This window comes from Pseudomonas frederiksbergensis (assembly GCF_003732275.1).
GTDB lineage: Bacteria > Pseudomonadota > Gammaproteobacteria > Pseudomonadales > Pseudomonadaceae > Aquipseudomonas > Aquipseudomonas frederiksbergensis_H.
On the sequence record NZ_MOBM01000015.1, the window covers coordinates 107,533 to 194,905 of the forward strand.

Consider the following 87,373-nt stretch of genomic DNA (forward strand, 5'->3'; position numbering starts at 1 on the left):
TCGAGGGGAAGTGAGCAGGTAAGGGCGAACTGGCGAGCGCATTCGGGCGTCGTGGGCCTTGGTACGAACTTCAGTGTGGAGCCGGGTTACCTAATTACGCTTCCGTCCCTCGGGACAACTTCGTTCCAGTCGGCAACCTCGTCAAACACACCTTGTGGGCGGTACAGACACGAATCGGCTCGCGGGGTAGGTGCGAACAGCGACTCGAAAGCCCTTGCCAGGGCCTCTGATTAGCGGGAGCGAGGCCATCATGCCTTTGCTTTTTTGGCTCGTCAAACGTTTTGTAGTGCTTTTTTTAAAGCACTACATCTTTGGTCTAATACGACTAATCAGTCAGTTTTTGGTGCTTTAGTCCAACGTATCGACTTTCACCCGCAGAGTCATGTCATCCCGGCCTTGAGTCGAGTAGCTGCGGGTCAGGCCCTGTTTGTCGGCCTGAGTCTGGCGATTTACGCCGGCCAGGGTGATCCACTCGCCCAGTCGACCGCTGACAGTTGTGTCGGTACTTTGCACGTTCACTACATCGGAACGTTCCTGGCTCATCCGGTCACGGTTAGTACTGATTGCCAGATGAACGATGTCGCCGGTGACGCTGGCGGTGACGTAGAAGCCTTGGGTGACATTGCGGTATTCGGTCTGGCTGCGCAGGTCGCCATAGCTGTCGGTCTGGGTGCTGGTGAGCGGTACGCTCTGGCCGACCTGGATCAGTGCCGGTGTGCCTTCGCTGGCCTGAACCTGCTGTATACCGCCGTCGCGGCTGTCGGTGCTGCGGTTGATGATGCGAGTCTGGCTCGGCTTGGCACCGTTCACCGAATAACCCTGATCGCCCTGGAAGTTGTTTTCGTTGGTGTCGACGGTGATCAGCAAGCGCTTGGCGGCCACATCGAGTTGGCTGATCAAGGCCTTAAGTTCGTCGATCCTGCGCTGTTCTGCATTGACAATCAGCTGATTGCCATAGGCGCTGACCTGGCCGTCCTTGCCGATGAAATTCTGCGCCACCGGCAGCAGATCGTCGCTGGTGCGATAATTCAGGGGCACGATCTCGGTAGCGGCCATGACCGAAAAACTGCAGGTCAGCAGCAGCGTGGTGAGCAGGGTGCGTAGGGACATATCCGTTATCTCCGGCCTTCAAAGTCTTGATATTGCCAGTTTGTCGGCCCGCAGTGGGGCAAGTTGAATCGTAGACAGCAAAACGCCCCGGCATCCGAGGATGGCGGGGCGTTTTAGGGGGGGCTTCAGGGCCTCATCGCGAGCAGGCTCACTCCCACAGGGTTTTAGGTGTTGTTACAGATTGCAGCAACACCATCAATCCACTGTGGGAGCGAGCCTGCTCGCGATGGCAGCACCTCGGTCTCACGCCGAATGCCGCACCATATCCACATGCGGAATCCCGGCTTCCAGGAATTCCTCACTGACCATGCTGAAACCCAAGCGCTCATAGAACGCCGTGGCCTGCACTTGCGCGCTTAGCATCTGCTGCTTCAACCCACGTTCCTCGGCTTCACCGATCACCGCTTGCATCAGCGCATCGCCGACTTTCAAGCCGCGCCAGTCCTTCAGCACCGACACCCGGCCGATGTGACCATCGGGCAGCAGGCGGGCGGTGCCGATCGGGAAGTCGCCTTCAAAGGCCAGAAAGTGGACTGCCGTTGCGTCATCAGCATCCCATTCCAGCTCAGGCGGAACGGATTGCTCGGAGATGAACACCGTCTCACGAATGCGCCGGATCTCGGCGTTGTCCTTTTGCCAGTCTGCGACACGTACGTGAATTTTATTCATCGGCAAACCCCAGGCTGCCTTGCTTGACCAGCTCGCACAGCAGACCGCGACCGTCTTCGTCACTGAGCCAGTCGCCGAGATTGTCGACATGCAGCGCGTCGGCGGCGCAAATCATCTTCAGCAGCTCGCGCAGTTTGCCCGGCAGATAACGGCTCTGACCGCTGGCGAACAGCAGAAGATCGTCATCGACTTCAGACCAGGCCAGGCGCGCGCTCGGGTTGCGGATCAGCACCGCGCCTTGCTCGAGGCTGGCGAGCAGGTCGCCTTCTTCGATCTCTTCCGGGCCAACCACCAGCTCCGGGTAGCGCGGCTCGGTCATGAACTGGCCGAACCAGGTCAGCAGCAGGCGCTCGTCGCTCATGTGCTCGGCCAGCAGGCTTTTCAGGCGATCGAGGGCGTCGTGCTGGATCTGATGAGGATCGACCGCCGGCAGGGCGTCGGCGTCAGTGTAGCGCTCTTCGTCAGTCAGGAACTGGCTGAGGAAGTCGGTGAAGTGAGTCAGCACTTCAGAGGCGCTCGGGGCGCGGAAACCGACCGAGTAGGTCATGCAGTCGTCAATCGCGACGCCGCAATGGGCCAGGCGCGGCGGCAGGTAGAGCATGTCGCCCGGTTCCAGAACCCACTCTTCGGTGGCTTCGAAGTCGGCGAGGATGCGCAGGTCTGCGTGGGGCAGCAGTTTGCTCTCGGAATCGCACATCTGGCCGATTTTCCAGTTGCGCTTGCCGTGACCTTGCAGCAGGAACACATCGTAGTTATCGAAGTGCGGGCCGACGCTGCCACCCGGAGCAGCGAAGCTGATCATCACGTCGTCGACGCGCCAGCTCGGCAGGAAGCGGAAGTTCTCCAGCAGTTCGCCGACTTCTGGCACGAACTGGTCGACTGCTTGAACCAGCAGGGTCCACTCGGTCTCCGGCAGTTTGCTGAACTCGTCTTCAGCGAACGGGCCGCGACGCAATTCCCATGGGCGCTCGCCGTGCTCGATCACCAGGCGCGATTCAACTTCTTCTTCCAGCGCCAGTCCGGCCAGTTCGTCGGGATCGATCGGGCTCTCGAAATCAGGGATCGCCTGGCGGATCAGCAGCGGTTTTTTCTGCCAGTAGTCACGCAGGAATTCGCGCGCCGTGATGCCACCCAGAAGTTGAAGAGGAATATCAGGATTCATGTGTAACCTATTGAAAAAATGCACTTTTCAGACGGGAATAAAAACGCCCGGCGCTGCCGGGCGTCTCAAAAGGGTAAAGCGGTCGATCAGATGCGTTTGGCTTGCTCTACAGCGTTACCGATGTAGTTCGCCGGGGTGAGCAATTTTAGCTCGGCCTTGGCGGCGGCTGGCATGTCCAGGCCGTCGATGAAAGTTTGCAGTGCTTCAGGGCTGATGCCCTTGCCACGGGTCAACTCTTTCAGTTTTTCGTACGGGTTTTCGATGTTGTAGCGACGCATCACGGTCTGGATTGGCTCGGCCAATACTTCCCAGCACGCGTCCAGGTCAGCAGCGATTTTCTGAGCGTTGAGCTCCAGTTTGCTGATGCCTTTGAGGCTGGCTTCGTACGCGATCACGCTGTGGGCGAAGCCGACACCGAGGTTGCGCAGTACGGTGGAGTCGGTCAGGTCGCGCTGCCAACGGGAGATCGGCAGCTTGCTCGCCAGGTGCTGGAACAGTGCGTTGGCGATACCCAGGTTGCCTTCGGAGTTCTCGAAGTCGATCGGGTTGACCTTGTGCGGCATGGTCGACGAACCGATTTCGCCAGCGATGGTGCGCTGTTTGAAATAACCCAGGGAGATGTAGCCCCAGATGTCGCGGTCGAAGTCGATCAGGATGGTGTTGAAGCGCGCGATCGCGTCGAACAGCTCGGCGATGTAGTCGTGCGGTTCGATCTGCGTGGTGTACGGGTTGAAGCCCAGGCCCAGCTCGTCTTCGATGAAGGCGCGGGCGTTGGCTTCCCAGTCGATCTCAGGGTAGGCCGACAGGTGAGCGTTGTAGTTGCCGACAGCGCCGTTGATTTTGCCCAGCAGCGGAACGGCGGCGACTTGAGCGATTTGACGCTCCAGACGGTAAACCACGTTCGCCAGCTCTTTGCCCAGGGTGGTCGGCGAGGCCGGTTGACCGTGGGTGCGCGACAGCATCGGTACGTCAGCGAAACGGATGGCCAGCTCGCGGATGGCGTCGCTAGTCTGGCGCATCAGCGGCAGCATCACATCATCACGGCCTTCGCGCAGCATCAGGGCGTGGGACAGGTTGTTGATGTCCTCGCTGGTGCAGGCAAAGTGGATGAATTCGCTGACGGCAGCCAGTTCTGGCAGCTTGGCCGCTTGCTCTTTGAGCAGGTACTCAATGGCTTTGACGTCGTGGTTGGTGGTGCGCTCGATCTCTTTGACACGCTCGGCGTGCTCCAGAGAGAAGTTTTCCGCCAGGGTGTTCAACACCGCGTTGGCTTCGGCGGAGAATGCCGGCACTTCGCTGATGGCAGGGTGAGCGGCCAGGCGCTGGAGCCAGCGTACTTCAACCAGAACGCGAGCACGGATCAGACCGTATTCGCTGAAAATTGGGCGCAGGGCCTGGGTTTTGCCGGCGTAGCGGCCGTCAACAGGGGAAACCGCAGTGAGCGAAGAGAGCTGCATGGGGTGTTCTCGGACAGTCGGGCAACGAAATGGGGCGCGTATCATACATGAAAAAATCCGCCGGTCCGTTGCCAACTGACCGGCGTATTACGCGTTACTGACTACAAAGCGGTATTGCGGGCGCGGTTCAGCTGCTGCGCATCAGCGGGTAAAGCTCTTTAAGCAGCTTGCGCCGGCTGATCACCAACTGCCAGCGATGACCGCCCAACTGCCGCCACAGGCGTGCCGAACGGATCCCGGCCAGCAACAGCGCGCGAATCTTCGAGGCATTGCTAGGTTGCTGCAGGTTGCGCATGTCGCCATGCACCTGAATCCGTTGGCGCAGGGTGCTCAGGGTGTCCTGATACAGCGCACCGCAGGCGGCGATTACGTTTTCATGAGCCGGGCCGAAGTGTTCGACCTGGGACTGGATCTGTGGCAAACGCTTGCCGATCACTTCCAGCATGTCTTCGCGCTTGGCCAATTGACGCTCCAGCCCCAGCATTGACAGGGCATAGCGCAGCGGTTCGCGCTGAAGGGTGCTGGGGTCGCGCTCCAGAGCACCGATCAGCGCGCGGTAACCTTCACGCAAGTTGATGTCGTCACCGCCATAGACTTCCAGCGTGTCCTTGGGGTCGCGAATCAACAGGCTGCCGAGCATGCAGGTCAGGCCGGCTTCGTTGGTCTGGCCACTTTTGGCGATTTTGTCGACCAGTACGGCGGCGAGAAACACGCCGCCCAGGGCCGTCAGTTGCTCCTGAGTCGGGCTCATGGGCGCTGGCCCTTGCTGGTCCAGGGTTCGGCCACTTCGATCACGCCGCCACCGAGGCAGATTTCACCGTCGTAGAACACCACGGATTGGCCTGGGGTGACCGCGCGTTGCGGGTCATCGAAGGTCGCGCGGTAGCCGCTGGCGGTCTTTTCCAGCGTGCAAGGCTGGTCGCTCTGGCGATAACGCACCTTGGCGGTCAGTTTGCGCGGCTCGGTCAAGTCGATCGGGTTGACCCAATAGATGTCCGAGGCGAGCAGGGCACGGGAGAACAAATAAGGGTGGTCATTGCCCTGGCCGACGATCAGTTCGTTGTGTTCCAGATCCTTGATCAGCACGTACCATGGCTCGTCGCTGGCGTCTTTCAAGCCGCCGATGCCCAGGCCCTGGCGCTGGCCAATGGTGTGATACATCAAGCCGTGGTGACGGCCAATGACCTCGCCTTCGGTGGTCTTGATCTCGCCTGGCTGGGCCGGCAGGTATTGCTTGAGGAAGTCGCTGAAGCGGCGTTCGCCGATAAAGCAGATCCCGGTGGAATCCTTTTTCTTCGCGGTGGCCAGGTCGTTTTTCTCGGCAATCGCGCGCACTTCGGGTTTTTCCAGCTCGCCGACCGGGAACAGCGTCTTGGCGATCTGTTCGCCGCCGACGGCGTGCAGGAAGTAGCTCTGGTCCTTGTTCGGATCCAGGCCCTTGAGCAATTGGGTGCGACCATCGATGTCGCGGCGGCGCACGTAGTGGCCGGTGGCGATCAGGTCGGCGCCGAGCATCATGGCGTAGTCGAGGAACGCCTTGAACTTGATTTCGCGGTTGCAGAGGATGTCCGGGTTCGGCGTGCGACCGGCCTTGTATTCGGCCAGGAAATGCTCGAACACGTTGTCCCAGTACTCGGCGGCGAAGTTGGCGGTGTGCAGCTTGATGCCAATTTTGTCGCACACGGCCTGAGCGTCCGCCAGGTCATCCATGGCGGTGCAGTACTCGGTTCCATCGTCTTCTTCCCAGTTCTTCATGAACAGGCCTTCCACCTCATAGCCCTGCTCGATCAGCAGGAGAGCGGAAACGGAAGAGTCCACGCCGCCGGACATGCCGACAATGACGCGCTTCTTTTGTGTGTCAGAAGGGGCTGGATCACGCATAGGGATTCAATGAGTGTCTTGAAAAAGGACGCGATTCTAGCAGGCTGGAGCCCGCAAGGCTAAAGAGAAGGGCGGATCAGTTCGAGACCGAAGTGTTTGCCGTCCAGATAATCATCGATACAACGGATGATCAGCTCACTGCGCCAGTTTGCGCGCTGTTGCAGCAGTTCGTCACGCGTCAGCCATTTTGCGCCGATGATGCCGTCATCCAGCTGATAGTCCGGATGGTGTTTGAGCGGTTTTGCGGTGAAGCAGACCCGCTGGTAAGTCACGCCGTTGCTCGGGGCGGTATAGAGATAAATGCCCACCACGCCTGTCGGCTCGACATCCCAGCCGGTTTCCTCAAGGGTTTCACGCACGGCGGCGTCGATCAGGGTTTCGTCCGGGTCCAGATGGCCGGCCGGTTGGTTGAGCACCGTTTGTCCGTGCTTGAGTTCTTCGACCATCAGGAAGCGACCATTGTCTTCGACGATGGTGGCGACGGTGATGTGGGGTAGCCAATCCATGAAGCTTCCTCGGTTTCTAATATTGGAATAAAGAACAGTGTGGGAGCGAGCCTGCTCGCGATGACGGTGGGTCAGTCGACATCAATGTTGAATGATATATCGCTATCGCGAGCAGGCTCGCTCCCACATTGGTCCATATTCCACAAATGAAAAGTGTGGGACACAAACAGAAACCCCGGCACTGGGCCGGGGCTTCTTTGCAGTCTTACAACCTTAAACCAGCGCAGCGATCGCGGCGTTGAAGGTGTTGCTCGGGCGCATGGCCTTGCTGATCAGATCGGCATTGGCGTGGTAGTAACCGCCGATGTCCACTGGCTTGCCCTGCACGGCGTTGAGCTCGGCAACGATGGTCGCTTCGTTCTCGGTCAGGGTTTTGGCCAGTTCGCCGAACTGCGCTTGCAGTGCAGTGTCTTCGGTCTGGGCGGCCAGGGCTTGAGCCCAGTACAGCGCCAGGTAGAAGTGGCTGCCGCGGTTGTCGATGTTGCCGACTTTGCGCGATGGCGACTTGTTGTTGTCCAGGAACTGGCCAGTGGCCTGATCCAGGGTCTTGGCCAGCACCAGCGCTTTAGGGTTGTTGTAGGTAACACCCAAGTGCTCAAGGGAAGCGGCCAAGGCCAGGAACTCGCCCAGGGAATCCCAGCGCAGGAAGTTCTCTTCCAGCAGTTGCTGAACGTGCTTCGGTGCCGAGCCGCCAGCGCCGGTTTCGAACAGACCGCCGCCGTTCATCAGCGGAACGATCGACAGCATCTTGGCGCTGGTGCCCAGTTCCATGATCGGGAACAGGTCGGTCAGGTAGTCGCGCAATACGTTGCCGGTCACCGAAATGGTGTCCTTGCCTTCGCGGGTGCGGTCCAGGGTGAACTTCATCGCGTCGACAGGCGACATGATGCGGATGTCCAGACCGGAAGTATCGTGATCCTTCAGGTACGCCTGAACTTTCTCGATCACTACGCCGTCGTGGGCGCGCATTGGGTCCAGCCAGAAAATGGCCGGAGTTGCGCTTGCGCGAGCACGGTTGACGGCCAGTTTGACCCAGTCCTGGATCGGCGCGTCTTTGGTCTGGCACATGCGGAAGATATCGCCGGCTTCAACCGACTGTTCCAGCAGGGTGCGACCAGCGCTGTCGGAAACCCGAACTACGCCGTTTGCCTTGATCTGGAAAGTCTTGTCGTGGGAGCCGTACTCTTCGGCTTTCTTCGCCATCAGGCCAACGTTTGGCACGCTGCCCATGGTGGTTGGATCGAAAGCGCCGTGCAGCTTGCAGTCTTCGATCACCGCCTGGTAGATGGTGGCGTAGCAGCGATCCGGGATCACGGCCTTGGTGTCGTGCAGCTGGCCGTCAGTGCCCCACATTTTGCCGGAGTCACGGATCATCGCCGGCATCGAGGCGTCGACGATGACGTCGCTCGGCACGTGCAGGTTGGTGATGCCTTTGTCGGAGTTGACCATGGCCAACGACGGACGAACGGCGTAGACCGCCTGGATGTCCGCTTCGATCTGCGCTTGCTGATCGCTAGGCAGGGCTTTGATGCGAGCGTACAGGTCGCCGATGCCGTTGTTCAGGTTGAAGCCGATCTGTGCCAGCACGTCAGCGTGCTTGGCCAGTGCGTCTTTATAGAACTCGGCAACGATCTGGCCGAACATGATCGGGTCGGAAACTTTCATCATGGTGGCTTTCAGGTGAACCGACAGCAGCACGCCTTTGGCTTTGGCGTCTTCAATCTCGGCTGCAATGAAGCTGCGCAGCGCTTTTTTGCTCAGAACGGCGCAATCGAGGATCTCACCGGCTTGCACGGTGGTTTTTTCTTTCAGGACGGTAGTGGTGCCGTCTTGAGCGATCAGTTCGATTTTGACGGCGTCAGCGGCGTCGATCAGGGCGGCTTTTTCGCTGCCGTAGAAATCGCCGGTGCTCATGTGAGCGACGTGGGACTTGGAGTCTTTGGCCCATGCGCCCATTTTGTGCGGGTGCTTGCGCGCGTAGTTCTTGACCGACAGCGGTGCGCGACGATCAGAGTTACCTTCGCGCAGAACCGGGTTCACGGCGCTGCCCTTGATCTTGTCGTAACGCGACTTGGCGAGCTTGTCGGCATCGCTGGTCACGGTTTCCGGGTAGTCCGGCAGTGCGAAGCCCTGGGCTTGCAGCTCTTTGATCGCGGCCTGCAGTTGCGGAACCGAAGCGCTGATGTTCGGCAGCTTGATGATGTTGGCTTCCGGCGTAACGGCCAAGTCGCCCAGTTCGGCGAGGTGGTCGGCTACGGCTTTGTCACCCAATTGCTCGGGGAAGCTGGCCAGAATGCGCCCTGCAAGAGAGATATCGCGGGTTTCAACGGCGATATCAGCCGAGGCGGTGAACGCCTCTACGATAGGCAACAATGAATAGGTGGCGAGGGCTGGGGCTTCGTCGGTGAAGGTATAGATGATCTTCGAGCGGGTGGGCATATTCGGATTAACTCTCTCTTCTTTGCTAAAGCGTGCGCAGAAACTCGAGGGGCGCCGGGTAAGCGCGTTCGTTCAAAGTCATCCATGAGCCGAATGTCGAGGTTTCTTCGCGGTGATGTTGGGTGCATCAGTCGAGCGTCAAGCGGGTGGATTGCGGTAGCAATCCGGCTTATTCGGGCCCAACGTCTTGTGATAGAGCGGTCGGCCGTCGTGACTCTGTGGTCAGCGGCGGCATTATACATAGGTAGCTGGCAATCTGCCGATGGTTCATATGCAACGTTTTTCGTCCATTGGTCTAAAGGTCGCAGGCCGGTGTGGGGCGTAGAGTCGTTCGCCGTGCTTGAGTTTGGCGCTTTTCCCTTTGCTTTCAGGCTTGTACGTCGCGAACTGTGCAGCTTTGCGGCAGATGGTCGGAACATAGGGTTTGCGCGCCGATTTAACTGGGGTACGCTCGAACGCAGCCAGATGTTCAATCCAAACAATGGAGTACAGCATGGGATACAAGAAGATTCAGGTTCCAGCCGTCGGCGACAAAATCACCGTCAACGCGGACCATTCTCTCAATGTTCCTAACAACCCGATCATCCCCTTCATTGAAGGCGATGGTATTGGCGTTGATATCAGCCCGGTCATGATCAAGGTTGTCGATGCTGCTGTTAAGAAGGCTTACGGCGGCGAGCGCAAAATTTCCTGGATGGAAGTCTACGCCGGGGAGAAAGCGACTCAGGTTTACGATCAGGACACCTGGCTGCCTCAGGAAACCCTGGACGCGGTCAAGGATTACGTGGTTTCCATCAAGGGCCCGCTGACCACGCCGGTCGGCGGCGGCATCCGCTCGCTGAACGTGGCCCTGCGTCAGCAGCTCGACCTGTATGTCTGCCTGCGTCCGGTGCGCTGGTTCGAAGGCGTACCGAGCCCGGTCAAGAAGCCAGGCGATGTCGACATGACCATCTTCCGTGAAAACTCGGAAGACATTTATGCCGGTATCGAATGGAAAGCCGGTTCGCCGGAAGCGACCAAGGTCATCAAGTTCCTTAAAGAAGAAATGGGCGTCACCAAGATCCGTTTCGACGAAAACTGCGGTATCGGCATCAAGCCGGTGTCGCTGGAAGGCACCAAGCGTCTGGCGCGCAAGGCTCTGCAGTATGTGGTCGACAATGACCGCGACTCGCTGACCATCGTGCATAAAGGCAACATCATGAAGTTCACCGAAGGTGCCTTCAAGGAATGGGCCTACGAAGTGGCCGCTGAAGAATTCGGCGCGACCCTGCTCGACGGCGGTCCGTGGATGCAGTTCAAGAACCCGAAAACCGGCAAGAACGTCATCGTCAAGGACGCCATCGCCGACGCCATGCTCCAGCAGATCCTGCTGCGCCCGGCCGAGTACGATGTGATCGCGACCCTGAACCTGAACGGCGACTACCTCTCCGACGCCCTGGCGGCCGAAGTGGGCGGTATCGGTATCGCGCCGGGTGCCAACCTGTCCGACACCGTGGCCATGTTCGAAGCGACCCACGGTACTGCGCCGAAATACGCCGGCAAGGACCAGGTCAACCCGGGTTCGTTGATCCTGTCCGCCGAGATGATGCTGCGTCACATGGGCTGGACCGAAGCGGCCGACCTGATCATCAAAGGCACCAACGGCGCGATCTCCGCGAAAACCGTGACCTATGACTTCGAACGTCTGATGGAGGGCGCGAAACTGCTGTCGTCTTCCGCGTTTGGTGATGCGTTGATCTCGCACATGTAAACCAGCTGACAAAAAAAACCGCCTTCGGGCGGTTTTTTTATGACTGGATGACGAGCTGCGTCAGCTCGACACTGTTTCTTGCCGGGTGGCAGTGGCGCTCTGTTCGTTCGGAGAGGTGGCAGATGCGATCTTTACTGCATGCAGCCCTTTGGGGCCCTGGATGATCTCAAAGCTAACAATTTGCCCGGCCTTGAGGGTTTTGTATCCGTCCATTTCAATAGCCGAATAGTGGGCAAAGAAATCGATATCCTTGCCATCCTCGTCACGACCTTCTCTGGCGTCGGTGTTAATGAAACCGAACCCCTTGGCATTGTTGAACCATTTCACCTTACCGACAGCCATACCCATATCCCTCTGCAACAGACTCCATCACTGGAGTATCATCCAGTTAATCCGCAGTCTAATCTTGCAAATAGATTGACTCCGCGGACCTTTTTTACCCACTGTGGGCTCTATTGGTTGTAACACCGATTTTCCGATAGTCAAGGTGACCGGGCAGTCGGAGTTGAAAACGTTCATAACCGCCCCCACCACTGTATTTGCACAACTGACGAACCTTTCTTTCCATGCATGCAATCAGCCAGATTCGACTAACATTCAATCAGGATCGCCCTGATTTACACGACGACGATTCCGCAGGCATTGCTGTTCAGGAGGCTAAGCCTGCTTTACAGGCGCCACCGATGTACAAGGTGGTTTTGTTCAACGATGACTACACACCGATGGATTTCGTCGTCGAAGTGCTCGAGGTGTTTTTTAACCTGAATCGCGAGCTGGCGACCAAGGTCATGCTGGCCGTCCATACAGAAGGACGGGCAGTATGTGGAGTGTTTACCCGCGACATCGCCGAGACCAAGGCCATGCAGGTCAACCAGTACGCCAGGGAAAGCCAGCATCCGCTACTCTGTGAAATCGAGAAGGACGGTTAATCGCCGACCACTTGGGTATGAGGTGAAGCTATGTTAAACCGCGAGCTCGAAGTCACCCTCAATCTTGCCTTCAAGGAGGCTCGTTCGAAGCGTCATGAATTCATGACCGTCGAGCACCTGCTGCTGGCCCTATTGGATAATGAGGCTGCCGCCACCGTTTTGCGTGCCTGCGGCGCAAACCTCGACAAACTCAAGCATGACCTGCAGGAGTTCATCGACTCCACCACGCCATTGATCCCTCTTCATGACGAGGATCGTGAAACCCAGCCAACCCTGGGCTTCCAGCGTGTACTGCAACGTGCTGTCTTTCACGTACAGAGCTCGGGCAAACGCGAAGTGACTGGCGCTAACGTGCTGGTCGCAATCTTCAGTGAGCAAGAGAGTCAGGCAGTGTTTCTGCTGAAACAGCAGAGCGTTGCGCGTATCGATGTCGTCAACTACATCGCCCATGGCATTTCCAAAGTACCGGGGCATGGCGATCACTCTGAAGGTGAGCAAGATATGCAGGACGACGAGGGCGGTGAGTCTTCTTCTTCAGGCAATCCTCTGGATGCTTATGCCAGCAACCTCAACGAACTCGCGCGCCAGGGTCGTATCGATCCGTTGGTAGGTCGTGAGCTGGAAGTCGAGCGCGTCGCGCAGATCCTCGCGCGTCGTCGCAAAAACAATCCGCTGCTGGTGGGCGAGGCAGGCGTGGGTAAAACCGCGATTGCCGAAGGCCTGGCCAAACGCATTGTCGACAACCAGGTGCCGGATCTGCTGGCCAACAGCGTGGTGTATTCCCTCGATCTGGGGGCTTTGCTGGCCGGGACCAAATACCGCGGCGATTTCGAGAAGCGCTTCAAGGCGCTGCTCAATGAGCTGAAAAAACGTCCGCAGGCGATCCTGTTCATCGACGAGATCCACACCATCATTGGTGCGGGCGCTGCGTCCGGTGGTGTCATGGATGCCTCGAACCTGCTCAAGCCATTGCTGTCTTCGGGCGACATTCGCTGCATCGGTTCGACCACGTTCCAGGAATTCCGTGGGATCTTCGAGAAGGACCGTGCTCTGGCTCGGCGTTTCCAGAAGGTCGATGTGTCGGAACCTTCGGTGGAAGACACCATTGGCATCCTGCGTGGCCTGAAAGGGCGTTTCGAAGCGCACCACAACATCGAATACAGCGATGAAGCCCTGCGCGCCGCTGCTGAACTGGCCTCGCGTTACATCAATGACCGGCACATGCCGGACAAGGCCATCGACGTCATCGACGAGGCGGGTGCCTATCAGCGTCTGCAACCGATCGAGAAGCGGGTGAAGCGCATCGAAGTGGCTCAGGTCGAGGACATCGTCGCGAAAATCGCGCGAATTCCGCCAAAGCACGTCACCAGTTCCGACAAAGAGCTGCTGCGTAACCTTGAGCGTGACCTGAAACTCACGGTATTTGGCCAGGATGCGGCGATCGACTCGCTGTCGACGGCGATCAAACTGTCCCGTGCCGGCCTCAAGTCGCCTGACAAGCCCGTCGGTTCGTTCCTGTTCGCAGGGCCGACCGGTGTCGGTAAAACCGAAGCCGCGCGGCAATTGGCCAAGGCGTTGGGAGTCGAGCTGGTTCGCTTCGACATGTCCGAGTACATGGAGCGCCACACCGTATCGCGTCTGATCGGTGCGCCTCCAGGCTATGTCGGGTTCGATCAGGGCGGTCTGCTGACCGAAGCCATCACCAAGCAGCCTCACTGCGTGCTGCTGCTCGATGAAATCGAGAAGGCGCATCCGGAAGTCTTCAACCTGCTGTTGCAGGTCATGGACCACGGTACGCTGACCGATAACAACGGGCGCAAGGCGGACTTCCGTAACGTGATCGTCATCATGACGACCAACGCCGGTGCCGAGACCGCAGCGCGTGCTTCGATCGGTTTCACCTATCAGGACCACTCGTCTGATGCGATGGAAGTGATCAAGAAGAGCTTCACGCCGGAATTCCGTAACCGTCTGGACACCATTATCCAGTTTGGTCGCCTCAGTCATGAGGTCATCAAAAGCGTGGTGGACAAGTTCCTTACCGAACTTCAGGCGCAGCTGGAAGACAAGCGTGTGCTGCTGGAGGTCACCGACGCTGCTCGCAGCTGGCTGGCAGCGGGTGGCTACGACTCGGCAATGGGCGCTCGTCCAATGGCGCGCTTGATTCAGGACAAGATCAAGCGTCCGCTGGCCGAAGAGATCCTCTTTGGCGAACTGGCCGAACATGGCGGTGTGGTACACATCGACATCAAGGACGGCGAGCTGACCTTCGAGTTCGAGACCACGGCTGAAATGGCCTGACGTTAAACCGCAACAAAGCAAAAGGCGCCGGAAGGCGCCTTTTTGCTGTCTTGAAGAACATACCAAAACCCTGTGGGAGCGAGCCTGCTCGCGAAAGCGGTGGTTCAGCTTGCATCAATGTTGAATTTGTCGACGCCATCGCGAGCAGGCTCGCTCCCACAGGGGATATGTGCAGTTTTGCAAAAGTGCATGAGGTAAAACCCACACAAACAAAAACGCCCGGCATAGCCGGGCGTCTTGTATTGACTTGATTAGCGAGCGCGGTAGGTGATGCGCCCTTTGCTCAAGTCATAGGGCGTCAGCTCGACGCGCACTTTGTCGCCGGTAAGAATACGGATGTAGTTCTTGCGCATCTTGCCGGAAATATGCGCGGTTACGACGTGCCCATTTTCCAACTCCACACGAAACATGGTGTTGGGCAGGGTGTCGACGACAGTGCCTTCCATTTCGAAGCTGTCTTCTTTCGACATGCAGTAAAGCCCTCGGTGTCCAATGAATGGCCCGGTGCAACTGCGCCAGGCAAAAGCGGCGTGCATTGTGCCCGAAAAATGGGGTTTAAGCCAAGGGGTTCTAGCTCAGGATGACCCAACGCTGATTAATCAGCAGTTCGATAGGGCGATATTGGGTCTTGTAGCTCATTTTTTTGCAGTTTTTGATCCAGTAGCCGAGATAGACCGCTTCCAGGCCCAGGCGCCGGGCTTCGGCGATCTGCCAGAGAATCGCGTAACGCCCCAGGCTGCGACGCTCCTCGCCGGGCTCGTAGAAGGTGTAGACCGCCGACAAACCGTTAGGCAGCAAGTCGGTGACGGCCACTGCCAGCAGTCGGCCTTCGAGGCGAAATTCATAGAAGCGGGAGAACGGCAGGTCACGTACCAGGAAGGTCGAAAACTGGTCGCGGCTCGGCGGATACATATCGCCATCAGCGTGACGTTGTTCGATGTAGCGCTGATAGAGGTCGAAATACTCTTCGCTGAACTTTGGCCTGGCCGGACGCACCTGCAAGTCGGCATTGCGTTTGACAATGCGTTTCTGCTGACGGTTGGGGGTAAATTGCCCCACAGGAATGCGCGCCGGTACGCACGCATTGCAATGCTGGCAATGGGGCCGGTAGAGATGATCGCCACTGCGACGAAAGCCCATTTCCGACAGATCTGCGTAGACATGCACATCCATGGGCTGGCTAGGGTCGAGGAACAGCGTCGTGGCCTGCTCCTCGGGCAGATAACTGCAAGAGTGGGGCTGAGTGGCATAGAACTTCAAACGCGCCAACTCGGTCATGATCAACCCTCGGGATAAGCTTTTGATTAGGGGCGCTCTCAATGAGTTTCCCCGCATTAAGTGTAAGCCACGCGCGCAAAAGTCGCTCAGCAAACCCAGTTGGAGCGGCCCGGTTGATCCAGGTGCCGGGCAAGGTAGCCGGCAAATTCGCGGCGGGGAATCGCTCGGGCACCCAGACTGTGCAGATGATCGGTAGGCATCTGGCAGTCGATCAGTACAAAACCTGAGTCTTTCAGGTGTCGCACCAGTGTGGCGAAGCCATATTTGGAGGCGTTGTCGGCGCGGCTGAACATCGACTCGCCAAAAAACAACTGCCCCATAGCCAGGCCGTAGAGCCCGCCGACCAGCATGTCATCGTCCCAGACCTCCACCGAGTGGGCGTAACCACGCCTGTGCAGTTCGACGTAGGCGTCCTGCATCGCTTGGGTGATCCAGGTGCCGTCAGCGTACTCGCGCGGTGCGGCGCAGGCGCGGATGACCGCGGCAAAATCCCGATCGAAGGTCACTTGATAGCGCTGTTGGCGCAGCAGTTTGTTCAAGCTGCGGGAGACATGCAGTTCGTCGGGAAACAGTACTGTGCGCGGATCCGGTGACCACCAGAGAATCGGCTGGCCCTCCGAGAACCACGGAAAGCAACCGTGGCGATAGGCTTGAATCAGACGATCGGCGGACAAATCGCCACCCGCGGCCAGCAGCCCGTTGGGGTCGCGCATGGCTTTTTCCAGCGGCGGGAAGGTCAGGGTGTTGCGTTGTAACCAAGTCAGCATGGCATCCGGGCTTGCAGAAGGGGAGGGCGGTAGCGGGCCGTTGAGCCCGCCTTGTAGGAGGTTAACCGTCAAACGGTGGGGATGTCATCGAGATACTTCTCGGCATCCAGCGCGGCCATGCAGCCGGCCCCGGCGGAGGTCACCGCCTGGCGGTAAATATGATCGGCCACATCACCGGCGGCGAACACGCCTTCGATGTCGGTGGCGGTGGCGTCACCTTCGCTGCCGCCCTTGATCAGCAGGTAGCCGTCACGCATTTTCAGCTGGCCCTGAAACAAGTCGGTGTTGGGCTTGTGGCCGATGGCGATGAAGACGCCGGCCAGCGGCAATTCATTGGTTTCGCCCGTATGACTGTGCCGCAGGCGGGCACCGGTCACGCCGCTGGCATCGCCCAGCACTTCGTCCAGATTCTGGTTCCAGTGCAGGCGGATATTGCCGTTGGCGGCTTTTTCGAAGAGCTTGTCCTGGAGGATCTTCTCCGAGCGCAGTTTGTCGCGACGGTGAATCAGGTGGACTTCCTTGGCGATGTTCGACAGGTACAGCGCTTCTTCAACGGCCGTGTTACCTCCGCCGACCACCGCGACCACCTGGTTGCGGTAGAAGAAGCCATCACAGGTGGCGCAGGCCGAAACCCCTTTGCCGGCAAAGGCTTCTTCCGATGGCAGCCCCAGGTATTGGGCCGAAGCGCCGGTGGCGATAATCAGCGCATCGCAGGTGTAGGTGCCGCTATCGCCGATGAGCTCGAACGGGCGCTGTTGCAACTTGGCCGTATGGATGTGGTCGTAAACGATCTCGGTGTCGAAGCGTTCGGCGTGTTTTTGCATGCGTTCCATCAGTACCGGGCCGGTCAGGCCTTCGACGTCGCCGGGCCAGTTGTCGACTTCGACGGTGGTGGTCAGCTGGCCACCTGCCTGTATGCCGGTGATGACAACGGGTTTGAGGTTGGCGCGAGCGGCATAAACGGCTGCGCTGTAACCGGCAGGGCCGGAACCCAGAATGATCAGGCGGGAATGCTTCGCTTCAGTCATAAAAACACCTCATAAGCCTTTGTCACAAAAGAGAATGCATGCTCAAATTGGACCGCGCGTACTGTGCTGTTGGCTATGCTGCACCCAAGGGGCTCAAGCATGGCATCGGGTGAACAAACCCGTACAATGCTCGCTTGTAACAGTGTTTGTATCAAAAAAGCGGTGCGTGCCGTATTTCGAAAAACCGGGGCGCAGTGTTAAAAGTAGTCCCAGTTGCGCCTGTTAACTTTTTTACCTGCCTGGATTGGGCAGTTTTTATAGTCATTCAACAGATGGACGCGCCATGGGCGCAGGAAAAGAAGCGTTTTGAAGAAATCCACCGCAGCACCTAAAACAGTCGTCCCGCTCTGGCGCCAGCAATTGCACTACCGGCTCAAGGAAGGTGCATTGATCGCCATCGGCGCCTTGTGCCTGTTCCTGATGATGGCTTTGTTGACCTACGGCAAAGACGATCCGGGCTGGAGCCACAACAGCAAGATCGACGATGTGCAGAACTTCGGCGGGCCTGCCGGCTCTTACAGCGCCGACATCCTGTTCATGGTCCTGGGTTACTTCGCCTACATTTTCCCGTTGCTGCTGGCGATCAAGGCGTATCAGATCTTCCGCCAGCGCCACGAGCCGTGGCAGTGGAGCGGCTGGCTGTTCTCCTGGCGCCTGATCGGCCTGGTATTCCTGGTGCTGTCAGGTGCAGCGCTGGCCCACATCCATTTCCATGCGGCGACCGGTCTGCCGGCCGGCGCAGGTGGCGCTTTGGGCGAAAGCCTCGGCGATCTGGCCAAAAACGCACTGAACATCCAGGGCAGCACGCTGTTGTTCATCGCGCTGTTCCTGTTCGGCCTGACAGTGTTCACCGACCTGTCGTGGTTCAAGGTGATGGACGTCACCGGCAAGATCACCCTCGATCTGTTCGAACTGTTCCAAGGCGCGGCCAATCGCTGGTGGGCGGCCCGTATGGAACGCAAGCAACTGGTCGCCCAACTGCGTGAAGTCGACGATCGCGTGCATGACGTGGTCGCGCCGACCGTCACCGACAAACGCGAGCAGGCCAAGGTCAAGGAGCGCCTGATCGAGCGCGAGCAGGCCCTGAGCAAGCACATGTCCGAGCGCGAGAAACAGGTACCGCCGGTGATTGCCCCGGCTCCGCCCAAACCCGCAGCGCCCAGCAAGCGCGTGGAAAAAGAGAAACAGGCGCCGTTGTTCGTCGACAGCGCGGTGGAAGGCACCTTGCCGCCGATCTCGATTCTCGACCCTGCGGAAAAGAAACAACTCAACTATTCACCTGAATCCCTGGCGGCCGTCGGCCACTTGCTGGAAATCAAGCTCAAGGAATTCGGCGTCGAAGTCTCGGTGGATTCGATTCACCCGGGCCCGGTAATTACCCGTTACGAAATCCAGCCAGCAGCCGGGGTCAAAGTCAGCCGCATCTCCAATCTGGCGAAAGACCTGGCCCGTTCGCTGGCCGTGACCAGTGTGCGTGTCGTGGAAGTGATTCCGGGCAAGACCACCGTCGGTATCGAAATCCCTAACGAAGACCGGCAGATCGTGCGGTTCTCCGAGGTCTTGTCGACCCCCGAGTACGATAACTTCAAGTCCCCGGTCACCCTGGCCCTGGGTCATGATATCGGCGGCAAACCGGTCATCACCGACCTGGCGAAAATGCCGCACTTGCTGGTGGCCGGTACGACCGGTTCCGGTAAGTCGGTGGGTGTGAACGCGATGATCCTGTCGATTCTGTTCAAGTCTGGCCCGGAAGACGCCAAATTGATCATGATCGACCCGAAAATGCTCGAGCTGTCGATCTACGAAGGCATTCCGCACCTGCTGTGCCCGGTGGTCACCGACATGAAGGACGCCGCCAACGCCTTGCGCTGGAGCGTCGCCGAGATGGAACGGCGCTACAAACTGATGGCGAAGATGGGCGTGCGTAACCTGTCGGGCTTCAACGCCAAGGTCAAGGAAGCCCAGGACGCCGGCGAGCCGTTGAGCGATCCGCTGTACAAGCGCGAAAGCATCCACGACGAGGCACCCCTGCTGCAAAAACTGCCGACCATCGTCGTGGTCGTCGACGAATTCGCCGACATGATGATGATCGTCGGCAAGAAGGTTGAAGAGCTGATCGCCCGTATCGCCCAGAAGGCCCGTGCGGCCGGCATCCACTTGATCCTCGCGACCCAGCGGCCGTCGGTGGACGTGATCACCGGTCTGATCAAGGCGAACATTCCGACCCGTATGGCGTTCCAGGTATCGAGCAAGATCGATTCGCGGACCATCATCGACCAGGGTGGCGCCGAACAACTGCTGGGTCACGGTGATATGTTGTACATGCCGCCGGGCACCAGTCTGCCGATTCGTGTTCACGGCGCGTTCGTGTCCGACGACGAGGTTCACCGCGTGGTTGAAGCCTGGAAACTGCGCGGCGCCCCGGAATACAACGATGACATCCTCGCCGGTGTCGAAGAGGCCGGTAGCGGCTTTGAAAACGGCGGCGGTGGCGGTGACGATGATGCCGAAACCGATGCGCTTTACGACGAGGCGGTGCAGTTCGTACTGGAAAGCCGTCGCGCGTCCATCTCCGCGGTTCAGCGCAAGCTGAAAATCGGCTACAACCGCGCGGCGCGCATGATCGAAGCCATGGAGATGGCTGGGGTCGTGACGTCCATGAACACCAACGGTTCGCGTGAAGTCCTGGCCCCTGGCCCGGTGCGCGACTGATCCGGTTTTGAAAGGGGCGGTGTCTTGAGACGCCGCCCGCACTCCCACGAATGTTTATGAGGACTCCCATGCGTCTTATCCGCATGCTGTTGCTGCCGGTACTGGCTTTGACCACGCTCTCGGCCCACGCCGATGACAAGGACGTGGCGCGTCTGACTCAACTGCTGGAAAAATCCCAGACCCTGACCGCGCGTTTCTCCCAGCTGACCCTCGATGGCAGCGGCACCCAGTTGCAGGAAACCGCGGGTGAAATGTCCTTGCAGCGTCCTGGCTTGTTTTACTGGCACACCAACGCGCCGGCCGAACAAACGATGGTCTCCGACGGCAAGAAGGTGACGTTGTGGGATCCGGACCTTGAGCAGGCCACCATCAAGAACCTTGATCAGCGCCTGACCCAGACCCCGGCATTGCTGCTGTCGGGTGACGTGTCCAAGATCAGCCAGAGCTTCGACATCAGCGCCAAGGAAGCCGGTGGCGTGATCGACTTCACCTTGAAGCCGAAAACCAAAGACACCCTGTTCGACAGCCTGCGCCTGTCGTTCCGCAACGGTCTGGTCAATGACATGCAGATGATCGACAGTGTCGGTCAGCGCACCAATATCCTGTTTACTGGCGTGAAGGCCAACGAGCCGATTCCTGCGTCCAAATTCAAGTTCGACATCCCAAAGGGTGCCGACGTGATCCAGGAATAAAACGCATAACCTGTGGGAGCGAGCCTGCTCGCGATAGCGTCGGGTCAGTCAACAGTGATGTTGAATGTAATGCCGCCATCGCAAGCAGGCTCGCTCCCACAGGGATCAGCGATGTTCAAATTATTGACTGATAGGCAGTGAGGTTTCGCAAGTAGTGATGGACCTGTTTCGCAGCGCCCCGATTGCTCAGCCTTTGGCCGCCCGCCTGCGCGCGACCAATCTGGACGAGTACGTCGGTCAGGAACACCTGCTCGCTCGCGGCAAGCCTTTGCGCGAAGCGCTGGAGCAGGGTGCCCTGCATTCGATGATTTTCTGGGGACCGCCGGGGGTGGGTAAAACCACCTTGGCGCGGCTGCTCGCGGAAGTCTCCGATGCGCACTTCGAAACGGTTTCGGCGGTACTGGCCGGCGTAAAGGAAATCCGCCAGGCGGTGGAAGTCGCCAAACAACAGGCCGGGCAGTACGGTAAACGCACCATCCTGTTCGTCGATGAAGTGCATCGCTTCAACAAGTCCCAGCAGGATGCGTTCCTGCCGTACGTTGAAGACGGCACGCTGATTTTCATCGGCGCAACCACCGAAAACCCCTCGTTCGAACTCAATAACGCGCTCCTGTCCCGGGCGCGCGTCTATGTGCTCAAAAGCCTCGACGAAGCGGCCCTGCGCAAGCTGGTGCATCGCGCATTGACCGAAGAACGTGGGTTGGGCAAGCGGCAACTGACCCTCAGCGATGAAGGTTTCCAGATGCTGTTGTCCGCCGCCGATGGCGATGGCCGACGTCTGCTCAATCTGCTGGAAAACGCCTCGGACCTGGCCGAAGACAACAGTGAGATCGGCGTCGATCTGTTGCAAAGTCTGCTTGGTGATACCCGTCGACGCTTCGACAAGGGCGGCGAAGCCTTCTACGACCAGATCTCCGCGCTGCATAAATCGGTGCGCGGTTCCAATCCCGATGGCGCACTGTATTGGTTCGCGCGGATGATCGACGGCGGTTGCGACCCGCTGTACCTGGCCCGGCGCGTGGTGCGCATGGCCAGCGAAGACATCGGCAACGCCGACCCTCGTGCCCTGAGCCTGTGCCTGGCGGCGTGGGAAGTGCAGGAGCGCCTCGGCAGCCCCGAAGGTGAATTGGCGGTGGCCCAGGCCATTACCTATCTGGCCTGCGCGCCGAAAAGCAATGCGGTGTACATGGGCTTCAAAGCCGCGATGCGCAGCGCCACCGAGCACGGTTCGCTCGAAGTGCCGCTGCACTTGCGCAATGCGCCGACCAAGTTGATGAAGCAGTTGGGTTATGGCGACGAATACCGTTATGCCCACGATGAGCCGGATGCCTACGCCGCTGGCGAAGACTACTTCCCGGACGAGCTCGAACCGCAACGGTTTTATCAACCCGTGCCCCGCGGCCTGGAGCTGAAGATCGGCGAAAAGCTTAACCACCTCGCGCAGCTTGATCGCCTAAGCCCACGGCAACGGAGAAAATAGTGATTCCATTGATCGTTACCGTTTCTGTCGGCGGTGTCGCCGGTACGCTATTGCGCTTCGCCACCGGTAACTGGATCAACGCGAATTGGCCACGGCACTTCTATACCGCGACGCTGGCCGTTAATATCGTGGGCTGTTTGCTGATCGGCGTTCTATACGGTCTGTTTTTGAGTCGCCCGGAGGTACCGTTTGAGGTGCGAGCCGGGTTGATGGTCGGCTTCCTTGGGGGGCTGACAACTTTTTCATCCTTTTCACTGGATACGGTGCGCCTGCTGGAAACCGGGCAAGTGCCGCTGGCCCTGGGCTATGCGGCCATCAGCGTATTCGGCGGGCTGCTCGCCACCTGGGCTGGCCTGTCCCTGACCAAACTTTGATAACGAGAAACCGACATGCTCGATTCCAAACTGTTACGTAGCAACCTGCAGGACGTAGCGGACCGCCTGGCATCCCGTGGCTACACGCTGGATGTTGCGCGCATCGAAGCGCTGGAAGAACAGCGCAAGACCGTCCAGACCCGTACCGAGGCACTGCAGGCTGAACGTAACGCGCGCTCCAAGTCCATCGGTCAGGCCAAGCAGCGCGGCGAAGACATCGCGCCGTTGATGGCGGACGTCGAGCGCATGGCGGGTGAGTTGAGCGCCGGTAAAGTCGAGCTGGACGCGATCCAGACCGAGCTGGATTCGATCCTGCTGGGCATCCCGAACCTGCCGCACGAATCGGTGCCGGTCGGCGATGACGAAGAAGGCAACGTTGAAGTGCGCCGCTGGGGCACGCCTAAGGCCTTCGATTTCCCGGTTCAGGACCACGTGGCCCTGGGTGAGAAGTTCGGCTGGCTGGACTTCGAAACCGCCGCCAAGCTGTCCGGGGCCCGTTTCGCCCTGCTGCGCGGCCCGATCGCCCGTCTGCACCGTGCGCTGGCACAGTTCATGATCAACCTGCACATCAACGAACACGGTTACGAAGAGGCTTACACCCCGTACCTGGTGCAGGCGCCAGCGTTGCAGGGCACCGGTCAGCTGCCGAAGTTCGAAGAAGACCTGTTCAAGATCAGCCGCGAAGGCGAAGCCGATCTGTACCTGATCCCGACCGCTGAAGTGTCGCTGACCAACATCGTTGCTGGCGAGATCGTCGATTCGAAACTGCTGCCGATCAAGTTCGTGGCGCACACGCCGTGCTTCCGCAGCGAGGCCGGTGCATCAGGTCGCGACACTCGCGGCATGATCCGTCAGCACCAGTTCGACAAGGTCGAGATGGTCCAGATCGTTGAGCCATCAACCTCGATGGAAGCGCTGGAAGGCCTGACTGCCAACGCCGAGAAAGTCCTGCAACTGCTGGAGCTGCCGTATCGCACCCTGGCGCTGTGCACGGGCGACATGGGCTTCAGCGCGGTCAAGACCTACGATCTGGAAGTGTGGATTCCGAGCCAGGACAAATACCGCGAGATTTCGTCGTGCTCCAACTGCGGCGATTTCCAGGCCCGCCGCATGCAAGCGCGTTTCCGCAACCCGGAAACCGGCAAGCCTGAGCTGGTTCACACCCTGAACGGTTCCGGCCTGGCGGTCGGTCGTACCCTGGTGGCGGTGCTTGAGAACTACCAGCAGGCCGACGGTTCGATCCGTGTGCCTGAGGTGCTCAAGCCGTACATGGGTGGCCTTGAGGTCATCGGCTAAATGGACTATCTGCCGCTGTTTCATAACCTTCGCGGCAGTCGTGTATTGGTCGTCGGCGGAGGGGAGATTGCCTTGCGCAAATCCCGCCTGCTGGCCGAAGCCGGTGCGCTGCTGCGGGTGGTTGCGCCTGAAATCGAACCGCAACTGCGCGAGCTAGTGGTCGGCAGCGGTGGTGAGTGCCTGGTGCGTGGCTACGCAGAAACGGACCTGGACGGTTGCGGGCTGATTATCGCCGCCACCGACGACGAACCGCTGAACGCGCAAGTCTCCGCCGATGCCCATCGGCGTTGCGTGCCGGTCAACGTGGTGGACGCGCCGGCGCTGTGCAGCGTGATTTTTCCCGCGATTGTCGACCGTTCTCCGTTGATCATCGCTGTGTCCAGCGGCGGCGATGCGCCGGTGCTGGCGCGGTTGATTCGCGCCAAGCTGGAAACCTGGATTCCTTCTACCTACGGTCAACTGGCCGGTCTGGCAGCGCGTTTCCGTACTCAGGTCAAAAGCCTGTTTCCGGATGTGCAGCAGCGTCGGGCGTTCTGGGAAGATGTATTCCAGGGCCCGATTGCCGACCGGCAACTGGCCGGGCAGGGCGCCGAGGCCGAGCGCTTGATGCTGGCAAAGATCAATGGTGAAGCGCCTGTAGCCACTGGCGAAGTCTATTTGGTAGGTGCAGGGCCGGGTGATCCCGATCTGCTGACCTTCCGCGCCTTGCGTCTGATGCAGCAAGCCGATGTGGTGCTGTATGACCGTCTGGTGGCGCCGGCGATTCTGGATTTGTGCCGTCGCGATGCCGAGCGGATCTACGTCGGCAAGCGCCGCGCCGATCACGCCGTGCCTCAGGAACAGATCAACCAGCATCTGGTGGATCTGGCCAAGGCCGGCAAGCGCGTGGTGCGCTTGAAGGGCGGCGATCCGTTTATCTTCGGGCGCGGCGGTGAAGAGATCGAAGAACTGGCGGCCCATGGCATTCCGTTCCAGGTTGTTCCGGGCATTACTGCAGCCAGCGGTTGCGCGGCATATGCCGGGATTCCGCTGACTCACCGCGATTACGCGCAGTCGGTGCGGTTCGTCACCGGGCACCTCAAGGACGGTTCCACCGATTTGCCGTGGGCCGACTTGGTCGCGCCGGCGCAAACCCTGGTGTTTTACATGGGGCTGGTGGGCTTGCCGATCATCTGCGAACAGTTGATCAAACACGGTCGCGCGGCCGATACCCCGGCGGCGTTGATCCAGCAGGGCACCACGGTCAATCAACGGGTGTTTACCGGCACCCTGGCCGACCTTCCACGGCTGGTGGCGGAGCATGAAGTGCATGCGCCGACGCTGGTGATTGTTGGGGAAGTGGTGCAGTTGCGCGAGAAACTGGCATGGTTTGAGGGTGCTCAGGCGCAGGTCTGAGGACCGAGTCACCTCCATCGCGAGCAGGCTCGCTCCCACAGGGGATTTGTGAACGACGCAAATCCAATGTGGGAGCGAGCCTGCTCGCGATGGGGCCCTCAAAGCCAATACAGAATTACGATCAGTCCTGGTTCTTGCGCCAAACCCCTTTCCCAATCAACCGCGCCCGATCATGAGCCGCAGTGAAATCCTGCGCCGGCCCTTTCGGCACGATCCCGGTCGGATTGATGGTCTTGTGGCTGCCGTAGTAGTGATTCTTGATGTGCTCAAAACTCACCGTCTCGGCAATCCCCGGCCACTGGTAAATCTCCCGTAGCCAGTTCGACAGATTCGGATAATCGGCAATCCGTCGCAGGTTGCACTTGAAGTGCCCGAAGTACACCGCATCGAAACGAATCATCGTAGTGAACAACCGAATATCCGCTTCCGTCAGGTATTCACCCGTCAGGTACCGGTTCGCGCCCAGCAATTGCTCTAGCCGATCCAGTTCACCAAACAGTTCGTTGAACGCTTCTTCATAAGCCTGCTGAGACGTAGCAAACCCGGCGCGATAGACGCCGTTATTCACTGCCGGATAAATCCGCTCGTTCAGCGCATCGATCTCGGCCCGCAATGGCGCCGGGTAGAAATCCAGGTCATTGCCAGTCAACTCATCAAAAGCGCTGTTGAACATGCGGATGATCTCCGCCGATTCATTGTTGACGATGCGATTTGTCTGTTTGTCCCAGAGCACCGGCACTGTGACGCGGCCGGTGTAGTCGGCGGTATCGGTGGTGTAGCGCTGGTGCAGAAAATTGAAGTGATCGAGCTTGTCGCCAGTCGAGCCCAGGTTTTTATCGAAGGTCCAGCCGTTTTCCAGCATCAACCAACTGACCACCGACACATCGATCAGGCTTTCGAGACCTTTGAGTTTGCGCAGGATCAATGTGCGATGAGCCCACGGGCAGGCGAGGGATACGTAGAGGTGATAGCGACCAGCCTCGGCGGCAAAACCACCGACGCCGGTCGGGCCTGGCCTGCCGTCGGCGGTCAACCAGTTGCGACGTTGTGCCTGTTCACGCTGGAACGTGCCGTCCTTGCTGCTTTCGTACCATTGATCCTGCCAGCGGCCTTCGACTAACAAACCCATGTTCAAAACTCCTCAACTGATAAGCGTTGGAGAGGAGTCTATGCGCATAGGTTCGAACAAAAAGCGCAAAGGTTGGGCGTTTATGATCGGTTAAATCGATCGGTCCCTTGCATCCCAATACTGCTGGGCGGTTTCGAACGCTTGCTCGCGGGTCTGGCCGAGGCCGCGCAACGCCAGGGCCATGGTCGAGATCAACGCCATTTGCGGGTAGCTATCGACCACGTCGCCACGCCACACCGCTTTCAAATGCTCGGGATCGAGCGTGGCCGGTTTGACGTGGCGCTGGGTCGACAGCTGTGGCCATTCTTCATCCCAGCTTTCGCCGCCGGTGGTGCCATACAGGTGGCTGTCGGCGTCCGGATTGATCTCGATTTCACCACCATCGCCCTTGATGACGATGGCGGTATCGCCCAGCAAACCGCTGGCATCGCGATGCACAGCCTGATAGCCGGGGTGGAAAATGCTTTGCAGACCGCAGCGAGCGCCCAACGGATTAAGAATCCGTGCCAGGGAATGGATCGGCGAGCGCAGGCCCAAGGTGTTGCGCAGGTCGATCATCCGCTGAAGTTGCGGGGCCCAGTCCACCAATGGCATGAATGCCAGACCGCCCTGATCGAGCGCCGCGCCGACCTGCTGCCAGTTGCGGCACAGCGGAATGTTCAGCGTATCGAGCAGTTGTTCGCTGTACAGCCGACCGGCCGTGTGCGCACCGCCGCCATGCATGAAGATGCGCACGCCGTTCTGCGCCAGGCACTTGGCCGCCAGCAGATACCACGGCAGGTGACGCTTCTTGCCGGCATACGTCGGCCAGTCCAGATCGACTGCCAGCGCCGGTGGATTCAGGCGCTCACGCAAGGCTTCGGTGAACCCGGCCATTTCCTCGGCGCTTTCTTCCTTGTGCCGCAATAGCATCAGGAAGGCGCCGAGTTGGGTGTCCTCGACCTTGTCGTCGAACACCATGCCCATGGCCTCGCGGGCTTCCTCTCGGGTCAGGTCGCGGGCGCCGCGTTTGCCTTTGCCAAGGATCCGCACGAACTGGGCGAACGGGTGCTCGGCGGGCGTTTCGAGGGTCAATGCTGGATAGTCGGTCATAAGCAATTCGTCGGTTTGGGCAGGCCCGCCAGTTTCGCGGCGAGTTTGGCAGGGGTGCCTTTGAACAGTCGGTTCAGGTGCAGGCTGTTGCCCTTGTCGGGGCCGAGCTTCAATGCGGTGTATTTGATCAGCGGACGGGTGGCCGGGGACAGCTGGAATTCGTCGTAGAAACTGCGCAGCAGTTCGAGGATCTCCCAGTGTTCCGGGCTCAACTCGATGTCTTCGGCCGCGGCGAGGGCGGCGGCCACTTCGGCGGACCAGTCACTCAGTTCGACCAGGAAACCGTCCTTGTCCAGTTCAATGGCGCGGGCGCCGACCGTCAGGGATTTCATAGCCAGCTGTTGACCTTGTCGTAGTGAATCGACAGCTCGACGAAGGCCGGATAATCGATGGCCTTGGCCCAGTCCGGGACTTGCAGGGCCCGTGCTTGAGCATCTTCGGCCAGCACAAACAGTTTCAGGCTGCGAGCATGTAGCGCACTGAATGGTGCGGTGCCAGGTTGCAAGGCATAAGCCGCATCGCCACTCAGCAGCAGCGCATCGTCGGCGCCGATTACGCGCAGGCAACTGCTCAGGCGGTCGTCGCCGAAAGGGGAATGAGACAACACATGCAAAGTCGACATCAGAGGGTGATCACCTGGTCGTAACGGTCAATGAGGGCGGTGATTTCCTGGGCGGCCAACACCTGGGCTTCTTCAAGCGACAGACCTTTTGGGTCCAGACCACGGGCCGCGGCGCTTTCACCGCACACGAACAGGTCTTCGACACCAAACATCGGCAAGGCTTGCAGGTTGGCGCTCAGGTCTTTCTGTTGCAACGCCTTGGCGTCCTGTTTCGCGGCTAGCTGGAACACGCCGTCATCGAGGAACAGCAGGCCGATCGGCAGATCGAAGGCGCCGCCGGCCAGCACGATGTCCAGCGCTTCCCGTGCATTAGGCCCGGACCACGGCGCCTGACGGCTGATAATCAGCAAGGATTTAGCCATTTCACGCGCCTCCGAAACAGATCAAACGGTCAGCGTCCTGCACCGCGTCATGCAACTGGCCGAGACCGGACAATTCCCACGGCGCGCCCACCGCTACCGCTTCACGCTGATAGCGCTGGGCTTCTTCCTCGTTCAATACACCGCGGCGCAGGGCGGCGGCGATGCAGACCACGCCATCGAGTTGATGCTCGCTGACAAAGTTGCGCCATTGCTTGGGCAAATCCTGCTCGTCCTGAGGCGTGACCACGCTGCCAGATGCGTTGTAGACGCCATCCTGATAAAAAAACAGCCGGACAATCTCATGCCCGCCGGCCAGCGCTGCTTGAGCAAACAGCAAGGCACGGCGCGAGGAGGGCGCATGGGCGGCGGAAAACAGCGCAATGGCGAATTTCATGATGGGCTCGATCAGCAAAACTGCGGCCATGATAAAGCTTTATCGGCGGGGCGGCGAAGGGCGTTTACTCGTAGACCGAGTCGCCGCCATCGCGAGCAGGCTCGCTCCCACAAGGGATTTGTGTCGTACACAATATTGAAATCCACCACAGACCCCTGTGGGAGCGAGCCTGCTCGCGATAGCGGAGTGTCAGGCAACATCAATGTTGAATGTGATAACCCGATCAGCGCGGCATATAACCCAACTGCCAACGCCGCGGTATCTTCAACGACAGCAACCCCAGCACCCCGGCCAGCAGCCCGCTGACGAACAGGGCCTTGAGCCCAAGATGATGTTCCAGCAAAGCCCCAATCACCGCGCCGGCAAACATCCCTGCCCACGGAATCAATTGCACCCGCCAGCCATTGCGCCGCTCGCCAAGCATCCAGCGCCCCAGCCCACGGCCAAACCGCGACAACGCGCCAGTGACGTAAGTCAGGCCGACCGGTAGGCCGTTCACTTCTTCCACGGCGGCATTGAGCATGCCCATGGCGATGATCGTCGCCAGCAGCGCCGGCAATTGCATTTCGTAGGGCCAGGCCGCAGCGCCGCAGAGCAGGGTGGCGATGCACAGCAGCAACGGCAACGCCCGCCGGCCACCGAAACGGCTGACGACAATGCCCAAGGCGTTGCCGGCGACGAACGTGGCCACGAGGATTACCAGGCGCAGGGTCAGCCCGAGGTCGCCATCGCTGATCGCCACGGCCAGACGGGTGGTGTTTCCGCTCATGAAGGACACGAAGTCGCCGCTGGCCATGAAGCCGATGGCATCGGTCATGCCGGCGAGCACCGACAAACCGGCGACCATCGACAGGCCGATGCGTCCGCGCCATTTATGGGTATGCAAATGGCCCGGTGTGGCCCGGGTACTTAAGGGCGAAGGCAGCATCGACGAAAGCTTCCTTGAGCAGCGATGACTATTTGGTTAACCCATATAACTCGCAATACTCCAGCCAGTCCATGCCCGCCATCTCCGCGACTTCCTTGTGTACCTCCAGGCGTTGAGCCTGGTAATCCTCAGGCGTGGCGGCGGTCAGTTGCAGCGTCAGCTCCCAGGCAAACAAACCCAGGCGCTCAGCCTCGGCTTCGAACGCTTCATGCAAGCGCTCGTCGCGGTACTGCGCCACTGTCACGCCCTTGGCCTGGGCCAACAGTGGATTCAGGTTGTCCAGTTCGATGCGCAGTTCAGGACGCTCATCGAGAAATCTTTTCAGCGCCTGCTCGTGTTGCTGTTCGGTTGCCGCCATGGTTACTCCTTGGAAGACTGCTTTTTGCTTGCCTTGGCGGCCGCGGCCAGACACTCCAGAGCAAACTGCTCGGGGTAGGTCATCTGGATCGGCGTGGTTTCGCCTTTGACGGTTCTTTCGCCATCGAGAATGTAACGAATCCGCTTGTCGGTGACGCCAATTCGCTTGGCGATCCAGGAAGGCGTCTGGCCAATCTGGCTGATCAGCTTGTCGGCGTATTCAGCGGTTGGTTTGTAGTATTCGGCGTTGGGTGTCATGACCTTTCCAGAAAAATGTGCCCGGAAAAATGGGCGATGCGGCGTTAATGGCGCGACAGGGTGCGCGAATCGTTGCGCGGTGTCGCGGTATAAATGAAGTAAAGCAGAACGATACGCCGCGCCGCGGTGATACAGTCCGCTTTTTCCTGATGAGCGAACGCAATGCGAATTCTGATGGTGGCGCTGGCCGCAACCTTGCTGGCGGGCTGCGCCGGATCGGCGATGAATGACGCCCGCACCAAAACCCCGTACAAAACCCTGACTTCGGACAAACCGGAAAAAGTCGTCGCCCAGTGCGTGCAATTTGCCTGGCAGGATGAGGCGGTGTTCGGCGTCGATGCGGGCGCGTATTTGCAGCCGGGCAAGAAGGGCGGCTCGACGGTCTACACCCGTTCGGCCGAGTCCTTCGTGGACGTGACCACCGATGCCTCGGGTACAGCATTGAGCTACTACGCGCAGCACGATGATTTTGTCGCCAAGCGCCGTTTGGCGGCGTTGGCGACCTGTTTGTAAGCAAGATCAAAAGATCGCAGCCTTCGGCAGCTCCTACAGGGTGAACGCAATCCCATGTAGGAGCTGCCGAAGGCTGCGATCTTTTGGTGGCACCCCGAAAAATCGAAGGTTACAAATCCATCAAACGCTTCTGAAAAAAGAAACGCTTGTGGCCCGGCGGGTAATCGGCAATGTGCCCCAACTCGCTGTAGCCGTGTTTCTTGTAAAACTCCGGCGCCTGGAAGTCGAAGGTATCCAGCCAGATCCCCACGCATTCCTTTTCCCGCGCCAGGTCTTCGGCCATCTGCATCAGTTTCGAGCCCATCCCTTGTCCCCGGGCCTGATCCGGCACCGACAACAACTCAATGAAAAACCACCGGTAAAACACTCGGCCATAAAGCCCGCCGAGAATCTCGTCGCTGTCATTGCGTACCAGCAAAGCAATTTGCTCCGACACCGTGGCCCCGGCCTTTGCTGCGTTGTAGGCGCGCAGCGGTGTGAGGATCGCCTCGCGCTCCTCCTGAGTGGCATTTTTCGACAATTCGATTCGCAGGGTCATAGGCAACACATCCTTATGGCAGTGAACACGGAGCCTATCCCGGTTGCGGCGATTGTTCTATCCCCCGAAACCCAAGGAACCCCCGGGGCCCCGGGAATGTCTAGCCTGAACAGCATCATTGTTAAACGCAGCCGTTGAGGGCAACCCGTGAACATTTTTGAAGCCTTGCGCGAAAGCCACGACCGTCAGCGCCGCTATGCCGATGCACTGATTCAAACCCGTGGCGACACCCCGGAGCGGGTCGAGGCTTACAAACGGCTCAAATCCGAGCTTCAGGCCCACGAAACCGCTGAAGAACGCCATTTCTACATGCCGCTGATGGAGTTCGACAACGGCGTGGATCTTAGCCGCCACGCCATCTCCGAACACCACGAAATGGACGAGATGATGGAAGCGCTGGATGCGACCGAAATGTCCAGTCCATCCTGGTTGGCAACGGCGAAAAAGCTCTCGGAGAAGGTCCATCACCACTTGAAAGAGGAGGAGCAGAAGTTCTTTCAGATGGCCGGCAAGTTACTCGACGACCAACAGAAAGAAACCCTCGCCGGGCAGTATCAGAAAGAATACAAGGCGCAACTTTCCTGAGGGTGAAAGCGTGCCAATCGTTACTTTTGTGGCGAGCGAGCTTGCTCGCGCTGGGCTGCGCAGCGGTCCCAAAAATTTGACAACCATTGCCGATTTTTGTGAGTGCTGCGCACTCAAGCGGGAGCAAGCTCCCTCGCCACAGGTTTCTCTGAGTCCAGATTCTCTTAAATGAACAGCATTACGGCAGTCGCCGGGCTTTTCTGTTTTCGCCTAACATGGACGCTTTCTGACGAACATAAGGATGGAATTGTCATGTCGAACACAGCCGAGCGGGTCAACATCATCGAGTCCCGGGTGCTGTCCCACGACTGGTATCTGCTGAAAAAAATCACCTTCGATTACTTGCGCAACAACGGCGACTGGCAGCGTCAGACTCGCGAGGTCTACGACCGGGGCAATGGCGCGGCGATTCTGCTGTTCAATCGCGAGAAGAAAACCGTCGTACTGACCCGCCAGTTCAGGCTGCCGGTGTTCGTCAACGGCCATGATGGTTTGCTGATTGAAGTGGCTGCGGGGTTGCTGGAAGGCGCTGCGCCTGAAGAGCGCATTCGCGCTGAAGCCGAAGAAGAAACCGGCTATCGCGTCCACCATGTGCAGAAGGTTTTCGAGGCTTACATGAGCCCCGGTTCAGTGACTGAAAAGCTGCATTTCTTCATCGCCGAGTACGACGCCTCTTCGAAAGTCAGTGATGGCGGCGGGCTGGAGGAAGAAACCGAAGAACTGGAAGTGCTGGAGTGGAAGTTCGACGACGCGCTGGCGGCGTTCTATCGCGGGGAGATCTGCGATGCCAAGACCATCATGCTGCTGCAGTATGCGGCGATGAAGGATGTCTTCGGACCGGTTTGAGCCGGCTGCGAGGTTCACGGCACTGCGGTTTTACAATTGCGGTTCGTCTGGTTCGAGAGAGCGTTCAGGCACAATGGTCGAGCATTTCGGCACAGTAACCAGCCTTTGCGCTCTCTAGAATCGTGCCTCACGCCAACACTCAGATGAGGTCACGATGAACATCAGAACAATCCTATCCGCATTGTCCATGGGGGTCGTGCTCACGGGGCACGCTGCCGACTTCTCGCTGACGAGCCAGGATATTGCCGAGAACCGCCCGCTGACCAGTCGCGAGGTGTTCCAGGGCTTCGGTTGCGAAGGGGGGAATACTTCGCCCGAGCTTTCCTGGCGCAACGCCCCGACGGGTACCAAGAGTTACGCGATCACCGTCTACGATCCTGATGCGCCGACCGGCAGCGGCTGGTGGCATTGGACGGTGGTCAACTTACCCGCTTCAACCAGCAGTTTGCCAAGAGGGGTCGGTTCGAACCTGCCTGCGGGTGCAGTACAAGGGCGAACCGATTATGGCCAGCCGGGATTTGGCGGAGCGTGCCCTCCTGTAGGGGATAAGCCGCATCGCTATCAATTCACCGTATGGGCATTGAAAGTCGATAAGCTGCCACTCGACAATCAGGCCAGCGGAGCCTTGGTGGGCTATATGCTCAATGCCAACGCCTTGGCCAAAGCGACCATTACTTCAACTTACGGACGTTAAGAGCGATGCGCCCTTGTTTCGGCATACAGCACCGGGAAAATATTATCGATGCGTGTGTCATACGGGCACGACAGCCCCATACATTGCAACGGGTGCCGATATTCGCTACTGCTTTGTGTCGAGTACGACAGGGGGAAAAACTGCTGCAATGGGATGACCGGCAGATGCGTGCAGGGCCGCAACATCTGATTCTGATGCCGGCCGGGCGCGAGCTTGGCATCTCAAATTTCCCTGGCCTTCACGGTCACTATATCGCCGATGTGGTGACCTTTCCCGGTTCGACACTGCGTAATTTCAGCAGCCGATATGGCCAGCAGATCATGAGCCATCGCCGTGGCCTGAAAACAGATCTATGTGTCCCTCTGGACAGGCATACAACACAGGCATGGGATCAGTTATTGGCCTCCATCAATGCGGATGCTCCGGATGCGTTACGCACCCACTATGGGGAAGCGGTTCTCCTGAGCCTGTGCCTTGGCGGTCAGGCCGGACCGCTGCTGATGGATCGCAACGATCCACTGTGCGAACGGGTGCAGCAGCTGGTAATGGGCAGCCCGGAAAGAGACTGGACTGTTGCGGACGTCGCACAACACTTGAACCTTGGCGAGTCGACTTTGCGTCGCCAACTGGCCAATGAAGGGGACAGTTTCAGGAATATTCTGGAAAGTGTTCGGCTGGCTACGGCGCTGCAATGGCTGCAAACCACTTCTCGTCCCATCGGTGAAATTGCCGGTGCCAGCGGTTACGCCTCGGCCTCACGTTTTGCAGTGCGCTTTCGCTCACACTATGGCCTGTCGCCACGGGAATTACGGGCGGCGATTTAGTCATTCCTGTGGAATGTCCCCTGTCTTTTTGAAACTGTGAGTTCTGTGGCGAGCGAGCTTGCTCGCGCTGGGCGTGAAACGCCCCTTGTCGAAGATTTTGCCAGCGCTACGCACTGGAACGGGAGCAAGCTCCCTCGCCACAAGGGCTCATTAGCTCAAAATAAATCACCCATGCTGCCGGCCCTGCGGCACTCATACCCTTCGAGCGTCAGCAACCGCTCTTTCGCCTCAAGCCCACCGGCAAACCCCGTCAGTTTCCCTGATGCTCCGATCACCCGATGACACGGCGCGACAATCGAAATCGGATTCTTGCCATTAGCCGCACCCACCGCCCGAACTGCGCTGGGATTGCCGATCTGCCGGGCAATTTCGCTGTAGCTGCGCGTTTCGCCAAACGGAATGGTCAGCAACGCCTGCCACACCTTCTGCTGAAAGTCCGTCCCGGCAAAATCCAGTTCCAGTTCGAAACGGTTACGCGTGCCGGCGAAGTATTCCTGCAACTGCTGTGTGGTGCGCACCAGGATCGGGTTGTCCGCCGCTTCAGCCATCGGCCCCAGCCTTACCCGACCCGGTTTGTCGTTTTCCCAGAGGATGGCCGCCAGTCGCGCGCCTTTCGCCACCAGTTTCAATTCGCCGACCGGAGACGCCAGGGTGGTGAAGGTGTAGGACATGCCGGCGGACTCCGTAAAAGTGCTGAACAGGGGCCCCAGCATACTGCCTCATCGGGGAGGCGCAATACGCAATCCCAGCCATACTTGCCTACTGCTCTTGAACCGTTCCCTCTGTTTTCGACAGAGCCTAAAAACAAAAAGAGACCGACTCATGAAGTTCGAACCTTTTACCAAATCGCTCGTGGCAACCACATTGGCGCTGAGTTGCCTGACCGCCCACGCGGCCTCCGTCGCCCCGGTCGCGGCCGAAAACGGCATGGTCGTCACCGCCCAGCATCTGGCCAGCCACGTCGGCGTCGATGTGCTCAAGAATGGCGGCAACGCCGTCGATGCCGCCGTTGCGGTGGGTTATGCGCTGGCGGTGGTGTACCCCGCGGCGGGCAACCTGGGCGGTGGCGGTTTCATGACGATTCAATTGGCGGACGGGCGCAAGACCTTCCTCGATTTCCGTGAAAAAGCCCCGCTGGCCGCGACCCCCGACATGTACCTCGACAAAGCGGGCAACGTCGTCCCGGACTTGAGCACCCGTGGTCATCTTGCCGTTGGCGTGCCGGGCACCGTTTCGGGCATGGAGCTGGCCCTGAAGAAATACGGTACCAAACCCCGCAAGGAAGTGATCGCCCCCGCGATCAAGCTTGCCGAAGACGGTTTTGTGCTGGAGCAGGGCGATGTCGACTTGCTGGAGTACGCCACCGACGTCTTCAAGAAAGACATGCGCGACTCAGGCTCGATCTTCCTGAGCAATGGCGAGCCGATGCAGGTTGGCCAGAAACTCGTACAAAAAGACTTGAGCAAAACCCTGCGGGAAATTTCCGAGAAGGGCGCCGACGGTTTCTATAAAGGCTGGGTGGCCGACGCCATCGTCACCTCCAGTCAGGCCAACAAGGGCATCATCACCCAGGCCGACCTCGACAAATACCAGACCCGCGAACTGGCGCCGATCGAGTGCGATTACCGTGGCTATCACGTGGTCTCGGCGCCACCGCCAAGCTCCGGTGGCGTGGTGATCTGCGAGATCATGAACATCCTCGACGGCTACCCGATGAAAGACCTGGGCTTCCGCTCGGCTCAGGCGATGCACTACCAGATCGAAGCGATGCGTCATGCGTATGTGGACCGCAACAGCTACCTCGGCGACCCGGACTTCGTGAAAAATCCGATCGCCCATTTGCTGGATAAAAACTACGCGACCAAGATCCGCGAAGTCATCGATCCGCAGAAGGCCGGCGTGTCCCGCGAGATCAAACCCGGCGTAGCGCCCCACGAAGGCAGCAATACCACCCATTACTCGATCGTCGATAAATGGGGCAATGCGGTGTCGGTGACCTACACCCTCAACGACTGGTTCGGCGCCGGCGTCATGGCGAGCAAAACCGGGGTCATCCTCAACGATGAAATGGACGACTTCACCTCGAAAATCGGCGTGCCGAACATGTACGGTCTGGTGCAGGGCGAAGCCAACGCCATCGCCCCCGGCAAAGCGCCGCTGTCGTCCATGAGCCCGACCATCGTCACCAAGGACGGCAAGGTCGTCATGGTTGTCGGCACTCCCGGTGGCAGCCGCATCATCACCGCCACCCTGCTGACCATCCTCAACGTGATCGACTACGGCATGAACATCCAGGAAGCGGTGGATGCGCCGCGTTTCCACCAGCAATGGCTGCCGGAAGAAACCAACCTGGAGAACTTCGCCACCAGCCCGGACACCAAGAAGATGCTCGAAAGCTGGGGGCACAAATTTGCCGGGCCGCAGGACCCCAACCATATCGCAGCTATTCTGGTAGGTGCGCCTTCGCTGGAAGGCAAGCCAGTGGGCAAGAACCGCTTCTATGGAGCGAACGATCCACGGCGCAATACCGGGTTGTCACTCGGTTACTGAAGCAGGCGATCACCGGCCACCTGAACTCCCCGGGTGGCCCCGATCCCCGTAGGAGCTGCCGAAGGTTGCGATCTTTTGATCTTGCTTTCGCTGACATCAAAGGCAAAAGATCGCAGGCTGCGCCAGCTCCTACAGGGGCTCGAACGCAGCCTCGCAAGCTCGACAGTTGCTACAGGTTAAAAAGGGAGTTGAATTCCATCGTTCTACCGACCTCTCTAAGGAAGGAAGCCATGAGCACCGCACTCCTTATCATTGATGTCCAAAGCGCGCTGTGCATCGGCGAGTATGAATGCTTCGACATCCAGCGCATCATCAAAACCATCAACGACCTCAGTGCCAAAGCAAGGGCCGCCGACATCCCGGTCATCCTGATCCAGCACGAAGAAGAGGGCGACCTGTTGCAATACGGCGGCGAAGGCTGGCAACTGGCCGACGGTCTGAAGACTTCATCCCAAGACCTGCGCGTGCGCAAAACCACCCCGGATTCGTTCTACCAGACCCACTTGCATGAACATCTGCAAGAACTGGAAGCCGATCGCCTGATTATCTGCGGCCTGCAAACCGACTACTGCGTCAACGCCACCGTCCGCCAGGCGCATCAATTGGGCTACGACGTCGTGCTGGTAGCCGACGCCCATTCCACCATCGACAACGGCACGATGAGCGCCGAAGACATCATCGCCGAACACAATAAGGATCTGGCGCACTTGACCGGCTCCGTGGCACGGATTGATGTTATGCCGGCCAGCGAAATCAAAGTCTGAAAACACCGCCAGCCACGTGGCGAGCTTGCGCGCCCAGGGCTGGACGCAATCGCTGCGCCTATGGCATGGTCAAAAAAATAATACGCCATGCAGCGAACGGGATCAGAACGATGGAGGAGGGTGATGAGGTCGGCGCCAAGGCGTCGATGACAACGCTGCAAGCGTTCAATCTTTGCGTATTGCACTTGGGGCGTCTTGCCCGAGATCGCGGTGCGTCCCGGTTCATCACTGACGGCTTGAAGGCATTCAGCCAACTGGTGCCCTTCGCTTCAGCCTGGTGGGGCGAGATGTCTGCGTCGGGTGTCGATGTTTCGCCCAGAAACTGGATGCATGGGCGAATCAATCTGCCCGAGTCGTTTGCCGCCGAGTGGCACACGTGTGCGCGCAATGACAAATTCTCCCATGACACCATGAGTCGACCCGGTGAGGTCGTGCGCGACAGCGGCTTCACCGATCCCAATGAAGAAGTGAACGCTTTCGCTCGGCGCCACGACCTCTATTACCTGATGTGCATCACCTTCGAGTTACCCGAAAGCGGTTTGATGTTCTTCGTCTGTCTCTATCGAGACATTAATGCCTCAGCTTTCAACGACAACGAGGCCGATTTGTTTTCGGCCTTCTGCGACCACCTGTTGCAGCTGTGGCGATTCCAGGTGCAGGACATGATCCGCTTCGACACGGGCAATGGGGCGTCTGACTTTGGCGTCGCGCGCATGGACGGCAGCTTGCTGTACGTGGGGGCAACGCTGTGTGCAGCCATCGAACGTGAGTTACCCGGCTGGAACGGTTCAATGCTTCCCGCGCAGGTGACCGCGCAACTGCAAAAGGCACCCTGCGTCATGCGCCTGGGTCGCTGCGCCCTGACACTGAGCCCAAACGCCGAGCACGTTATCCTGTCGCTCGAAGCCCAGTCACGCGGGGCGATGCTTGCGCCACGCGAGCGGACGGCTGCCATGCTGTTCGCCGCCGGCCATTCCTACAAGGAAATTGCCAAAATCCTGGAGTTGAGTCCTGCGACAGTGCGCACCTACCTGCGCAACTGCTACCTGCAACTGGGCGTGAAGAGCAAAGTGGAACTGGGGTCTGTGCTGCGTTCAGCGAACTCGCACGCGAAGAACGATAACGCGGTGTGCCAGACCTGACGCCTTCGCGGGCAAGCCTTAATGCCAGTCAGTTAAGTATTTGAACACTGCAGTCCTTGTGGGAGCGAGCCTGCTCGCGATAGCGTCGGGTCAGCCGATATTGATGCTGAATGTACCGCCGTCATCGCGAGCAGGCTCGCTCCCACACGTTGCGCACCTTAACTGACTGGCATTAGGGCAAGCCTCACTCCTACAGGGGAATGGAGTTCACATTTCTAAGGGGTATCGATTTTATCCAGCACCCGGTTCGCCGTGATCTCCGCCACCATGATGCTGTTGGAAATGCCCAGCAGGGCGTAGCGCGACTCACCCTCCAGATGATCCACCAACTGATGGACCATCACATCGACCGACGCCAGCGTCTCGACCAAAAAAACCGCCAGGGTTTCGGCTGTGGCTTCTGGGTCCACGGAAAACATAGTGCTGGGTGTACGCGCAGTGGCTTTGATGTCGGCATTCGACGGGAAGTGGAAGTCGAGGGCGCGTTTGGCGGCATCGTTGAGTTTTTTTGAATCGAGAGATTCGTAGGGGGACGCCGGGTCTGTGACCGGCGGGTTGGGCGTTGCCTTGAACATGGGGACTAACCTCTAGTGAGGCCGCAACCATCTCGCTGCTATACGAAAGGGTGGCAGCTGTGCGCAAGTTAGCAGACCGGTAGTCACCCAAAACCCGGCGCACCCGAAGGTGCCATGCGCACAGCCACCATCAAGTGCAGGCGAAAGCCTGACTGGATAAGACATGTGCAACCGTGAGTGACTAGCCGGGCTGCTAAACCCGATCACTGGGAATCAGTGACGCGAATCAAGTTACCGGCGGGGCTCAAAGCGCACAAGCCGGCGGATTCTGGTGCAGCCGTAGGCAGCGGCGCAAGGTTTTGTAGCTTTCAGGACGTAACCTTGAGGTCTTTTAAACAAGCCTCTTCGATCAATGTTGACTGTGCCGCCGTCTTCGCGAGCAAGCCCGCTCCCACAGGTTCCGCCTCTACTCCAGATCGGATCCCTGTCATTTAATTACCTCACCCCCCTCATTTGTAGAGGTCCATCCGACGCCTGCGCCCTATAGGGTATGCCTGCATATCAGAGGCTTGCGGCCGTCTGTTCGGGCCACTTCCAAAACTATAAAAATAGAGGTGAGGCAGTTGAAATTTTCCAGGCTGTTTATCGCTGTTGCGTCGACAACGGCATTTTCCTGCATGGCGCTGGTGGGGTGTCAGACACAGGGTTCGACACCGGCTGACATAGTGATGCGCAACGGCTATATCTACACCGTTGATGGCAAGAACTCCGTGCAGCAGGCGATCGCCGTCACAGGCGGGAAGATCGTCTATGTCGGCAGCGATGAAGGCGTTGCTTCGTATATCGGCACGCAGACACAGCTGATCGATCTGGCGGGACGCATGTTGATGCCCGGCTTCGTCGATGCGCACATGCATCCGGGGGACGGCGGTCGCGCCATGACGTTGTGCGACCTGAAATACCAGACGATGACCCGCAAGGATTTCCAGGAAACCATTCAGGCGTGTCTGGATGCCGACAAGGGCAAGGGCCCGGATGTCTGGCTTGAAGTGGGCAGTTGGGACCGCATGGGCATGACCGGGCTCGACGGCGATCCCGACAAATCGACGCTGGACGCACTCAAGACCCATCGCCCGATTCAGGTCCGTTCCACCGACTTCCATACCGTGCTGACAAATTCTCGCGGCCTGGCGGTGGCAGGCATCAACAAGCACACGGCCAATCCGGGGGATGGCAAGTACGTGCGCGACAGCGCCGGCAACCCGACCGGTATCTGCGAAGACGGTGCCGCCGATGCCATGGCCGCCGTGGTGCCGCCGGCCAGCGACGCAGAAAAACTCAACCAGACCCGCGCGGCGCTCGATGCCATGCGCCAGCAAGGCATCACCAGCTTCTTCGATGCCTTGTCGGGGCCTGAAAATGGCAAAGCGTTTACCACTCTGCAACAGTCGGGCGAACTGACTGCACGGGCCTTGCTGGCGATCAAACTCGACCCTGCCGCCGCCGCTGCAGACCCGGCGAAAACCATTGCCGAGGCCAAGGCACTGGCCAACATCTACGACCAGGGCGAAGCCAAAGTTGCCCCTGGTGTGAGCATGCGTCACGTCAAATTGTTCATGGACGGCATCATCAACGCTCCAGCGGATACCGGGGCAATGTTGGCGCCGTACCTGCGCAATGCCGGCACCGATGCCGCGCCGAAGTGGGCACCTGGCAAGAATATCGGTGAGCTGTATTTCCCGCCGCAAGTGCTCAATCCGCTGCTGTTGCAAGCGGTACAGGCCGGCCTCGATCCGCACCTTCACGCCACCGGGGACCGAGCGGTGCGTGACTCGTTGAACGGTATCGAATACGTGCGCCAGCAACTGCCTGACAACGGTTTTCGTCCGGCCATTACTCACGCCGAATCGGTGGACCCCGCCGACTATTCACGTTTCAAGGCGCTCGACGTGACCGCCAACATGTCGTTCCAGTGGGCCCAGCAGGCGCCGTCCACGGTCGACGGCACCAGCGATCATCTCGGCCCGGCGCGTTTTGCCCGCATGGAACCATCGGGCAGCATCAGCCGCGCTGGCGGCCGCGTCGCCTATGGCAGCGACTGGCCCGTCGACCCGCTCGACGAATTCCTGGCGCTGAAGATTGGGGTCACCCGTTCAGGCGATCCGCTGAACCCGCACAGCTATGGCCCCAAGTATGCCGGCAGGTTGAATGCCGACCCGGCGTTGTCGCGCACTGACGTGTTGCGCACCATCACTATCAACGCCGCCGAGCAGCTGAAACTGGACGCTGTCGTCGGTTCGGTCGAGGTTGGAAAATTCGCCGACTTGATCGTGTTGGACAAGAACTTCATGCAGGTGCCGGAGGATGAGCTGGGCCGAAACGCTGTGCTGCTGACGGTGGTCGGCGGCAAGGTCGTGTGGGCCAAGGCGCCGTTCGTTGGACTTGACCCGAAGGCGTTGTCACAAGCGTCCACATCCCGAATCGCCCAATAAAAACAAGAGAGTGTTCCGATGCAACTATTCATTCCCAACCTGTTGGTCGCAGCCCTGGCCCTTTCCTCGGTGCAGGCCATGGCCGCCGCTGATCTTGTGCTGTTCAACGGCAAGGTCTTTACCGCCGAACCCGGTCAAGCACTGGTTCAGGCCGTGGCGGTGCAAGACGGCAAGATTCTGAAAGTGGGCAGCGATGCCGAGATCAACGCCCTGGCCGATGCCCAGACGCAACGAATCGATCTGGCGGGCAAAGTACTGATGCCTGGAATGATTGATACCCATAGTCACCCGGTCGTTGCGGCCTTCAACAGCCAGGGGGCCAACTTGCTGGATGAAGTAAAGCCGTTGCCGGAACTCGAGCAATGGATGATCGAACAGGATGAAGCGGGGCGAGCACGAGCCGGTGACGTGATCAGTATTGCCGGGGTGAGTTCGGCCTATTGGGAGAAAAACCGCGAGCTCGGTCAGCGCTTCAATCAGGGACGCTGGGCGGACCAACCGGTAGTCCTCAGCGGGATTGACGGGCATACCGGCTGGGCCAACAACGCGATGCTAAAGCGTCTGAAGATCGACGCGGCATTGGTAAAAGGTCTGTCGGAACAGGACCGCAGCTTCGTGGGGCACGCAGCGGACTTCACCCCCAACGGTTTGTTCGCCGAGTCACGCTGGGACAAGGTGCGCGGTCAGATCCCCGCGCCCGGCAACGAGGTCATGCTGAAGGCTGCCCGCGAGGCGGTGAAGGTCAATAATCAATATGGCGTTACCGCCTGGATGGACGCGGCAGCGAATGCCGGAGGTGGTGATTCGCTGTTCGATTTCCAGGCCACCGAGCAGAGTTACGGTGTTCTACCGCTTTACCGCGAACTGGCAGAGAAGGGCGAGCTCAACGCCCACGTCGCGGCACTGCTGCTGACCAACCCAAAAAGCCGGCCGGCCGATCTGGAAGTGCTGGCCAAGGTGATGAAGAAATTCGAGGGCGTGCCCAACCTGAGCTTCCCTGGCATCAAGGTCTTCGCGGACGGCGTTCTGGAGTTTCCGGGGCAGACGGCAGCGGTGATTGTTCCGTTCACCAACAGTCACAAAAACGGTCAGTTGCTGATCGACCCGGCACACTTTGGTGAATTGGTAGTCGCGGCGGAGAAGCGTGACTGGATTGTGCATATGCATGCGGTCGGCGACCGTGCCGTACGTGAGTCACTCAATGGTTTTGAATACGCGCGCAAGCTCAACCCGACACCGATGGCCCACAGCATTACTCACTTGCAACTGGTCAATCCAAAGGAGTTTCCGCGCTTCAAGCAGCTTGGCGTGATCGCTTCCATGCAGCTGCTGTGGGCTACCGGCGAGTCTTACACGGTGGAGTTGGTCAAACCGTATATCAGCGCGTTCGCTTACGGTTATCAGTATCCCGCCAGGTCCCTGCATAACGCCGGTGCGGTCATCGCCGGTGGCAGTGACTGGCCGGTGTCCAGTCCCAATCCGTGGAACGCCATCGCTCAGGCCAGCACCCGCAAAGGGCCGCTGGGTGTGTTGAATGCCAATGAAAGCATTGATCGCCAGACCATGTTCTACGCCTACACCCTCAATGCCGCCAAAGTCCTGCGGCTGGAGCAACAGATTGGCTCGCTGGCGCCCGGCAAACAGGCCGATTTGATCATCCTCGACCGCGATGTGTTCAAGGTCAGCGATGACGAGCTGTTCGATACCAAGGTCCTGAAGACTTTCTTCGCTGGCAAGCAGGTTTACGCGCCCGCGTCCTGACGACCGACCACCCGCCGGCACCACCGAAAAAAATGCTCCTGCTCCTCGCATTGCGAGGGGCTGGGCAACGCCGTGCCCGAAATAACCCGCTGATCCATAAAAATAAGAGACTTGTATGAACGTACGCTCAGCATTGACCCTTGCCAGCCTTGTATTGGCTCCCCTGACCAGCCAGGCACTGACACTTAACGACAACTTCAGCCTGGACATGACCCTGGGCGTTGTCAGTGACTACCGCACGCGTGGCATTTCGCAAACCCAGGGAGATCCGGCGGTTCAGGCCGGCGCCACGCTGGTGCACAGCAGCGGCTTGTACATTGGCGCCTGGACCTCGAATGTCGATTTTGGCGGCCCATACAAGACCCGGCAGGAACTCGAGTACTACGCGGGCTACTACTGGCAGGCGACCGAGGCAATCAGTCTCGATCTGGGGTACCTCAAGTACGACTATCCAAAGGAAGGCCAATTCAACATGAGTGAGGTCTACGCCATCCTTGACGTTTATGGCGTGAAGCTCGGCGCCAACTACTCAAACGATACGCCGAACTTCTTTGGCGAGGACCAGGACACCCTCTACACCTACCTCAGCTACAAAATCGAATTGCCGGCCGAGGTCGGCCTGGACCTGCGTGTGGGGCGCAACGATGTCAAAGACCCGGCTTTCTGGTCCGCCAACGGTGAAAGCCGTGATGCCTACACCGAGTGGGAAGCCAAATTGACCCGTGATTTTGTGGGCCTGACCTGGGGACTCAGTTACATCGATACCGACCTGTCGAAAAGCGAATGCGCGAGCTGGTACGGCTATGGCGATCTCTGCACTGCCACCGTGGTAGCCAGTGCCAGCAAGGCCTTCTAAGCGTTAAAAAACCCTGCCAGTCAGTTAACAGTCAAGCGATCAATTGTGGCGAGGGAGCTTGCTCCCGCTGGGCTGCGAAGCGGCCCCAAAATTCGGACAACAATGCGATTTTGCGACTGCTGCGCAGTCGAGCGCGAGCAAGCTCGCTCGCCACAAAACAGTATTCGACTTGAAACCCGTTGCCCGTCTGCCCCTCAGAAGAGAACACCGTAATGACCAAGGTCAGCGATAGTCAGCAGCGAAGTCCCCTGATCGAGACACGTTCGATCGATTACATTCCCGAGGCCGAGCGTCATGGCAGCCTCTACAGCCAGTTCACCCTGTGGCTTGGCGCCAACCTGCAGATCACCTCGATCGTCACCGGTGCTCTGGCCGTGGTGCTGGGTGGCGATGTGTTCTGGTCACTGATTGGTTTGCTGATCGGCCAGTTGCTCGGCGGTGCGGTGGTTGCCCTGCATGCGGCACAAGGGCCGAAGCTTGGGTTGCCGCAGATGATCTCCAGTCGCGTGCAGTTCGGCGTCTATGGGGCGGCGATCCCGATTGTGCTGGTGTGCCTGATGTACCTCGGCTTCAGCGCCACCGGCGCGGTACTGTCGGGGCAGGCGATTGCCCAGCTGATCGATGTCAGCGACAGCGCCGGTATCCTGATTTTCGCCTCCTGCATCGCGTTTCTGACGATCTTCGGTTATCGGGTCATCCACTTGGTCGGACGGGTGGCGAGCGTGCTGGGCATCATTGCTTTCGTCTATCTGTTTACTCGATTGATGACGCTCAACGACATCGGTCTGCTGCTGGAAAATCGTCATTTTGGCTGGAGCACTTTCCTGCTGGCGGTGTCCCTTTCCGCTTCCTGGCAGATCGCGTTCGGCCCTTATGTGGCTGACTACTCACGCTACCTGCCGAGCAGGACTTCGTCCTGGAAGACGTTCACCGCCGTAGGCCTGGGAACGGTGCTGGGCGCCCAGGCGTCCATGGTGCTGGGAGTGTTCGCCGCTGCGTTGGCGGGCACGAGTTTTCGCGGGCATGAAGTTGCCACCATCGTCGGGCTGGGCAGTAGCGGCGTGATCGCCTCCCTGCTGTACTTGAGCGTGGTGTTCGGCAAGGTCACGGTGTCGACCCTCAACGCTTATGGCAGCTTCATGTGCGTGGCCACCATCATCAGCGGCTTGCGTCGTGGCTTCGAGATATCCGCCGGCAAACGCATGCTGTTTGTGCTGGCGATTGTCGGGGCGTCGACCGCGCTTGCGTTGCTGGGGCAGCACTCGTTTCTCACGACGTTCAAATATTTCATCCTGTTTTTGTTGACCTTCTTCACGCCGTGGAGCGCGATCAACCTGGTGGATTATTACTTCATCAACAAAGAGCGTTATGACATTCCCGCGTTGTCCGATCCGGCGGGGCGTTATGGCCGCTGGAATGTGTTGGGGATCAGCGTGTATGTCTTCGGTGTGCTGGTTCAGCTGCCTTTTGTCGACACTCACTTCTATTCCGGACCGATGGTCGCGCAGCTTGGCGGTGTCGATATTTCCTGGATCGTCGGGCTGGTGGTGCCGGGCATTTTCTACTACTGGGTGGCCAGGACAACCGGGCTTGCCGTGTCGGTCGAAGGTAACTCGAAGGCTTGAATGCCCCGTCGATCAGGGGCTGCAGAGCGGGCGCGGCGACAACTACCTTGTGTTCAAGCGTCTCCTATACTGATCCGCGTTGACAGGTTCAACGCAGATCCTGAAGGCCGTTGGAACAGCAGCCAGCGGCTTCCCTACGACTCAACAGTAAGGAGCACGAACATGGCAATCCGTATTGGCGACGAAGCACCGGACTTTACCGTCGAAAGCACCGAAGGCCCGCTGCATTTCCACGAGTGGATCGGCGACAAGTGGGCGATCCTGTTTTCGCACCCCAAGGACTTCACCCCGGTATGCACCACTGAGCTCGGCTACATGGCGGGGCTCAAGCCAGAGTTCGATAAACGCAACACCAAGATCGTCGGGCTCAGCGTCGACCCTGTCAGTAACCACAAGACCTGGGCCAAAGACATCGAAGAGACCCAGGGGCATGCGGTCAACTATCCGATGATCGGTGACGAGAACCTGGTGGTGGCGAAGCTCTACGACATGATTCATCCGAATGCCAGTGGCGGCGCGCGGACTGCCGTGGACAACGCTACGGTGCGTTCAGTGTTCATCATCGGGCCGGACAAAAAGGTCAAGGCGATGCTGATCTACCCGATGAGTGCCGGGCGCAACTTCGATGAAGTGCTGCGTCTGCTCGACTCTCTGCAGTTGAACGCCAAGCACACCGTCGCCACCCCGGTGAACTGGCGTCCGGGCGAGGACGTGATCATTCCCACTTCGGTCTCCGATGAGGACGCCAGGAAGAAATATCCGGATGGCTTCAAAACGGTGAAACCATATTTGCGCACGGTGGCGCAACCGAAGTAACCGATCCGTCCAGTCAGTTAAGCGTGATACTGAACTTGTGGCGAGGGAGCTTGCTCCCGTTGGACTGCGAAGCAGTCCCCCTCTTTTTGGGGATAAGGGGGGCCACTTCGCGACCCAGCGGGAGCAAGCTCCCTCGCCACAGGTTACTCATCGCTTGTTCTATCTCTTAACTGACTGGCACTAGAGCAGCCCGCTCCCACAACCCGCCTGCGGCGGGGCTACTCGTCCTCAAGTGCGAGTTCGCTCGGGTCGACCCCGCACATCTGGGCCAACACCTGAACCACCAGGGCATGATCCTCACGCTGGGGCAGCCCTGAAACGGTGACGGCGCCAATGCACCCCACGCCCTTGACCAACACCGGGAAACTGCCGCCATGATCGGCGTAATCACGCAGCGGCAACCCCATCAAATCTTCGAGTGAATCGCCCTGAAGCTTAAAGGACAGGCCTACGCGGTATGAGCTGAGTTCCATCAGTTCTACGACATTTCGCTTGCGTCGTGCCCAGTCGGCATTGCTGGCAGAGGTGCCTGGCATCGAGTAGAAAAACACCGTGTCCCGCGCCAGCCTGACCTCAATCGTGGCGCACACGCCTTGCTCCTCGCAGGCGGTTTTCAAACGGGTGCCCAAGTCCCAGGCCGTCGCTTTGTCGAAGCGCTCAAACTTCAGGGTTTCTTCCTGGAGCGCGATGCGTTGCAGGTCGGTTTTGATGTCCATGATTTCTCCCTCATCCCTTTCGGGCGGTCGTACTGTGACGCACGGTTAATGTGAACGGCAGCACCACATGGCGGTCCGGGATGGGCTTTTTTTCAATGAGGGCGATCAGCATTTCAACGGCTTTTTGGCCAAAGATTTCGGCGGGTTGCGCAATGGTCGTCAACGCTGGATCACAGTAGGCCGCGAACGGAATGTCATCGAAACCGACCAACGAAATATCGTCGGGTACCCGCAAACCCTGTTGTTTGATGCGCTTCAATGCACCGATTGCCATTTCATCGTTTTCACAAAAGAACGCGGTCGGGCGGTCGGCCAAATCCAGCAGCATTCCCGCGCCATCAAAACCGGCCTGCAACGTGAAGTCTCCGTGGCAGACCAATTGCGGATCCGACTCGATACCGGCCTGATGCAATGCATCTTGATAACCGGCCACACGGTCGCGTGTGAGTGGGCTGCTTTTCGGGCCTTTGATCAGACCGATCCGGCGATGGCCCAGATCGATCAGATGCTCCGTCATGGCGTTGGCCGCCGCCCGGTTGTCGAGGCTGATCGTCGGATGCCGCCCGCCTTGAATCACCTCACAGGCGTTGACCAAGGGCGGTGACTCGCCGTGGGGGAAGGGCGATTCAAAAGGGTCGTAGGCGCGCAACTGAATCACGCCGTCGGCCTGGTGGGCATACACCAGCGCGGCAAATTCCCGTTCGATTTCCTCGCGGCCCTGGGTGTCGCACAGCAGCAGTCGGTAACCGGCCGCCTGCGCGGCCTGTTGGGCACCACTGATCACCCGTGCGAAAAACGTGTTGGCGATGGCCGGCACCAGAATCACCAGATTGCCGGTTCTGCGCGAACGAAACTGCACGGCCATGAGGTTCGGCCGGTAGCCGGCCTGTTCCACGGCTGCGTTGACCTTGTCTCGGGTTTCGGGGAGTACGCGTTCGGGCGACTTCAGCGTTCTGGACACGGTGGCCACCGAAACGCCGGCCAGCCGGGCTACTTCACGGATATTGGACAAGACGACCTCGTTATCGAACCGGCAGATGTAAACGTGGCCGGCGAGCTTACCGCAGTCCGGCCGTGCGCTGAAATGACCTTCATTTTTAATCCCGGGTTTGACACCTGAAGTAACTGATCCTAAATTTCCGGCATGATGTAACCGGTTACATCATAGTCAAAACCTGAGCGCTAATCCGCCCCGAACAAGAGAAAATTCGCGATGAATGTTGCAACGGCAAAAATAAGAATGGGGTTTGTCGGGGGCGGCGAGGGCGCCTTCATCGGCAAAGCCCACCGCCAGGCCGCCGGCCTCGATGGTCGTTTTGAACTGGTGTGCGGTGCATTCAGCCGAGACGCCCGCAACAATCAGGACACCGGCGCCGCGCTGGGATTGTCCGCCTCACGCTGCTACAGCGACTGGCAGCAGATGCTCGATAGCGAGCGCGCACTGCCTGCCGACCAGCGTATGGAGCTGTTGGTCATTGTCACTCCCAATCACTTGCACGCGCCGATCGCCAGCCAGGCACTTAGCGCGGGTTTTCATGTGTTCAGCGAAAAGCCCGCGGCACTGAATCTGTCCGAACTGCTGGCGCTCAAGGCGGTGGTGAAAAGCAGCGACCGCCTCTATGGACTGGCCCACACGTATCTGGGTTATCCGATGGTCTGGCAGGCGCGCAAGATGGTGCGTACCGGCGTGATCGGCGCTGTGCGCAAGATTATCGTCGAATACCCGCAGGGCTGGCTGAGCCGGGATGTGGCCGGGCAGGGCAACAAGCAGGCGAGTTGGCGCGATCAGCCCGAGCAGTCCGGGCTGGGCGGCTGCATTGGCGACATCGGCACCCATGCCTTTTCACTGGCCGAATTCGTCGCGGACCAACCCATCGAACAGGTGTGCGCAACCTTGGGTTCGCACATTGCCGGGCGGCAACTGGACGATGACGCGGCGATGCTGTTCAAGATGGCCGCCGGAGCCAGCGGGGTGTTGATCGCCAGCCAGGTCTGCGCCGGCGAAGAGAACCCGTTGAAGATCCGCGTCTATGGCGACAAGGGCGGGCTGGAGTGGCGTCAGGAAGAGCCCGCGAGCCTGATCCATCGCTCCCTCGATCAACCGTTGAGCATCCTTCGTTCCGGTGTCGGTCAGCCCTGGTTGTGCGAGGCCGCCAGCCAGCGCATGCGTTTGCCTGCCGGGCATCCCGAAGGTTATCTCGAGGCCATGGCCAATCTCTATGGAGATTTCGCCACTGCGATCCGCAGCAACGTCGAAGGCAACGATGCCCCCGGCGTGCCGGGCATCGACGTCGGGTTGCGTGGCATGGCGTTCATCGAAGCGGTGGTCGCCAATCATCGCGGCGACGCGAAGTGGACCGAACTGGTCCGCAACCCATGAATCCGGAGAACCCTCCCGTGAACCACATTTCCCCAGCACCGGCAGGCCTGCGCGGCCCGGGTATTTTCCTCGCGCAGTTCATGTCCGCCGAGGCCCCCTTCGATACGCTCGCCAACATTGCCCGCTGGGCCGCAGCGCAGGGTTACAAAGCCATTCAATTGCCGACCCTGGGCACGCAGTACATCGACCTGGCGCGCGCCGCCGACAGTCAGGATTACTGTGATGAGTTGAAAGCCGTCTGTGCCCAGGCCGGTGTCGAAATCAGCGAGCTGTCGACGCATCTGCAGGGCCAACTGGTGGCGGTGCATCCGGCGTTCGATACGTTGTTCGATGACTTTGCCCCCGCACATTTGCGCGGTCAGCCTCAGGCACGAACGGAGTGGGCCATCGATCAGTTGAAGCTCGCCGCGCGCGCCAGCCAACGCTTGGGGCTGAAGGCGCACGCGACGTTTTCCGGTGCGCTGCTGTGGCCGTATGTTTACCCATGGCCGCAACGCCCGAGCGGACTGGTCGAGCAGGGGTTTGCCGAACTGGCCAAGCGCTGGTTGCCGATCCTCGATTGTTTCGAGCAAGCCGGCGTCGATCTCTGCTACGAGATCCATCCCGGCGAAGACCTGCACGACGGCGCCTCGTTCGAGCGTTTCCTTGAGGCCGTCGATCACCATCCGCGCGCCGCGATTCTCTACGACCCGAGCCATTTGCTGCTTCAGCAAATGGACTATCTGGGCTTCATCGATCGCTACCACGAGCGCATCCGCATGTTCCACGTCAAGGACGCCGAGTTCCGGCCCGATGCTCGCTCGGGTGTCTACGGCGGTTATCAAGGTTGGGTCGAGCGGCCTGGCCGCTTCCGTTCTTTGGGCGATGGGCAGATCGATTTCAAATCGATTTTCAGCAAATTGACGCAGTACGGCTTTGCCGGCTGGGCGGTTCTGGAATGGGAGTGTTGCCTGAAGGATTCGGAGCAGGGCGCCGCAGAAGGAGCGGCCTTTATCCGGCAGCACATGATCAGCAAAACCCGAAAGGCGTTTGACGATTTCGCCAGCGTGACCTCCGACGAGCGTTTCAATCGACGGCTATTGGGTTTGCCCGACGCCTGAAAAATCTGTTTGCCCCTTTCTCCAAAAAAAAACAATAAGACGGTGACTGATATGACCACGATGACTGCGCGATTGAGCGTAATGATGTTCTTGCAGTTCTTTATCTGGGGCGGATGGTTCGTGACCCTCGGCACCTTCCTCTCCAGCAATCTGGGGGCCAGCGGCGGGCAGATCGGCATGGCGTTCTCGACGCAGTCCTGGGGCGCGATCATCGCGCCTTTTGTGATCGGTCTGATTGCCGACCGCTACTTCAATGCCGAGCGCATCCTCGCGGTGTTGCATCTGATCGGCGCGGTGCTGCTGTTGCAACTCTATCGAGCGCCTGACTTCAGTGCGTTTTACCCGTTCGTGCTGGCTTACATGATGATCTACATGCCGACGCTGGCATTGGTGAATTCGGTGGCGTTCCGGCAGATGCGCGACCCGGCTTTGGAGTTCTCGCGGATCAGAGTGTGGGGCACCATCGGCTGGATCGTGGCGGGCGTGGTCATCAGCTTTGTGTTTGCCTGGGATTCGCAACAAGCGATCTCAGCCGGTGGCTTGCGCAACACGTTTCTGATGTCGGCCATCGCCTCCCTCGTGCTCGGGCTCTACAGCTTCAGCCTGCCGCGCACCGCGCCGCTCAAACCTGAGCCGGGCAGTGTCGGCTTAAAGCAAATGCTGGGGCTGGACGCCTTGGGTTTGTTGAAGGACCGCAGTTACCTGGTGTTCTTCATCGCGTCTATTTTGATCTGCATTCCATTGGCGTTTTATTACCAGAATGCCAACCCGTTTCTGGCAGAAATCGGCGTGACCAATCCAACCGCCAAGATGGCGATCGGGCAAGTCTCGGAAGTGCTGTTCATGTTGCTCCTGCCGCTGTTTATTCAGCGTTTCGGCATCAAGATCGCGCTGCTGGTGGGAATGCTGGCGTGGGCGTTGCGCTACCTGTTGTTCGCCTACGGCAACAATGGGGATCTCGCCTTCATGTTGTTCACCGGCATCGCTTTGCACGGCATCTGCTACGACTTCTTCTTTGTTTCGGGGCAGATCTACACCGATGCCAAAGCGTCGGAGCGTTTCAGAAGCTCGGCGCAAGGGCTGATCACGCTCGCGACGTATGGCTTGGGCATGCTGATTGGCTTTTGGGTGGCTGGGGCGGTCACCGATCACTATGCGTCGGCAGACAGCCATGACTGGAAAAGCATCTGGCTGTTCCCGGCAGGGTTCGCGTTGGCGATATTTTTCTGTTTTTCGCTGGCCTTCAAAGGCCGGCAAAGCGTGGCGGTGCCGTCGAGTATTTGAATAACCCCCCGAGTCTGAAGAACACCGTCGGAACCTGTGGGAGCGGGCTTGCTCGCGAAAGCGGTGGGTCAGGCGACATCAATGTTGATTGTGCCGCCGTCTTCGCGGGCAAGCCCGCTCCCACAGGGGTCGCGATTAATCGATGGGTATTTCAGGGGTTCTGGAACGCGCCTGATTCAAGGCGCGCCAAACAGCATCGTCCAATAAACACCCTCATCGCTGCGCGAATCGGCGGCATAGGCCGCGCCCACTTGGGTAAACATCGGGTTCATCAGGTTGGCGCAATGCCCGGGACTGGCCAGCCAGCCGGCCATCGCTTTGTTCGGTGAGCTTTGCCCGGCGGCGATGTTTTCGCCAATCTGCCGGCCTCGATAGCCGGCGGCTTTGGCCCGATCCAATGGCATATCTCCGTCGGGATCGCGGTGGGCGAAGTAATTGCCGTAGGCCATTGCCTTGCTGTGCCCTTGCGCCGCGGCCCCCAGGGCGGCATTCCAGGTCAAGGGGCGTGCGGCGGCAAAGCGTTGGCGCCCGCACAGGCGGGGCCTGGCCCGTGCCGCATTGACCTGTGCCAGCAACGCCTTGCCCGCTGCTCGCGAATCGCCGACACGTCCGTCGAGCACCGGTTGCGCCAGCACCACCTGCCATTCGCTGCGGGAGCGAGTGACGCCGATGTCGGCGAACTGAGTATCGAGCAGCTCCCCGCAATGGTCGCTCTCAAGCATGTCAAACGCCTCATCGGCATCTTGCGCGCCGACCACGCGAATGGTGCGCACCGTCACCGCTTGATAGCCGTTGGCCTTCAAGGCACTCCGCAAACCGCCGCCATAGCCGACCGGCAATGCCAGGTTCGATTTCAGCGACAGCGGCCGCAACGGCTTGACCGTACGCCCCGCACAACGATCGGGATCGGCGCGGTAGTCGTTGATGACCTCCACCAGTTGCCGCTCCCCACTGGCGTGGGCGGGGCTGGCGAGTAGCGGGAGCAAAGGCATCAGGCACAGAGAGATAAAGCGACAGCGGCGGACGATTGGGCGCATGAACGAACAGCTCTGATGAGATGACGATGATAGGGGGATAGGAATGGGCAAATAACCGTAGGAGCGCTTCGTTGGGTGAGCTTCTTTTACGGCACGGCTAAGACTGCGGGTCTGAAGACTGGTTCACGAGGGGAAGAGACAAATTTAGCGGCGCCGCCGTGGGGGCCGATTCAGGCATGCACTGGTCAGTCCGCCGGGGACATCGGACACGCTGACTGGTACCGTACTGACATCATTCAGGTGGTACAGGGACATGACGAAAGCCAGGGGTGACAAGGATTGGGTAAGGCGCTCGGCTCAGCCGTTGAAGATGGAGCGCATCGAAGCCTTTTTTGGCGGCCTTGGGTTTACGCCGCATCGCCACGATACGTACGCCATCGGACGAACGCTGTCGGGTGTACAAAGCTTCCAGTACCGCAACGCAAAGCGTCACAGCCTGCCCGGGAAAACCATCGTTTTGCATCCGGACGAGGTGCATGACGGTGAAGCCGGTACCGAGGCGGGTTTTCATTATCGGATGATCTACATCGAACCCGCCTTGATTCAGCAAGTATTAGGCGGCAAGCCCTTGCCCTTCATCGAGGGGGGTATATCCAGCGACCCACGGCTTTATGCCGCGACCCAGGTGCTGCTGCAAAACCTCGACGCTTGCATCGAGCCCCTGGAAGAAGACGATGCCATTTACGATCTCGCGCAGGCGCTGGATGTGAACTCGGGGCAACGCGGGCGGCGCAAGTCGTTTGACTTTGTAGCGGCCGAACGCGCGCGTGCGCTGATTCATGAGTCGCTGGATCGAGTCATTACCCTGGAGGAGTTAGCGCAGGCCAGTGGTCGAGACCGCTGGAGCCTGAGCCGTGATTTTCGTGCGCTGTACGGTACGAGCCCCTATCGATACATGACTCAACGACGCCTCGATCTGGCAAGAGCGCTGATGTTCGGGGGCTACTCGATGGCGGAGGCGGCCGTCTCCGCAGGCTTTTTTGATCAAAGCCATATGACGCGCCAGTTCGTCCAGACCTACGGCGTCTCACCCGGTCGATGGATGAAAAGGCTGGGCCTTGTTTAAGGGCGCTCGACTTGCACAATCATGCAATACGCCGTGCTGATCCTCTCCTAAAGTCAGACCTCGATAACTTGGCTAGTGAGGGCGACTCAAATGCATTCCCAACCCGGTGTGACAACCTGCACCGCGATTAACTTTGCCGAAAAGTTTGCTTTGTTCAGCGAGCAATGGGCACCCAAGGTCATTGCCGAAATGAACGACTACCAGTTCAAGGTGGTGAAAATCGAAGGCGACTTTGTCTGGCATTCCCACGCCGACACCGATGAAACCTTCATCGTCCTCGAAGGCGAGCTTCGCATTGATCTTCGAGAGGGGGCCGTCGTGGTCAGGCAGGGAGAAATGTACGTCGTCCCCAAGGGCGTCGAACATAAGCCTTATGCTGAGCGAGAGGTGCAGATGCTACTGATCGAGCCGCGTGGCGTGCTGAATACCGGCGATCAGGAGGGAGAAAGAACCGCAATCAATGATATCTGGATTTAGACGTCTTGGTAGTTTCTTCATCTCTGGGTGAGCAGGGCGCCTGAGAGCCTCGCGCCCGTTCAGTTGCATCTATCGCTACATCTGCCAGCAAGCATTCAGGAGCGCAGTGTCATTCTCTGAATCAACGAATTAGCGGCATTTTCGATGAAAAGGTTCGATGACAGGTGGCGAAGTGCCTCTCGTCGGAAGACAACGCGGCTATTTCGCGCTTTTCAGCTATTCTTGCGGCATCTGGACGGTGGCCATGACGTACTGGCACACGATGCGCAAGGAAGGGAAGACAAAATGGATGATGTGCATTGCGTGCAAGTTATCGCTGTAACTGGCGGTAAAGGTGGCGTGGGCAAGACAACGGTGGCGGTTAACCTTTCGTTGGCGCTGGCAAAAATGGGGCGGCGTGTCGTATTGCTGGACGCCGATCTGGGCCTGGCGAATATCGATATTCTGTTGGGGCTGACGCCGCGCTACACACTGGCCGATGTCATCGAAGGGCGTTGCGAGCTGTCCGAGGCGCTGTTGCCTGGGCCTGGAGGCATTCGTGTTGCCCCGGCCTCTTCGGGCTTGCAGAGCATGATTCATCTGGAACCGGCGCAATACCGGGCGCTGATCCAGTCCTTTAGCGATATTGGCGACAAGCTGGATGTGCTGGTGATCGATACAGCCGCCGGTATCGGTGGCTCAGTGGTCAATTTCATCCGCGCGGCGCAGGAAGTAATGGTGGTCGTGTGCGATGAGCCCACCTCAATCAGCGGCGCCTACGGGCTGATCAAACTGCTCAACCTGAACTACGGTATGCATCGTTTTCGCATATTGGTCAACATGACGGGAAGTCCGGCAGAAGGCCGCAATCTGTTTGCCAAGCTGGAAAAGATTACCGACATGTTCCTGGATGTCTCGCTGCAATACGTCGGCGCGATACCCAACGACGAATGTGCGCACAAAGCCGTGCAGAAGGGGCGTGCGGTGTTTGAAGCCTTTCCCCGTTCCAAATGCGCTCAAGCCTTCCAGGCCCTGGCTCACAACGTCGACACCTGGCCTTTGCCGACTCATCCGAGAGGGCATGTGGAGTTTTTTGTTGAGCAACTTGTGCAAAATTCGGGCAGGTGAGTTTCAAGGCCTTGTAATGTTGTTCACTTAAGCGCTCATCAGTCATACCTGCCTTTGTGGCGAGCGAGCTTGCTCGCGTTGGGCTGCGCAGCGGCCCCAAAAATCTGACAACTATTGCCGGTTTTTGTGAGTGCTACGCACTCAAGCGGGAGCAAGCTCCCTCGCCACAGGTTTCTCACTGACTCAAAACCAGACTCAAATCACAACTTGTAGCCGATCTGCCGCAACAGGTTCTTGCGCCACAGAATGTCTTCATCGCCTTCAATGTCTTTGGCACAGAAGCCATCCACTACACCCAGAATCCCGCGTCCCTGTTCCGTCTCAGCAACAATCACCTCAGTTGGATTGGCCGTTGCACAAAAAATACGGCACACCTCTGGAACCGTTTTGACGGCGTTCAACACGTTCAACGGATAGAAACCGTCGCCCAGAAAAATGATGAAGCTGTGGCCCGCGGCAATGGCTTGCGCATTTTTCTGTGCAAGTTCGATCATGGCGGTATCGGTGCCGGACCATCGCACCAGGCATTTGCCAGAGGCTTCACAAAAGGCCACGCCAAACTGGATACCTGGCACGGCGTTGACCAACGCTTCGTGGATGTCCTCGACGGACTTGATGAAGTGCGTCTGACCCAAAATGAAGTTCGTCGCTTCCGGCTTGTCGATTTTCAGCGTGATGAGTTGCATTTCAAACGCCTCCTTTCACGATGCTGCGAACCAGAGTCTGGCCTCTAATCAAGCCGGGACGGTGTCTTGCTCAGCGGGCGGTGTCTCTGTGTAGACGCGAACATCCCCCAGTCTCCTTATTGTCGACTTGGGCAAGGTCGGCGCATCAAGAAGAATCGAGTCAATGCGCTTGCGGATGTCAAAAACGATTGGGCCCAGGATAGCCTCGTCCTTGCCGCTGGCGATTTCGTCCTGAATCTCACGAGAGATCGCCCCGAGTTTCTCGGCGGTGTCTTTGTGCCCCGCAGCCCGGGTGTCAAAGTTCAGGAAGGTCTGAACCGAACTCAACACCAGGGTCAGGAGTGACAGCACGCCGGCTACGTATTGGAGCCATACGGGCGAGGAGTCACTGATGGAGCCAAAGACGCTGGCGCTGACGATCGCTGACAGAACAACGCAGGGGATGCCCAGTTTCCAGCTGAATTTCTCGAAATCCCGGGCACTGATTTCGTGTTCAATCTGCAACCGAACGATCATGCGATTCCATTTGGTCAGTAGCTCGAGCCGGCTCATGGTTGCAGTCCTTGGCAGGGGGATTCAGAGGAATATTAGCTTCTATTTGGCCGCCTGTTAGGGTTCGCAGACAGGATGACGCTGAGGCGCCAGGCCTTCTTCCTCTCGGAGTTGGCGGCTCATGTCATCGCAGCTTTGCGACCAGGTTGTCAGCCACGGCGACATCTCGGGTGACTGTTCAGCCAATCCCAGCTCCCGGACAAACTCGGCAGGTGCAACCGTGCCTTTGGCCGCGCGGAACAGCCCCCGCATGATGACGACGCCGATCACGCGTCCTTTGCTCACGAAGCGGTGTTCCATAAAGCTCCACTTATCGTCCCAGCCGAGTATGCGGGTATGAATCTCAAACGATTCGAACAGCTTCAGCTCCCGCCGAAACTTGCCCCAGGTATCCCCAACAATCGGCACCGCTCTATGGCGCAGGGCCACTCGATAGGCGCCGCTGCGCAGGACGAAATCCATGCGACCCACGTCGGCCATAGTGAAATAACGGCCATTGGTGACGTGCCGGTTGAGGTCAAGATCGAGCGGCCAGACGCGCATGCGGATGACGGTAGTGGCCAGCCCATCAACCGGCTTGCGCCATGGGCGACGAAACAGCATCAGGAACAGTCGAAACCAGAGATTCATAAGGATGCCGAGGGTTGAGTAGATCGATGCACTTTAGGGCGGGGACTGCGAGCGAGATAGGTGCACAAATGACTTTTTTCATGTGAAAAGCGCAATTGGATCATTCATGCGCTGGGGCAGTCATTTCAGCGGCTGCCCGCCAGCCAGGTATTCCGCTCGGGAATGCCCCCATAAAAATCATGCATTTTCTTTATGGCATTGGATCTCGTAGCGTGTCTGCTCACCATATGGAGATGACCCCCGTGAATGATTCCCGCCTGTGCCTGTACGTTGATGCTCAATTCACCAGTCCCTATGCGATGTCGGCTTTCGTGGTCCTTCGCGAAAAGGGCATCGAATTCGAACTGAGCCCGCTGGACCTCGACGCGTTCGAGAACCAGTCAGAAGATATGCCAGCCTCTCGCTGACCCAGCGCGTACCGACGCTGGTACAAGACGATTTTGCCTTGTCTGAATCGTCGGCGATCACTGAATACCTGGAAGACGTTTTCCCCCGGACGCCGGTTTACCCGCAAGACTTGATGCAACGCGCGAAGGCACGACAAGTCCAGGCGTGGCTGCGCAGTGACCTGCTGCCCATTCGGCAGGAACGATCCACACTGGTGGTGTTTTATGGCCTCAAATCAGCGCCCTTGTCGCCCGCTGCCGAATCGGCCACGCGCAAGCTGATCGGTGCCGCACAAGCGCTGCTGGCTGACGGCCGCGAGTACCTGTTCGGGCAATGGTCGATCGCCGATGTGGATCTGGCCTTGATGCTCAACCGGTTGATACTCAACGGTGACGCCGTGCCCCCTGCGCTGGTGGAATACGCGCAGCGTCAATGGCAGCGGCCTACGGTGCAGGAGTGGGTCAAACTGCAGCGTCCAGCGCTGTAGTCGGCGTACGCATTGTTTTAAGTCGCAGGAGCGACTGGACGAACATAGTAATTGTCGAACTCGCCGCTTTCGACGAATTGGAAGCCATGACGGATGTAAAACCGATTCGAAGCGCTCTCTTTGAGAGCGCCTACCCTGATGGCGCGCGCGGCGGCGTCCGCTTCTTTGAAAATCTGCATGAGGACTGCAGAACCTACTCCTGATCCCTGAGCATTCGGTCTTACATACAAGTGGTCAAGCAGCAGTTCTTTCAGGTGATGCCTGACCACAACAAAACCGATCCGCTCACCGGCCACCTCGATGTGACGCGTGTCGCGGGAATCAAAACCGTTGATAAAGCGCTCACGGGCACGCACCGGATCAAATCGCCCAATACGTTCCAGACTTTCGCGCATGGCCTCAATTCGAATGGCCACAAGATTGTCCAAATCGCTTTGTTGAGCCGCGACCAGGATGACTGGAGGATTTTGATCAGGTATGACGGACATCGTCTGCGCTCTAATTATCATCACGGGGAACCAGTATAGGCTTGCTGCGCAAGGCGCTGGAGGGGCAGGACATTTATCAAAATGCGTACCCGCAGCCCATCATCGCCACGGGTTTCATTCTGGTCCTCCTGCAACGACGTTAAAGGGACAAAGAGCGTTATAGATTAGCTTCAAGGCTTCGGTGTAGCAGCCAGTCATGATGAAATAGCCGCCCCGTTTTTGCAGTCAGCAACACCTGATTTGGAGCACCACATGAAAAACGCCGCCGCACTTACCTTCGCCTTGATGCTCAATACCGGGTTATTCAGCCTGCAAGCAGAAGCGGCGGGGGATGCTGAAGCCGGTCAGAAACTATTTAACCGTATCTGCGGCGGCTGTCATCAAGTAGGGACTTCGGCACGGGGTTCTTTTGGTCCGCAACTCAATGCGATCTTCGGGCGCCCTGCGGGAAGCACAACGGACTATCAGTACTCCAGCGCGATGAAATCATCAGGCCTCATCTGGACTCGCGAAACACTCACCGCGTACATCGAAGCGCCAAAAGAAGTGGTCCCCGGAACCCGGATGATTTTCTGGGGCCTCAGCGATCCGCAGAAGGTCGAAAACCTGTTGGCCTACCTTCAGACATTTCAGCCGCAATAATCTGTACCTCATCAAAATGTTTGCCGCGTAAAGGCTATATGGGTGATATCAATGAGCCACTTCATCCGCTAAAGGAGGCGCCGCCCGAGAGACGGATCCCGGGCTTTTCTAATGGAGTGACTCAGTGAATTATCTCAGCAAAGTTGTTGCCGTAGCCCTGTTCGGTCTGGTTCTGGCGGGTTGCACCGGGGCCCCGATGCAGACTCAGCAGTACGACAGCAGCCAGTACACCGTTGTTGGCCACAGCGAAGCGACCGCCACTGGCCTCCTGCTGTTTGGTGTTATCCCGATCCAGCAGAACAACCGTTTCATCCGCGCTCAGAACGCCGCGATCAAGGCCAAGGGCGGCGACGCCATGATCAACACCCAGGTGCAGGAAAACTGGTTCTGGGCCTGGGTCCTGACCGGTTACACCACCAAGATCTCCGGTGATGTGGTCAAGCTGAAAACCGTTCAATAAGCGACAGGCACTGCCTTTGTGGCGAGCTTGCTCGCGCTGGGCTGCGTAGCGGCCTCAAAATCCGACAGCCATTTGCCGATTTTTGTGAGTGCTACGCACTCAAGCGGGAGCAAGCTCCCTCGCCACAGGTTTCTCACTTCTTGATCGCACCTCACCCCCAGGCTTTTCCGAGCTCATCCAGACCCGCGTCTTGCAGGTTCTGCGCACTCATGACCACTCGGAATTTGCAGTTGGCCTGGAAGTTGAGAAAGAAGGGTTCCGCATATCCGGGAATTTCGGAAGGGTCTTCTATATCGATCAGAAAAATCCCACTTCGCATTCCATCCTGCTCAGTGAAATAAGTCGCCTCCGGCTTAATGGTTTCCAGCACGCGGTTCATGATTTCGCCGATTTTCCCGGACCTGACATGCGCGTTGAAAGGCTCATGGGGAAACTCGACCATCAGTAGCATTTTCATTATTCGATACTCTGTTGAGGTGGCGTGCTCCTTACCCGGATCCTTACTCCTGACGATGATGCCGCAAGCCGTGCGTTCAGCCAGCGGTGGTGTGTGGTTAAGAATAGCGAAGGGTTGGAGGCTGCCGGGGCAGAGTTACGGACGGTCATTCTTGATGAATCGGCGGCGAGGCGAAGGGCTTGTTGGCTGAAGTCACGCAGTTCTGTGATGAAAGCAATTTTATGTAACGTGGCCTTGGACGTTCGAAGAGAGACACGCCAGCATCGCCAATAGAGGCGATGCCGACTCACCGATCCCCGATTACTGCTGTACCGGCGTGCAGAGTTCTACCAACGTTCCGTCAGGGCATCGAACGTAAGAGACGATTTGTCCCCAGGGCTTGGCGCTTGGTGCGGAAATTTCGGTGGCTCCCGCCTTCAACGCTCTGGCGTGCGCCGCCGGAACATCCTCGGTCACCAGGCCTACTTCGATTCCGAGTGGTTTGGGGGAGGAGTGTGCCGAGACATGGCCCGTGCTGAAGTTCATCGCGGCCAGTTCATCGGCGGCGAATGCCAGCGCGGTTTCCCCGGTTTCGAGTTCGCCGTAGGTGTTGGATTCATGGAGGAAGCGAACGCTGAACCCGAAGGCTGACGAAAAGAACTGGAGTGAGGCAACGACGTCCGGGACGTAGATGATCATGTAGCCAAATTTCATGAACGGGCATTCCTTGTCGTGTTAATTGAGTGGCAAATCACGGTTACCCAGGCAGGTTTACCCTGTGCCTGTTCTTTTGAAAAGGCTAGCGGGTGTCATCACGGTGTCATCGAACGAATGGCAAGCTCCTCGCGAACCGTCTTGAGCGCTCAGACGGAACTCCGTCTGCGGGCTGATGAATTTGCCAGGAATCCCCCTATGAAAGGAGACGCCTCCCTGTTTGCGGCCATTGACTTGGGGTCCAATGCGTTTCGCATGATGATCGGCCAGTCAGTCAGGCGCAATCAGGGGTTCATGATCCAGGAAGTGAAAACCTTGCGAGAGCCTGTCCGTTTGGCGGAGGGGTTTCAGGGAGGGGCGCTGGATGAGTTGGCGCTGGATCGGGGATGGCAAGCGCTTGCGCGATTTGGCAAAAAACTGCGCGGCTTTGAGGCAGGTCGCGTGCGGGCAGTGGCGACCAGTGCCGTCCGCGAAGCCGATAATGCCCAACTGTTTCTGGCCAGCGCGGAGCGGCACCTGGGTTTTCGTATAGACGTCATCTCTGGGCATGAAGAGGCCCGACTGGTGTACGCCGGTGTTGCCCATACGATACCCGGTACAGAAAGTATGCGCCTGGTCGTGGATATCGGCGGCGGCTCTACTGAATTGATTCTGGGGCAGGGCACTCAGCCTCTCTTGACCGAGAGCATTGCCATTGGCAGCGGTACTTTTGGCGCGCGTTACTTTCAAGGCGGCTGTATATCGGCGAAGGCGCTCCTGGAGGCCGAGCGCGTGGCCACTCTACAGTTTGAAAAAGTTACCCGCCGTTATCGCGCGCTGGGTTGGCAGCAGACTATTGGCTCTTCAGGTACTGCACGGATGCTGGCCAAAGTGCTCAAGGCCAATGGTTTGAATGACGATGGTCAAAGCGGTATCACCTACGGCGGTCTGTTGCGCTTGTCGTTGCGTCTGCTGGAAGTGGGGCATGTTAAACAACTCAAATTGGCGGGCTTACCACCCCATCGGCTGAATATCTTGCCCGGTGGCCTGGTGCTCATGCTGGCGGCGTTCAAGGTATTCGGTATCTCGCACATGAGTCCTTCCGAACCGGGATTAAGGTTGGGCGTTCTTCATGGCCTTATGTCCAAACACTAAATGACGCCGCTGCTGTAAGAAAAGAATTGTTATTTAGATCAAAAAGAATGTGAGGACGTGATGGCTGACAAACTCCGGGTTCTGTTTGTTTGCGCAAAAAATGACGTTCGCTCACTGATGGCGCAAGCGCTACTTCGGCACACTGATTGCGAACACTTCGAAGCCTTTAGCGCGGGTCTTGTGGCCAGTGAAGTTGATCCCCGCACGCTGGAGTCTCTCGATCACGTAGGCATCGACACCACGGGGTTACGCAGTAAAGCCATTGATGAGTTTGAGGGGCAGCCGTTCCATTATGTAATTACGCTGTGTGACAAATCGTCCGAAGAGGCTTCGCGGATGCCTACCGCCGGAGAAGTGATCGTGTGGAATTTCGAGGACCCGGTCACCAGTGAAAAACATGATCCGTTCCGTCATGCCATTCAGGAAATCCACGATCGCATCAAAATGTTCATTACTGTGAAGACCCGGTAGTACCAGCGCTGACCATCTTTGATGATCGTCGGGCACTAAAAACGCATGAAAAAACCCGGCTGATGAGGCCGGGTTTTTTGGTTGAGTATTGCGGTAAAGCCACTCATTCATGCTGCACGATTCTGAATCAGACGATCCGAACCACCTTCAGCGACGCGGTTTTCGATCAGACGATCCGAACCACCTTCAGCGACGCGGTTTTCGATCAGACGATCCGAACCACCTTCAGCCACGCGGTTTTCGATCAAACGATCCGAACCACCTTCGGCAACGACCGGGTGAGTAGAGGAAGCGGCGAAAGCGTTAACTGCAAAAACCGAGAAAGCAATGCTGAGGAGGATTTGGCGTTTCATGATGGTGTGCTCCGGGGTGTTATTGGTTGGGTATGGAGCGGATGTTACGCCGAGGATTTTTTATGAGAACTTCATTGACGTGATGGTGACTATCGATGCCAGCAATGGTTGCAACGTAGTGAGCAAGTGCCGTGTCCACGCCAAGGCAGGCAGGCGTTATGAACGCACACGTCTCGCTACACCGCTGCGGTTTTGCTCAGAGTGTGTAAAAACGACTTACTTCAGAGTGAATGTTGCTTTGAGCGGCATGACAACCTTACGCAAGTTGTCTTTGAGGGTGATTTCTACTGTCCAAATGCCTGTGGGATCACCTGGCTCTCCAATGAAATCGATCACGGGGGCGGCGAGATACATGTTGCTCGGCTCCCCGTTAAGGCGCCCTTGAAAACAGACTGAATCTCGCTGATTGATCGACTCAGTACCATTCGGTCTTGTGACTTTCAAATCGCAAGTGATGTTTGCTTCGTGATTGGCATTCAGCTTCGGGTTTGCAAAAAACGTAAGCGTGAAGATCCTTTCACCTAGGGTGACAACTTTTGCTTCGGTAAATATCGGGGTGGTTTCGGCCGGTGTATTCCACTTTTTTTCCCAATCGGAATCGGAGGTGATTAATAGCGAGCCCCCAAACCCTCCGATGATTCGTCTTGATTCAGTGTCTGGATATGGATTGCCGTTTGAATCCCTCCAGTAGCCCGCATGTGCGCTTGACCATGAAAAAGACATCGCGATGAGAACGGCGAGCAATCGAAGGTTCATGAACGACTCACTCTAAGTAGATGATACAAATGGAGTAATGTTTTGCGCCATCTGTATCTGATAACGCTCCTTGTCCATGTGTAATACCTTGGTCCGCTTGAGTGTAGCGAGAGAAAACGTACTCATATTTCGCCTTGGCGAATCGAGCACCATCGAAGCATCCAGCCGATCAGCGTTGAAGGCTATTTTTCTCACCCTCGGTAGAAGGCTGGGTGGGCATCGAGTAGCGCCACCAAGCGATCGAACATGGGATGTATGTAGTTCTCCTGACGTTTACAGGAACAGGTCGTAGGACAGTTTGCCGATCAGGATCACCAGCAACACCAGGAACAGAGCCCGGACAAAGGGCACGCCTTTATGAACCGCCAGCCAAGTGCCGGTCAGCGCGCCCAGGATGTTGAATGCCGCCATGGGGATTGCGATCAGGTAGAGCACGTTACCCGTCGGAATGAAGAATATCAGCGCCGCTACGTTGGTCGCGATGTTCACCAGCTTGGCCGACGCCGAGGCATGAAGGAAGTCGAAGGCGAAGCAGCGGATAAACAGGAAGATCAGGAAGCTGCCAGTGCCGGGACCGAACAGTCCGTCGTAGAAGCCAATGGCACCGCCGATGACGATCGCCAGCAGTTTTTCCTTGGTGCCGATGCGCATGGGCTTGTGCAGGGCGCCGAAGTCCTTTTTCCAGAAGGTGTAGATCGCCATCAGCACGATCAACACCAGCACCGCCGGCCGAATCATCGACTGGGGTACAAACGACACCGTGGCCGCTCCGAAGAAGGCCATGACAAAGGCCGAGCAGGCGGCGGGGATCACCAGACCCCAGTCGATCACCACCTTGCGCACGAAGGACCGGGCCGCGAATGCCGTGCCGCAGGCTGCCGCGACTTTATTGGTACCGAGCAGCGCCGCCGGTTGTGCCGTGGGCAGCACGTTGAATAGCGCGGGTATCTGGATCAGTCCGCCGCCGCCCACCGCTGCATCGATCAGGCCGGCGGCGAAGGCGAACACGCAAAGGATGGCAATATCGATCATGAAATCAGGCTCTGACGATGAAGGGGTGGTGAGGGCCCAACGGTACCGCGCTTGCCGGGTCGTTGACCCGAAGACGCACTGCAATGGCAGCAGTTGTGGGTTGAACGGGAGGTTAACGGAAGGGCCTTTTTTATGTTGCAATGCCACGTTGTGAAAAGTGCAATGAGGTGGTCAGTGGCATTGAATATGTTGGGGGAACTTGAAGCCTTCGCGACGGTGGCTCGCAAGCGTAGCTTTATCGCGGCGGCACGTACTCTGGGGCGCTCCCCCAGCGCGCTGACCCGTGCCGTTCAAGCCCTGGAGGAAAGTGTCGGGGTCAAGTTGTTCAATCGCTCGTCCAATTCCGTGAGCTTGACCGAGGCGGGTGAGCGCTTGATGCCTCACGCTTACAAAATGCTGGATCTGCAACGTGAGGCGGATGAAGACCTGGCCGGTCTCAGCGGCCTGGCTTACGGCTGGATCCGCTTTTCCGCCCCCGAGTTTCTCGGACACGGGGTAATGCCCCGGTTGATCGCGCAGTACAGCGAGCGTTATCCAGACGTGAACGTCGATGTAATTTTCACCGATGAGATCATCGACCCGGCCAAGAGCAAGCTGGACTTCTCGATTCGCGGCGCGTTTGCGCAATCCAGTGATCTGATCGGCTATCCGCTCTGGAATTATTCACGTTACCTGTATGCCAGCCCCGGGTATCTGGAGCGGCGCGGGATGCCCGACTCCATCGAGGCGCTGGAGGCGCACTCGCTGATCCTGCATACGGCACCGCGGATTCTCAAGGAGTGGAATTTTCGCAGTGAGGAGCAGGCCATCAGCTTTCGGGTTCATCCCAAATTTCGTTTCAGCTCCGGTTTGGCAGTATTCCAGGCGGCCTTGGCGGGCGTGGGAATCGCCCGCCTGGCGGACTGGATGGCGGAGCCCGAAGTGGAAGCGGGGCGCCTGCTGCGGATATGTCCCGAGTACAAGCTCACCTCCAGCAGCGGTGAAAGCCCGCAGATGCACGCGGTGTACCCGGCCGGGAATCTGCCGCTGCGGGTTAAGTCGTTGTTGGAAGTGATCCGTGGCTTTGGCGACAGCCTTGGTCGAAAGCATGCAGTGACGCTTTAGGCGGCTGGGCGCTGATCCTCAATCAGTGTGATAGCCGCCTGAGGTCACCCATGAGCGTTTTTTGGCAGTTTCGCAATCGCCGCGCTGCACAAGCCTTGGCTTCCCACACATCACTCACCGGTTAAATCAATCAGTCCCTTTTCATCATTGCGATACGTCGAAGGCTCGGTAGAGGCCGCGTTGTCCCATGTCAGCAGTATCTGGGTGATGGCCGCATCAATGACCTCATGCTGGGTGTTATCCCGAGCGAGGATGGAAATACCCTGCAGGAAACTGTCGAACATCGTAGCCATCGCGGGCGCGTGAATAGTGCCCGGCAACTGACCGGCACTGACACCTCGCTCAACACACGCCAAAATCCCCGCGCGAGTGTGGGCGCGAGATTGGGTCAGGGCATCGACTACCCGCGCATTCTCCGGGCTGGGCGCGCTCATTACGCTAAGGGACACCATGCAGCCCTTGGGATGGCCGTCTTCACACTGCATGCGCGCTGACTGGCGCAGCGCGGTCTCGATGGCTTGGCGTGGCGGCAGGCTCTCGTCCCACAGGCATTCGGTAACCTGGGCGAACGTCGCCAGGTAACGTTGCACACACTCATCAAACAACGCTTCCTTGGAACCGAACGCCGCGTAAAAACTCGGCGCGGAAATTCCGCCACCCAGTCTGGCTTTCAACTGAGCGAGGGAGGTCGCGTCGTAGCCGTGTTGCCAGAACAGGTGCAAGGCCTGCTCCACGGCATGGTCGCGGTCGAAAGTGCGGGGGCGGCCCATTTGCGCCATTTCAAAACTCCTCTGGACGACGAGATAAATACTAGTCGATACATAAGTCGTTGACAACGAACGTTGGCTGCCCTCAACATTTATATCGATCGGTATTTAAGTCTGAAATCCTCACTCAAGGAGTCTCCCGTGACACCCTCAATCACCTTGTCGGCAGCGCCGGACCGCCTGCCCATCGGCGCCTTGCTCGCCCTGGCCATGACCGGCTTCATTTGCATCGTCACCGAAACCCTGCCCGCCGGTCTGTTGCCGATGATCAGCGCAGGCCTGGCGATTTCCCCCTCCATGGCTGGCCAGATGGTCACCGCCTACGCTCTGGGCTCGGTGCTGGCGGTCATCCCCATGACCATCGCCACTCGTGGCTGGCGCCGCCGCAACGTGCTGCTGCTGACCATCGTCGGTTTCTTACTGTTTAACTCCATCACCGCGTTGTCATCCCACTACGGCGTGATCCTGGTGGCGCGCTTCTTCGCCGGCGTCGCGGCGGGGCTGGCCTGGAGCCTGCTGGCCGGTTACGCCCGACGCATGGTCGCGCCCCATCAACAGGGCAAGGCGCTGGCGCTGGCCATGGTCGGCACACCGATTGCCCTGTCTCTTGGCGTGCCTCTCGGCACTTGGCTGGGCGGCCTGGTGGGTTGGCGCACGACCTTCGGCATCATGTCAGCCCTGACCCTGGTGCTGATCGCCTGGGTACTGGTGAAAGTCCCTGACTACCCACCCCAAGCCGCGCATCAGCGCATGTCGCTGCGCACAGTGCTGACCACGCCGGGCGTGCGTCCTGTGCTGGCGGTGGTGATCAGCTGGATGCTGGCACACAACGTTCTCTACACCTACATCGCACCATTCGTGGCTCCGGCGGGGTTGGGGGATCGGGTGGATTTGGTGTTGTTGGTGTTTGGCATTGCGGCGTTGGTAGGGATTTGGGTGACTGCCAAATTGGTTGAGCCGTTGTTGCGCAAGACTGTGTTGGTGAGCTTGGCGGCGTTTGCGGCGGTTTCCGTGGTGTTTAGCTTTTTGAGTAGCGTGCCTGAGGTGATCTACATCGGCGTGGCGGTTTGGGGGTTGAGTTTCGGCGGGGCTGCGACGTTACTGCAAACGGCGCTGGCGGATGCGGCGGGGGATGGGGCGGATGTGGCGTTGTCGTTAAATGTGGTGGCTTGGAATAGTGCGATTGCGGGGAGTGGGGTGGTGGGTGGAGTGCTGCTGGATAGGTGGGGCGTCGCCTCTTTTCCGTGGGCAATGGTGGGGTTGGTGGGGGTAGGGTTTGCGATTGTCTGGGGCGCGCGGGCCCACGGCTTCAAATCGGGCCCGCGTGCGGCTGGCAGGCCTGCGGTGGCGGGGCACTGAACCACAAAAAAGTCAAAAAATGGTTCTGGATGGGGGCTCGGGCCATCCAGTTGATGCATACCAAGGCGTTCACATTTTCTGAGGCTACCGTTTGCAGACATCGTAGTCGGACGTACTACCGTTGCTTTGCCGGGTTCGTCATCGTAAATTCTGACGAGAAACTCATCCTCTTCGTTCTGTACCACGTAGTTACAACCACGGTACTCATATCCAACGTCGTGGTCGACATCATCAAAGCAAGTAGCGTTCACTATCTTCAAGGCGGCCCTCGTTAACTTTGACTAGCAGTAAGCCAGTTGTAATCCGGCATTCGGATTCCATAGGAGGATCGCCTCGTGAAGCGCTTTATTCAAGGTGAACATATAGGTCAAAGTACCAGTTCGTTGTTCTCTGCCAGCAGTTGGGATTGTTCGGAAAAAATCTGGTCTTGGTAACTACTACGGGGGGGCCACCATGCGTAATTACACCCTGGAATACCTGTTCAACGGCGAATCCCGCACACACGTGCTCGAACTCGAGCAGCCTCAACTGCCTGTCCATGAGGCGGCGATGCACCTGCTGCAGCTGCATTTTGGGGATGGTGAGAACAGCCTGATCATGCCCACTGCGGACGCGACGCCGGCGGAGATTTTAGAGCAGGCTGAGCGGGTAGGGCTGACGCGGATAAAAGTCGTCGACTAACCCGGTTGATGCGAGGTGCTACGGTCAGCAACACGCGGGCCCATTTGAAGGACTACTGTTGGCCGATGTCCTATCTTCCCCAAGGCACGACGCACGGAAGTCGATCACACAACCCGCGCCAGCACTTTACCCTGCCTCTCTCACCTAGCATGATGGGCCGCTCGCACTAATGCCAAAGGTGCCGGACATTCGTGGTGAATAGGAACTGCAGTTGAACGAACAGACATTATCCATGCGCCTGGAACGCGTGGCGGCACATGTGCCAGCAGGTGCGCGCCTGGCCGATATCGGCTCGGATCACGGCTACCTGCCGGTGGCATTGATGCGCCGTGGCGTCATCGCGGCGGCGGTGGCCGGCGAGGTGGCACTGACGCCGTTCCACTCGGCCGAACGCACTGTGCGCGAGAACGGCCTGGACCAGCGGATCACCGTGCGCCTGGCCAATGGCCTGGCGGCGATCGAGCCGGGCGACGGGATCACGGCGATCAGCATCTGCGGCATGGGCGGCGAGACGATCCGCGACATCCTCGACAGCGGCAAGGCGCGTCTGAGCGGCCAGGAGCGCCTGATCCTGCAGCCCAACGGCGGCGAGCAGCCACTGCGCCAATGGCTGATGGAAAATGGCTACCGCATCCTCTGCGAGGAGGTATTGCGGGAAAATCGCTTCTACTACGAGATCATCGTCGTCGAGCGCGACGGGCCGGTGATGTACAGCGCCGAGGAGCTTTACTTCGGCCCGCTGCAGATGCAGGCACGCAAGCCGGCGTTCCTGGACAAGTGGCAGCGCATGCTGCGCCAGAAGCAGAAGACCCTGGCCAACTTCGCCCGGGCGCGGCAGGCCGTGCCGGAAGAGAAGGTGCAAGACCTCACCCGGCAGGCCCGGTGGATCACCGAGCTGCTGGCTTAAGCACTGCGATTATCTTGGAAGCGCTTGGTTCGGGACTACGCTAAAGCTATGCCGGGTCGTCGATCAATTGTGACCCACTGTTCGCGCTGCGTCCGTCCCTGGAGCACCCAATGCCGCCCATTACCACGCGCCTGGTGGCGCTGTTTGTTCTTTGCCTGACGCTTGAAGTGCCAGCCCAGAACAGCGACTGCCCAGCGGGTGAGAAACAAGTGTGCCTGGACGGCTGCATCTGCCTGCCGGACGTGGGATCGCTCCCCCTGCCTGATGGCATCTACCAGGTCGCGGCACCTGCCCTGGCGCGGTGGCTGACCCAAGCCCGCGCTGAAGCAGCCAGCGCCGGTATCCAACCCATTCCACCGCACATCCGCGAGCAATTGCTGCGCTGGTACGACCCCAGCGTTCTCGATGCCGCGCGCTACAAAGTGAGCGACGACGGCCAGTTCAACGCCGCCACTGCCATGCTGCAAAACCCCGATGTCGGTGCCGTGACGCTGGTCGACATCATCCTCTTCCGGGACGCTCAATCCGCAGAGCAGAACATCGCGCTCTGGGCCCACGAACTAAAGCATGTGCAGCAGTATCAGGAATGGGGAGTAGAAGGATTCGCCCAGCGGTATACACAAGACTTCAATGCTGTGGAGGCGCCGGCTTATGCCATACAGGCTGAGGTCAGGCGGTTGGTGCGGGAAGGGGCTCACTGAAGGGTAGCGAAGCTGCCTGTCATTACAGGTAGAAGGCAGTGGTTTTATGGCATCGTGTTAACAACCGATCTGCACAAATCTTCTAAACGTTCTTTTCCATTGCGCGGTAATTTAGTCGTCCGCACAGATCAACGCTGAACCATGACCTAGGGAGCCTTCCGTGGATAGACGCAACTGGATTGAGCTGTCCCAGGACGCCGATACCGGGATTGAATCGATTCGTGCCCATTTTCAGGGGCATGCCTACGATCCGCATTGGCATGACAGTTTTCTGGTGGGAGTCACCGAGCAGGGGGTGCAGCAGTTCAATTGCCGGCGCGTTCGCCACCTCAGTACGCCGGGCAAGGTATTCATGCTGGAGCCGGGGGAGATCCACGATGGGCATGCACCGACCGAGGAGGGGTTTACCTATTCCATGCTCTACCTCGATCCGCACTGGCTGGAGCGGGAGTTGCACGCGTTGTTCGAGCACGCGCCGGCCAATAGTCAGCCGGGTTTTGCCGACACCCTGAGCCAGGATCCGCGCCTGGCCACTGCCATTTTTCAAGCCTTCCACGCGCTCCATGAGGGCGACTTGCGCATTGTGCGCCAGAGCGCGATCGACACCTTGTTGGGGGCGCTCACTTGCCACCTTGATTGGCGCAAGCGTCAGGCCTTTGATCCGCGCCTGCCGTGGGTGGCCCAGGTTGCGCGTGACTATTTGCATGCCCATGTCTACGAAGACATCGGGCTGGATGATCTGGCTCAAGCCTGTGGGGTTGATCGCTTTCGCCTGACGCGGGCCTTCAAGGCAGCCTTTGGGCTGGCGCCTCATGCTTATTTGATCCAGCTGCGCCTGGCCAAGGCGCGACAGCTGCTGGCGCGGGGCGAGTCGCCGGCGCAGGTGGCCAGTGCGCTTGGGTTCGCCGATCAAAGCCATATGGGGCGCTGGTTCCGCCGTGCCTACCAGCTCACGCCAGCGGATTACCGCAAGCGCTGCTCAAACCTTCCAGACTGAATCCCGCTGATTCGCGACCATGGTTTCCTAATTTATAAAGGAGTCCATGCCATGGAATCGTTGCTGCCTTTCCTCCTGTTTGCGTTCGTTGCCTCGATTACCCCGGGGCCGACCAATATTCTGGTATTGAGCCACAGTTCGCGGCGGGGGCTAGGTGCCACGCTGCCGATCATCTTTGGCGCATGCGGGGCGGCGGCGCTGATTGTGTTTGCAGTCGGGCTCGGCGTGGGCGAAACGCTGCTGCGGTTTCCGCGTGTGCAGCAGGCAATGGCCTGGGCCGGGGTGCTCTGGTTGAGTTGGCTGGCCTGGCAAATCTTTCAAAGCGCGCCGCCATCCCTGGACCCGACCACCCCGCGCGATGAGGGTCTCAGCGTGTTCGGTGCCGCCAGTCTGCAATTGGTCAACCCCAAAGTCTGGATGATGGCGGTGGCGGTGGTGAGCGTATTTGTCGGTGGCGGCGACAAGACCCTGCAGCTGGTGGTGTTGTCGCTGATGTTTCTGTTGGTCTCCTTGCCGTGCATGACCCTGTGGGCGTTGCTCGGCGTGGGGAGTGCTCGAGCTTTTGGTTCACCACAGGCGTTCAAACGCATGAACACTGCATTGGCTTTTTTGCTGCTGGTGTCGGCCTGGTTGACCGTGCTGGTGTAGGCCGATTGCCAGGGCAGGGTGCTTTAATCAGCAGCTGAGACCCTGCCTGGCTCAAAGTAGTGAAGAGGGCGCCTGTATGGGACTGGCGCATCCATGCGCCAAACGACCGGTTTTAGCGCTTGATCAGGGAAATCTTGGTGCCTTCGATGCTGATCCCGGCCATTAACCCCTGCTGGTCGAAAATGAACGCGTAGGCATCGTGCTTCACTGTCGTGCTGGACAGATTCTTCGCCACCCCTTCATCAACCATGACAACGGTGGGGCCTACGCCGATTTCCCAACCCTTGGTTTTACGTACATAGTCGACGGCTTTGTCGGTCATCAGGAAAACCGCATAGCCATATGACTGGGCGCCGGCTTGCAGCCCCCATGACCCGGTTACGGAGTTGTAGTAATTCTCAACTTTCTTGTCCTTCAACAACACGCCTTCGCCATAGCTGCCGCCAAACACAAGGCCCGCCTTGATGATTTTCGGGAAGATAAGAATCGCTTTGGCTTTGTGCGAAATGTTTTCAGCAGATGGCGTGGACTTGTAGAGCGTTTGCAGCGCTTGCCGAGAGTCGACATCCAGATCCTCGGCAGTTGCCGCACCCGCAGTGTTCAGGAAGCTCGCCGATGCCAGTGAAGCTGTCGCAAGGACGATCGATAGGAAGAACCGCATTGATTGAGTCATTTTAGTACTCCGATACGGGAGCATTGGATGTGAGCAGCAGTCAGCACCTGCCCCTCGGCAGAATCCGAGCCTGCTGAAATTTATCCGGCGCACCCTAAAGTATGTGAGCTACTGACTTCGCCTTGAATGCAGCAGGCTAAAGGCCTTTGCTCATTGGCGACGTCATCACCTGCTTTGACCTCTGTGTATCAGCCGGGTTCGTCGTTGGAGACTATTGTTAGTTCTGTAGAATGTCGCAGGTAACGGGAAAACTGAGGCGTACCAAAAACCGCAGCAGGCAACTGTAAAAAAAACGGACACAAGGTGCTCGTTCTCAATCATCTAAATCGAAAGATCAAACCGATATTCATGCTCTGTCCCTTCTTGCCGGGATATAGGATCGATCAAGAAGCCACACCGTTCGAGTACTTTTGCCGAGCCGATATTTCCTGCGTATACGTTGGCAACCAGTTGTTTAAGGTTCCAATGCAACTGCGCCTCCTGGATCAAATGCCTCACCGCCAGCGTTGCCAGTCCCTGTTCGCAAGCGCTTTGAGCAATCCGATAACCGACTTCTGCCGACCCCTCGGGCATGTCGATGCCTTTCAGGTTCGCTCGACCCACTATTTTTCCGTCAGGATCTTCGATGACAAATGGGTGCCAGATTCCGGCGGCCAAATCAGACAAATAAGCCGCAATGTGATCGGTGACGCCCTGCAACGAGTAAAAAGCAGCATCGCGCGCGTCAATGAAACGCTCGAACCACTCGCGATTGTCCAGTTCAAATGCCAGCAACGCCTCAGCGTCAGTACTTTGTAGGGTACGAATTCTGACGGGCTTCATAGGGTTTTTCCCTTTTCTGGTAGAACTACTTGGTAACTGAATACAAAACCCAAAGCAGACAACCCGGACACCAGAATCAGTTTTCGGATTGATGAGCCGCCCAGTGTTTCATCTCTTCGGCAATGAAGTGGTTAACCAGGTCGCTGTACATCTTCTCGATTGCATCCGGGCTCAAGCCCTCGGCCTCGGCCCACTCGCGACGTGTCGCCAGCATCGCCTTGAAACGCTCCGGCGCACGTACCAGAGTCGCTGAGGTCTTGAACTTCGAGGCCGCCAGCACGTAGTGAAAACGCTTGCCCAACAGCTTGATAACGACCTGATCAAGGGCATCGATTTCGCATCGGATGTCCTCCATGCATTCACACTCTGCGGGCTGCAACCGATTGATAACTTCCATGTCAGGGACTCCGGTTGGCTAATCATGGGTCATGAGTAACGGTAAAGCGTTCCGAGTCGCAGAGCAAACCCGGACGAAGTGGATGTCGACGCCATTAATGGGGTCGCGCAATAGGCCAGGAAACCTTCTTTTGCTTGTCAGTTTAGAGTCAAAAATTGTTTTGCTTTGCGAGAAAGTCCTTTCGATACCGAGTGACCGCTTTTGGCCTCTATTTAAGAAATTCATACGCCATAACTGGCGGCTATAACAATGAGCGCGAGAAAACAGACCAACTGAACGAAAAAGAAGGTAAACCGAACCGCCACGAACGTATTGGTTTGCACATGGGATACGTGAACCAGAGACTGGCACACGCGGGCAATCAGGACGATTACGGACAAGTAGCTCACTGCAGGGGCGTCGACACCAAGGGTTGAAATCACCAACACGATGGCGCCAAAGACAGGCAGATTTTCCACGCAGTTCGCGTGTGCTCTAATCCCACGCCGATACCAATCCTCGCCTTCGACCTGATCGCATCGGAAAGAGGCAATCGGAACATTCAAGAACAAGATTCTGACCCAGCGATACACCCCGACAGTTGCCATCAACAGCAGCAAAGTCCAGGTCGCAAATCCAAGCAACATCCACATCGGGATTGTCATGGCTGCCCAGCCTCGATAAATCATTTTCAGCACGTCATCCCACAGCCGCGCGGCCGACGCACAGTCGGCCGCCCCAGTTGATCAATTGCTCATGATGGGCGCCAGTGCGGTCTGAATCGTGGACATCTGTGCGGGTGTCGTCATGTGCGTAAGCAGCCGGCCAAAGTGTGGATGCTGCACGCCCGAGATTATGTATTGCCAGCGGTAGGCGCTCAGCACGCAGGCTTTGATTTGCGCTGTCTCAGCAACACTGAATGATCGTGAAACATTGCAAATAAAGTAGTCGGCATCGGATGCCGATTGTGGCTGCAGGATTCCATCGACGGCCGCCACCAGCGCAATCAGATCGTTCACTGCCTGGTCGCGCTCGGCTGGCGAGAGTTTCGCGTGCTCCGCCTTCCACTCCAGTTCATCGAGCACGACGTGCCGGCTTTCATCCTTCCAGTGAAACTTGAAAACATCCTTGAATAGCGGGCACAACTCCTCACGCGGGGCGATGCTTTGCACGTAGTGCGCCTGAACAAACAGCTCGATATGACAGGTCAGCGCGAGCACCGACCAGGTGCTGGCCGCAAGTACCGAGCGCGCCACATCGTTTGGATCGGCAACTTGACGATATCCCGCTGGCAATTGCGAACCCATCATCGTCTCCATGCGCCGGAACAGCTCCTGGTGCTTGATCTCGTCATTGGAAAAGCGCACCAGTGCTTCGAGTGCGAGTTGATCGTCAAAGACATGGGCTCGACCTTGATCGAGCATTTTGGCGCTGATAAAACGCTCGACCAAGCCAAAGATATACGCATAGGTTCGGCCCTGAATCTGACTGAGCAGGCGCGCCTCGTCTGCGTCGAGAAAGGTCAGGCGGTCAATCCGCGACAGTCCGTCGGGCAAGAATTTGCGCGAGAAGTCGAAACTCCGGTCCTGTAGCAAATCACGATCGATCTGCCATTCCGCTTTCTTCGATGATCTGACAAGTTGAGCATAACGGTCGGCGTTGTCCGAATCTGAGCTGGGCATGGTAGCAACGGTGTTCATATCGATCTCCTGCTTGCCGGGTCGAGTTGGAATGGGGCAATTACGGTTAACGTCGGAGCCCATGACCAGCGGTGAAGCATCTGGGGATCGTCTCGATCATTGAGTCCGCGTTGGTGCTAATCTAGGCCTCGCCGTTCAGGCGATGAATGACCAGTGCGCCTGATTACATGCTCAGGACTCCGGAAAGGAGGGCTGGCAATTGTTGGATGCGTTTTCTGATGTATTGCGTGTAATTCGGCTGTCTGGAGGGGTCTTCCTCGAGTCGGAATTCACTGCGCCCTGGTGCATCAAGGGAAGAATCTCTGCGGACGATTGCAAACCGTTCCTGGAGGCACCTCGACATATCATTGCGTCGCATTTTGTCGCCGCAGGGCATATGCAATTACAAGTCGACGGTGGTGCCGCCATTGACGTGCGGGCAGGCGAACTCGTTCTGCTTCCTCACAATGACGCTCATTCATTTGGCAGCGACCTGAGCATTGCGCCCATGCCGGCGGGCGAAGTTATTCAGCCGCCAGAAGTCGGCGCTATTTCACGAATCAAGTACGGTGGGGGCGGCGAGGTCACGCAGCTATTGTGCGGATTCCTCGGCTCTGAAACCCCCTTCAGTCCGTTGCTTTCGTCGCTGCCATCCTTATTGAAATTAGACTTGCGCGCGACGGCTTCGGGAGCCTGGATTGAAAGCTCATTCCGTTTCGCTGTCAGTGAGATTGCGGCGGGGCGCCTCGGCTCGACAACGGTCATCGCCAAGCTCTCCGAGTTGCTATTCGTCGAAGCCGTCAGCCAGTATGTCGCGAGCCTCCCCGCTGAGCGGCGCGGGTGGTTGGCGGGTTTGCGAGATCCGCATATCGGGCGCGCACTGGCGCTGCTCCATGCTCGTCCAACCGAGGGCTGGACTGCAGAAGCCCTGGCGCTTGAAGTGGGCATGTCGCGCTCGGTATTCGCGGAGCGATTCACGGCATTGGTCGGACAGCCACCGATGCAATACCTGACGCTTTGGCGCATGCATGTGGCGGCTCAACAGCTGCGCGAAGGTCGCGGTAATGTGGCGCAAATCGGCTTTGCCGTTGGCTACGAATCTGAAGCTGCGTTCAGTCGCGCATTCAAACGCCAGTTCGGCACATCCCCCGGTACTTGGCGCAGACAATCAGCGTGAAACGGTCCGGTGCGCGGACACAAAAACGGGCGCCACTCAGGCGCCCGTTTTCATTTACTCCGCCGCTCTGCAACACTCCTTCTGCTTACACAGAATTTAGTTGTGTTGCGTCGACCGGTTGAATCCACAACCCAAGGCGGACAGATCGGCCTGACTCGGGCCGGTCTGTCTATGGCGACTAGAAACACCAGTCCTCATCGCGTACGACACGGCAGAATGGTCCCGCGAGGGTCGCATTGTGATGAGCGACAATCTCTTCGGCCTTCAGGGCAGGGGTGTCTGTGCAGGTATGGCCATCGGCGATCAGCACTGCATCGAATCCATGGTCACGTGTGGCGCGGCAGGTGCTGTCGACACAGTATTGGGTCTTCATTCCGGCAATGACCACACCCTGAGCTCCACAAGCCCGTAGCTGATCGGCCAGGGTTGTCTTGGTGAAGGCGTTGGGACGACTTTTCTCGAAAATCACTTCGTCGCCGTGCAGCGCCAGTTCCTGCACCAGTTGTGTCAACGGGCTTCCAGACTCGATTGGTGAACCAGGTGGACCAATGTGGCGGGCGAGAAAAATGGGTGCGCCTGCACTCCGGGCTTTACTCAACAGATTATTCAACGTGTCTAGCAACGCTTCACCAGCCCATGGCTTATCCGGGCCATGAAACAATCCAACCTGCATATCAAGAATCAACAATGCATACATAGTGCTTTTCCCTGCGTTTTGGCCAGCGACACAAGGGCAAAAGAAAAGGCCCTATCCATCACTGGCGGGCCTTTGAAGTTCGTGCGTTATTGGCTCACGACACCTCTCACGACCCGCCTCTGGCGGTCGTGGTAGTCGTGGTCAAGGCAATTCGTAATTGATTCATGGAATCGACAGTAGCTGCGCAGTACCGGGTTGGCAAGTGAGCACTACGAGCGTGAAGACTGATTGAAGTATCGATCATTGTCCGCTTCTGGCCGATTTATGCCTGTCATCCAGGGTCGCAATCGACTGTGTATTCAACCTGTCGAGCTTCTAATGCGTGTCATGTGTATGAGGGCCGATCGGCCGTTTCCCAAAGAAGATCGCTCCTCAATGGCATAAGGGACAAACCCAAGCTTGGGGTAGAGCAGCAGCCCTGCCGTGTTTTCGTTAAAACAGGAAATCTGCACCTCGTTGGCTCCGTAACGCTCGAATGCCAAGCCGGTCATCGTCTCTACGATAAACGTGGCCACTCCTTTGTCCCGAGCGCTCGGCGAGACGATGACATTGCCGATACAGCAAACACCATTTCGTTCAGCTCGATAGAAATTGGCAAAACCAACGACAGTCCCATTGAACTCGAAGACGGTAGAGTCGAAGCGTTGGGAGATCGCGGTAATCAGCTGCGTTTCCGTTAGCGGGAAGTGCGCCTTCGGAAACATGAAAAACAACTCTTGAGCGTTCTGAGGAAAGCCGCAGATCATTTTAACGTCGCTAGCCTTTACCGGCCTGTGGTTCAGTTTCATTGCTCGTCTCTAAGCTCCATGAGTCAGTACTTTAACTGAGTCCCAAGGCTAGCGCAGGGTGATGGAAAGTAATGGCATGTCCGTAAATGGCCGATTGCTGCCTGTCTCGAAGGGCTGCAACCGACCCAAAGCTGTCGATCAATACCTGGCAGATAGCGACCAGAAAGTACCAAGGGGTGGCCTCTCTAACCTGCCAAGATCCCAAGAACCGAAATGGTGCTCACCAAAATCGATAGGCACCAACACTCTGAGTACTTCTGCGCACTTTCTCGTGCGTCACTGATTTAGATCACCAAACCCAATGTTGACGAACAAACTATGGTCGCTTGCTCCCAACAAAATAAAAGACAACGCTGAGTAGGAAGAACACTATGCTAGCGATGATCAAACCGTACAAAAAGTAATGCTCATGGAGCGTTAGATATACAACCGACCCGTGCGTATTCAGCGGGTAGATTTTTCCACTTTGAAGATCCGGCGTTCTCAGTCCGTGAGAATCAAAGTACTTCCAGACAAAAAATGAAGAAAGCCAAAAGCCTAAGGTCAATACTCCCATGACGAGTTTAAGTGAGTTCATTCTCCAGCCTCCCAGATTTTCGATCGTCCATTTTTTACCATGGTTTATCCACGTGTCTGTCGCACCGGAAGTTCCAGAGGTCAGCGAAATCAATCCAACCCCTGTTGCAGACCCATTACCTGGTGACCGTCTACGAAGGTGGCTGCTGTGATTATCCGAGATTGTTCAGCGATGTGCCCGCGAGAGGTCGACTGGCTCAGTAACATTAATCCTGTCGGGGCGTTAAGTTATAAAGTTTGAAGAAAATTCAGCGAGAGCCACAGACCATGTCTAATATCTCATCAGTTCTTCGCTGAATAATTTGTTTGTAATCAACCCTGAAATGGCTCTTGGATTTCTGTGCGTGTCTCTCATCTCAAAATCATCGATTTTTTGAAATCACACCACTCATGTATTGATTTAAATCGCGCAGATCCTTAATCCTCCAAGCGTACGGTGATAGTTTTATACCATTCTCTTGCAAAGTTTTTGGAATCAAGTCTCCATTTGGACGAAGTATTATCGATGATACAATAACGCCCGGATAATCATTTAGTCGTTTTTTGAAAGTGGATGTTGTAAGGTCAGGTGTAGGAGGATTGCTTTTATTAGCCAATGGTCCTGTTCCTTTGAGATCTATTCCGTGACACATGGTACATCTCTGTAAATAGAGATTTTTCCCATTGGCATTATCCGCGAAGGATAGTGATGTTTGAATTAGCGATAAAATTCCTAGCGAAGCGATGAATAATATTTTCACTTTCATTTTTCATGTGGCCTTGTTGTATAAGTCAGATCTGAATCGAGGGCAAACTCCGGAGTTGCCACTGCAGCACTCAATTCTCTCGATAACATTTGAACTTCATTCGAACTCCTTTTCAATGTTGTTCTGCGCAGCTTGGGCTCGCTGCCGTCTACCCGCGGCAGCATTCGACTTAAAAGGCATTAACCCTAACCAGAAAGCTCATCGTCAAAAATGCTTTCGATGGGCAACTGAAATGTTCGCGCGATTTGAAATGCCAGTGGAAGGCTAGGGTCATAACGGCCGTTTTCGATCGCATTAATCGTCTGCCGCGAGACATTCAGTCTCGATGCCAAATCAACCTGTGACCATTTACGCTCGGCACGAAGCTCTTTCAGTGTGTTTTTCATTGATAGCGGCGTCTCGCAATTCTGAGACCGATAATCCACATAAGCCCCATCACTGGCCAAACCCAGAGCCATGGGATATGCGGAGCCCCGACATTTTCCAGAAAGCCATAGCTGAAAGTTAGCAACGCGGAGGCAGCAAAAGCAAAGCCGAGCGCCTCAAACTGGATACGCAAGTGCATTTCGTCCAGGCGCCGAAAGTTCCGGACGATGGCCCAACACATCAGGCTGGCAGGAATTACCGGGGTCAGCGCGATCGCCGCGCGTAGAGAAATATCTGCTTGCTCCAGACGCTGTAGCAGGATCTGCGATGCGATCAACGCGATCGAGTACAGGACCAACGCGGTGCCCAATTCGTAATAGTACCGTTTCATTTCATCCTCCCTGATGTAAAAGCTCCTTTATATATTCAGCGATGCCTTCGTGGATGTAAAGCTTGCTTTACATTGGGGGGAGAGTTGGGACGGAGTGGCCTGCGACAGGTAGTGCCGAGTCACGTGTCGATCTCCCATTGCAATGGGCGTCAGCTTCTGGCCGATTTATGCCTGCGCCATTCGCTGCACCTTGTAGCCGGTGGTGAGTGCGCACAGTTCGTGCAACGTGACAGGGCGGCGCTTGCCGTCGTGCTCATTCCTTGCTCTCAGGAAACATACATCCGCCATTGCGGACCAGCGCCTTCAGCTCTTCGCTCACCTGCGTGGGGCTTTGACTTAATCGGGTAACGAACTCCTCGAGGTCCCGTGCGTACGACTTCGAATCGTGCTTCGCGCTCCAAAGCACGATGTTGAGCACGATGGGAATGAGGTCCAGGCCTTTCTCTGTCAACGTGTAGAAATCCTTGCGCCTGTCGTCGGGGTTGGGTGCCTTCGAGAGAATTCCTTGACCCTCAAGAAAGGCAAGGCGGGAAGCAAGGACATTAGACGCGATTCCTTCTTCCGATTTCAGGAACTGGCCATACGTCTTCTTACCAACAAAAACGATGTCGCGAATGATCAAGAGCGACCACCGGTCGCCGAAAATCTCCACGCCATAGTTCACTGCGCAATGGGACCGAACGTCTTCTTTGGATGGTGTTTTCATGGCCGGATCTTAGCATTGCTTGCATGGTGCAAGTAAATTCCTGCAGTTCACTTGCTTTTTGCAAGTGAAGCGACCAGCATGGGTCGTAGGTTGAACGCAGTCGCCGGATCGAGTCGGCAGTCCTTGAATGATCACCCCCTATCTGTAAGGAAACTGCACATGAGCACTATCAGCATCATTGGCTCAGGTGGCATGGCCGCATCGATCGGCGGCCTTGCCGCCAAAGCCGGACACACCGTCGAGGTGATGAGTCGTGACGCCGCCAAGGCGCGGGCGCTGGCCGAGCAGATCGGAGCCGGCTCTACGACAGGAACGTTCGGCGCAGCCCCGGCCGGGGATATTGTCATCCTGGCGGTTCCCTACTCAGCCGTACTCGACGTGGTGAAGCAATACGGCGAAGAACTGTCAGGCAAGCTTCTTGTCGACATCACCAACCCCGTCGCCCCTGGCTTCACAAGCTTTGTGACCCCTGAGACCAGTTTCGGCGCACAGGAAATTGTCAAAGCAGCCCCTGCCGACGCCAAAGTCGTCAAGGCGTTCAACGCCCACTTCTCCCACGTCCTGGCTGCCGGTCCTGTCGAGGGCCACCCGTTGGACGTGTTCATCGCCGGGGACGACGCGCAGGCGAAGGCGCGTGTCTCGGCGTTCATCGAGAGCCTCGGACTGCGCCCGATGGACACCGGGCCGCTGATCATGGCGCGAACGCTGGAGCACGCCTGCCTGCTTTCGCTGGGCCTCATCACCCACTCCGTCAAACACACCAACTTCTCAATCGGCGTCAGCCTTCTCGGCTGAGTGCATCTGTAGCACCACTTCTCGCATCCCATCACTTACAAGGAGCACCAACATGCACGTATTCGTCACTGGCGGGACCGGCCATTCCGGTCCGTACATCATCTCCGACCTCATCGCCGCCGGCCACGAGGTCACCGCTTTGGCCCGCTCGGACAGTGCGGCGGAGGCGGTCACTGCGCTCGGCGCAAAGGTGCGTCGCGGTGATCTCGATGATCTCGACGGGCTCAAGGAGGCGGCTGCAGCCGCCGACGGCGTGATCCACGTCGCGCACAGACAAGACCTGCTTCCGGTCGGCGGGATCGACGCTGTTGCCGCAGCGGAGGTCCAGATCATGCTCGCATACGGTGATGCACTGGCTGGAACGGGAAAGCCGCTGGTCGTATCGGGAAGCATCGGTTCGCCGACTAACGAGGGTTGGCCGGTTCCTGGGCCGCTCCAGAGCCGACCGGCGACCGAGGAGGATCCGGCTCTTTCTCCGGCTGGCGATCAATATAAGGGCTCCCTGCGGGTTCGTAACATCGTGGAGCTTACCGTAATCGGTCTCGCAGAGCGGGGCGTGCGGTCTTCGGTCGTGCGCATTTCTGAAATCATGCACAGCTCAACCGACAAGGCCGGTTTCCTTCAGGTCCTGATCGGGCAAGCAAAGGAAAAGGGCGTCGTTGGCTTCCCCGGGGACGGCTCCAACCGGTGGGCGGCAGTGCATGCCCGCGACCTCGCTACCCTGTTCCGCCTGGCGCTGGAGAAGGGGCCCGCTGGCAGATCCTGGCATGCGGTTGCCGAAGGGGCTATCCCGTACCGCGAGATCGCGGAGGCCATTGGCAGCCGTCTGAACCTTCCCGCCGTGCCCATTCCAGCGGACGTAATGATGGGGCCGGGTTTCTTCGGCTTCCTCGCGAACTTGGTGACGCTGGATACCCCGGCGTCGAACGATATCACGCGCCAGACGCTCGGCTGGACACCAATGCAGCCCGGCCTGTTTGCCGATATGGACAATGGCCACTACTTCCCTGCCGCTTGAGTGAGCTGAGGCTGTTCGCCGGGTCGCAACGAGCCCGGCGAACAGCAACGTCGCGATGCCGTGATCCGTTCGACCCGAGCATGGCATTAGGGAGGCGGATGCGGCCCGGCACACACGGGATACTAACCGGGGGAAGCCCGTTCAGAGACTGCGGGCAATACCCCAACTCATTTGGAGATTACACATGAGCACTATCAGCATCATCGGTTCAGGAGGCATGGCCGCGGCGATCGCCAGTCGTACCGCCAAAGCTGGATACACCGTTGAGGTGGTCAGCCGCAACCCCGCCAAGGCGCAGGCGCTGGCCGACAAGCTCGCAGCCGGAGCGATCACAGGAACCTACGGGGCCGCGCCCGCCGGCGACATCGTCATCCTCGCCGTGCCGTACAACGGTGCGGCGTCGGTGGTGGCCGATTACGGGGACGCGCTCGACGGCAAGGTGATCATCGACATCACCAACACAGCCTCTCCGGACCTCACGGGCCTCGTCTCTCCCGCCGGCAGTTCTGGTGCGCAGGAAATCGCCAAGATCGTCCCCGCCAGCGCACATGTCGTGAAGGCATTCAACACCCTCTTTGGCCACGTCCTTGCCAAGGGCGGCCCCCTCGACGCGTTCATCGCCGCCGACAATCCGGAGGCCAAGGCGCGCGTCTCGACGTTCATCGAAAGTCTCGGGCTGCGTCCGTTGGATGTCGGTGGCCTGCACATGGCCCAGACGCTTGAGGCGCTCGGCCTGATGATGATCGGCCTTGCAAAAAATGGCGCGGGCACTTGGGACATCGCCTTGAACGTCGATATCGGCTGAATCACCGACACCACGCCCCTCACCGGCAGGTCCACAAGGCATCCGATTAGAACGGACGCGATCAGATGCGAGAGAAACGGAGAGATTTCGATGAACAAAAAAAAGAATGTCCAGGTTGTTAAGGACTTCTTTACAGCAATGGGCCGCAGCGAAAGGCGAGATCTACTAGCGCTGGCTTCCGAAGATATTGAATGGATCATTCCGGGCGAGGACTGGCCGCTGGCTGGCACACATCGTGGGCACGCGGGATTGGCAGATCTGTTTCAGAAGGCTTCCGAAAAGATGGAAACATCAGTCATGGAGTTCCACGAATACGTGGCGCAGGGTGACCGGGTTCTGGTCGTCGGCTTCGCCAGGGGGAGAATCAAAGCCACGAATAAAACGTGGGAGGACGATTGGGTCTTCGCCATTACCGTGCGAAATGGAAAATTGACGAACATCCGGGAGTATATCGATACACAAGCACTGGCACGGGCCTGCGAGATAGACGCGGGCTCCGGGCCCTGATCCATCGGGATCGATACCACACGACACTATTCACGTTTGAACAGCCTTTCACCTAATGGCAGCTTTTGGGCCGAAACCAGACATTATTTCTGCTCCCCAAATCCGCAAAATAGGAGCGCGTTATTCCCAGTTCCGTAGCGTAGAATTTCCCAAACGCCAGTCCCCACCCGAGACGGAACCTCAATGCAAACCCCCACCTCCCAACATCCCCTCTGGCAAACCTACCTTCTATTCCTCGCCCCCATGGTCCTCTCCAATTTCCTCCAATCCATGTCGGGCACCATCAACAGCATCTACATCGGCCAAATGCTCGGCACCCAGGCTCTTGCGGCGGTATCGGGCATGTTCCCCGTGGTGTTCTTCTTCATCGCCCTGGTCATCGGCCTCGGCGCTGGCGCCGGGGTGTTGATCGGTCAAGCCTGGGGCGCTCGCGAGTTGCATTTGGTGAAGGCCATCGCTGGTTCGACGTTGCTGTTGGGGGCGATGATCGGGTTGGCGGCGGCGGTGTTGGGCAGTGTGTTTGCCCGGCCGGCGTTGCAGGGTTTGGGCACGCCGGTGGATGTGCTGGACGATGCGGTGGCGTATGCGCATGTGATGATGTGGATCTTGCCGTCGCTGCTGGTGTTTGTGTTGTTCACGCAGTTGCTGCGTGGGGTGAGCGATACGGTGTCGCCGTTGTTGGCGCTGGTGGTGTCGACGTGTGTCGGGCTGACGCTGACACCGGCGTTGATTCTCGGTTGGTTGGGGTTGCCGCCGATGGGGATTCAGAGTGCGGCGTGGGCGGGGTTGGCGGGTAACTTGTCGGCGATGGGGTGGCTGGCGTGGCGGTTGATTCGCAAAGGGCATCCGTTGGCGCCGGATCGGGAGATGTTTGCGGCGATGCGGCTGGATCTGGAGATCCTCGGCAAGGTGTTGCGTATCGGGCTGCCGACCGGGTTGCAGATGGTGGTGCTGTCGTTATCGGAGCTGGTGATTCTGGCGCTGGTGAACCAGCACGGCTCTCAGGCGACGGCGGCGTATGGGGCGGTGACGCAGATCGTCAATTACGTGCAGTTCCCGGCGCTGTCGATTGCGATCACGGCGTCGATCCTCGGCGCGCAGGCCATCGGGGCCGGGCGCATCGAGCGCATGGGGCCGATTTTGCGCACGGGGCTTTTGATCAACGTGTGCCTGACCGGTGGTTTGGTGGTGTTGGGTTACCTGCTGTCGCACTGGTTGCTGGGGTTGTTCCTCACGGATGATTCCACGCGGGCGATGGCCGAACACCTGTTGCACATCATGCTCTGGAGCCTGTTGGTGTTTGGTTTTCAGGCGATTGTCGGCGGCATCATGCGCGCGAGCGGCACGGTGTTGGTACCGGTGGCGGTTTCCATCGTTTGCGTGGTCGGGGTGCAGTTGCCGGTGGCGTATCTGCTGGATGCGCGCTTCGGGCTGCAAGGTGTCTGGATGGCGTTTCCGGTGGCTTATCTGGGCATGCTGATCCTGCAGACGCTGTATTACAAAATGGTCTGGCAGCATCAGAAGATTGAACGGTTGGTGTAAGGCCTCGTTTGAGTATCAAGCGCTGCTCTTGAGCCCAATGCTATTCACTTAAGCGAGACGCTTCAGTCATGCTTACCTTTGTGGCGAGCGAGCTTGCTCGCGTTGGGCTGCGTAGCGGCCCCAGAATCGGATAACAATCGCCGATTTTTGTGAGTGCTACGCACTCAAGCGGGAACAAGCTCCCTCGCCACAGGTTTCTCACTGACTTAAGAGGCTCTTAAGTGAACAGCATTGTGCTCTTGAGCCAGTTCTCGAAGCGCGTCGGCCCGATGATGGGGTGCTCTCCCGGCGTGAGCGAATGGTCATCGATTGGCGCGCCGAAGTAGGGGACCGTGTCGTCTGGTTGGGCCTGGCGCGGGTCGTTGGTGTGTTGCAAAAACAGGCGCACGAATTCCACCAGCGGCCAGCGCTCTGGCCCGGCCACTTCCAGGGTTTGATTGCTCGGCGCTTGCACGGCGACCTTCGCCAACGCCATCGCGACATCGACCGCGGCAATCGGTTGCAGCTCGGCGGAGGTCAGGCGCACGGTGTCGCCTTCCTGAACGCCCGAGTGCGAAATCGCCCCGATGAATTCGAAGAACTGCGTGGCTCGAAGGATGGTGTAGGGGATGCCTGAGTCTTTGATGAGTGTTTCCTGCGCCATTTTCGCCCGGAAGTAACCGCTGTCGAGCATGCGCTCGGTGCCCACCACCGACAGGGCGACATGGTGTTTGATGCCTGCGGCTTTCTCGGCGGCGAGCAGGTTGCGCCCGCTGGTTTCGAAGAACTCGAGCACGGCAGCGTCTTCGAAGGAAGGCGAGTTGGCCACGTCGACCACCACGTCGGCGCCTTGCAAAGCGGTTTGCAGTCCTTCGCCGGTGAGGGCGTTGACGCCGGTGCTGGGTGACGCGGCCAGGGTTTCATGCCCCAGGTCTTGCAGGTTTTTGCACAGGTGTCTGCCGATCAGCCCGGTACCGCCAATGACGACGATTTTCATGACTAGTCTCCCGATGCGTGTGCGGTGGGGTGGCTTGAAATCCTGCAACTATTAAAGACCCGGAATGCGTTCGATGGCAGTGAGCGCGACGATCGGGGTATTGGGTAAAAGAACGCCTGGTTCACAAAAAGAGCGGAAAATTGCACTGCTGGCAATGTTATATTGCCAGCCTCTGGCCTAATGCCAGTCAGTTTAGATGCGCAACTTGTGGGAGCGAGCCTGCTCGCGATAGCGGCGGTACATTCAGCATCAATGTTGGCTGACCCGCCGCTATCGCGAGCAGGC

The 87,373-nt window shown here is 58.2% G+C and carries 94 protein-coding genes and 2 pseudogenes; 46 read left to right on the plus strand and 50 right to left on the minus strand.

Annotation, left to right across the window (positions count from 1 at the left end; all coding sequences use genetic code 11):
* Positions 1-348: 348 nt before the first annotated feature.
* The 8 genes from BK662_RS12690 to BK662_RS12725 all read right to left on the minus strand — a co-directional run bounded on the left by BK662_RS12690 (position 349) and on the right by BK662_RS12725 (position 9,224).
* Entirely contained in the window at positions 349-1,110 is a 762-nt protein-coding gene (locus BK662_RS12690) for a secretin N-terminal domain-containing protein (protein ID WP_123358340.1), read from the minus strand.
* Between the two features lie 243 nt (positions 1,111-1,353).
* Positions 1,354-1,779, minus strand: coding sequence for a GNAT family N-acetyltransferase (locus BK662_RS12695; protein ID WP_123358341.1), 426 nt, complete (start codon positions 1,777-1,779; stop codon positions 1,354-1,356).
* On the minus strand, positions 1,772-2,941 hold the full coding sequence (locus BK662_RS12700; RefSeq protein ID WP_123358342.1) for a ribosomal protein uL16 3-hydroxylase: 1,170 nt from the start codon (positions 2,939-2,941) through the stop codon (positions 1,772-1,774). The genes BK662_RS12695 and BK662_RS12700 overlap by 8 nt, the downstream gene beginning before the upstream one ends.
* 86 nt (positions 2,942-3,027) lie before the next feature.
* Complete coding sequence (purB, locus tag BK662_RS12705; protein WP_123358343.1) at positions 3,028-4,398, minus strand: adenylosuccinate lyase; 1,371 nt, start codon at positions 4,396-4,398, stop codon at positions 3,028-3,030.
* Between the two features lie 127 nt (positions 4,399-4,525).
* Entirely contained in the window at positions 4,526-5,149 is a 624-nt protein-coding gene (gene hflD / locus BK662_RS12710; protein WP_048396927.1) for a high frequency lysogenization protein HflD, read from the minus strand.
* A complete protein-coding gene (mnmA, locus tag BK662_RS12715) occupies positions 5,146-6,279 on the minus strand; it encodes a tRNA 2-thiouridine(34) synthase MnmA (protein WP_123358344.1) in 1,134 nt (377 codons plus the stop codon). Before mnmA ends, hflD begins: the two co-directional genes overlap by 4 nt.
* Positions 6,280-6,338: 59 nt before the next feature.
* Complete coding sequence (locus BK662_RS12720) at positions 6,339-6,785, minus strand: NUDIX hydrolase (RefSeq protein WP_123358345.1); 447 nt, start codon at positions 6,783-6,785, stop codon at positions 6,339-6,341.
* Between the two features lie 213 nt (positions 6,786-6,998).
* On the minus strand, positions 6,999-9,224 hold the full coding sequence (locus BK662_RS12725; RefSeq protein WP_123358346.1) for an NADP-dependent isocitrate dehydrogenase: 2,226 nt from the start codon (positions 9,222-9,224) through the stop codon (positions 6,999-7,001).
* Positions 9,225-9,717: 493 nt separating this feature from the next.
* Between BK662_RS12725 and icd the strand changes: the two genes are divergently transcribed.
* Entirely contained in the window at positions 9,718-10,974 is a 1,257-nt protein-coding gene (icd, locus tag BK662_RS12735) for an NADP-dependent isocitrate dehydrogenase (protein ID WP_123358348.1), read from the plus strand.
* Between the two features lie 60 nt (positions 10,975-11,034).
* Here the strand turns inward: icd and BK662_RS12740 are convergent, their stop codons facing one another.
* The gene (locus BK662_RS12740; RefSeq protein WP_123358425.1) at positions 11,035-11,316 is read right to left on the minus strand and encodes a cold shock domain-containing protein; all 282 of its coding nucleotides are present in this window, start codon (positions 11,314-11,316) and stop codon (positions 11,035-11,037) included.
* 224 nt (positions 11,317-11,540) lie between these two features.
* On the opposite strand from BK662_RS12740, the gene clpS reads away from it, so the two are divergent.
* Both clpS and clpA read left to right on the plus strand, forming a co-directional pair.
* Positions 11,541-11,903, plus strand: coding sequence for an ATP-dependent Clp protease adapter ClpS (clpS, locus tag BK662_RS12745; RefSeq protein WP_015094394.1), 363 nt, complete (start codon positions 11,541-11,543; stop codon positions 11,901-11,903).
* Between the two features lie 30 nt (positions 11,904-11,933).
* Complete coding sequence (gene clpA, locus BK662_RS12750) at positions 11,934-14,204, plus strand: ATP-dependent Clp protease ATP-binding subunit ClpA (RefSeq protein WP_052967012.1); 2,271 nt, start codon at positions 11,934-11,936, stop codon at positions 14,202-14,204.
* A gap of 251 nt (positions 14,205-14,455) precedes the next feature.
* Here clpA and infA read toward each other — a convergent pair whose 3' ends face one another.
* From infA to trxB, 4 genes are all read right to left on the minus strand, one after another.
* Positions 14,456-14,674 (minus strand): translation initiation factor IF-1, encoded by a 219-nt coding sequence (gene infA / locus BK662_RS12755; RefSeq protein WP_002553999.1) that lies wholly within the window; start codon positions 14,672-14,674, stop codon positions 14,456-14,458.
* A gap of 100 nt (positions 14,675-14,774) precedes the next feature.
* Entirely contained in the window at positions 14,775-15,482 is a 708-nt protein-coding gene (locus tag BK662_RS12760; RefSeq protein WP_123358349.1) for an arginyltransferase, read from the minus strand.
* An 86-nt stretch (positions 15,483-15,568) separates the two neighbouring features.
* Positions 15,569-16,249 (minus strand): leucyl/phenylalanyl-tRNA--protein transferase, encoded by a 681-nt coding sequence (gene aat, locus BK662_RS12765; RefSeq protein WP_123358350.1) that lies wholly within the window; start codon positions 16,247-16,249, stop codon positions 15,569-15,571.
* A 68-nt stretch (positions 16,250-16,317) separates the two neighbouring features.
* Positions 16,318-17,277 carry a thioredoxin-disulfide reductase gene (gene trxB, locus BK662_RS12770; RefSeq protein WP_123358351.1) on the minus strand — a complete coding sequence of 320 codons (960 nt, stop codon included), beginning with the start codon at positions 17,275-17,277 and terminating at the stop codon, positions 16,318-16,320.
* Positions 17,278-17,583: 306 nt separating this feature from the next.
* Here trxB and BK662_RS12775 point away from each other — a divergent pair, with 306 nt between their 5' ends.
* The 6 genes from BK662_RS12775 to cysG all read left to right on the plus strand — a co-directional run bounded on the left by BK662_RS12775 (position 17,584) and on the right by cysG (position 25,226).
* Positions 17,584-19,989: a DNA translocase FtsK gene (locus BK662_RS12775; protein ID WP_123358352.1), complete on the plus strand. Its 2,406-nt coding sequence runs from the start codon at positions 17,584-17,586 to the stop codon at positions 19,987-19,989.
* A 68-nt stretch (positions 19,990-20,057) separates the two neighbouring features.
* On the plus strand, positions 20,058-20,681 hold the full coding sequence (lolA, locus tag BK662_RS12780) for an outer membrane lipoprotein periplasmic chaperone LolA (protein ID WP_008154853.1): 624 nt from the start codon (positions 20,058-20,060) through the stop codon (positions 20,679-20,681).
* Between the two features lie 157 nt (positions 20,682-20,838).
* On the plus strand, positions 20,839-22,161 hold the full coding sequence (locus BK662_RS12785) for a replication-associated recombination protein A (protein ID WP_008008559.1): 1,323 nt from the start codon (positions 20,839-20,841) through the stop codon (positions 22,159-22,161).
* Positions 22,161-22,535, plus strand: coding sequence for a fluoride efflux transporter CrcB (gene crcB, locus BK662_RS12790; RefSeq protein WP_123358353.1), 375 nt, complete (start codon positions 22,161-22,163; stop codon positions 22,533-22,535). Before BK662_RS12785 ends, crcB begins: the two co-directional genes overlap by 1 nt.
* Positions 22,536-22,550: 15 nt before the next feature.
* Positions 22,551-23,831, plus strand: coding sequence for a serine--tRNA ligase (gene serS, locus BK662_RS12795; RefSeq protein ID WP_050682726.1), 1,281 nt, complete (start codon positions 22,551-22,553; stop codon positions 23,829-23,831).
* Entirely contained in the window at positions 23,832-25,226 is a 1,395-nt protein-coding gene (gene cysG / locus BK662_RS12800) for a siroheme synthase CysG (RefSeq protein ID WP_123358354.1), read from the plus strand.
* 121 nt (positions 25,227-25,347) lie between these two features.
* On the opposite strand, the gene BK662_RS12805 is transcribed toward cysG, so the two are convergent.
* The 9 genes from BK662_RS12805 to BK662_RS12845 form a co-directional block, all read right to left on the minus strand.
* Positions 25,348-26,355 carry a glutathione S-transferase family protein gene (locus BK662_RS12805; protein ID WP_123358355.1) on the minus strand — a complete coding sequence of 336 codons (1,008 nt, stop codon included), beginning with the start codon at positions 26,353-26,355 and terminating at the stop codon, positions 25,348-25,350.
* 90 nt (positions 26,356-26,445) lie between these two features.
* On the minus strand, positions 26,446-27,447 hold the full coding sequence (locus BK662_RS12810) for a glycosyl transferase family protein (protein ID WP_123358356.1): 1,002 nt from the start codon (positions 27,445-27,447) through the stop codon (positions 26,446-26,448).
* Positions 27,444-27,779 (minus strand): TusE/DsrC/DsvC family sulfur relay protein, encoded by a 336-nt coding sequence (locus BK662_RS12815; RefSeq protein ID WP_048396941.1) that lies wholly within the window; start codon positions 27,777-27,779, stop codon positions 27,444-27,446. Before BK662_RS12815 ends, BK662_RS12810 begins: the two co-directional genes overlap by 4 nt.
* Positions 27,776-28,069 (minus strand): sulfurtransferase complex subunit TusB, encoded by a 294-nt coding sequence (gene tusB / locus BK662_RS12820; protein WP_123358357.1) that lies wholly within the window; start codon positions 28,067-28,069, stop codon positions 27,776-27,778. The genes BK662_RS12815 and tusB overlap by 4 nt, the downstream gene beginning before the upstream one ends.
* Positions 28,069-28,431, minus strand: a complete 363-nt coding sequence (tusC, locus tag BK662_RS12825) for a sulfurtransferase complex subunit TusC (RefSeq protein ID WP_052967905.1) — start codon at positions 28,429-28,431, stop codon at positions 28,069-28,071. The genes tusB and tusC overlap by 1 nt, the downstream gene beginning before the upstream one ends.
* 1 nt (position 28,432) lies before the next feature.
* On the minus strand, positions 28,433-28,825 hold the full coding sequence (gene tusD, locus BK662_RS12830; RefSeq protein ID WP_064621317.1) for a sulfurtransferase complex subunit TusD: 393 nt from the start codon (positions 28,823-28,825) through the stop codon (positions 28,433-28,435).
* 223 nt (positions 28,826-29,048) lie between these two features.
* Positions 29,049-29,753 (minus strand): YoaK family protein, encoded by a 705-nt coding sequence (locus BK662_RS12835; protein ID WP_123358358.1) that lies wholly within the window; start codon positions 29,751-29,753, stop codon positions 29,049-29,051.
* Positions 29,754-29,781: 28 nt separating this feature from the next.
* On the minus strand, positions 29,782-30,111 hold the full coding sequence (locus BK662_RS12840) for a DUF6388 family protein (protein WP_123358359.1): 330 nt from the start codon (positions 30,109-30,111) through the stop codon (positions 29,782-29,784).
* A gap of 2 nt (positions 30,112-30,113) precedes the next feature.
* Positions 30,114-30,368: a hypothetical protein gene (locus tag BK662_RS12845; protein ID WP_008008546.1), complete on the minus strand. Its 255-nt coding sequence runs from the start codon at positions 30,366-30,368 to the stop codon at positions 30,114-30,116.
* 162 nt (positions 30,369-30,530) lie between these two features.
* Between BK662_RS12845 and BK662_RS12855 the strand changes: the two genes are divergently transcribed.
* Positions 30,531-30,881: a hypothetical protein gene (locus BK662_RS12855; RefSeq protein ID WP_007904889.1), complete on the plus strand. Its 351-nt coding sequence runs from the start codon at positions 30,531-30,533 to the stop codon at positions 30,879-30,881.
* A gap of 109 nt (positions 30,882-30,990) precedes the next feature.
* Here the strand turns inward: BK662_RS12855 and BK662_RS12860 are convergent, their stop codons facing one another.
* Positions 30,991-31,419, minus strand: coding sequence for a GNAT family N-acetyltransferase (locus tag BK662_RS12860; RefSeq protein WP_123358360.1), 429 nt, complete (start codon positions 31,417-31,419; stop codon positions 30,991-30,993).
* A gap of 147 nt (positions 31,420-31,566) precedes the next feature.
* Between BK662_RS12860 and BK662_RS12865 the strand changes: the two genes are divergently transcribed.
* The 4 genes from BK662_RS12865 to BK662_RS12880 all read left to right on the plus strand — a co-directional run bounded on the left by BK662_RS12865 (position 31,567) and on the right by BK662_RS12880 (position 34,368).
* Positions 31,567-32,004, plus strand: a complete 438-nt coding sequence (locus tag BK662_RS12865) for a hemerythrin domain-containing protein (protein ID WP_123358361.1) — start codon at positions 31,567-31,569, stop codon at positions 32,002-32,004.
* Positions 32,005-32,256: 252 nt separating this feature from the next.
* Entirely contained in the window at positions 32,257-32,850 is a 594-nt protein-coding gene (locus tag BK662_RS12870) for an NUDIX domain-containing protein (RefSeq protein WP_123358362.1), read from the plus strand.
* A gap of 154 nt (positions 32,851-33,004) precedes the next feature.
* Positions 33,005-33,544 (plus strand): kinase inhibitor, encoded by a 540-nt coding sequence (locus BK662_RS12875; RefSeq protein WP_123358363.1) that lies wholly within the window; start codon positions 33,005-33,007, stop codon positions 33,542-33,544.
* Positions 33,545-33,549: 5 nt separating this feature from the next.
* Entirely contained in the window at positions 33,550-34,368 is an 819-nt protein-coding gene (locus BK662_RS12880) for a helix-turn-helix transcriptional regulator (RefSeq protein WP_123358364.1), read from the plus strand.
* A 155-nt stretch (positions 34,369-34,523) separates the two neighbouring features.
* Here BK662_RS12880 and BK662_RS12885 read toward each other — a convergent pair whose 3' ends face one another.
* Positions 34,524-35,039 carry a methylated-DNA--[protein]-cysteine S-methyltransferase gene (locus BK662_RS12885; RefSeq protein ID WP_123358426.1) on the minus strand — a complete coding sequence of 172 codons (516 nt, stop codon included), beginning with the start codon at positions 35,037-35,039 and terminating at the stop codon, positions 34,524-34,526.
* 151 nt (positions 35,040-35,190) lie between these two features.
* Here BK662_RS12885 and ggt point away from each other — a divergent pair, with 151 nt between their 5' ends.
* From ggt to BK662_RS12900, 3 genes are all read left to right on the plus strand, one after another.
* Positions 35,191-36,918 (plus strand): gamma-glutamyltransferase, encoded by a 1,728-nt coding sequence (gene ggt, locus BK662_RS12890; RefSeq protein ID WP_038982580.1) that lies wholly within the window; start codon positions 35,191-35,193, stop codon positions 36,916-36,918.
* A 230-nt stretch (positions 36,919-37,148) separates the two neighbouring features.
* The gene (locus BK662_RS12895) at positions 37,149-37,682 is read left to right on the plus strand and encodes a cysteine hydrolase family protein (protein WP_123358365.1); all 534 of its coding nucleotides are present in this window, start codon (positions 37,149-37,151) and stop codon (positions 37,680-37,682) included.
* A gap of 110 nt (positions 37,683-37,792) precedes the next feature.
* Positions 37,793-38,824, plus strand: a complete 1,032-nt coding sequence (locus BK662_RS12900; RefSeq protein WP_123358366.1) for a helix-turn-helix transcriptional regulator — start codon at positions 37,793-37,795, stop codon at positions 38,822-38,824.
* Positions 38,825-39,039: 215 nt separating this feature from the next.
* Here BK662_RS12900 and BK662_RS12905 read toward each other — a convergent pair whose 3' ends face one another.
* Entirely contained in the window at positions 39,040-39,399 is a 360-nt protein-coding gene (locus tag BK662_RS12905) for a DUF6124 family protein (protein WP_123358367.1), read from the minus strand.
* 563 nt (positions 39,400-39,962) lie between these two features.
* Here BK662_RS12905 and BK662_RS12910 point away from each other — a divergent pair.
* The 5 genes from BK662_RS12910 to BK662_RS12935 all read left to right on the plus strand — a co-directional run bounded on the left by BK662_RS12910 (position 39,963) and on the right by BK662_RS12935 (position 46,889).
* On the plus strand, positions 39,963-41,831 hold the full coding sequence (locus BK662_RS12910) for an amidohydrolase (protein ID WP_123358368.1): 1,869 nt from the start codon (positions 39,963-39,965) through the stop codon (positions 41,829-41,831).
* Between the two features lie 18 nt (positions 41,832-41,849).
* On the plus strand, positions 41,850-43,592 hold the full coding sequence (locus BK662_RS12915; protein ID WP_123358369.1) for an amidohydrolase: 1,743 nt from the start codon (positions 41,850-41,852) through the stop codon (positions 43,590-43,592).
* A 115-nt stretch (positions 43,593-43,707) separates the two neighbouring features.
* Positions 43,708-44,448 (plus strand): TorF family putative porin, encoded by a 741-nt coding sequence (locus BK662_RS12920; RefSeq protein ID WP_123358370.1) that lies wholly within the window; start codon positions 43,708-43,710, stop codon positions 44,446-44,448.
* 212 nt (positions 44,449-44,660) lie between these two features.
* Positions 44,661-46,073 carry a purine-cytosine permease family protein gene (locus tag BK662_RS12930; RefSeq protein ID WP_123358372.1) on the plus strand — a complete coding sequence of 471 codons (1,413 nt, stop codon included), beginning with the start codon at positions 44,661-44,663 and terminating at the stop codon, positions 46,071-46,073.
* Positions 46,074-46,235: 162 nt separating this feature from the next.
* The gene (locus tag BK662_RS12935; RefSeq protein ID WP_123358373.1) at positions 46,236-46,889 is read left to right on the plus strand and encodes a peroxiredoxin; all 654 of its coding nucleotides are present in this window, start codon (positions 46,236-46,238) and stop codon (positions 46,887-46,889) included.
* Positions 46,890-47,107: 218 nt separating this feature from the next.
* On the opposite strand, the gene BK662_RS12940 is transcribed toward BK662_RS12935, so the two are convergent.
* Together BK662_RS12940 and BK662_RS12945 are read right to left on the minus strand one after the other, a co-directional pair.
* Positions 47,108-47,605: a heme-degrading domain-containing protein gene (locus BK662_RS12940; protein ID WP_123358374.1), complete on the minus strand. Its 498-nt coding sequence runs from the start codon at positions 47,603-47,605 to the stop codon at positions 47,108-47,110.
* A 10-nt stretch (positions 47,606-47,615) separates the two neighbouring features.
* Positions 47,616-48,617: a LacI family DNA-binding transcriptional regulator gene (locus BK662_RS12945; RefSeq protein WP_123358375.1), complete on the minus strand. Its 1,002-nt coding sequence runs from the start codon at positions 48,615-48,617 to the stop codon at positions 47,616-47,618.
* A 201-nt stretch (positions 48,618-48,818) separates the two neighbouring features.
* Here BK662_RS12945 and BK662_RS12950 point away from each other — a divergent pair, with 201 nt between their 5' ends.
* The 3 genes from BK662_RS12950 to BK662_RS12960 are packed head-to-tail and all read left to right on the plus strand — an operon-like array spanning position 48,819 to position 52,369.
* Positions 48,819-49,985 carry a Gfo/Idh/MocA family protein gene (locus tag BK662_RS12950; protein ID WP_375538989.1) on the plus strand — a complete coding sequence of 389 codons (1,167 nt, stop codon included), beginning with the start codon at positions 48,819-48,821 and terminating at the stop codon, positions 49,983-49,985.
* Complete coding sequence (locus BK662_RS12955) at positions 49,982-51,085, plus strand: sugar phosphate isomerase/epimerase family protein (protein ID WP_123358377.1); 1,104 nt, start codon at positions 49,982-49,984, stop codon at positions 51,083-51,085. Before BK662_RS12950 ends, BK662_RS12955 begins: the two co-directional genes overlap by 4 nt.
* Before the next feature lie 51 nt (positions 51,086-51,136).
* Complete coding sequence (locus BK662_RS12960) at positions 51,137-52,369, plus strand: nucleoside permease (protein WP_123358378.1); 1,233 nt, start codon at positions 51,137-51,139, stop codon at positions 52,367-52,369.
* 176 nt (positions 52,370-52,545) lie between these two features.
* Here the strand turns inward: BK662_RS12960 and BK662_RS12970 are convergent, their stop codons facing one another.
* Entirely contained in the window at positions 52,546-53,406 is an 861-nt protein-coding gene (locus BK662_RS12970) for a CAP domain-containing protein (RefSeq protein ID WP_123358379.1), read from the minus strand.
* Positions 53,407-53,659: 253 nt separating this feature from the next.
* On the opposite strand from BK662_RS12970, the gene BK662_RS12975 reads away from it, so the two are divergent.
* From BK662_RS12975 to BK662_RS12985, 3 genes are all read left to right on the plus strand, one after another.
* Complete coding sequence (locus BK662_RS12975) at positions 53,660-54,472, plus strand: AraC family transcriptional regulator (protein ID WP_123358380.1); 813 nt, start codon at positions 53,660-53,662, stop codon at positions 54,470-54,472.
* A gap of 90 nt (positions 54,473-54,562) precedes the next feature.
* Positions 54,563-54,949: a cupin domain-containing protein gene (locus BK662_RS12980; protein ID WP_123358381.1), complete on the plus strand. Its 387-nt coding sequence runs from the start codon at positions 54,563-54,565 to the stop codon at positions 54,947-54,949.
* 285 nt (positions 54,950-55,234) lie between these two features.
* Positions 55,235-56,056, plus strand: coding sequence for a MinD/ParA family protein (locus BK662_RS12985; protein WP_123358382.1), 822 nt, complete (start codon positions 55,235-55,237; stop codon positions 56,054-56,056).
* Positions 56,057-56,256: 200 nt separating this feature from the next.
* Here BK662_RS12985 and BK662_RS12990 read toward each other — a convergent pair whose 3' ends face one another.
* The 3 genes from BK662_RS12990 to BK662_RS13000 are packed head-to-tail and all read right to left on the minus strand — an operon-like array spanning position 56,257 to position 57,924.
* Positions 56,257-56,742, minus strand: coding sequence for an adenosine-specific kinase (locus tag BK662_RS12990; protein ID WP_123358383.1), 486 nt, complete (start codon positions 56,740-56,742; stop codon positions 56,257-56,259).
* A gap of 48 nt (positions 56,743-56,790) precedes the next feature.
* Positions 56,791-57,294 (minus strand): SLATT domain-containing protein, encoded by a 504-nt coding sequence (locus BK662_RS12995; RefSeq protein ID WP_123358384.1) that lies wholly within the window; start codon positions 57,292-57,294, stop codon positions 56,791-56,793.
* Between the two features lie 57 nt (positions 57,295-57,351).
* Positions 57,352-57,924 carry a thioesterase family protein gene (locus tag BK662_RS13000; RefSeq protein ID WP_123358385.1) on the minus strand — a complete coding sequence of 191 codons (573 nt, stop codon included), beginning with the start codon at positions 57,922-57,924 and terminating at the stop codon, positions 57,352-57,354.
* A 233-nt stretch (positions 57,925-58,157) separates the two neighbouring features.
* Here BK662_RS13000 and yfcF point away from each other — a divergent pair.
* Positions 58,158-58,798 (plus strand): annotated as a pseudogene (gene yfcF, locus BK662_RS13005) (glutathione transferase).
* Positions 58,799-58,815: 17 nt separating this feature from the next.
* Here the strand turns inward: yfcF and BK662_RS13010 are convergent.
* Positions 58,816-59,286 carry a GNAT family N-acetyltransferase gene (locus BK662_RS13010; RefSeq protein WP_123358386.1) on the minus strand — a complete coding sequence of 157 codons (471 nt, stop codon included), beginning with the start codon at positions 59,284-59,286 and terminating at the stop codon, positions 58,816-58,818.
* A 252-nt stretch (positions 59,287-59,538) separates the two neighbouring features.
* On the opposite strand from BK662_RS13010, the gene BK662_RS13015 reads away from it, so the two are divergent.
* Positions 59,539-59,928 (plus strand): c-type cytochrome, encoded by a 390-nt coding sequence (locus BK662_RS13015; protein ID WP_123358387.1) that lies wholly within the window; start codon positions 59,539-59,541, stop codon positions 59,926-59,928.
* 124 nt (positions 59,929-60,052) lie between these two features.
* Positions 60,053-60,388, plus strand: a complete 336-nt coding sequence (locus BK662_RS13020; RefSeq protein WP_123358388.1) for a hypothetical protein — start codon at positions 60,053-60,055, stop codon at positions 60,386-60,388.
* A 151-nt stretch (positions 60,389-60,539) separates the two neighbouring features.
* Here BK662_RS13020 and BK662_RS13025 read toward each other — a convergent pair whose 3' ends face one another.
* Both BK662_RS13025 and BK662_RS13030 read right to left on the minus strand, forming a co-directional pair.
* Positions 60,540-60,845, minus strand: coding sequence for a hypothetical protein (locus BK662_RS13025; RefSeq protein ID WP_052967935.1), 306 nt, complete (start codon positions 60,843-60,845; stop codon positions 60,540-60,542).
* A 300-nt stretch (positions 60,846-61,145) separates the two neighbouring features.
* A complete protein-coding gene (locus BK662_RS13030; protein WP_123358389.1) occupies positions 61,146-61,538 on the minus strand; it encodes a VOC family protein in 393 nt (130 codons plus the stop codon).
* 198 nt (positions 61,539-61,736) lie between these two features.
* On the opposite strand from BK662_RS13030, the gene BK662_RS13035 reads away from it, so the two are divergent.
* Complete coding sequence (locus BK662_RS13035; RefSeq protein ID WP_123358390.1) at positions 61,737-62,672, plus strand: Ppx/GppA family phosphatase; 936 nt, start codon at positions 61,737-61,739, stop codon at positions 62,670-62,672.
* 60 nt (positions 62,673-62,732) lie between these two features.
* Complete coding sequence (locus BK662_RS13040) at positions 62,733-63,143, plus strand: arsenate reductase ArsC (RefSeq protein WP_123358391.1); 411 nt, start codon at positions 62,733-62,735, stop codon at positions 63,141-63,143.
* 110 nt (positions 63,144-63,253) lie between these two features.
* Here the strand turns inward: BK662_RS13040 and BK662_RS13045 are convergent.
* The 3 genes and pseudogenes from BK662_RS13045 to BK662_RS13055 all read right to left on the minus strand — a co-directional run.
* A pseudogene (locus BK662_RS13045) lies at positions 63,254-63,496 on the minus strand (phage infection protein); the annotation flags it as partial.
* 216 nt (positions 63,497-63,712) lie between these two features.
* Positions 63,713-64,252 (minus strand): hypothetical protein, encoded by a 540-nt coding sequence (locus tag BK662_RS13050; protein WP_123358392.1) that lies wholly within the window; start codon positions 64,250-64,252, stop codon positions 63,713-63,715.
* Positions 64,253-64,525: 273 nt separating this feature from the next.
* On the minus strand, positions 64,526-65,284 hold the full coding sequence (locus BK662_RS13055; protein ID WP_123358393.1) for a sulfite exporter TauE/SafE family protein: 759 nt from the start codon (positions 65,282-65,284) through the stop codon (positions 64,526-64,528).
* A gap of 174 nt (positions 65,285-65,458) precedes the next feature.
* On the opposite strand from BK662_RS13055, the gene BK662_RS13060 reads away from it, so the two are divergent.
* Positions 65,459-66,388, plus strand: a complete 930-nt coding sequence (locus BK662_RS13060; protein ID WP_123358394.1) for a LysR family transcriptional regulator — start codon at positions 65,459-65,461, stop codon at positions 66,386-66,388.
* Positions 66,389-66,498: 110 nt separating this feature from the next.
* On the opposite strand, the gene BK662_RS13065 is transcribed toward BK662_RS13060, so the two are convergent.
* Complete coding sequence (locus BK662_RS13065) at positions 66,499-67,167, minus strand: TetR/AcrR family transcriptional regulator (RefSeq protein ID WP_123358395.1); 669 nt, start codon at positions 67,165-67,167, stop codon at positions 66,499-66,501.
* Between the two features lie 129 nt (positions 67,168-67,296).
* Here BK662_RS13065 and BK662_RS13070 point away from each other — a divergent pair, with 129 nt between their 5' ends.
* The 6 genes from BK662_RS13070 to BK662_RS13100 all read left to right on the plus strand — a co-directional run bounded on the left by BK662_RS13070 (position 67,297) and on the right by BK662_RS13100 (position 72,448).
* Positions 67,297-68,514, plus strand: a complete 1,218-nt coding sequence (locus tag BK662_RS13070; protein ID WP_123358396.1) for an MFS transporter — start codon at positions 67,297-67,299, stop codon at positions 68,512-68,514.
* Positions 68,515-68,967: 453 nt separating this feature from the next.
* Positions 68,968-69,195, plus strand: coding sequence for a hypothetical protein (locus BK662_RS13080; protein ID WP_123358397.1), 228 nt, complete (start codon positions 68,968-68,970; stop codon positions 69,193-69,195).
* Between the two features lie 211 nt (positions 69,196-69,406).
* Positions 69,407-70,102: a tRNA (adenine(22)-N(1))-methyltransferase gene (locus BK662_RS13085; protein ID WP_311196282.1), complete on the plus strand. Its 696-nt coding sequence runs from the start codon at positions 69,407-69,409 to the stop codon at positions 70,100-70,102.
* A 110-nt stretch (positions 70,103-70,212) separates the two neighbouring features.
* Complete coding sequence (locus tag BK662_RS13090) at positions 70,213-70,803, plus strand: eCIS core domain-containing protein (RefSeq protein WP_123358398.1); 591 nt, start codon at positions 70,213-70,215, stop codon at positions 70,801-70,803.
* Positions 70,804-70,963: 160 nt separating this feature from the next.
* Complete coding sequence (locus BK662_RS13095) at positions 70,964-71,800, plus strand: AraC family transcriptional regulator (protein WP_123358399.1); 837 nt, start codon at positions 70,964-70,966, stop codon at positions 71,798-71,800.
* A gap of 51 nt (positions 71,801-71,851) precedes the next feature.
* A complete protein-coding gene (locus tag BK662_RS13100) occupies positions 71,852-72,448 on the plus strand; it encodes a LysE family translocator (RefSeq protein ID WP_123358400.1) in 597 nt (198 codons plus the stop codon).
* Positions 72,449-72,560: 112 nt separating this feature from the next.
* Here BK662_RS13100 and BK662_RS13105 read toward each other — a convergent pair whose 3' ends face one another.
* The 5 genes from BK662_RS13105 to BK662_RS13125 form a co-directional block, all read right to left on the minus strand.
* Positions 72,561-73,121 (minus strand): lipid-binding SYLF domain-containing protein, encoded by a 561-nt coding sequence (locus BK662_RS13105; RefSeq protein ID WP_123358401.1) that lies wholly within the window; start codon positions 73,119-73,121, stop codon positions 72,561-72,563.
* A 321-nt stretch (positions 73,122-73,442) separates the two neighbouring features.
* Entirely contained in the window at positions 73,443-73,943 is a 501-nt protein-coding gene (locus tag BK662_RS13110; RefSeq protein WP_123358402.1) for a GNAT family N-acetyltransferase, read from the minus strand.
* A 76-nt stretch (positions 73,944-74,019) separates the two neighbouring features.
* Positions 74,020-74,340 carry an isochorismate lyase gene (locus tag BK662_RS13115; protein ID WP_123358403.1) on the minus strand — a complete coding sequence of 107 codons (321 nt, stop codon included), beginning with the start codon at positions 74,338-74,340 and terminating at the stop codon, positions 74,020-74,022.
* A 221-nt stretch (positions 74,341-74,561) separates the two neighbouring features.
* Positions 74,562-74,984, minus strand: a complete 423-nt coding sequence (locus BK662_RS13120) for an MAPEG family protein (RefSeq protein WP_123358404.1) — start codon at positions 74,982-74,984, stop codon at positions 74,562-74,564.
* An 81-nt stretch (positions 74,985-75,065) separates the two neighbouring features.
* Positions 75,066-76,019 carry a diiron oxygenase gene (locus BK662_RS13125; protein WP_123358405.1) on the minus strand — a complete coding sequence of 318 codons (954 nt, stop codon included), beginning with the start codon at positions 76,017-76,019 and terminating at the stop codon, positions 75,066-75,068.
* Between the two features lie 199 nt (positions 76,020-76,218).
* Here BK662_RS13125 and BK662_RS13130 point away from each other — a divergent pair, with 199 nt between their 5' ends.
* Complete coding sequence (locus BK662_RS13130) at positions 76,219-77,175, plus strand: AraC family transcriptional regulator (protein WP_123358406.1); 957 nt, start codon at positions 76,219-76,221, stop codon at positions 77,173-77,175.
* 178 nt (positions 77,176-77,353) lie between these two features.
* On the opposite strand, the gene BK662_RS13135 is transcribed toward BK662_RS13130, so the two are convergent.
* From BK662_RS13135 to BK662_RS13165, 6 genes are all read right to left on the minus strand, one after another.
* The gene (locus BK662_RS13135; protein WP_123358407.1) at positions 77,354-77,872 is read right to left on the minus strand and encodes a cysteine hydrolase family protein; all 519 of its coding nucleotides are present in this window, start codon (positions 77,870-77,872) and stop codon (positions 77,354-77,356) included.
* A 299-nt stretch (positions 77,873-78,171) separates the two neighbouring features.
* The gene (locus BK662_RS13140; protein ID WP_123358408.1) at positions 78,172-78,660 is read right to left on the minus strand and encodes a GNAT family N-acetyltransferase; all 489 of its coding nucleotides are present in this window, start codon (positions 78,658-78,660) and stop codon (positions 78,172-78,174) included.
* Between the two features lie 938 nt (positions 78,661-79,598).
* Positions 79,599-79,982, minus strand: coding sequence for a c-type cytochrome (locus BK662_RS13150; RefSeq protein ID WP_123358410.1), 384 nt, complete (start codon positions 79,980-79,982; stop codon positions 79,599-79,601).
* Between the two features lie 185 nt (positions 79,983-80,167).
* Positions 80,168-80,368 (minus strand): helix-turn-helix transcriptional regulator, encoded by a 201-nt coding sequence (locus BK662_RS13155; RefSeq protein ID WP_123358411.1) that lies wholly within the window; start codon positions 80,366-80,368, stop codon positions 80,168-80,170.
* On the minus strand, positions 80,365-80,739 hold the full coding sequence (locus BK662_RS13160; protein WP_123358412.1) for a hypothetical protein: 375 nt from the start codon (positions 80,737-80,739) through the stop codon (positions 80,365-80,367). Before BK662_RS13160 ends, BK662_RS13155 begins: the two co-directional genes overlap by 4 nt.
* Positions 80,740-80,992: 253 nt before the next feature.
* Positions 80,993-81,445 (minus strand): winged helix-turn-helix transcriptional regulator, encoded by a 453-nt coding sequence (locus BK662_RS13165; RefSeq protein ID WP_123358413.1) that lies wholly within the window; start codon positions 81,443-81,445, stop codon positions 80,993-80,995.
* Between the two features lie 159 nt (positions 81,446-81,604).
* Here BK662_RS13165 and BK662_RS13170 point away from each other — a divergent pair, with 159 nt between their 5' ends.
* The 5 genes from BK662_RS13170 to BK662_RS13190 all read left to right on the plus strand — a co-directional run bounded on the left by BK662_RS13170 (position 81,605) and on the right by BK662_RS13190 (position 86,112).
* On the plus strand, positions 81,605-82,240 hold the full coding sequence (locus BK662_RS13170) for an NADPH-dependent F420 reductase (RefSeq protein ID WP_123358414.1): 636 nt from the start codon (positions 81,605-81,607) through the stop codon (positions 82,238-82,240).
* A gap of 52 nt (positions 82,241-82,292) precedes the next feature.
* Complete coding sequence (locus tag BK662_RS13175; protein WP_123358415.1) at positions 82,293-83,258, plus strand: SDR family oxidoreductase; 966 nt, start codon at positions 82,293-82,295, stop codon at positions 83,256-83,258.
* Positions 83,259-83,442: 184 nt separating this feature from the next.
* Complete coding sequence (locus BK662_RS13180) at positions 83,443-84,063, plus strand: NADPH-dependent F420 reductase (protein WP_123358416.1); 621 nt, start codon at positions 83,443-83,445, stop codon at positions 84,061-84,063.
* A gap of 90 nt (positions 84,064-84,153) precedes the next feature.
* The gene (locus BK662_RS13185) at positions 84,154-84,570 is read left to right on the plus strand and encodes a nuclear transport factor 2 family protein (protein WP_123358417.1); all 417 of its coding nucleotides are present in this window, start codon (positions 84,154-84,156) and stop codon (positions 84,568-84,570) included.
* Between the two features lie 183 nt (positions 84,571-84,753).
* Positions 84,754-86,112 carry an MATE family efflux transporter gene (locus BK662_RS13190; RefSeq protein ID WP_123358418.1) on the plus strand — a complete coding sequence of 453 codons (1,359 nt, stop codon included), beginning with the start codon at positions 84,754-84,756 and terminating at the stop codon, positions 86,110-86,112.
* 217 nt (positions 86,113-86,329) lie between these two features.
* Here the strand turns inward: BK662_RS13190 and BK662_RS13195 are convergent, their stop codons facing one another.
* Positions 86,330-87,088: an SDR family oxidoreductase gene (locus BK662_RS13195; RefSeq protein WP_123358419.1), complete on the minus strand. Its 759-nt coding sequence runs from the start codon at positions 87,086-87,088 to the stop codon at positions 86,330-86,332.
* Positions 87,089-87,373: the final 285 nt, after the last annotated feature.

Coding starts and splice junctions, on each gene's coding strand:
- BK662_RS12690 (WP_123358340.1), bottom strand. CDS start 1,110: ATGTCCCTACGCACCCTGCTCACCACGCTGCTGCTGACCTGCAGTTTT.
- BK662_RS12695 (WP_123358341.1), bottom strand. CDS start 1,779: ATGAATAAAATTCACGTACGTGTCGCAGACTGGCAAAAGGACAACGCC.
- BK662_RS12700 (WP_123358342.1), bottom strand. CDS start 2,941: ATGAATCCTGATATTCCTCTTCAACTTCTGGGTGGCATCACGGCGCGC.
- purB (WP_123358343.1), bottom strand. CDS start 4,398: ATGCAGCTCTCTTCGCTCACTGCGGTTTCCCCTGTTGACGGCCGCTAC.
- hflD (WP_048396927.1), bottom strand. CDS start 5,149: ATGAGCCCGACTCAGGAGCAACTGACGGCCCTGGGCGGCGTGTTTCTC.
- mnmA (WP_123358344.1), bottom strand. CDS start 6,279: ATGCGTGATCCAGCCCCTTCTGACACACAAAAGAAGCGCGTCATTGTC.
- BK662_RS12720 (WP_123358345.1), bottom strand. CDS start 6,785: ATGGATTGGCTACCCCACATCACCGTCGCCACCATCGTCGAAGACAAT.
- BK662_RS12725 (WP_123358346.1), bottom strand. CDS start 9,224: ATGCCCACCCGCTCGAAGATCATCTATACCTTCACCGACGAAGCCCCA.
- icd (WP_123358348.1), top strand. CDS start 9,718: ATGGGATACAAGAAGATTCAGGTTCCAGCCGTCGGCGACAAAATCACC.
- BK662_RS12740 (WP_123358425.1), bottom strand. CDS start 11,316: ATGGCTGTCGGTAAGGTGAAATGGTTCAACAATGCCAAGGGGTTCGGT.
- clpS (WP_015094394.1), top strand. CDS start 11,541: ATGCATGCAATCAGCCAGATTCGACTAACATTCAATCAGGATCGCCCT.
- clpA (WP_052967012.1), top strand. CDS start 11,934: ATGTTAAACCGCGAGCTCGAAGTCACCCTCAATCTTGCCTTCAAGGAG.
- infA (WP_002553999.1), bottom strand. CDS start 14,674: ATGTCGAAAGAAGACAGCTTCGAAATGGAAGGCACTGTCGTCGACACC.
- BK662_RS12760 (WP_123358349.1), bottom strand. CDS start 15,482: ATGACCGAGTTGGCGCGTTTGAAGTTCTATGCCACTCAGCCCCACTCT.
- aat (WP_123358350.1), bottom strand. CDS start 16,249: ATGCTGACTTGGTTACAACGCAACACCCTGACCTTCCCGCCGCTGGAA.
- trxB (WP_123358351.1), bottom strand. CDS start 17,277: ATGACTGAAGCGAAGCATTCCCGCCTGATCATTCTGGGTTCCGGCCCT.
- lolA (WP_008154853.1), top strand. CDS start 20,058: ATGCGTCTTATCCGCATGCTGTTGCTGCCGGTACTGGCTTTGACCACG.
- BK662_RS12785 (WP_008008559.1), top strand. CDS start 20,839: ATGGACCTGTTTCGCAGCGCCCCGATTGCTCAGCCTTTGGCCGCCCGC.
- serS (WP_050682726.1), top strand. CDS start 22,551: ATGCTCGATTCCAAACTGTTACGTAGCAACCTGCAGGACGTAGCGGAC.
- cysG (WP_123358354.1), top strand. CDS start 23,832: ATGGACTATCTGCCGCTGTTTCATAACCTTCGCGGCAGTCGTGTATTG.
- BK662_RS12805 (WP_123358355.1), bottom strand. CDS start 26,355: ATGGGTTTGTTAGTCGAAGGCCGCTGGCAGGATCAATGGTACGAAAGC.
- BK662_RS12810 (WP_123358356.1), bottom strand. CDS start 27,447: ATGACCGACTATCCAGCATTGACCCTCGAAACGCCCGCCGAGCACCCG.
- BK662_RS12815 (WP_048396941.1), bottom strand. CDS start 27,779: ATGAAATCCCTGACGGTCGGCGCCCGCGCCATTGAACTGGACAAGGAC.
- tusB (WP_123358357.1), bottom strand. CDS start 28,069: ATGTCGACTTTGCATGTGTTGTCTCATTCCCCTTTCGGCGACGACCGC.
- tusC (WP_052967905.1), bottom strand. CDS start 28,431: ATGGCTAAATCCTTGCTGATTATCAGCCGTCAGGCGCCGTGGTCCGGG.
- tusD (WP_064621317.1), bottom strand. CDS start 28,825: ATGAAATTCGCCATTGCGCTGTTTTCCGCCGCCCATGCGCCCTCCTCG.
- BK662_RS12835 (WP_123358358.1), bottom strand. CDS start 29,753: ATGCTGCCTTCGCCCTTAAGTACCCGGGCCACACCGGGCCATTTGCAT.
- BK662_RS12840 (WP_123358359.1), bottom strand. CDS start 30,111: ATGGCGGCAACCGAACAGCAACACGAGCAGGCGCTGAAAAGATTTCTC.
- BK662_RS12845 (WP_008008546.1), bottom strand. CDS start 30,368: ATGACACCCAACGCCGAATACTACAAACCAACCGCTGAATACGCCGAC.
- BK662_RS12855 (WP_007904889.1), top strand. CDS start 30,531: ATGCGAATTCTGATGGTGGCGCTGGCCGCAACCTTGCTGGCGGGCTGC.
- BK662_RS12860 (WP_123358360.1), bottom strand. CDS start 31,419: ATGACCCTGCGAATCGAATTGTCGAAAAATGCCACTCAGGAGGAGCGC.
- BK662_RS12870 (WP_123358362.1), top strand. CDS start 32,257: ATGTCGAACACAGCCGAGCGGGTCAACATCATCGAGTCCCGGGTGCTG.
- BK662_RS12875 (WP_123358363.1), top strand. CDS start 33,005: ATGAACATCAGAACAATCCTATCCGCATTGTCCATGGGGGTCGTGCTC.
- BK662_RS12880 (WP_123358364.1), top strand. CDS start 33,550: ATGCGCCCTTGTTTCGGCATACAGCACCGGGAAAATATTATCGATGCG.
- BK662_RS12885 (WP_123358426.1), bottom strand. CDS start 35,039: ATGTCCTACACCTTCACCACCCTGGCGTCTCCGGTCGGCGAATTGAAA.
- ggt (WP_038982580.1), top strand. CDS start 35,191: ATGAAGTTCGAACCTTTTACCAAATCGCTCGTGGCAACCACATTGGCG.
- BK662_RS12895 (WP_123358365.1), top strand. CDS start 37,149: ATGAGCACCGCACTCCTTATCATTGATGTCCAAAGCGCGCTGTGCATC.
- BK662_RS12900 (WP_123358366.1), top strand. CDS start 37,793: ATGGAGGAGGGTGATGAGGTCGGCGCCAAGGCGTCGATGACAACGCTG.
- BK662_RS12905 (WP_123358367.1), bottom strand. CDS start 39,399: ATGTTCAAGGCAACGCCCAACCCGCCGGTCACAGACCCGGCGTCCCCC.
- BK662_RS12915 (WP_123358369.1), top strand. CDS start 41,850: ATGCAACTATTCATTCCCAACCTGTTGGTCGCAGCCCTGGCCCTTTCC.
- BK662_RS12920 (WP_123358370.1), top strand. CDS start 43,708: ATGAACGTACGCTCAGCATTGACCCTTGCCAGCCTTGTATTGGCTCCC.
- BK662_RS12930 (WP_123358372.1), top strand. CDS start 44,661: ATGACCAAGGTCAGCGATAGTCAGCAGCGAAGTCCCCTGATCGAGACA.
- BK662_RS12935 (WP_123358373.1), top strand. CDS start 46,236: ATGGCAATCCGTATTGGCGACGAAGCACCGGACTTTACCGTCGAAAGC.
- BK662_RS12940 (WP_123358374.1), bottom strand. CDS start 47,605: ATGGACATCAAAACCGACCTGCAACGCATCGCGCTCCAGGAAGAAACC.
- BK662_RS12950 (WP_375538989.1), top strand. CDS start 48,819: ATGAATGTTGCAACGGCAAAAATAAGAATGGGGTTTGTCGGGGGCGGC.
- BK662_RS12955 (WP_123358377.1), top strand. CDS start 49,982: ATGAATCCGGAGAACCCTCCCGTGAACCACATTTCCCCAGCACCGGCA.
- BK662_RS12960 (WP_123358378.1), top strand. CDS start 51,137: ATGACCACGATGACTGCGCGATTGAGCGTAATGATGTTCTTGCAGTTC.
- BK662_RS12970 (WP_123358379.1), bottom strand. CDS start 53,406: ATGCGCCCAATCGTCCGCCGCTGTCGCTTTATCTCTCTGTGCCTGATG.
- BK662_RS12975 (WP_123358380.1), top strand. CDS start 53,660: ATGACGAAAGCCAGGGGTGACAAGGATTGGGTAAGGCGCTCGGCTCAG.
- BK662_RS12980 (WP_123358381.1), top strand. CDS start 54,563: ATGCATTCCCAACCCGGTGTGACAACCTGCACCGCGATTAACTTTGCC.
- BK662_RS12985 (WP_123358382.1), top strand. CDS start 55,235: ATGGATGATGTGCATTGCGTGCAAGTTATCGCTGTAACTGGCGGTAAA.
- BK662_RS12990 (WP_123358383.1), bottom strand. CDS start 56,742: ATGCAACTCATCACGCTGAAAATCGACAAGCCGGAAGCGACGAACTTC.
- BK662_RS12995 (WP_123358384.1), bottom strand. CDS start 57,294: ATGAGCCGGCTCGAGCTACTGACCAAATGGAATCGCATGATCGTTCGG.
- BK662_RS13000 (WP_123358385.1), bottom strand. CDS start 57,924: ATGAATCTCTGGTTTCGACTGTTCCTGATGCTGTTTCGTCGCCCATGG.
- BK662_RS13010 (WP_123358386.1), bottom strand. CDS start 59,286: ATGTCCGTCATACCTGATCAAAATCCTCCAGTCATCCTGGTCGCGGCT.
- BK662_RS13015 (WP_123358387.1), top strand. CDS start 59,539: ATGAAAAACGCCGCCGCACTTACCTTCGCCTTGATGCTCAATACCGGG.
- BK662_RS13025 (WP_052967935.1), bottom strand. CDS start 60,845: ATGAAAATGCTACTGATGGTCGAGTTTCCCCATGAGCCTTTCAACGCG.
- BK662_RS13030 (WP_123358389.1), bottom strand. CDS start 61,538: ATGAAATTTGGCTACATGATCATCTACGTCCCGGACGTCGTTGCCTCA.
- BK662_RS13035 (WP_123358390.1), top strand. CDS start 61,737: ATGAAAGGAGACGCCTCCCTGTTTGCGGCCATTGACTTGGGGTCCAAT.
- BK662_RS13040 (WP_123358391.1), top strand. CDS start 62,733: ATGGCTGACAAACTCCGGGTTCTGTTTGTTTGCGCAAAAAATGACGTT.
- BK662_RS13050 (WP_123358392.1), bottom strand. CDS start 64,252: ATGAACCTTCGATTGCTCGCCGTTCTCATCGCGATGTCTTTTTCATGG.
- BK662_RS13055 (WP_123358393.1), bottom strand. CDS start 65,284: ATGATCGATATTGCCATCCTTTGCGTGTTCGCCTTCGCCGCCGGCCTG.
- BK662_RS13065 (WP_123358395.1), bottom strand. CDS start 67,167: ATGGCGCAAATGGGCCGCCCCCGCACTTTCGACCGCGACCATGCCGTG.
- BK662_RS13080 (WP_123358397.1), top strand. CDS start 68,968: ATGCGTAATTACACCCTGGAATACCTGTTCAACGGCGAATCCCGCACA.
- BK662_RS13090 (WP_123358398.1), top strand. CDS start 70,213: ATGCCGCCCATTACCACGCGCCTGGTGGCGCTGTTTGTTCTTTGCCTG.
- BK662_RS13100 (WP_123358400.1), top strand. CDS start 71,852: ATGGAATCGTTGCTGCCTTTCCTCCTGTTTGCGTTCGTTGCCTCGATT.
- BK662_RS13105 (WP_123358401.1), bottom strand. CDS start 73,121: ATGACTCAATCAATGCGGTTCTTCCTATCGATCGTCCTTGCGACAGCT.
- BK662_RS13110 (WP_123358402.1), bottom strand. CDS start 73,943: ATGAAGCCCGTCAGAATTCGTACCCTACAAAGTACTGACGCTGAGGCG.
- BK662_RS13115 (WP_123358403.1), bottom strand. CDS start 74,340: ATGGAAGTTATCAATCGGTTGCAGCCCGCAGAGTGTGAATGCATGGAG.
- BK662_RS13120 (WP_123358404.1), bottom strand. CDS start 74,984: ATGACAATCCCGATGTGGATGTTGCTTGGATTTGCGACCTGGACTTTG.
- BK662_RS13125 (WP_123358405.1), bottom strand. CDS start 76,019: ATGAACACCGTTGCTACCATGCCCAGCTCAGATTCGGACAACGCCGAC.
- BK662_RS13135 (WP_123358407.1), bottom strand. CDS start 77,872: ATGTATGCATTGTTGATTCTTGATATGCAGGTTGGATTGTTTCATGGC.
- BK662_RS13140 (WP_123358408.1), bottom strand. CDS start 78,660: ATGAAACTGAACCACAGGCCGGTAAAGGCTAGCGACGTTAAAATGATC.
- BK662_RS13150 (WP_123358410.1), bottom strand. CDS start 79,982: ATGAAAGTGAAAATATTATTCATCGCTTCGCTAGGAATTTTATCGCTA.
- BK662_RS13155 (WP_123358411.1), bottom strand. CDS start 80,368: ATGAAAAACACACTGAAAGAGCTTCGTGCCGAGCGTAAATGGTCACAG.
- BK662_RS13160 (WP_123358412.1), bottom strand. CDS start 80,739: ATGAAACGGTACTATTACGAATTGGGCACCGCGTTGGTCCTGTACTCG.
- BK662_RS13165 (WP_123358413.1), bottom strand. CDS start 81,445: ATGAAAACACCATCCAAAGAAGACGTTCGGTCCCATTGCGCAGTGAAC.
- BK662_RS13170 (WP_123358414.1), top strand. CDS start 81,605: ATGAGCACTATCAGCATCATTGGCTCAGGTGGCATGGCCGCATCGATC.
- BK662_RS13175 (WP_123358415.1), top strand. CDS start 82,293: ATGCACGTATTCGTCACTGGCGGGACCGGCCATTCCGGTCCGTACATC.
- BK662_RS13180 (WP_123358416.1), top strand. CDS start 83,443: ATGAGCACTATCAGCATCATCGGTTCAGGAGGCATGGCCGCGGCGATC.
- BK662_RS13185 (WP_123358417.1), top strand. CDS start 84,154: ATGAACAAAAAAAAGAATGTCCAGGTTGTTAAGGACTTCTTTACAGCA.
- BK662_RS13190 (WP_123358418.1), top strand. CDS start 84,754: ATGCAAACCCCCACCTCCCAACATCCCCTCTGGCAAACCTACCTTCTA.
- BK662_RS13195 (WP_123358419.1), bottom strand. CDS start 87,088: ATGAAAATCGTCGTCATTGGCGGTACCGGGCTGATCGGCAGACACCTG.